The 115,343-nt window shown below is 38.2% G+C and carries 116 protein-coding genes, 1 tRNA gene and 2 pseudogenes (2 of these 119 cut by a window edge); 7 read left to right on the plus strand and 112 right to left on the minus strand.

Going from position 1 to position 115,343, the window contains the following annotated elements; genetic code table 11:
* Together selA and GH754_RS20065 are read right to left on the minus strand one after the other, a co-directional pair.
* On the minus strand, positions 1-1,096 hold the 5' portion of the coding sequence (selA, locus tag GH754_RS02960; protein WP_153727254.1) for an L-seryl-tRNA(Sec) selenium transferase. The gene continues 320 nt to the left of window position 1, outside the view; 1,096 of the gene's 1,416 nt are visible here — the first part of the coding sequence; the start codon lies at positions 1,094-1,096; the stop codon falls past the left edge of the window.
* A gap of 90 nt (positions 1,097-1,186) precedes the next feature.
* Positions 1,187-1,381 (minus strand): annotated as a pseudogene (locus GH754_RS20065) (Rdx family protein); the annotation flags it as partial.
* Between the two features lie 231 nt (positions 1,382-1,612).
* Here GH754_RS20065 and GH754_RS02970 point away from each other — a divergent pair.
* Positions 1,613-2,116, plus strand: coding sequence for a sigma-70 family RNA polymerase sigma factor (locus tag GH754_RS02970; protein WP_153727255.1), 504 nt, complete (start codon positions 1,613-1,615; stop codon positions 2,114-2,116).
* A gap of 13 nt (positions 2,117-2,129) precedes the next feature.
* Entirely contained in the window at positions 2,130-3,446 is a 1,317-nt protein-coding gene (locus GH754_RS02975) for a DUF4179 domain-containing protein (RefSeq protein ID WP_153727256.1), read from the plus strand.
* A 36-nt stretch (positions 3,447-3,482) separates the two neighbouring features.
* Here GH754_RS02975 and selB read toward each other — a convergent pair whose 3' ends face one another.
* Positions 3,483-5,384, minus strand: a complete 1,902-nt coding sequence (selB, locus tag GH754_RS02980; RefSeq protein WP_153727257.1) for a selenocysteine-specific translation elongation factor — start codon at positions 5,382-5,384, stop codon at positions 3,483-3,485.
* 23 nt (positions 5,385-5,407) lie between these two features.
* The gene (locus GH754_RS02985) at positions 5,408-6,526 is read right to left on the minus strand and encodes a PAS domain-containing sensor histidine kinase (RefSeq protein ID WP_153727258.1); all 1,119 of its coding nucleotides are present in this window, start codon (positions 6,524-6,526) and stop codon (positions 5,408-5,410) included.
* 364 nt (positions 6,527-6,890) lie between these two features.
* Between GH754_RS02985 and GH754_RS02990 the strand changes: the two genes are divergently transcribed.
* Positions 6,891-6,986, plus strand: a tRNA-Sec gene (locus tag GH754_RS02990).
* Positions 6,987-7,105: 119 nt separating this feature from the next.
* Here the strand turns inward: GH754_RS02990 and GH754_RS02995 are convergent.
* The 3 genes and pseudogenes from GH754_RS02995 to GH754_RS03005 all read right to left on the minus strand — a co-directional run bounded on the left by GH754_RS02995 (position 7,106) and on the right by GH754_RS03005 (position 8,871).
* Complete coding sequence (locus GH754_RS02995) at positions 7,106-7,885, minus strand: aminoglycoside 6-adenylyltransferase (RefSeq protein WP_153727259.1); 780 nt, start codon at positions 7,883-7,885, stop codon at positions 7,106-7,108.
* 62 nt (positions 7,886-7,947) lie between these two features.
* Positions 7,948-8,133, minus strand: a pseudogene (locus GH754_RS19545) (sigma factor-like helix-turn-helix DNA-binding protein); the annotation flags it as partial.
* Positions 8,134-8,409: 276 nt separating this feature from the next.
* Complete coding sequence (locus tag GH754_RS03005; RefSeq protein ID WP_153727261.1) at positions 8,410-8,871, minus strand: hypothetical protein; 462 nt, start codon at positions 8,869-8,871, stop codon at positions 8,410-8,412.
* Positions 8,872-9,083: 212 nt separating this feature from the next.
* Between GH754_RS03005 and GH754_RS03010 the strand changes: the two genes are divergently transcribed.
* The gene (locus GH754_RS03010) at positions 9,084-9,512 is read left to right on the plus strand and encodes a DUF2621 domain-containing protein (RefSeq protein ID WP_153727262.1); all 429 of its coding nucleotides are present in this window, start codon (positions 9,084-9,086) and stop codon (positions 9,510-9,512) included.
* Between the two features lie 46 nt (positions 9,513-9,558).
* Here the strand turns inward: GH754_RS03010 and GH754_RS03015 are convergent, their stop codons facing one another.
* The 9 genes from GH754_RS03015 to GH754_RS03055 form a co-directional block, all read right to left on the minus strand.
* Positions 9,559-10,059: a CcdC family protein gene (locus GH754_RS03015; protein WP_153727695.1), complete on the minus strand. Its 501-nt coding sequence runs from the start codon at positions 10,057-10,059 to the stop codon at positions 9,559-9,561.
* Between the two features lie 35 nt (positions 10,060-10,094).
* On the minus strand, positions 10,095-10,457 hold the full coding sequence (locus GH754_RS03020; protein WP_153727263.1) for a response regulator: 363 nt from the start codon (positions 10,455-10,457) through the stop codon (positions 10,095-10,097).
* A 32-nt stretch (positions 10,458-10,489) separates the two neighbouring features.
* Positions 10,490-10,912 carry a Na(+)/H(+) antiporter subunit B gene (locus tag GH754_RS03025; protein WP_153727264.1) on the minus strand — a complete coding sequence of 141 codons (423 nt, stop codon included), beginning with the start codon at positions 10,910-10,912 and terminating at the stop codon, positions 10,490-10,492.
* 73 nt (positions 10,913-10,985) lie between these two features.
* Positions 10,986-11,693 carry a cytochrome c biogenesis CcdA family protein gene (locus tag GH754_RS03030; RefSeq protein ID WP_153727265.1) on the minus strand — a complete coding sequence of 236 codons (708 nt, stop codon included), beginning with the start codon at positions 11,691-11,693 and terminating at the stop codon, positions 10,986-10,988.
* A 181-nt stretch (positions 11,694-11,874) separates the two neighbouring features.
* Positions 11,875-12,096: a YneF family protein gene (locus GH754_RS03035; protein WP_153727266.1), complete on the minus strand. Its 222-nt coding sequence runs from the start codon at positions 12,094-12,096 to the stop codon at positions 11,875-11,877.
* A gap of 72 nt (positions 12,097-12,168) precedes the next feature.
* Complete coding sequence (gene sirA / locus GH754_RS03040) at positions 12,169-12,597, minus strand: sporulation inhibitor of replication protein SirA (RefSeq protein ID WP_194841268.1); 429 nt, start codon at positions 12,595-12,597, stop codon at positions 12,169-12,171.
* Between the two features lie 138 nt (positions 12,598-12,735).
* On the minus strand, positions 12,736-14,739 hold the full coding sequence (tkt, locus tag GH754_RS03045) for a transketolase (RefSeq protein WP_153727268.1): 2,004 nt from the start codon (positions 14,737-14,739) through the stop codon (positions 12,736-12,738).
* 208 nt (positions 14,740-14,947) lie between these two features.
* Positions 14,948-15,181, minus strand: coding sequence for a DUF896 domain-containing protein (locus GH754_RS03050; RefSeq protein WP_153727269.1), 234 nt, complete (start codon positions 15,179-15,181; stop codon positions 14,948-14,950).
* 76 nt (positions 15,182-15,257) lie between these two features.
* Positions 15,258-15,914 (minus strand): YneB family resolvase-like protein, encoded by a 657-nt coding sequence (locus GH754_RS03055; RefSeq protein WP_153727270.1) that lies wholly within the window; start codon positions 15,912-15,914, stop codon positions 15,258-15,260.
* Positions 15,915-16,189: 275 nt separating this feature from the next.
* Between GH754_RS03055 and lexA the strand changes: the two genes are divergently transcribed.
* Positions 16,190-16,816, plus strand: coding sequence for a transcriptional repressor LexA (gene lexA / locus GH754_RS03060; protein WP_153727271.1), 627 nt, complete (start codon positions 16,190-16,192; stop codon positions 16,814-16,816).
* A gap of 63 nt (positions 16,817-16,879) precedes the next feature.
* Here lexA and glnA read toward each other — a convergent pair whose 3' ends face one another.
* The 13 genes from glnA to GH754_RS03125 form a co-directional block, all read right to left on the minus strand.
* A complete protein-coding gene (glnA, locus tag GH754_RS03065; RefSeq protein WP_153727272.1) occupies positions 16,880-18,217 on the minus strand; it encodes a type I glutamate--ammonia ligase in 1,338 nt (445 codons plus the stop codon).
* A 120-nt stretch (positions 18,218-18,337) separates the two neighbouring features.
* Positions 18,338-18,742: a MerR family transcriptional regulator gene (locus GH754_RS03070; protein ID WP_153727273.1), complete on the minus strand. Its 405-nt coding sequence runs from the start codon at positions 18,740-18,742 to the stop codon at positions 18,338-18,340.
* A gap of 117 nt (positions 18,743-18,859) precedes the next feature.
* Positions 18,860-20,125, minus strand: coding sequence for a methionine gamma-lyase family protein (locus GH754_RS03075; RefSeq protein WP_153727274.1), 1,266 nt, complete (start codon positions 20,123-20,125; stop codon positions 18,860-18,862).
* A gap of 4 nt (positions 20,126-20,129) precedes the next feature.
* Entirely contained in the window at positions 20,130-21,377 is a 1,248-nt protein-coding gene (gene hflX / locus GH754_RS03080; protein ID WP_153727275.1) for a GTPase HflX, read from the minus strand.
* A 12-nt stretch (positions 21,378-21,389) separates the two neighbouring features.
* Complete coding sequence (locus GH754_RS03085) at positions 21,390-22,328, minus strand: AAA family ATPase (RefSeq protein ID WP_153727276.1); 939 nt, start codon at positions 22,326-22,328, stop codon at positions 21,390-21,392.
* 333 nt (positions 22,329-22,661) lie between these two features.
* On the minus strand, positions 22,662-22,886 hold the full coding sequence (hfq, locus tag GH754_RS03090; protein ID WP_153727277.1) for an RNA chaperone Hfq: 225 nt from the start codon (positions 22,884-22,886) through the stop codon (positions 22,662-22,664).
* Between the two features lie 46 nt (positions 22,887-22,932).
* Positions 22,933-23,859 (minus strand): tRNA (adenosine(37)-N6)-dimethylallyltransferase MiaA, encoded by a 927-nt coding sequence (gene miaA, locus GH754_RS03095; protein WP_153727278.1) that lies wholly within the window; start codon positions 23,857-23,859, stop codon positions 22,933-22,935.
* Positions 23,860-24,124: 265 nt separating this feature from the next.
* Positions 24,125-25,975 carry a DNA mismatch repair endonuclease MutL gene (mutL, locus tag GH754_RS03100; protein WP_153727279.1) on the minus strand — a complete coding sequence of 617 codons (1,851 nt, stop codon included), beginning with the start codon at positions 25,973-25,975 and terminating at the stop codon, positions 24,125-24,127.
* 18 nt (positions 25,976-25,993) lie between these two features.
* Entirely contained in the window at positions 25,994-28,567 is a 2,574-nt protein-coding gene (gene mutS, locus GH754_RS03105) for a DNA mismatch repair protein MutS (protein WP_153727280.1), read from the minus strand.
* A gap of 401 nt (positions 28,568-28,968) precedes the next feature.
* Positions 28,969-29,538, minus strand: coding sequence for an outer spore coat protein CotE (gene cotE / locus GH754_RS03110; RefSeq protein ID WP_153727281.1), 570 nt, complete (start codon positions 29,536-29,538; stop codon positions 28,969-28,971).
* A 214-nt stretch (positions 29,539-29,752) separates the two neighbouring features.
* A complete protein-coding gene (locus tag GH754_RS03115; RefSeq protein WP_153727282.1) occupies positions 29,753-30,181 on the minus strand; it encodes a RicAFT regulatory complex protein RicA family protein in 429 nt (142 codons plus the stop codon).
* A gap of 1 nt (position 30,182) precedes the next feature.
* Entirely contained in the window at positions 30,183-31,757 is a 1,575-nt protein-coding gene (miaB, locus tag GH754_RS03120; RefSeq protein WP_153727283.1) for a tRNA (N6-isopentenyl adenosine(37)-C2)-methylthiotransferase MiaB, read from the minus strand.
* A 109-nt stretch (positions 31,758-31,866) separates the two neighbouring features.
* Positions 31,867-32,265 (minus strand): thiol-disulfide oxidoreductase DCC family protein, encoded by a 399-nt coding sequence (locus GH754_RS03125; RefSeq protein WP_153727284.1) that lies wholly within the window; start codon positions 32,263-32,265, stop codon positions 31,867-31,869.
* Positions 32,266-32,298: 33 nt separating this feature from the next.
* On the opposite strand from GH754_RS03125, the gene GH754_RS03130 reads away from it, so the two are divergent.
* Entirely contained in the window at positions 32,299-33,204 is a 906-nt protein-coding gene (locus tag GH754_RS03130) for a TIGR01777 family oxidoreductase (RefSeq protein ID WP_153727285.1), read from the plus strand.
* 376 nt (positions 33,205-33,580) lie between these two features.
* Here GH754_RS03130 and GH754_RS03135 read toward each other — a convergent pair whose 3' ends face one another.
* The 4 genes from GH754_RS03135 to spoVS form a co-directional block, all read right to left on the minus strand.
* Entirely contained in the window at positions 33,581-34,447 is an 867-nt protein-coding gene (locus GH754_RS03135) for a 2-oxoacid:ferredoxin oxidoreductase subunit beta (RefSeq protein WP_153727286.1), read from the minus strand.
* Positions 34,434-36,197, minus strand: a complete 1,764-nt coding sequence (locus GH754_RS03140) for a 2-oxoacid:acceptor oxidoreductase subunit alpha (RefSeq protein WP_153727287.1) — start codon at positions 36,195-36,197, stop codon at positions 34,434-34,436. The genes GH754_RS03135 and GH754_RS03140 overlap by 14 nt, the downstream gene beginning before the upstream one ends.
* Before the next feature lie 127 nt (positions 36,198-36,324).
* Positions 36,325-37,245: a dipeptidase gene (locus tag GH754_RS03145; RefSeq protein ID WP_153727288.1), complete on the minus strand. Its 921-nt coding sequence runs from the start codon at positions 37,243-37,245 to the stop codon at positions 36,325-36,327.
* 97 nt (positions 37,246-37,342) lie between these two features.
* Entirely contained in the window at positions 37,343-37,603 is a 261-nt protein-coding gene (spoVS, locus tag GH754_RS03150; protein WP_044157499.1) for a stage V sporulation protein SpoVS, read from the minus strand.
* Between the two features lie 599 nt (positions 37,604-38,202).
* On the opposite strand from spoVS, the gene GH754_RS19775 reads away from it, so the two are divergent.
* The gene (locus tag GH754_RS19775) at positions 38,203-38,337 is read left to right on the plus strand and encodes a hypothetical protein (RefSeq protein WP_267206649.1); all 135 of its coding nucleotides are present in this window, start codon (positions 38,203-38,205) and stop codon (positions 38,335-38,337) included.
* A gap of 42 nt (positions 38,338-38,379) precedes the next feature.
* Here the strand turns inward: GH754_RS19775 and GH754_RS03155 are convergent, their stop codons facing one another.
* The 79 genes from GH754_RS03155 to codY all read right to left on the minus strand — a co-directional run.
* On the minus strand, positions 38,380-39,177 hold the full coding sequence (locus GH754_RS03155) for a TIGR00282 family metallophosphoesterase (RefSeq protein ID WP_153727289.1): 798 nt from the start codon (positions 39,175-39,177) through the stop codon (positions 38,380-38,382).
* Between the two features lie 170 nt (positions 39,178-39,347).
* On the minus strand, positions 39,348-40,913 hold the full coding sequence (rny, locus tag GH754_RS03160; RefSeq protein WP_153727290.1) for a ribonuclease Y: 1,566 nt from the start codon (positions 40,911-40,913) through the stop codon (positions 39,348-39,350).
* 203 nt (positions 40,914-41,116) lie between these two features.
* On the minus strand, positions 41,117-42,154 hold the full coding sequence (gene recA / locus GH754_RS03165) for a recombinase RecA (RefSeq protein WP_323741826.1): 1,038 nt from the start codon (positions 42,152-42,154) through the stop codon (positions 41,117-41,119).
* Positions 42,155-42,348: 194 nt separating this feature from the next.
* Positions 42,349-43,611 carry a competence/damage-inducible protein A gene (locus GH754_RS03170; protein WP_153727291.1) on the minus strand — a complete coding sequence of 421 codons (1,263 nt, stop codon included), beginning with the start codon at positions 43,609-43,611 and terminating at the stop codon, positions 42,349-42,351.
* Positions 43,608-44,186, minus strand: a complete 579-nt coding sequence (pgsA, locus tag GH754_RS03175) for a CDP-diacylglycerol--glycerol-3-phosphate 3-phosphatidyltransferase (RefSeq protein WP_153727292.1) — start codon at positions 44,184-44,186, stop codon at positions 43,608-43,610. The genes GH754_RS03170 and pgsA overlap by 4 nt, the downstream gene beginning before the upstream one ends.
* Positions 44,187-44,256: 70 nt before the next feature.
* On the minus strand, positions 44,257-45,180 hold the full coding sequence (locus tag GH754_RS03180) for a helix-turn-helix domain-containing protein (protein ID WP_194841269.1): 924 nt from the start codon (positions 45,178-45,180) through the stop codon (positions 44,257-44,259).
* A 20-nt stretch (positions 45,181-45,200) separates the two neighbouring features.
* Positions 45,201-45,995 (minus strand): YmfK family protein, encoded by a 795-nt coding sequence (locus tag GH754_RS03185; RefSeq protein ID WP_153727294.1) that lies wholly within the window; start codon positions 45,993-45,995, stop codon positions 45,201-45,203.
* A 186-nt stretch (positions 45,996-46,181) separates the two neighbouring features.
* The gene (locus tag GH754_RS03190; RefSeq protein WP_153727295.1) at positions 46,182-46,442 is read right to left on the minus strand and encodes a DUF3243 domain-containing protein; all 261 of its coding nucleotides are present in this window, start codon (positions 46,440-46,442) and stop codon (positions 46,182-46,184) included.
* A 73-nt stretch (positions 46,443-46,515) separates the two neighbouring features.
* The gene (ymfI, locus tag GH754_RS03195; protein ID WP_153727296.1) at positions 46,516-47,235 is read right to left on the minus strand and encodes an elongation factor P 5-aminopentanone reductase; all 720 of its coding nucleotides are present in this window, start codon (positions 47,233-47,235) and stop codon (positions 46,516-46,518) included.
* A 22-nt stretch (positions 47,236-47,257) separates the two neighbouring features.
* Complete coding sequence (gene yfmH, locus GH754_RS03200; RefSeq protein WP_153727297.1) at positions 47,258-48,544, minus strand: EF-P 5-aminopentanol modification-associated protein YfmH; 1,287 nt, start codon at positions 48,542-48,544, stop codon at positions 47,258-47,260.
* Entirely contained in the window at positions 48,541-49,824 is a 1,284-nt protein-coding gene (gene yfmF, locus GH754_RS03205) for an EF-P 5-aminopentanol modification-associated protein YfmF (protein ID WP_323741827.1), read from the minus strand. The genes yfmH and yfmF overlap by 4 nt, the downstream gene beginning before the upstream one ends.
* A gap of 137 nt (positions 49,825-49,961) precedes the next feature.
* Positions 49,962-52,310 (minus strand): DNA translocase FtsK, encoded by a 2,349-nt coding sequence (locus GH754_RS03210; RefSeq protein ID WP_153727298.1) that lies wholly within the window; start codon positions 52,308-52,310, stop codon positions 49,962-49,964.
* Between the two features lie 133 nt (positions 52,311-52,443).
* Positions 52,444-52,647, minus strand: coding sequence for a YlzJ-like family protein (locus tag GH754_RS03215; RefSeq protein WP_194841270.1), 204 nt, complete (start codon positions 52,645-52,647; stop codon positions 52,444-52,446).
* A 2-nt stretch (positions 52,648-52,649) separates the two neighbouring features.
* Positions 52,650-53,321 carry a ClpP family protease gene (locus GH754_RS03220; RefSeq protein ID WP_407690654.1) on the minus strand — a complete coding sequence of 224 codons (672 nt, stop codon included), beginning with the start codon at positions 53,319-53,321 and terminating at the stop codon, positions 52,650-52,652.
* A gap of 171 nt (positions 53,322-53,492) precedes the next feature.
* On the minus strand, positions 53,493-54,362 hold the full coding sequence (dapA, locus tag GH754_RS03225; RefSeq protein ID WP_456114933.1) for a 4-hydroxy-tetrahydrodipicolinate synthase: 870 nt from the start codon (positions 54,360-54,362) through the stop codon (positions 53,493-53,495).
* A 21-nt stretch (positions 54,363-54,383) separates the two neighbouring features.
* Complete coding sequence (dapG, locus tag GH754_RS03230) at positions 54,384-55,601, minus strand: aspartate kinase (protein WP_153727302.1); 1,218 nt, start codon at positions 55,599-55,601, stop codon at positions 54,384-54,386.
* A 21-nt stretch (positions 55,602-55,622) separates the two neighbouring features.
* On the minus strand, positions 55,623-56,675 hold the full coding sequence (gene asd / locus GH754_RS03235) for an aspartate-semialdehyde dehydrogenase (protein WP_153727303.1): 1,053 nt from the start codon (positions 56,673-56,675) through the stop codon (positions 55,623-55,625).
* 230 nt (positions 56,676-56,905) lie between these two features.
* A complete protein-coding gene (dpaB, locus tag GH754_RS03240) occupies positions 56,906-57,505 on the minus strand; it encodes a dipicolinate synthase subunit B (RefSeq protein WP_153727304.1) in 600 nt (199 codons plus the stop codon).
* Positions 57,505-58,398, minus strand: coding sequence for a dipicolinic acid synthetase subunit A (dpaA, locus tag GH754_RS03245; protein ID WP_153727305.1), 894 nt, complete (start codon positions 58,396-58,398; stop codon positions 57,505-57,507). The genes dpaB and dpaA overlap by 1 nt, the downstream gene beginning before the upstream one ends.
* A gap of 824 nt (positions 58,399-59,222) precedes the next feature.
* Positions 59,223-59,471: a YlmC/YmxH family sporulation protein gene (locus GH754_RS03250; protein ID WP_153727306.1), complete on the minus strand. Its 249-nt coding sequence runs from the start codon at positions 59,469-59,471 to the stop codon at positions 59,223-59,225.
* Between the two features lie 96 nt (positions 59,472-59,567).
* Positions 59,568-60,782, minus strand: a complete 1,215-nt coding sequence (locus GH754_RS03255; RefSeq protein WP_153727307.1) for a M16 family metallopeptidase — start codon at positions 60,780-60,782, stop codon at positions 59,568-59,570.
* A gap of 43 nt (positions 60,783-60,825) precedes the next feature.
* The gene (locus GH754_RS03260; RefSeq protein WP_153727308.1) at positions 60,826-61,779 is read right to left on the minus strand and encodes a polysaccharide deacetylase family protein; all 954 of its coding nucleotides are present in this window, start codon (positions 61,777-61,779) and stop codon (positions 60,826-60,828) included.
* A gap of 360 nt (positions 61,780-62,139) precedes the next feature.
* On the minus strand, positions 62,140-64,254 hold the full coding sequence (gene pnp, locus GH754_RS03265) for a polyribonucleotide nucleotidyltransferase (protein WP_153727309.1): 2,115 nt from the start codon (positions 64,252-64,254) through the stop codon (positions 62,140-62,142).
* A gap of 196 nt (positions 64,255-64,450) precedes the next feature.
* Positions 64,451-64,720, minus strand: coding sequence for a 30S ribosomal protein S15 (rpsO, locus tag GH754_RS03270; RefSeq protein ID WP_153727310.1), 270 nt, complete (start codon positions 64,718-64,720; stop codon positions 64,451-64,453).
* A gap of 130 nt (positions 64,721-64,850) precedes the next feature.
* Positions 64,851-65,795: a riboflavin biosynthesis protein RibF gene (gene ribF, locus GH754_RS03275; RefSeq protein WP_153727311.1), complete on the minus strand. Its 945-nt coding sequence runs from the start codon at positions 65,793-65,795 to the stop codon at positions 64,851-64,853.
* Positions 65,796-65,847: 52 nt separating this feature from the next.
* Complete coding sequence (gene truB / locus GH754_RS03280; protein ID WP_153727312.1) at positions 65,848-66,768, minus strand: tRNA pseudouridine(55) synthase TruB; 921 nt, start codon at positions 66,766-66,768, stop codon at positions 65,848-65,850.
* 81 nt (positions 66,769-66,849) lie between these two features.
* Positions 66,850-67,206 carry a 30S ribosome-binding factor RbfA gene (rbfA, locus tag GH754_RS03285; RefSeq protein ID WP_153727313.1) on the minus strand — a complete coding sequence of 119 codons (357 nt, stop codon included), beginning with the start codon at positions 67,204-67,206 and terminating at the stop codon, positions 66,850-66,852.
* A gap of 68 nt (positions 67,207-67,274) precedes the next feature.
* Positions 67,275-67,553 (minus strand): DUF503 domain-containing protein, encoded by a 279-nt coding sequence (locus GH754_RS03290; RefSeq protein ID WP_153727314.1) that lies wholly within the window; start codon positions 67,551-67,553, stop codon positions 67,275-67,277.
* Complete coding sequence (infB, locus tag GH754_RS03295; protein ID WP_153727315.1) at positions 67,550-69,694, minus strand: translation initiation factor IF-2; 2,145 nt, start codon at positions 69,692-69,694, stop codon at positions 67,550-67,552. The genes GH754_RS03290 and infB overlap by 4 nt, the downstream gene beginning before the upstream one ends.
* Before the next feature lie 4 nt (positions 69,695-69,698).
* Complete coding sequence (locus GH754_RS03300) at positions 69,699-70,013, minus strand: L7Ae/L30e/S12e/Gadd45 family ribosomal protein (protein WP_153727316.1); 315 nt, start codon at positions 70,011-70,013, stop codon at positions 69,699-69,701.
* A gap of 2 nt (positions 70,014-70,015) precedes the next feature.
* A complete protein-coding gene (gene rnpM, locus GH754_RS03305; RefSeq protein WP_323741829.1) occupies positions 70,016-70,285 on the minus strand; it encodes an RNase P modulator RnpM in 270 nt (89 codons plus the stop codon).
* Between the two features lie 15 nt (positions 70,286-70,300).
* Positions 70,301-71,404 carry a transcription termination factor NusA gene (gene nusA / locus GH754_RS03310; protein WP_323741830.1) on the minus strand — a complete coding sequence of 368 codons (1,104 nt, stop codon included), beginning with the start codon at positions 71,402-71,404 and terminating at the stop codon, positions 70,301-70,303.
* 14 nt (positions 71,405-71,418) lie between these two features.
* On the minus strand, positions 71,419-71,892 hold the full coding sequence (rimP, locus tag GH754_RS03315; RefSeq protein ID WP_153727318.1) for a ribosome maturation factor RimP: 474 nt from the start codon (positions 71,890-71,892) through the stop codon (positions 71,419-71,421).
* A gap of 231 nt (positions 71,893-72,123) precedes the next feature.
* Positions 72,124-76,416: a PolC-type DNA polymerase III gene (locus tag GH754_RS03320; RefSeq protein ID WP_153727319.1), complete on the minus strand. Its 4,293-nt coding sequence runs from the start codon at positions 76,414-76,416 to the stop codon at positions 72,124-72,126.
* A 99-nt stretch (positions 76,417-76,515) separates the two neighbouring features.
* On the minus strand, positions 76,516-78,216 hold the full coding sequence (locus GH754_RS03325) for a proline--tRNA ligase (RefSeq protein ID WP_153727320.1): 1,701 nt from the start codon (positions 78,214-78,216) through the stop codon (positions 76,516-76,518).
* A gap of 61 nt (positions 78,217-78,277) precedes the next feature.
* The gene (rseP, locus tag GH754_RS03330; protein WP_153727321.1) at positions 78,278-79,537 is read right to left on the minus strand and encodes an RIP metalloprotease RseP; all 1,260 of its coding nucleotides are present in this window, start codon (positions 79,535-79,537) and stop codon (positions 78,278-78,280) included.
* A gap of 16 nt (positions 79,538-79,553) precedes the next feature.
* Positions 79,554-80,702, minus strand: a complete 1,149-nt coding sequence (dxr, locus tag GH754_RS03335; protein WP_153727322.1) for a 1-deoxy-D-xylulose-5-phosphate reductoisomerase — start codon at positions 80,700-80,702, stop codon at positions 79,554-79,556.
* A gap of 27 nt (positions 80,703-80,729) precedes the next feature.
* Positions 80,730-81,524: a phosphatidate cytidylyltransferase gene (locus GH754_RS03340; RefSeq protein WP_153727323.1), complete on the minus strand. Its 795-nt coding sequence runs from the start codon at positions 81,522-81,524 to the stop codon at positions 80,730-80,732.
* Positions 81,525-81,539: 15 nt separating this feature from the next.
* On the minus strand, positions 81,540-82,304 hold the full coding sequence (locus GH754_RS03345) for an isoprenyl transferase (RefSeq protein ID WP_153727324.1): 765 nt from the start codon (positions 82,302-82,304) through the stop codon (positions 81,540-81,542).
* A 216-nt stretch (positions 82,305-82,520) separates the two neighbouring features.
* Entirely contained in the window at positions 82,521-83,078 is a 558-nt protein-coding gene (gene frr, locus GH754_RS03350; protein ID WP_153727325.1) for a ribosome recycling factor, read from the minus strand.
* Complete coding sequence (pyrH, locus tag GH754_RS03355; protein WP_153727326.1) at positions 83,075-83,803, minus strand: UMP kinase; 729 nt, start codon at positions 83,801-83,803, stop codon at positions 83,075-83,077. Before pyrH ends, frr begins: the two co-directional genes overlap by 4 nt.
* 155 nt (positions 83,804-83,958) lie before the next feature.
* Complete coding sequence (gene tsf / locus GH754_RS03360; RefSeq protein ID WP_153727327.1) at positions 83,959-84,843, minus strand: translation elongation factor Ts; 885 nt, start codon at positions 84,841-84,843, stop codon at positions 83,959-83,961.
* A gap of 132 nt (positions 84,844-84,975) precedes the next feature.
* The gene (rpsB, locus tag GH754_RS03365) at positions 84,976-85,704 is read right to left on the minus strand and encodes a 30S ribosomal protein S2 (RefSeq protein WP_153727328.1); all 729 of its coding nucleotides are present in this window, start codon (positions 85,702-85,704) and stop codon (positions 84,976-84,978) included.
* 159 nt (positions 85,705-85,863) lie between these two features.
* Complete coding sequence (locus tag GH754_RS03370) at positions 85,864-86,370, minus strand: DUF6115 domain-containing protein (protein WP_153727329.1); 507 nt, start codon at positions 86,368-86,370, stop codon at positions 85,864-85,866.
* A 10-nt stretch (positions 86,371-86,380) separates the two neighbouring features.
* Positions 86,381-86,695, minus strand: a complete 315-nt coding sequence (locus GH754_RS03375; protein WP_153727330.1) for a hypothetical protein — start codon at positions 86,693-86,695, stop codon at positions 86,381-86,383.
* Positions 86,696-86,719: 24 nt separating this feature from the next.
* Positions 86,720-88,105, minus strand: coding sequence for a DUF342 domain-containing protein (locus GH754_RS03380; RefSeq protein ID WP_153727331.1), 1,386 nt, complete (start codon positions 88,103-88,105; stop codon positions 86,720-86,722).
* A 22-nt stretch (positions 88,106-88,127) separates the two neighbouring features.
* Entirely contained in the window at positions 88,128-88,901 is a 774-nt protein-coding gene (locus tag GH754_RS03385; RefSeq protein WP_153727332.1) for a FliA/WhiG family RNA polymerase sigma factor, read from the minus strand.
* A gap of 29 nt (positions 88,902-88,930) precedes the next feature.
* Positions 88,931-89,434 carry a chemotaxis protein CheD gene (locus GH754_RS03390; protein ID WP_153727333.1) on the minus strand — a complete coding sequence of 168 codons (504 nt, stop codon included), beginning with the start codon at positions 89,432-89,434 and terminating at the stop codon, positions 88,931-88,933.
* Positions 89,427-90,065 (minus strand): chemotaxis protein CheC, encoded by a 639-nt coding sequence (locus tag GH754_RS03395; RefSeq protein ID WP_153727334.1) that lies wholly within the window; start codon positions 90,063-90,065, stop codon positions 89,427-89,429. Before GH754_RS03395 ends, GH754_RS03390 begins: the two co-directional genes overlap by 8 nt.
* A gap of 5 nt (positions 90,066-90,070) precedes the next feature.
* Positions 90,071-90,538: a chemotaxis protein CheW gene (locus GH754_RS03400; RefSeq protein WP_153727335.1), complete on the minus strand. Its 468-nt coding sequence runs from the start codon at positions 90,536-90,538 to the stop codon at positions 90,071-90,073.
* A gap of 12 nt (positions 90,539-90,550) precedes the next feature.
* Positions 90,551-92,575 carry a chemotaxis protein CheA gene (locus GH754_RS03405; RefSeq protein WP_153727336.1) on the minus strand — a complete coding sequence of 675 codons (2,025 nt, stop codon included), beginning with the start codon at positions 92,573-92,575 and terminating at the stop codon, positions 90,551-90,553.
* A gap of 12 nt (positions 92,576-92,587) precedes the next feature.
* Positions 92,588-93,625, minus strand: coding sequence for a protein-glutamate methylesterase/protein-glutamine glutaminase (locus tag GH754_RS03410; RefSeq protein ID WP_153727337.1), 1,038 nt, complete (start codon positions 93,623-93,625; stop codon positions 92,588-92,590).
* A 1-nt stretch (position 93,626) separates the two neighbouring features.
* A complete protein-coding gene (locus GH754_RS03415; protein ID WP_153727338.1) occupies positions 93,627-94,499 on the minus strand; it encodes a MinD/ParA family protein in 873 nt (290 codons plus the stop codon).
* Complete coding sequence (flhF, locus tag GH754_RS03420; RefSeq protein ID WP_153727339.1) at positions 94,492-95,625, minus strand: flagellar biosynthesis protein FlhF; 1,134 nt, start codon at positions 95,623-95,625, stop codon at positions 94,492-94,494. The genes GH754_RS03415 and flhF overlap by 8 nt, the downstream gene beginning before the upstream one ends.
* Positions 95,626-97,656 (minus strand): flagellar biosynthesis protein FlhA, encoded by a 2,031-nt coding sequence (flhA, locus tag GH754_RS03425; protein WP_153727340.1) that lies wholly within the window; start codon positions 97,654-97,656, stop codon positions 95,626-95,628.
* A 12-nt stretch (positions 97,657-97,668) separates the two neighbouring features.
* On the minus strand, positions 97,669-98,754 hold the full coding sequence (gene flhB, locus GH754_RS03430; RefSeq protein ID WP_153727341.1) for a flagellar biosynthesis protein FlhB: 1,086 nt from the start codon (positions 98,752-98,754) through the stop codon (positions 97,669-97,671).
* Position 98,755: 1 nt separating this feature from the next.
* Positions 98,756-99,535: a flagellar biosynthetic protein FliR gene (fliR, locus tag GH754_RS03435; RefSeq protein WP_153727342.1), complete on the minus strand. Its 780-nt coding sequence runs from the start codon at positions 99,533-99,535 to the stop codon at positions 98,756-98,758.
* Position 99,536: 1 nt separating this feature from the next.
* Entirely contained in the window at positions 99,537-99,806 is a 270-nt protein-coding gene (gene fliQ / locus GH754_RS03440; protein ID WP_153727343.1) for a flagellar biosynthesis protein FliQ, read from the minus strand.
* Positions 99,807-99,832: 26 nt separating this feature from the next.
* Positions 99,833-100,498: a flagellar type III secretion system pore protein FliP gene (fliP, locus tag GH754_RS03445; RefSeq protein ID WP_153727344.1), complete on the minus strand. Its 666-nt coding sequence runs from the start codon at positions 100,496-100,498 to the stop codon at positions 99,833-99,835.
* Positions 100,491-101,156 carry a flagellar biosynthetic protein FliO gene (locus tag GH754_RS03450; protein WP_194841271.1) on the minus strand — a complete coding sequence of 222 codons (666 nt, stop codon included), beginning with the start codon at positions 101,154-101,156 and terminating at the stop codon, positions 100,491-100,493. Before GH754_RS03450 ends, fliP begins: the two co-directional genes overlap by 8 nt.
* 37 nt (positions 101,157-101,193) lie before the next feature.
* Positions 101,194-101,559 carry a response regulator gene (locus tag GH754_RS03455; RefSeq protein ID WP_153727346.1) on the minus strand — a complete coding sequence of 122 codons (366 nt, stop codon included), beginning with the start codon at positions 101,557-101,559 and terminating at the stop codon, positions 101,194-101,196.
* Between the two features lie 16 nt (positions 101,560-101,575).
* The gene (gene fliY / locus GH754_RS03460; protein WP_153727699.1) at positions 101,576-102,751 is read right to left on the minus strand and encodes a flagellar motor switch phosphatase FliY; all 1,176 of its coding nucleotides are present in this window, start codon (positions 102,749-102,751) and stop codon (positions 101,576-101,578) included.
* Positions 102,752-102,761: 10 nt separating this feature from the next.
* Positions 102,762-103,757, minus strand: a complete 996-nt coding sequence (fliM, locus tag GH754_RS03465) for a flagellar motor switch protein FliM (protein WP_153727347.1) — start codon at positions 103,755-103,757, stop codon at positions 102,762-102,764.
* 45 nt (positions 103,758-103,802) lie between these two features.
* Complete coding sequence (gene fliL / locus GH754_RS03470) at positions 103,803-104,222, minus strand: flagellar basal body-associated protein FliL (RefSeq protein WP_153727348.1); 420 nt, start codon at positions 104,220-104,222, stop codon at positions 103,803-103,805.
* Complete coding sequence (locus tag GH754_RS03475) at positions 104,215-104,433, minus strand: flagellar FlbD family protein (protein ID WP_153727349.1); 219 nt, start codon at positions 104,431-104,433, stop codon at positions 104,215-104,217. The genes fliL and GH754_RS03475 overlap by 8 nt, the downstream gene beginning before the upstream one ends.
* A gap of 47 nt (positions 104,434-104,480) precedes the next feature.
* Positions 104,481-105,362, minus strand: coding sequence for a flagellar basal body rod protein FlgG (gene flgG / locus GH754_RS03480; RefSeq protein ID WP_153727350.1), 882 nt, complete (start codon positions 105,360-105,362; stop codon positions 104,481-104,483).
* An 88-nt stretch (positions 105,363-105,450) separates the two neighbouring features.
* Complete coding sequence (locus GH754_RS03485) at positions 105,451-105,831, minus strand: TIGR02530 family flagellar biosynthesis protein (protein WP_153727351.1); 381 nt, start codon at positions 105,829-105,831, stop codon at positions 105,451-105,453.
* Positions 105,832-105,846: 15 nt separating this feature from the next.
* Positions 105,847-106,293 carry a flagellar hook assembly protein FlgD gene (gene flgD / locus GH754_RS03490; RefSeq protein WP_153727352.1) on the minus strand — a complete coding sequence of 149 codons (447 nt, stop codon included), beginning with the start codon at positions 106,291-106,293 and terminating at the stop codon, positions 105,847-105,849.
* 13 nt (positions 106,294-106,306) lie between these two features.
* Positions 106,307-107,536: a flagellar hook-length control protein FliK gene (locus GH754_RS19910; RefSeq protein WP_153727353.1), complete on the minus strand. Its 1,230-nt coding sequence runs from the start codon at positions 107,534-107,536 to the stop codon at positions 106,307-106,309.
* 30 nt (positions 107,537-107,566) lie between these two features.
* Entirely contained in the window at positions 107,567-108,151 is a 585-nt protein-coding gene (locus tag GH754_RS03500) for a MotE family protein (RefSeq protein ID WP_153727354.1), read from the minus strand.
* 4 nt (positions 108,152-108,155) lie between these two features.
* The gene (fliJ, locus tag GH754_RS03505; RefSeq protein WP_153727355.1) at positions 108,156-108,602 is read right to left on the minus strand and encodes a flagellar export protein FliJ; all 447 of its coding nucleotides are present in this window, start codon (positions 108,600-108,602) and stop codon (positions 108,156-108,158) included.
* Positions 108,602-109,921 (minus strand): flagellar protein export ATPase FliI, encoded by a 1,320-nt coding sequence (gene fliI / locus GH754_RS03510; protein ID WP_153727356.1) that lies wholly within the window; start codon positions 109,919-109,921, stop codon positions 108,602-108,604. The genes fliJ and fliI overlap by 1 nt, the downstream gene beginning before the upstream one ends.
* A complete protein-coding gene (gene fliH, locus GH754_RS03515; protein ID WP_194841272.1) occupies positions 109,911-110,687 on the minus strand; it encodes a flagellar assembly protein FliH in 777 nt (258 codons plus the stop codon). Before fliH ends, fliI begins: the two co-directional genes overlap by 11 nt.
* Positions 110,680-111,693, minus strand: a complete 1,014-nt coding sequence (gene fliG / locus GH754_RS03520; protein ID WP_153727358.1) for a flagellar motor switch protein FliG — start codon at positions 111,691-111,693, stop codon at positions 110,680-110,682. The genes fliH and fliG overlap by 8 nt, the downstream gene beginning before the upstream one ends.
* Before the next feature lie 12 nt (positions 111,694-111,705).
* Positions 111,706-113,304 (minus strand): flagellar basal-body MS-ring/collar protein FliF, encoded by a 1,599-nt coding sequence (gene fliF, locus GH754_RS03525; protein ID WP_323741831.1) that lies wholly within the window; start codon positions 113,302-113,304, stop codon positions 111,706-111,708.
* Positions 113,305-113,471: 167 nt separating this feature from the next.
* On the minus strand, positions 113,472-113,774 hold the full coding sequence (gene fliE / locus GH754_RS03530; RefSeq protein ID WP_153727360.1) for a flagellar hook-basal body complex protein FliE: 303 nt from the start codon (positions 113,772-113,774) through the stop codon (positions 113,472-113,474).
* Between the two features lie 11 nt (positions 113,775-113,785).
* The gene (flgC, locus tag GH754_RS03535) at positions 113,786-114,247 is read right to left on the minus strand and encodes a flagellar basal body rod protein FlgC (RefSeq protein ID WP_153727361.1); all 462 of its coding nucleotides are present in this window, start codon (positions 114,245-114,247) and stop codon (positions 113,786-113,788) included.
* Complete coding sequence (flgB, locus tag GH754_RS03540) at positions 114,247-114,642, minus strand: flagellar basal body rod protein FlgB (protein WP_153727362.1); 396 nt, start codon at positions 114,640-114,642, stop codon at positions 114,247-114,249. Before flgB ends, flgC begins: the two co-directional genes overlap by 1 nt.
* A 276-nt stretch (positions 114,643-114,918) precedes the next feature.
* Positions 114,919-115,343, minus strand: the 3' portion of a protein-coding gene (gene codY, locus GH754_RS03545; protein WP_153727363.1) for a GTP-sensing pleiotropic transcriptional regulator CodY. Its footprint extends 355 nt past the window's final position; 425 of the gene's 780 nt are visible here — the last part of the coding sequence; its start codon lies off the right edge, out of view; the stop codon is at positions 114,919-114,921.

The raw sequence follows: 115,343 nt of genomic DNA on the forward strand, positions 1-115,343 counted from the left end.
CCGACACATTCTTCACAATATCTCTTGTCGTAGGAATGGAATGTAAAGCAGATTTTGTCCCTTTTGCATAGGCTTTTAGGGTGCTTTCTAAAGCTGCTAACGTCATTTTGTCCACTCGCAAAACACGTGCTAACTGATGCTTTTTTAAATGGTCGATCAAGTGCTTCTTTCCTGCAATAATTCCTGCTTGTGGACCACCCAATAGCTTATCTCCACTAAAGGAAACGAGGTGAGCCCCTTTATCTAACACCTCTTTGACGACAGGTTCATCACCTATTCCGCTCTCCCCATAATCAATTAATGCTCCGCTCCCTAAGTCTTCATAATAGGTGATGTTATGTTTATTTGCTAACGGTACAAGGATATCTTTATCCACGCTTTCCGTAAAACCAACCACCTTAAAGTTACTCGTATGCACCTTCATAATCATTGCTGTATCTTCGTTTATAGCAGACTTATAGTCGTAATCATGGGTTTTATTTGTTGTCCCCACTTCTACTAGCGTTGCATCACTTTCTTCCATAATGGAGGAAACCCGAAAGCTGCCACCTATCTCAACGAGTTCTCCTCTAGAGACTATGACTTCTTTACCCTTAGCCAGTCCTCTAAGAGTTAAATACACAGCTGAAGCATTATTATTCACGACTAGAGCTGCTTCAGCTCCTGTAACCTCTTTAATTAACTCCTCAACGATGTTGTGTCTTGACCCTCTTTTCCCTTCAAGGATTTTGTATTCCAAATTCGAATAATTTTGTGCGACCTCCACAACATGCTGTATGGCCTCGTCAGAAAGCCTTGCTCTACCCAAATTTGTATGTAAAATGGTACCGGTTGCATTAATGACTTCAGTTAAAGAATACTGTTTCCAATCCTGACTTTTCTCATAAACCCGTTGGACCACATAGTCCATAAAATCTGTAGCCCGGTCAATAGTTAACTGATTACGTAAAAGATCAGCTCTAATTTGGTCTAATGTTTCCTTAATCCAAGAAGTCACCTTTTCGCGACTCACCCCGAGTTCTTCTTCAACATTAAGTATTTGGGGATGTCTTTGTATTTCATGTACGGGTGGAATTTGTCTTAACCATTCTTTCATTTTTTAAGCCTCCCAGGAAATGAGGGTCAAACAACAGGAGTTGTACATATTGAAAAGCATGCATGACCGCATGCTTTCGGAAATAGTAAATTACTCATTTTTTAGTTTTTCGAGTTCTTGAATCATCTTTTCAGATTCAGGAAATTGTCCCGTTTCTTTTTTGGAGTATATTTTTGTATCATTTACCGTAACCTCAAATACTCCTCCTGAACTTGGAACCAACTTCATTTCCGTAATTTCATGTCTAAAGTGACTAAATAATTCTTCTGCGAACCTCGCAGCTTTTGGTGCGTAGTTTCACATCATACAGAATTCTACTGATACTTTAAAGCTCACGCTCGAAATACCCCCTTTTATATCACCTTTATTTTAATAAAGGATGTCTACGAACACAAATAGTTCGCTTCTCTACACATAGACCAGTCAAAAAGAACATGGTAAATTAAAAAAATCAAAACTTTTTCGGCAAATGTAAGTCTAATATATAGATACATACGAGGCTAAGGGGGATGCATCTTGCAACTTGACCGTGATTTGGTCCAGAAAGCCCGCGATGGAGATGATGAGGCTTTTCTGACCATAATGCAGCAATATAAAACCGATTTATATAAAACAGCCCTAGCATATTTTAGAAACGAAAATGATGCGATAGAAGCTGTACAAGAGGTCACATTTCGGGCCTATAAAAAAATAAAAACACTTAGAGAACCGGCTTATTTTAAAACCTGGATCATTCGAATTATGATCAACTATTGCAACGACCAAGTGCGCAAACGAAAACGACTCGTGTTCGAACAATCAGAAATCGAGAAAACCGAGACCCAGGATAATCATACAAGGATAGAACTTGAGGATGCCATGTTGGAATTAGATGACCAATCAAGAGAACTTCTTATGCTTAAGTATTTTCATGATCTAAAGATTAAGGATATTGCAAAGGTTTTACGAAAGCCTGAAGGAACCGTAAAAACTTGGTTAAACAAGGCGTTAAAGACCTTAAAAGGCACCCTGGAAGATTAGGAGGGAAAGTCAAATGTATGAAAAAGAAGAACAGAATATAAGAAATTACAAAGAACAAATTGAAAAGACGTCCATACCAAATGAAGCGCTAGATGACGCCATAATGACTGGTTTTCAGCGGGCAAAAGGGACGAAACTAAAAAAGAAAAAACGCAGCCCGAAGTGGATCATGAGTCTAACTGCTGCAGCTATATTACTGGTTTCATTTATTGGTTTAGTTAAAGGTTCACCTGTATTTGCACAATATATTACAGCCATTCCTGGAATGGAGAAGATAGTAGAACTAATCCGAAATGACAAAGGAATGATGTCAGCGATTGAACACGATTACTACCAAGAGATTAATGTGACCAAAAAACACGCTAACAGAGTGGTAACGTTAGATGGAGTGATTGCTGACCAACAAGGATTGGTTCTGTTCTACACCATTAAAGGAGAGAACCAACACCGGCAACCAAGAATAACCCACCCCGAATTAAAGAGTACGAATCATGAATCATTGGATTTCAAATCCATTTCATTAAGTGGTGCAAAGAAAATTGATGAAACTACGTCTACTGGTACGATAGAGATCTTTTTTGATAAGCCGTATCAAACAAGAGAGTTTATTTTAGATTTACAATTCCGTCGTTCAAGCGAAACGATGAGTCTTCCTTTCACATTAAAAAAAGAAATGCCTCCTCAGAAAACATATGAGCTGAACCAAACAGTGGTAATTGAAAAGCAAAAAATCGAAGTATTAAAGGCCGTCGTTAATCCACTAAGAACAGCTATTCACGTCAAAGCAGCCCCTGAAAACACAAAGGAAATTTTAGATTATGAAGATGTTCGTCTTGTGGATGAAAGAGGGGAAACCTGGGGAAAGATTATGAATGGTACAACAGGTAGCCGTATTTCGGATACAGAACAGATTTTATATTTACAAAGTAATTACTTTCATAATCCAAAAGAATTATATTTAGTATTCAATAAAATGCAGGCGGTTCATAAAAAGCAGAGTGAAGTAGTGATTGATGTCGATAAGGAAGAAATAATTAGCCAGCCAAAAGGAAATAAACTTAGAAATCTACAAATTAAAAATAATCAAATTGAAGTTGACCTCCATACGAACAAGGAATTTCACTATTCTATTTTTGGTAAACTTACCGGCGCAAACGGTAATGAGACATACGGAAATTCAAGTACGGTACTTGGACCAACTGAGCAAGATCAAAACATGAAATACTCGCTTTACGTTAGTGATCTCGACGAACTAAAATCTCCAATCACAATGGACCTTTCCTTTTTCCCCGCATGGATTGAGGGAAATGAAAAAGTTAGAATTAAATAATGAAAAGAACAAGACCTCCTCTAGGTCTTGTTCTTTTTAATTTGGCCTGCATAGCCACCTTCGATCTCGATCCACTCTTTCTGTGTACTGTAGCTCGTCCAACAATTCCAATAATGGGATTAAATATTTTCTTGAAACTCCCCAAACGTCTTTGGCATCACTCAAAGTAAAATACTCATCCGTTTGCTCGCTTAACTCCTTCACTTTCTCAAGGAATACTTGAGCGTTAATTACATGTTTTTCTGACAGTGGATAAGCCGATTTTTCTCGTATTACATAGGCTTTAAAATCATTAGCCAATTCAGCAGGGATGGACTCATTTAGGACATATTCTTCCCATTCCTTAACCTGAATTTGATCCAGTTTCATTTGCTCCAACACATTTCCCATTCTCTTCTTCCATTGTGACGGCAGGTGTGGTGTAAATGTATACAAGGAAAGGTACTGTTGAGATTGTTTTAATTGTTTATCCTTTAACCATTGATTGAGCAGTTCCTCGATAACCTTCTTCGGACCATCGTATAGCTGCAGCAATTCAGGCTTGTTCATCCCTTCCTTTAACGGATGCTCTTGATGAAACTCCGTTAACCTCGTTTCTATGTCATTCCACAACGTTTCAAGTGTAATTGCTGTTGCATAATGTTGATGGACATATACAACCTCTCCTAGCTGCTCCAAATCATGTAGTAGCTGATCAATGGTCGCTTCATCAAGGGATAATTTTCGTATGAGTTCATGACGCTCTAACCATTTTTCTTCATTCAGCAGTTGTTTTACCAATGTTTCAGGAGATCCTTCCTTCACTTGCTGAAGCTGTTCTATCGTTTTCGGTCCAAACTTATACTTTTCCCCAACAGGATTTATAATCCAGCCACCACCCAAAGTTTCAACTGGTGTCGCTCTTCTTAAAATAAATCTGTCTCCACGATTGACAACGATTGGTTTTTGTAATCGAATTTGGCATAATATTTCATTGGAATCCTGTTGTACTTTATTGCGGTCAAAAAATACAATCTTCCCGTAAACCTCATTGGCACCTGTATGTAATTTAATAGGAGCGCGTTGTTTAATCGGTGTTTGTATATCATTCAAAAGCTTTAAAGAGACATCGATTGTATCACTTTGATCAAAATATTTAGGATTCTTAACAAACACGTCTCCTCTTTCTAGTTCTTCTCTGTCTATACCAACAACATTTATAGCAGCGCGTTGACCCGCAGAAGCTGCGTTTACCTCCTCGTGATGTACCTGCAACTGCCTTGCTTTCCCCATTTGCTGACCAGGTAAAACATAGAAAGGCTCTCCTTTTTGGATGGCTCCATCGTAAATAGTACCTCTTACAATTGTGCCAACGCCTTTAAGGGTGAAGACCTGATCTATCGGCATTCGAAAAGGGTTTTTGGCATTTCTAATGGGAGTTTGTTCAAGCTCTTTGACAATTTGTTCCTCTAATTCAGGAATCCCTTTTTCAGATAAACTGTCCACACACAGCATGGGAGCATCGTGAAAGTGAGTATCCTTCATATACTGTCGAACATCATCAATAACTAATTCTAACAGCTCCTCATCTGCTTTATCCACTTTAGTAATGGCAATGATTGCACGTTCCACTTGAAGCAAGGACAGAATATCTATATGTTCCTTTGTTTGTGGCATGATTCCTTCATCCGCTGCGATGGTGATGATGACTAAATCTATCCCAGCAACACCTGCAATCATTTGACGAATAAACCTTTCATGTCCAGGTACATCGATTATGGAGACATGAAAATTTGCCCCTTTAAGTTTTAAAGGAGCAAATCCTAATTCGATTGAGATATTTCGTTCTTTCTCTTCTTTTAGACGATCTGTGTCTATATTGGTTAAAGCTTTTGTTAAGGATGTCTTGCCATGATCAATATGGCCAGCCATACCAATCGTGTAGTTCTTACCTGCCATTTTCTCACCACATTGTTCTATTTTTAAGTTCGTGGTAATGTTACTCGAAACAATGTCCCTTTTTCAAGTTCTTTGCTGATAATTTGAATGTCTCCACTATGATTTTCGATAATTTGATTGGTAATCATCAATCCGAGTCCTGTACCATTTTCCTTTGTAGTGAAAAATGGCTCTTGGATTTTATCCAGTAGCTGGTCTGGAATCCCCGGTCCTTCATCCTGGATATCGATGACCACATTTGAATTCTCAACATGGGCCCTTACCTCGATTTCCCCACCCTGCTCCATGACTTCAATTGCGTTTTTGATGATATTTATAAACGCCTGTTTCATTTGGGACTTATCGCATTCAATGAACATATTCTGTTTTCCGAGTAATACCTTGATCTCTACTTCATTCAGCCTTGCTTGAGACTGCATAAGTGTACATACATCCGTTAATAATTCATTAAGCGAAACATTTGTTCTGTGATGTGAATAGGGCTTAGATATGTATAATAATTCCGATGTTATAGATTCAATTTTTTCAATTTCTTCTTTCATAATTTTATAATATTGCCCTTTTATATCTACACCGGCTTCCATAAGCTGTAAAAACCCTTTCAAAGATGTTAAGGGATTACGAATTTCATGGGCAATTCCAGCAGCTAATTGTCCGGCTACCGTCATTTTTTCTGAATGAGCTAAATGATCTTCCGTTTCCTTAAGTTTTGAAATATCAGTTGTATAACTAACAATGTACTCTTTACAGTCAATCATCATCCTGCTTATATAGGATTCTACCCATACGTAATGACCTTCTTTATGTAATAATCTGTAGGTAAGCTTTTTACTTGCCCCAATATGATCTGGTATTTTTGTGCTTACGTAAGGATAGTCATTCGGGTGAATAAGCGTTTTTAATTTGACTTTTTTTAATTCTTGAAAATAATACCCAAACATCGAGGGTAAATTTTTAGAAACATACAAAAGCTTCCCTTGTAGAGTAATGACTGCAAATAAATGATTGCTTTCCTGATCAAACCAATCAAGAATCTCACTTGGAAGCTCGTTAATGTGATTCCATGATTGCTCGCTAGTATCCCCATCTGTGTGAGTAGGTACGTCTAAAAAAGACTCTAAAACATTTTTTTTATTTTTCATATGGCTCCCTCCATTCTTCCAAATGAATGAAAAGAAATGATATTGAAAGGGTTAACTATAATCCATTTTTCTCTAGATACATTTACCAATTACTTTTATTATCGCTTCTATAACAAAAAAAATCAATTGTTCTATAACAGAAAGTTCCAAATTTTATTGTGTTTTCCACCTGAAACATATAAAAATATTGCAATTTATTGAGTAAGCTTGTATAATTATTTTTTGCACTGAAGGAAATTATAAAATTTTAATATCAGAGTAAATTCGATGGTGTGAAAATTTTAGAATTCAGTATAAGTGCAACTAGGCAATCACCGGTGCCTACGGCTTGGTGCTAGCCAAGTTTACTTTATCTTTGGATTATGGGGTTGGTTACGGAGCTGGTGCCCGTCGCAGTCTTCAAAACTGTCCGAGAGGCAAGTTTGTCTCTGGTGGGTTCGATTCCCACACAATCCCGCCATACAGCCTATAAGCACTGTTTAAGTGAAATTACATAATATAACGCATAGGAAAACGCTCCAAGTGTAAAAGCTCGGAGCGATTCTTTTAATGTTCTACAATGAACCTATTGAATCTCTTCTAAATAGATTCATTTAAAAGTTGCTGTAGTGCATCATCCATCGAAAAAATAGTACTTCGATGCAATACACTAGTGAATAATCTTATGAGATTTTCCGCAGAATCCTTCAAATCTCTCACGTTAGTGTTCTCCGGATATGTTGTAAGGTATTTTTTAATAAAGGAAGGCTCCAGCGTATCATAAGCCTTAAATTGATGTAGCTTTTTATTTTCGTTCATTGCTTGCAGATATAACGTATAGGTACGCATTTTCTCAAGCATTTTAAGTGCATAGATTACATTGGTTCTTCTTAGAGCTTTATGCAAACTCAATGCGCAGTATACAAACTCGAATGGTACATCAATATCCGTTTCGTACTTTACGGGGTTATTTTCGAACTTCTGATTTTCACTTTTCATTTTTTTCGTAACGAACCCAGTCTTATCAACAATTACCTTCCACAAAGGCGATTTTACAGTTAAAAATTCTCTTGGAACAATAGACACATTGAATTCTAGATTATTTTCTAACAATACGATAAGAAGAAAAATATCCTTACTAAATTGTTTTTCTTTAATGTAGGCCGGATTTATTTCACTAAAAAATTGCCTTAAAATATTCTTAGCCGGCTCCGCATCATTTACATTAGAAGTTGCGACCATGAAATCAATATCAGAGAATTCATCGCTAAACCCAAAAACTCCAGATCCTATTTGGACAATCCCCTCCACAAGTTTTGATGACTCTATCCTTTTGACCATAGTGTCAAAATGTCTTTTTCTCTCGTCGGGACTAAACATATTTCGTCCCTCCCTTATAATCTATTATTTGATCCCAAAAGTTTTGCTACTTTTCCTACTAGCTAAATATAAAAGGATTTGATTGTGTTTTGCTTAACATCAATTACATTTGCGATATCCTTAATGGTTAACTCTTCGTAATAAAAGAAGTATATCACTTTACGATATTTGACAGGGAGATTCATGATTTCCATAACCATTTGATCATCTTCGTCTAATTGAATAACGGTTTGTTCAACACTAACATGATGTCCTTCATCAAAAACATTTTCGTTCTCTAATCTATCAGTTCTGCTTTATCTTCTATTGGAAAGTTTCCATTGTTACTTCTTCCAAACTGTCTCCCCTCCCTTTAAATCTAAGACGACGTGCTACTTAAATAAGTTTGATATTTATTGGAATTCTTTATATTTGAATGAAATTTATTATGATTTTAGCATAGTTTCACAACTTCCTAAGCCTTCATCGTTAAAAATTAACTCCTAAATGTGTATGCAAATAGAAAAAGCTGGGAGTACCCAGCTTTATACCATAATTTTTATCGAATGGTCATCTCTGCTCTCCCAAAGCCCTCTCCGTACAAATATCAAAATTAGGCAGCAAAATAAAACCGTGTTGAGCCCAATGAAAACATCAAAAATTCCTAATGTTACATAATAAATCAGCTTAATACAAATCCAGCCAGGCAGAAGGATGGTAAAGCTAAAAAATATAGACAGAGCGGCTAATTTAGTTTGAATAGAGTAAAATGCCCCACTTAAATGCTCTGCTAATTTTCCTCCATGCCATTGTAAAATGACAATTGCAAGTGAATAGAACAAAAAAATAGATAAATAGTTTTCAAGCATTTCGGGATAATATTCAGCGTATGGAAATTGCTCATTTATATGTAGTCTCATCTCACAAATAAGTTCCCCAAACAAAAAAACAATACTACCAGTTAAAAATCCATAAAACCGATAATTGATTTCCATGTCATCACTCATTTCGAAAGCAATCTACAACGATGTATAGCCTACTAAAAACATATATTCTTACAATCCGTCTGTTATGCGTTCATTTTGATTTATTTATTTTTTCGATATAAGTTAACATATTATTTTTATAGTCATCTTCCTGTTCTATCTAAAGATAGAATTTATATTAAAAATATGCTATATTTTAGATTATCAGGATATATAATTGCAGGTGAGAAAAAATGTCAGATTTATTTATCATCCTCATTATTGCTTGGACCTTCATCATGTTGGGGCTTTTTGCAATCGGCGGCTTTTTTATGTTTCGAAAGTTTTTGAAACGGATGCCAAAAGAGGATGGAAAGTCTACCCTTGATTGGGAAGAATACTATGTTCAGGAATCATTACATATGTGGGGAGAAGAAGAAAAAGGCTTACTAAATGAATTGGTAAGCCCTGTTCCAGAGCTATTTCGTGATGTGGCAAAACAAAAAATCGCTGCAAAAATTGGACAGTTAGCTTTAGAAAGAAAACACAAAAAAATCACTGAGGATGTATTAATTGAAGGCTATATATTAGCTACTCCAAAAAGGGATCACAAATTTTTAATAAAAAAGCTAGAAGAAAAAGAAATTGATTATACACCTTATAAACCTCTTTTGGAGGACTAAAAAACCCTCGTGACTAGTGAATTGGTCACAAGGGTTTTTTAACATTCTAGGTTTGATTAGCTAAGTCTGACATAGAGGAATTTTCATTCATCACTCTCTTTAACCTTAAAAACTTTATGAGCATAGCTACTCTCCAGCTTATGATCATACCAAACGCTAGTAGGAAAAACATTCCGCTCGTTTCTCCAAAAGAAATGGTTTGGCCTATAATCGACTTAAGAATAAGTCTTGCTACTAATAAACCAATAAGAATAAAGATGAATGCTTTTGATGGTATTAAATAAATATCGTCATTTTTAATCTCAAATTTAGTCGAGATAATTAAGAATACAGAAAACACTACTCCCACTATAACGGCTTCTGCAAACTCCAACCAACTAACGCGGAAAACAGGAAACAGGAACATAGCCGCTCCTGTACTCATAAATAAAGGTGGTAAAATAATCTTTTTCACAGTAGCAGGTTTTTGAGCTGCTTTCATACGAATAAAAATCATGGCTATAGCCATGAAAAAGGCTACTATTGAGCTTACAACAATCCAAAACATATGATTCATTCACACTTTCTCAATGTATAATTACACTATGTAGCTAAAACGCGATTGATGGTTTCAATGACGCGTGATTCATCAAAGGGCTTCACAATAAAGTCTTGAGCTCCTAATTGGATAGCATCTACTACAATTTTTTGTTGACCGACCGCGGAGCATATAACGACCAGTGCATTAGAATCTATACTTAAGATTTCCTTCGTAGCATCCATCCCGTTCATATTAGGCATGGTAATATCCATGGTCACGAGATCTGGTTTTAATTCTTTATAGCGTTCTATTGCCTGCCTGCCATCTGATGCCTCTCCAATAATTTCATGGCCAGCCTTGGACAGTATGTTTGATAAAGTTAATCTCATAAATTGAGCATCATCCACAATCAAGACTTTCCCCATTTCAAGATCTCTCCCTACTTTTTCACTATAAATCAGCTATCATTGGCAATCGTAAGCATGATGGTTAACGTAACACCGACAACCGTCAAGTATACACCTAGGTCAAAAATCATAGCAGTTGCAAGTTCGACATCACCCAGTATGGGTAAATGAAAATGGCCATAGGTCTGACTTAAAAATGGTTGATCAAAAACAAACGAACCTATTCCCGTTAAGACTGCTATAAATAGACCTGTTGGAATCACCATTTTAAAATTTACCGGTATAATTTTTCGAATTGCTTCAAACCCATACGCCATATACATTAATAAAATAGCGGCAGCTGTCATAAGTCCCCCAATAAATCCACCACCAGGGGCATTATGTCCGGCTAACAAGAGGTAAAATGAAAAGCCTAGAAGGATAAAAGCAATTAGAGATGTCGTGGTACGAAAAATAAGATCATTCGTCCGCATATATACCCCTCACTTTCTTCTTATAATGTATATCATAATATAAAAGTGATAACTATCACAACTGATAAGTTAATTAGAAGCCTTGAAATCCAAATAAACCGGCTAGATAACCAGTTAATAGACGCATCCAATCAAAGAATAGTGCGATTCCCATTAAAATCATAACCGCTCCACCTATTTTAACTAGTTTTTCTCCATTTCTTTTAATCCAATCTAATTTGCCTACAAAAAAGGAAAGGACGAGAAATGGAATGGAAAAACCTAGTGAATAGGCAGTCATCATTATAACACCTGTATCTGGATTGGTTGCAGCTAATCCAACGACAGCTACAAGTATAGGGCCCATACAAGGAGTCCAGCTTAAAGAAAAAGCGGAACCTATTAAAATGGAGCCAAAGTAACCAGAAGGCCTATTTTTAAATGATACTCTTTTTTCTTTCATTAAGAAATCAAACTTCAAAAGGTCTACCATTACTAATCCAAAGAACACCATTAGTATCGCACCAAACTGACGAATATAATCCCGGTATTGGATCAATATTTCACCTATTGTCGATGTAGCAAACCCTAACACAATGAAAATGGCTGAAAAGCCGATGAGAAACGATATCGTATGTAACATACTCCGACGCGTAAGCATTGCATTTTCAGTTTTAATTTCATTTACACTCATTCCAGTGATGTAGGAAAGAAAAACAGGATATAGTGGCAACACACACGGAGAAATAAATGATAAAAAACCTGCGCCAAATGCGATAAATATGTTCACTTCTTCTGCCATAGTAGTATCTCTCCTTTATGTCTGTTCAAACACACAATCCTATTGTATCAAACTATCCGAACCAACCGTCTACAGACGCACCTAAAAGCATGACAATTATGTGAATTTGTATCTTTTTCAAAAGGTGATACAAATCCTATGGTATAAATAAATCCTTCTTCCGCCGAAGAAGGATTTACACTTATTTATCTGCCTGATTATTCATTGCACGCATCATCTGTTTAATCTTTTTCTGTGATGGCTTTTGACCCATTTGCATCATCATTGTACGAAGCATTTGCTCATTAATTGGTGGATTTTTCTTTAAATAATTCATCATATATTTTCTTGCAATAAAAAATCCTAATGCTACACCAATTAGTAATGCAAGGATAGCGATTAGTACAACCCATAATGTACCCATAAAAACGTTTCCTCCTTCGTGTTGTTTCTAATACAGTATAGTAAAATCGGCATCATCTGACAATAGCCGACCTTAAAGAATCATTCTTTTTCGTAAAGGTGATAGCCACCCAAATTGATTTTCTGATTGATTGACCACAAAAAAAGCATGGTGAAATGCCCGTAAATGTTCAAATAAAAGTTTCTCCACATCGTGAAGAGAAGAACTAATCACCATACACTCTTTTTGATCACACCTAAATCTTAATGACATTGATTCACTCGCAATTGCCAATTCATTTCGATAGGCTTCTATTAAGAAATGCGAGCGTACTTGTTGTTTTATGAAGTCTAACAATTTCTCACACGGAATCTCTTTTGTAATGTAGTCAAATTGTTTCATATACACTTCGTCATTCATTGATGAATTATATTTACGTAAAAAATCATATAGTAAATTACTTTTATGATAATAATGTTCCACAACTTCATCATTAATTAAGTATAGTGTGTACTTCTGCATAGCTAGTCCCTCCCTACTATGAACTAGTCTATCAGAAATATCAAAATAGTTTGTCATAATTCGTCGAAAGAATTTGTATATTTTTAGGTTAATTCCAACATAATGCGACGCTAGCAATTAGCGTCGCATATGTTTAGATTATTTTAGTAATTCTTCCACCTGTTTGACTACATTTTCAACGGTAAATCCATATTCAGAAATGACCTTATCTCCAGGTGCTGAAGCCCCAAAGGTATCAATCCCGATCACTTTTCCTTCGTCTCCAACATAACGTTCCCAGCCAAAGGATGCAGCCATTTCAATACCTACACGTTTTTTCACGTTTTTAGGTAATACTTGATTTTTATACTCTTCAGACTGCTTTTCAAAGCGATCCCAAGAAGGCATGCTAGCCACACTTGCATCAATACCCTTTGATTTTAATTCATGTTGTGCTTTTACAGCAAGCTGTACTTCAGATCCAGATGCGAGAAGAAGAACATCAGATTCCTCTTTATCCCCTTTAGAAACAACATATGCCCCTTTCTTAACACCTTCATAGGCATTTTCCTTTGTTCCTTCTAAAGTAGGTAATCCCTGTCTTGTTAGCACAAGTGCCGTTGGATGATCAGTCGCTTCTAGAGCTAAACGCCATGCTGCATTGGTTTCGTAACCATCTGCTGGACGAATCAATGAAAGATTTGGCATAGCACGTAAGGATGGAAGCTGTTCTACAGGCTCATGTGTAGGTCCATCTTCACCGACAGCAACCGAATCATGGGTAAACACGTATGTCACCGGAACGTTCATTAACGCTGATAAACGAACAGCTGGACGTAAGTAGTCACTAAATACAAAGAAGGTTCCACCAAATACTCTTAGTCCTCCATGTAATGCCATACCGTTTAATGCGGCTGCCATGCCAAATTCACGTACGCCAAACCAGATGTTACGGCCACTAAAGTCTTTTGGTGTTAAGTCTGCCTCATCCTTAATCATTGTTTTGTTTGAACCAGCTAAGTCAGCACTTCCACCAATGAAATAAGGAACACGCTTTGCAATAGCATTTAATGCAGAGCCGGATGCTGCACGTGTTGCCGGAGAATCGTTCCCCACTTCATAATCTGGTAAATCTTCATACCAGCCTTCTGGAAGATCTCCATTCATGGCTAACTCTAACTCTTGTCCTAATTCAGGATATGCCTTTTTATACTCATCAAACAATTGATTCCATTCTTTTTCTGCTTGAACTCCTTGTTCAAGCACCTTTTGTTTGAAGTCATCATAGACTTCTTCTGGAACATGGAACAAATCATGCTCCCACTGATAATATTCTTTCGTTAAGGTGATTTCAGTTTCCCCTAATGGAGCACCGTGTGCATCGGATTTACCTGACTTATTCGGAGAGCCAAAACCAATAACGGTTTTCACTTCTATTAAGGTTGGTTGCTCCGTGTTTTCCTTTGCTTCCTTCAATGCTTGGCGAAGGGCTTGTACATCTGTACCATCCTCAACGAGGATTACTTGCCAACCATATGCTTTAAAGCGGTCTTCTACGCTTTCAGAGAACGAGCGGTCTAAATCCCCATCTAAGGAAATATCATTTGAGTCATAAAGCATCACAAGTTTTCCAAGCTTTAGATGTCCCGCTAAGGATGCTGCTTCATGAGATATTCCTTCCATTAAGTCACCATCACCACAAATGGTATACGTAAAATGATCAACAATATTATATTTGTCTCGGTTATACTTAGCTGAAAGATGACGCTCAGCTAATGCCATTCCCACTGCCATGGATAAACCTTGTCCTAGAGGTCCAGTTGTGGCTTCTACACCATCTGTATGACCAAACTCAGGATGACCTGGTGTTTTAGATCCCCATTGGCGGAAATTTTTAATATCATCCATCGTTACGTTATAGCCTGACAAATGTAATAATGCATATAAAAGCATAGAACCATGACCTGCTGACAATACAAAGCGGTCACGATTGAACCATTTTGAATTATTTGGGTTTTGATTCATAAATTCTGTCCAAAGCGTGTAAGCCATCGGAGCAGCACCCATTGGCATACCAGGATGACCAGAGTTCGCCTTTTGCACCGCATCAATTGATAATGTACGAATCGTATTTATTGATCTTTCTTCAATATTTGTAGACATAATAAACTCCTTTCCTATCTTCTGCATATGTATCACAATATTTATCCTATACTGAAACACCTTTTGAGACAAGCAATAATTGTTATTGTTTCCATTTTGTAAAATTTTGAGGTCTTTAATCCTTGTTTTTATTATCGAGTAATTCAATGTTTTTATTCTTTATAAAGATAAAAAACAAGCCCTACAGAAAAAAGGACTTGTTCTTATACTAGTGCTTTTTAGAGCGATTTTTTTCATCTTTCAGCTTTTGAGGTGTTACATCATTTCCGACTGGATCCACAACTTTAACGGATTTAAGCTGATTTTTGAATGAACTACGCAAATTTCTTAGATAGTCCTGACGTAAGTCCTGCTGTTCTCTCTTTTCTTCTTTAGTTAATCCTTCGCTCTTTGCTTTATTAGCTAAAAAGTTTATGCGGTCTATTTTATCTTTTGAAAGCATTATTGGTTACTCTCCTTTAATCTCTAAACATTGAAAAAGCAAGTGTCCTATTACGACTCCTTGCTTTTCTATCATCTTAACTTTGATTTTGTTCTTTTTCAAGTTTATACTCTTGAAATCTTCTATGTACCGTAGCCTTGGATACATTATACCCCATACCTCTTAAAGTCGATGCAATTTCTGCAAAAGTTAATTCGTTTTTCCTTAAACGCACCACTTCATCAATCGGGAACTTTATGCGTTCCCTTCCTGGAGCTTCATGTATATTTGATAAATTATCCTCTGGTCGATAACCATTTTCTATTGCCTTATTCATACCGCGTTTGATTTTAATGTTATGTAATTTACGTTGATATTCCTCCACTATCGAAACAATTTGCAAAACCATAGAGTCTGAATCAGAGATTTCCATTTCACCTTGTTGTGAAATTGTGTATATTTTAATGTTTAATTTATTTAATTGATGTAGTAAGGCAATTTTAGTATTCCCTCTGCCTAATCGGGTTTCGTCCTGTATAAAAAGACGATCAGCTTTACCTGAAGAAAATAAGTCGAGCATATGAAAGATTCCTTCTCGTTCAATTTCATAGCCACTCATTTTTTCCTCTATGATATCGACGACTTCCACATTATATTGACTAGCTAGCTTCGTTAGTTCATCCTTTTGCCTTGCAAGCGAAGTCGTTTGTTCCTCTTTGTTAGTACTTACACGACAGTATATGACAGCTTTCATAGCTGCTCCCACCTTTGACTTGTTAGCTAATAGATATTGCATAATATAAGATTACTAGAGTTAAACCAAAAAGTGAATAAAATGCTAAATCTAGTTTTGAAATTTTATTAAACATCTACATCGCCTCCAAATAGAACTTTTGTTCGCCTTTTGATTAATTTTATTATAACAGAACATTCGTTCCTGTCAACAGATTTCCCGAACGAATGTTTGTTTCTTGCAAAAAGACATGGTATAATACTATTAATTTCAATATATGTACGAGGTGAAAAAATATGACCAAGCTATCGAAAAGGCAAGAAGCAATCTTGGAATACATAAAAAATGAAGTCTCCGTTAAAGGATATCCACCTTCTGTTAGAGAAATTGCAAAGGCGGTTGGTTTGGCCTCAAGCTCTACCGTACATGGCCATTTATCTAGATTAGAAGAAAAAGGGTTCATTCGAAGGGATCCTACTAAACCAAGAGCTATAGAAGTTTTAAACTTGGAGGAAGATGGTGAGCCCATCCCAAGAGATGAAGCCTTATACGCTCCTGTAATTGGTAAAGTAACCGCTGGTGAGCCAATCACCGCGATTGAAAATATTGAAGAATATGTACCTGTACCATCTCATTTAGCCATTTCTGAAGATGATCTATTTGTACTGAATGTCCAAGGGGAAAGTATGATAGAGGCCGGAATCCTAGATGGAGACCGTGTCATTATCCGCAAGCAGCAAACAGCTCAAAATGGAGAAATTATCGTAGCGATGACAGAGGACGAAGAGGCAACCGTTAAACGCTTTTTTAAAGAGAAGGATTATATCCGATTACAACCGGAAAATGCAACCATGGAGCCGATTATCGTTAGAGATGTAACGATTCTTGGTAAAGTAATAGGCTTGTATCGTGATATCTATTAAATCTATTAAACAATAGTAAAAATCCCTAACCAATATCGGTTAGGGATTTTTACATTTATTAAATTAATACGTCTGAATATACTGCTCGCGTTCCCAAGGATGAACCTGTGTACGGAACATATCCCATTCAATCTCTTTCGCTTCAACAAAGTGCTCGAACAGGTGTTCTCCAAGAGCATTCACAAGAATCTCATCCTTCTTAAGTAACTGAACAGCATCATATAATGTTGCTGGTAAGTCTTCTACTCCATTTTTTATACGCTCCTCTTTATCCATAACATAAATGTTACGGTTAACAGGTGCTGGAGCTTCTAGTTTGTTTTCTACTCCATCTAATCCAGATGCCAACATTACTGACATGCCAAGATATGGGTTGGCAGAAGGATCCACACTTCTTACCTCAATACGTGTACTAATGCCTCGAGAAGAAGGAATACGTACTAATGGACTTCTATTCTTTCCAGACCAAGCTACATAACTTGGGGCCTCATAACCCGGAACTAGACGCTTGTAAGAGTTTACGGTTGGATTTGTGATTGCCGTAAAGCTTGTAGCGTGACGAATAATTCCAGCAATAAATTGATAAGCTGTTTCACTTAATTGTAAATCACCTTTTGGATCGAAAAAGGCATTTTCGCCATCTTTAAATAATGACATGTTCGCGTGCATTCCAGAACCATTCACACCGAATAGTGGTTTTGGCATAAAGGTAGCGTGTAATCCATGTTTACGAGCAATTGTTTTAACAACTAGCTTAAAAGTTTGAATATCATCACAATGCTTTAAGGCGTCAGAATATTTGAAATCAATTTCGTGTTGGCCTGGTGCCACCTCATGGTGAGACGCTTCGATTTCAAAGCCCATTTCTTCTAGTTCTAACACGATATCACGACGGCAGTTTTCACCGAGGTCTGTTGGCGCTAAGTCGAAATAACCACCCTTATCGTTAAGCTCCATGCTTGGTTCACCATAATCATCTAATTTAAATAAGAAAAATTCTGGCTCAGTCCCGATATTGAAGGCACTAAATCCTAGCTCTTCCATCTTCTTTAGGTTCTTTTTCAGATTATATCTAGGACAACCTTCAAATGGTGTTCCATCAGGATTGTAGATATCACAGATAAAACGAGCAACCTTCCCTTTTTCTGATGTCCATGGAAAGACAACAAATGTGTCAAGATCAGGATATAGCATCATATCTGATTCCTCAATTCGAACGAAACCTTCGATTGATGATCCATCAAACATCATCTTATTGTCAAGTGCCTTCTCTAATTGACTTAATGGAATTTCCACATTCTTAATGGTACCTAGTAAATCGGTAAACTGTAGTCTGATAAATTTCACGTTTTCTTCTTTAACTGTTTTCCAAATGTCTTCTTTAGTGAATTTTGATCCCATAAATTCTTTCTCCTCCTAATTATAATTACTACCAAAACGTTTTCGTTTTAATAGTTGATAGTGTGAGTATCACTACACCTATGGCTTCACCTTACTGGTTCACCATCAGGCGAGATTTCTTTAATGGAAGAATCGAGATAATTCTCCCTGTCTTAACGATGGCTTGTTAAATCTCCCTGCATCAAACAATTCTTTTCTGAGCATTTCTCGTAGTTCTTTGTCACTGAGAGATTGTTTCACTTCAACTTCTGCTTGTGGTTGTTTTGGTTCGTCCTTAGCTTGCGACTTCATAGCAAGCATTTCTTTAATTCCTGCTAAATTTACGCCTTTTTCGATTAACTCCTTAATCTCAAGAAGACGATCCACATCGTTAAAAGAAAACAGTCGACGATTCCCTTTAGTACGAGCTGGATGTATTAATTTATGTTCTTCATAATATCGAATTTGTCTAGCTGTTAATTCTGTCAAAGATGTCACGATACTCATTGGAAAGAGAGGCGTCGAGCGACGATTCATATCACTCATTTCGAATACCTCCTATTCATTAATTTAAATACATTATATCTTTTGTTCAGATATCTGTCAACACATGTTAGGAAAGTTAACATGAGTTTTTTAAAAAAAAGAGTAGTTTTCGTTAAACTACTCTTTTGTTGCATTAAACTCGATTTTAAATCCTTTTTCCATCAAATTTTCTAAAGCAGACAGAACCGCTATTTTCACATGTTCATAGGTTAATCCACCCTGTACATAAGCTGTATATGGGGGTCTAATTGGTCCATCAGCTGTTAACTCTATACTCGCACCTTGAATAAAGGTTCCAGCGGCCATGATGACATTGTGGTCATATCCAGGCATAGGGCTTGGATATGGTAACACGTGTGAATTAATCGGTGATGCCTTTTGAATCGCCTGACAGAATGAAACCATAGAATCTTGATCAGCAAAGATTACAGATTGAATTAAATCTGTTCGTTTCTCCGTATAAGAAGGATTCGTATTAAAACCACATTGGTCTAAAATACAAGACGTGAATATTGCCCCCTTCAAGGCCTCGCCAGTTATGTGAGGGGCCATGAATAATCCCTGATACATTTCCTGAAGACTATACAAAGATGCCCCTGCCTCTTTTCCAAGCCCCGGGGCTGATAAACGGTTAGCACATAAGTAAACTAAATCCTCACGTCCCACAATGTAACCACCTGTCTTTGCTAGTCCACCGCCCGGATTTTTAATTAACGACCCTGCCATTAAATCTGCTCCAACATCAGTTGGTTCGTTTTCCTCCACAAATTCACCATAGCAATTATCCACGAAGACAATACAGGATGGGTCAATGGTCTTCACATAGGTAATCATCTTCTCAATTTCATCAACGGTAAAAGATGGTCGATCATCATATCCCTTTGAGCGTTGAATGCCAATAACCTTTGTTTGTTTGTTCATTTGTGCTTTCACTTGGTCAAAATTTACAGATCCATCTTCCTTTAATTCGACATGGCGATAACCAATCTGAAAATCCTTTAAAGAACCTTCCCCTTCTCCTCCGACAACCCCTTCTAACGTATCATAGGGCTTACCAGTAATATAAAGTAGTTCATCTCCTGGCCTTAAGACACCAAAAAGGGAAAGGGTAATGGCATGAGTCCCCGAAATAATTTGGGGACGCACAAGGGCGTCCTCTGTTCCAAAGGTCTCCGCAAAAACTTGTTCTAACACTTCTCTTCCCATATCATCATAGCCATAGCCTGTAGTTGGATTAAAGTGGCTATCACTAACTTTATGGGTTTGAAAGGCTTTTAACACCTTTCTCTGGTTATGTTCTACAATTTTTTGCACGCGTTGTTGGTATGGTAATATGGTTTGTTCAATCTTTTCTGCTAGGTCCATTAGCTGTTCTTGATACATAATTTTATTGCTCCTTATTAATGTAATGTTGATAAATAGGATGATTCGGATCCACATATCCCGTTAAAGTAAAGTCCTCTGTTTCGGGTATGAACGTTTCGGATTCGACAATGGTATGATTTTTGATTCGGTTAAGTAAATTCCCATCATAAACAGGCAAAGTCATTTGGTAGTACTTCCACTCACCTTTCACAACATCTTCAATTTTCTTGAGAAGCCTATGAATATCCTTTGAATCAAAAGCGCTCATCGTAATAAAGGGATAGGAGTTCGGAATAAAATCCGCTCGAAAGCGGTCAGATTTATTATAAACCGTTAACATTGGTAAATGGTCGGCTCCTAATTCTTCTATCAGTTCATAAACTGTTTTCTCATGTAGGGGAAAATCCTCATTTGAGCCATCGACTACATGTAGGATAAAATCCGCCTCGGTTACTTCTTCCAGGGTTGAACGAAAAGCAGCGACTAAGGTTGTCGGTAAGTCCTGGATGAAGCCAACTGTATCGGTAATAATGGCTTGAAATCCATTTTCTAATTTCACCTGTCTCGTGAGTGGGTCCAATGTAGCAAATAATTGATTTTCCTCCAGGGATTCACTGTTTGTCAGCTTATTAAACAGGGTTGATTTTCCAGCGTTTGTGTAGCCAACAATTGCAATTTGGAAAGCTTTGTTTTCCTTTCGTCGCTTTCGATACTGGTTTCGCTGATTCACCACGGTTTCTAGTTGATGCTTTATCTCTGTAATGCGACGACGAATATGACGGCGATCGGTTTCTAGTTTAGTTTCACCGGGACCTCTTGTTCCAATCCCCGCACCTAAGCGTGACATTTCCGTTCCTTGCCCATGTATTCTTGGAAGAAGGTATTGCATTTGAGCAAGCTCAACCTGCAGCTTCCCTTCCCTAGTTTTAGCTCGTCCAGCAAAAATATCGAGAATTAGCTGTGTACGATCAATCACCCGGGCATCCAGGAGATTGGCGATATTCCTGAGTTGCCCAGGTGAAACCTCATCATTTAATATTACAAGATCAAATTGCTCATGCTCAAGCTGTGCCTTTATCTCATTCAGCTTTCCCTCTCCAATATAGTAAGCACGATGGATACGATCTCTTTTTTGAACGACAACATCTACCACTTTTCCGTTTGCGGTTTTCGTCAGCTGTTTAAGTTCTTCAAGAGAGGTATAAAAGCGGTCTTCATTTTCTCCTTTGATTTGACAGGCAATAAGTAAGACTCTTTCTCTACGGTCCATATATAAACTCCTTTACGAAAACGAATCATCTTTTAGTACGAAATCTTCAGGTTTAATCGAAACTAAATCCTTTGCACCATATTTATCTGTTGCAACAAGGCGAAGAGCTTGCCTTCGAATCGCTTCCTCCACCTTATTTCTCACATATCTACCATTTGAAAAATTGGTGTGCTGATTTTTTTGTACATGTATTAAATGATATCTTAATTTATCTGCTGCTGATTTTGTTAATTCGTATTGTTTACGCTCAGTTATAATGTGCGCAATATCTAATAATTCATCAACACTATAATCTCGAAATTCCACTACAATTGGAAATCTTGATTTCAAGCCAGGATTCAAGTAAAGGAAGTGATCCATTTCATCTGGATAGCCTGCTAAAATAAGGACAAAATCCTGATGATAGTCCTCCATATGTTTCACAAGCGTATCAATGGCCTCTTTTCCAAAATCCTTTTCGCCACCCCTTCCCAAGGAATACGCTTCATCAATAAACAACACTCCACCAAGAGCTTTTTTAATTAAATCCCTTGTTTTTTGGGCGGTATGACCTATATATTCCCCAACGAGATCTGCACGTTCTGCCTCAATGAAATGCCCCTTAGAGAGGATATTCATTTGATAAAAAAGCTTCGCAATCTCGCGTGCAATCGAAGTCTTTCCTGTACCGGGGTTTCCTTTGAAGAGCATATGAAGCATTTGGTGTTCCGTCTTCAAGCCTGCTTCTTCTCTTTTACGGTTTACGACTACGTTTGCATATATTTCTTTAATCGTACTTTTCAATTTTTCCATACCTATATAGGAAGCAAAGGCCTGATCAATAAATTGAAATAGATGGTCGGATTGGCGATTGGCAAAATGGTGATAATCCTTGGGTTGAACAGCGTTATTTTGATCATGTAAAACAATATTGATTTGCCCTTTACGCTTTGCTTGTAAATTCAATTTCATTCACCCCTTATCTACGTTTACTATACGTAAAACAAGGGGAATTTGTGACAAATGCCCATCGAGAACTAAAGCGCAAGCGCCTTCGAAACAAGAAAACAACTTGTTTCTGCAATGAATACACTAAGGAGCTTTCCTTAGTGGTCAGCCTAAGGCAGGCATAGGACAAGCCCTGACGTGGTGTTTTTTGCCCCGATCGGATTAGCTTATGATCTCGAGGGGGTAGGCGCTGGAGCTGGACGTGGTTTTTATGAGAGTAAACTTATCCACGGGCACAATTTTATAATTTCCTAACCCACAATAAAACGGATGCCAGAAGCATCCGTTGTTTTTAGCTTATTCTTTTTCCAAATTAACGGCTTTTGTCGGTGCGAATGTTGAAATCGCATGCTTGAAAATAAGCTGCTGCTTACCATCTACCTCTAGAAGGACAGTGAAATTATCAAAAGATCTCACAGTTCCCTTCAATTGGAATCCGTTCGTTAAAAAGACTGTAACCGGAACACGCTCTTTTCGAATTTGATTTAAAAATTGATCTTGGATATTCACAGATTGAGCCATGAAACTTCCTCCTCTATTTATCTATACTATAATAGTTCGTGATTTTTTAAAGCATTCCTTCTAAATCGTGAAAAATTAGTGAAAATGTCTCATCTACTGTCGATTCAGAAATGGAATACCAACGTACATCTAATTTGTTACGAAAGTATGTATACTGGCGTTTGGCATATCGCCTTGAATTACGTTTCAATGTTTCGATTGCCTCTTCAAGGCTGACATCCCCTTCAAAATAAGGGATAAATTCTTTATAGCCAATCCCCTGCATGCACTGGGCATCCTTTAGCCCAGTTTTAAACAATGCTTTCACTTCTTCCAAAAGACCTTCCTGCATCATTTGATCAACACGTTGATTGATTCTTTTATATAATTCCTCCCTTTCCATGTCTAGCCCAATTAGTATTGGTTTATATGGGGATTGATCTACCTGCTGTTTTTGCAATTCAGATTTTGTTAAGCCTGTTTTTTCGTAAATTTGTAGCGCTCGTATGACTCTCCTAATATTATTTGGGTGAATTACTTTTGCCTGTTCACGATCAACCTCTTTTAATTTTTCAAAGTAGGGCTCTATACCTTTTTCAGTAATCTTCGCTAGCATTTGTTTTTCGAAATTTTCATCCCTTTTCTCACTAGAAAAGTTAAAGTTATATAATGTCGATTGTATGTAAAAACCTGTTCCACCAGCTATAATCGGTAAATGATTACGTTCGTGTATGGTATCAATGTAGTGTTGCACATTTTCCTTGAATTCCGCTGCTGAAAAGCTTTCAAAAGGCTCTTTAATATCAATCATATAATGGGGAATTCCCTGCATTTCTTCATGTGTAACCTTGGCCGTACCTATGTTTAACCCTTTATAGATTTGCATGGAATCTCCACTAATGACTTCTCCATCAAACTTCTTAGCCAATTCTACACTTAGTTTAGTTTTCCCAACAGCTGTTGGCCCAACGACTGCGATGACTGTTTTTTTCATTCATTTTCCCCCGAAACCAAGTCAAGAATTATGTATACAATAATTGGTAATCATCTTTCCTTATTATACATGAAATGACTACATATGCAAATTTTACCACCTATTATCCAACATGTGGAAAGTTAGAGAATCTTAGACATTATAATTGTACCATATCATAGTCACCCACAAATGAAAATAAGTGAATCGAATCAATATTGTTTACTACCATAAAATAGACCGGCACATTCTTATGAACATGAGCCGGTCTATTAAAAAGTTTTGTTTACATTACTCGTTTGAACATCTTCTCTAATTCATATTCCGAGAAAAAGATAATAATTGGTCTGCCATGCGGACATGTGAACGGATCCTGACATTGTCGTAGATCTTCAAGTAATCGAAACATGTCATCATAATTTAAATGATGGTTGGCTTTAATTGACCTCTTACAGGACATTAATATGGCAGCATCTTCCCGTAGTTTCTTGATATCCACCTTCTGATTTTCGAGGACTTGGTCAACCATGTCACGTATGATTTCCTCTTCTTCTCCCTTAGGAAACCATTGTGGATGAGAACGGATGATATAAGTATGCTCGCCAAATGGTTCAAAAAATAGCCCCACAGTTTTCAAGTCCTCTTGATGGGCTTGAATAAATATCGATTCCTGTTTCGAGAACTCGAATGTTAAAGGAACGAGTAGCTGTTGGAGCTCTTCTGGAACAGCCCCTACTTTTTCCCGATAAAATTCGTATTTAATTCTCTCCTGTGCCGCATGTTGGTCTATTAGATAAAGCCCTTGATCATTTTGAGCAATAATATAGGTGCCATGAGCCTGACCGACAGGATATAATACAGGAACTCGATCCTTTTCTTCTTTTACAGATTCTATCGTCTCTGCCTCTATTTCCTCATCGCTATCCTCGAAATCAGGTTCTGAAAACGTCGGTTCCGGATAAGAAGGGGTTGGATCTTTGATAGGTTCAGGATTAAAAATGGATTGGCTTTCTGAATGGGAACCCATTAGTTTTTCCCACGGAATCTGATTAACCTGATTATCTGATTCCTGGTGATTATATTGTAACGAAAACGACCCTTGTTCAGACTTCTCCTTCTTCGGTTTATCCTGTTTAATCTCGGGAATCAAGGTTTGTTGTTTGAACACATTTTTCACAGCTCGCTCAATCGCCTCAAACAATTCCTTTTCCTTACTAAACCTTACCTCTAATTTGGCTGGATGAACATTTACGTCCACTAAATACGGATCCATTTCAATATTAAGTACGACTAATGGGTACCTTCCAATGGGCAATAAAGTATGATAACCTCTCAAAATGGCCTTATTTAACATATGGTTCCGAATATATCGTCCATTCACAATCGTTGACATGTACTGGCGATTGGCTCTCGTAATTTCCGGTCGGGCAATAAATCCGGTAATTTCAAAATCTAGCGTCTCATGTTGTATGGGCAACATCTTTTTAGCGGTTTGCATTCCGTAGATTTGACTGATAACTTGGCGCTGATCACCTCGACCAGATGTATAAAAGAGTCGCTTCCCATTATGAATGCATTCAAAACGGATTTTAGGATAGGACAAAGCCATACGATTTAACACATCGGTAATATGTCCAAGTTCGGTGTGTATGGTCTTCATGTATTTTAACCGAGCAGGTGTATTAAAAAAGAGATCTTTCACGACAATTTCAGTACCTTTTCTGGCGTCACTCCTTTCATTTGAAATGAGCTTACCACCTTCAAGGATGAGATGGTTGCCTGCTTGTTCACCTGTTGACGTGCGCATCGTTAAGCGACTAACAGCAGCTATACTGGCAAGTGCCTCCCCGCGGAAACCCAATGTGTGAACCCGAAATAAATCTCCCTCTGATGATATCTTACTTGTGGCATGACGAAAAAAAGCTCGTTCGCAGTCATCTTCCGTCATCCCATCCCCATCGTCTGCTATTTTGATGGTAGATAATCCCGCTTCTTCTAATTCAACCTTGACCCAAGAGCTGTTCGCGTCGATGCTGTTTTCAACCAACTCTTTTATAACGGAGGAAGGCCTTTCGACAACTTCCCCCGCCGCTATTTTATTTGCGAGATGATCAGGCATGAGTCGAATGTTCCCCATCCTTTTGCCTCCTCCGTGTTATTTTAGTTTTTGCTGTATGGAAAAAAGAGTGTTCATCGCTTCCATTGGTGTCATGTTTAGTAGGTTCAGAGTTTTTAATTCTTTTACAACCTTTTCTTCACTAGTGTTAACTTTAGGCTTTTGTTCCACTGGCTCTGGTTCAGCTTGGAAGAAATCAAGCTGCTTCTCTTCTACCTTAGGGAGCGAATTAGAGCCACTTGTTTCTTCAAATTGATGCAAAATATCATAAGCCCTCTCAATCAATTCCTCTGGCAGCTCTGCTAGCTTTGCTACATGAATTCCATAGCTTTCGTCAGCCGCACCATCTTGAATTTTATGAAGAAAAACAACCTTCCCCTCATGCTCTTCTGCCTTTACATGAACATTTTTTAACCTTGTTAATGAATCATCTAAGGAAGTTAGTTCATGATAATGTGTTGAAAATAAGGTTTTAGCATGAATACTTTCATGAATATATTCTACGATGGCCTGAGCTAAGGACATTCCATCATAGGTGCTTGTCCCACGCCCTATTTCATCGAGTAAAATCAAGCTATTTTCAGTCGCTTTTGTTAAAGCATGCTTGGCCTCTAGCATTTCTACCATAAAAGTAGATTGTCCTGCTACGAGGTCATCAGCGGCACCAATTCTCGTGAATATTTGGTCAAAGACAGGGAGTTCTGCTGAATCACAAGGAACAAAACATCCAATCTGCCCCATTATGACTGTTAAGGCTAACTGTCTCATATACGTACTTTTACCAGCCATATTCGGACCTGTAATAAGAAGAATTTCGCTGTTTTCGTCCATCCTAATATCATTTGGAACGAACATCTCATTTTTCATTACCTTCTCGACTACGGGATGGCGACCATTCTCAATAAGTAATTTGCGACTTTCCGTAAAGGACGGTTTTATATATTGATTTTCGTCACTAACAATGGCAAAGCTTTGCAATACGTCTAACTGACTGATTTGGTCTGCAAGGTGCTGTAGTTCTGTTATATATCCCTTTACTTGCTCACGGATATCGATAAAGATCTCATATTCTAGCTCAACACTTTTATCTTCAGATTCTAAGATAAGAGATTCCTTTTCCTTAAGCTCAGGTGTAATGTAACGCTCTGCATTACTTAAGGTTTGCTTTCGTTCATAGCGCCCCTCCGGAATTAAGTGGAGGTTGGCTTTTGTCACTTCTATATAGTACCCAAACACTTTGTTATAACCTATTTTTAAGGACTTAATGCCGCTTGCCTCTTTTTCCTTTTGCTCTAATTCGGCAATCCATTGCTTCCCATTTCGAGATGCGGAGCGGTATTGATCCAGCAAGTGGTGAAAGCCATCTTTGATGATTCCACCTTCTTTTATCGATAATGATGGATCATCAGCGATGCTTTTTTCTAAAAGATTCGTTAACTCTGTTAAAGGATTAAGTTGGGACGCCAATCCCTTTAAATCCTTTTGTTCAAACTGAGATAGTAAATCCTTAATTTCAGGTATTTGCTTCAGTGACTTCTTGAGTTGAATTAAATCACGGGCATTGACATTACCAAATGCCACACGCCCAGACAGACGTTCTAAATCATACACTTCTTGCAAAGCATCTCGTAATGCTTCCCGTTCAAAATACTGTTCAATTAACCCTTCCACTTGCCCATGGCGTCTACTGATGTCGTCAACGGATAAAAGAGGGCGATCAATCCATTTCTTTAACATACGTGCCCCCATGGCTGTGACGGTCTTATCTAATACCCAAAGGAGGGAGCCCTGCTTTCCTTGTTTCCGAATTGTTTCCGTTAGCTCAAGGTTTCGTTTCGAATACATATCTAAATTCATATATTGTTTTAGTTCGATATATTGAACCTTTTGCAGGTGGGTTAAAGCTCTTTTTTGAGTCCGGGCCAAGTATTGAAATAACCTTCCGAATCCAGAAATTAACTTGTCCTCTTTTAAATTGTCAACTAGATTCATATATTCTTCAGGTATATCAGTATTGTCTTCAACAGAAACAGTCATAAAAAGTCTTTGTTGTAAAGCTTCCTTCAATTGCTCATTGAAATCAGGTGGTACGACAATCTCTTTTACGGGGCGATTAAATAGTTCACTTAACACCGAATCAAATTGTTCTTCAATCTTCGCGACACTGTTTTCACCAGTGGATAAATCATTATAAGCAATAACGTATTCTGTATCAGAAAATGGTGTTAAGGAGGCAATATAATTATTCTCTTTATCATCTAGCAACTCGTCCTCCATAACGGTCCCAGGGGTAATCACTTGGATGACTTCTCTTTTGACAACGCCTTTTGCTTGTTTTGGATCTTCAACCTGTTCACATATCGCCACTTTGTAGCCTTTTTCAATTAAGTTTTTTATATAATTGGCAGCCGAGTGATAAGGTATTCCACACATGGGAATCCGTTCATCGCCACCATCTCGACTTGTTAATGTAATTTCGAGTTCCTTTGATGCTTGTAAGGCATCATCAAAGAACATTTCGTAAAAGTCTCCTAAACGAAAAAATAAAAAAGAATCCTTATATTGTTCTTTGATTTGTAAATACTGCTTCATCATTGGTGTATACTGCGCCATACTACTTCCCCCAACGGATTATAGGTTTCTTGTCTCATCTTGTTATTATATCACATTTCCTGTCTATTCTTGAAAAGGTATTGCTTTTTTCCGAAATGCTCTTTTCTAAGTTGTTTATGACTTTAAAGATATAAACTGCGACATAGTTAGACTCTTTAGTGTTGCTTGATTCGTTCTGAATAATATTGAGTGACCCCGGAGCGCAGCGAGGAGGCTCACCGCTCGCCCGCGGAAAGCGAAGTGTATTTCCGTAGCGACGGTTTATACACTCATCTTAAAGAGTTGGAACACGCTAGAGTTATGTCGCAGTTTCTATCTACTGCACAGTATAAAAACCAATAACTTATACGAAAAAGCCTTCCAAAAAGAAAAACCTGGCTTAGTTAGCCAGGTCACCAGTACTATCTGTCACTTTCACCATCAGAGGAAGAAGAAACATCTGGGTTCACATCAGCAAGTTCAGCTTCCAATTCATCGTAATCAAAGTCGTCATCCGTTTCCACATATCCATGAGGATCTAATTTTACAACAACCTTTGTTTCTCCAATAACCTCTACGATAAATTCCTTTTCAACCTCTACTAAAATTTTATTGCCAGAATCATTAATTTTGCATTCTAAGCAGTTTGGTTGTTGAGTAGCTCGAGCGATTACTTCTAGATCATCGGTAATGCAGTTATCATCCTTTATCGCTAACGGAATTCTTTCTGAGTATGTTACTTTATCTGTTACGACCTCTGTCTTCGTATTATCATTAAAGGAATACCATACATTAATATCGTAAGAGCCGGAAACCTCTACAAAATCTCCTCGTTTTCTTGCTTTATAATGATGATTAATAACCCAGCACCCTAATATACTGGATGGACTATGATGTGGTGAAATAGTATGTGATGCTTCTGTAAATCTTTTACCTTTCCCGATAACAGCTTTTGTAATAATTTGCCGCTTTTCTTTGCCAAGCAATGACATATAGCTTACCTCCTTCAAATTGATTCCATGACATTTTATTCAAGACATCCGCCCGAAGTGCAACATATCTTGGAATTCTCTTCTTTTTTAAAAACTAGTTATCTGTCTAATAAAAGCTTATGCAGACGGATATCATTGTGTGTATGGAACAAGTGAAGAAAGCAACCCTATAAAAAAGCTGCCCTTGTCAAGGACAGCCCTGCTAACATTTGAATTAGTGGTGACAGGATTGGTCATTCTCTTTCTGAGCCTTAGTTTGCCCAGTAAGGACATCTCCACCTGTCGAGCGGATGATTTCATTGGTTACTTCACGTGCAATCGTACCTGAAATCATTTGTAGGATGTCATTAATGGTCACTTGGATTTCTTTAAATTCAGCTACAATTGGAATTTCATCCAATTCCGCTTGCATGCGATCCAATTCTTTTTCCGCTTTTTCTTGCGCTTCCTTCTTGCCATAATGCTGAAGGTTAACAGCTTGTTTTTGCATCGCCTTAATTCGTCTAATTAAACTCTGAACACGCTCGTTATTATTTAATTTCTCTTCAATTTGCTTAAAACGATCAATCTCTTCAATATTAGCTAGCATATTCGCTAGTTTATTTGCTTCATCTACAACTTGTTTTCTAGTATATTCTGCCATATTATCTCACCTCTGCCGCTTCTTCTATCATTTCTCCATCAAGTGTCCAGCTTTTTGTCTTTGTAACTTTTACCTTAACAATTTTACCAATGGCTGATTTAGGACCTCTGAAGTTTACTAGCTTTTGCTCTGGTGTGTAACCTGCTAGAATATCAGGGTTGTTTTTACTTTCGCCTTCAACTAAGACCTCTACAACTTGATCCTGATATTTTTTCAAGGCTTCTCTAGAATATTGATTCACTCGTTCGTTTAGACGATATAGACGTTCTTTTTTCACTTCCATAGGTACGTTATCCTCTTTTTTGGCAGCAGGTGTACCTTCACGCGGGGAATAAATAAACGTATAGGCACCTTCAAAACCTACTTCCTCATAAAGCGTCATCGTTTCTTCAAATTGTTCATCCGTTTCATTTGGGAAACCAACTATAATGTCCGTAGTTAAAGCAGCGTGTGGAATCGCCTCTTTAATTTTACGAACAAGCTCTAGATAGCTTTCCCGAGTATATTTACGGTTCATGAGCTTAAGAACCTGGGAGCTTCCGGATTGAACAGGTAAATGGATATATGGCATAAGGTTTCCACCCTTAGCTAATACTTCAATTAGACGGTCATCGAAGTCTCTTGGATGGGAGGTTGTAAAACGGACTCTTGGAATATCAATTTTACGAATTTCATCCATTAAATCACCCAAGCCATATTCCATATCTTCAAGGTCTTTTCCGTAGGCATTTACGTTTTGACCTAGTAATGTAACCTCTTGATAGCCCTGAGCAGCTAAATGTCTGACCTCTTGAATAATATCCTCAGGACGTCTAGAACGTTCCTTACCACGAGTCATTGGAACAATACAATATGTACAGAATTTGTCACAACCATACATAATGTTCACCCAAGCTTTGGTTTTGCCTAAACGAGCTTTTGGAAGATTTTCAATGATATCTCCCTCTTTAGACCAAACCTCCACAACCATTTCCTTGCCAAACATCGCCTCTTGTACAAGCTGTGGTAGACGGTGGATGTTATGAGTTCCGAAAATTAAATCGACATGGTGATGCTTTTGTAAAATCTTATTCACCACAGATTCCTCTTGGGACATACAACCACACACACCAAGAATAAGCTCAGGCTTTTCCTGCTTTAATGGTTTTAAGTGACCCAATTCCCCGAACACTTTGTTCTCAGCGTTTTCACGAATGGCGCAAGTATTCAAAAGAATAATATCTGCTTCTGTGGTTTCTGTTGTTGCCTCATAGCCTAGTTCAGTTAATATACCAGACATAACCTCAGTGTCATGTTCATTCATCTGGCAACCATATGTCCGGATTAAAAATTTCTTTCCTTCTCCAATACCCTTTACGTTATCAGGAATTGAAAAATCTTCATGATATTGAACTTCTTGCTTTCCACGCTTTCTTGCTTTGTTTATATTGGGTGGTTCATACGTTGTTTCAAAGTACTTTACGAAATCATCAGATGATTTGCTTTTTAAACGTTCGAGGTTTTCCTGGTCGGATTTTACGTCCGATGGATTTCCTTGACGAATTTGATTCATCTCTTTACGTTGCTGCTCGTTCATATCGAAACTCCTTCCTCATATACTCTCTAACTGTATCATTATAGCAGGGACAGACGAAAAAAGAAAATCAGATTTACCCTTCGTTCATGGTTTTGTCACAATTTTTCGTTCACTTCTGATCAAAATGTACAGGACATCCATCCTCCGTACATTGACCAATCGGAACAATTTCTCGTTTTGATGCAATCCAATCATACACTTTTTGTCCAAAACCAAGTACAATGGACATAGATAATAATGGGACAAATACTCTATACCTTGGTATTCGTTTGGCAATTTCTACAATCGTATATATACCAGAAAATGAACTCCCATCACGCTTACGAATACTATAAATTCGTTCCTCTACATGAAGACCATCCAAATGATATTCTCTGAACACTGTAGGCTCGCGTATAGAGTAAAAAAGAATCTGCCCTCGTCGATCAAGCTTTTGGATGTTTTGCTTGGCTCTTTGACATAAGGGGCACCAACCATCATAAAAAACAATCAAAATATCCTTCTTCATTTCAATCCCCCCATTTAGAAAGGAGTTTAGATGTTGAATATTTTAGTCGCCGGTGGAACCGGATTCATTGGACAAAATCTCACACAATCACTTATTCAAAAAGGACATCATGTTTATATCCTAACACGTAAAGCTAACATGAGTAGTCAATCTCCATACGTTCACTATATCACATGGCTTAGTCAAGATGACAATATCCCGCAACAACTTCCCACTATTGATGCGGCCATAAACCTCTCAGGTGATCCTTTAAATAAAGGAAGATGGACACAGAAGAAAAAGGATGAAATTATTAATAGTCGAAAAATAACCACTCAACACATTTTTCAACTGCTAAAAGATTTTAATCCAAAACCAAGTGTCCTTATTAACGCATCAGCTGTAGGGGTTTATGGTAACTCAAACACTGATACTTTCACAGAGGAATCCGTATCTTTACGTAATAGTTTTCCTTCTCAAGTATGTGAGATTTGGGAAAACGAAGCATTGCAGGCTGAATCATTAGGTGTTAGAACGGTTTTAGCCAGAATAGGCGTTGTACTAAGTAACCAAGGAGGAGCATTACCAAAAATGACCATGCCCTATCGCCTGTTCATTGGTGGTAAAGTGGCTTCTGGGGAGCAATGGGTATCATGGATTCATATCCATGACCTTGTAGAGTTGTTTCAATTTGCAATCCATAACCAAAGTATAAAAGGCCCAATAAACTTTACTGCCCCGAATCCAGTACAAATGAATGAATTAGGGAGACAAATTGGAAACGCGTTAAACAGACCTCATTGGTTCCCAGTTCCAACGATTATGTTACGAACCATTTTTGGGGAAATGAGTGAGTTTCTATCTGAAGGACAAAAGGTGATTCCAAAAAAAGCGGTAGATCAAGGGTATTCGTTTACATACCCACATTGTGATCAGGCATTGAAGAGTATTTTACGTTAGGATGCGGTGTTGGCTAGGGCTGGGTAATTCAAATACTAAAAATCACAATTAAAATACTGAAGTTTCTCTCGGTAATGCTGAAGATTGGGTTTTTAGCTAAAGTTACATAGCAAGCAGCTAAAGCCTGCCTCGCATATGCTAAATACCAAGCGAAATTTGCTAAAGATGACCCTGATTATGCTAAACGCCGTCCAGCACCTTGCACTCAATAAAATATTAGTCAAATAGCATACAAAAAAGTTGACTCCAACTAGCTAGAGTCAACTTTTTCTAATCCATCTACTAATTGCAAGCTATGATCATGTATAGCCTTGTCGTAAATTTGAAGATTTGCGCTATTTACCTCGTATTTTGCGCTTTCCCAGGAAATTTCCCATTACATAAATTCTGAAACGAGTTGATCAAACTTCTCTCTTTCCATTCCTAATTCGGAATCCTTTAGCGGCACTTCTCGATAGCCTTTGACCATCTCCTGGTAGGATTTCTTTTCTTTATCCTGATAAATCAAGCCTGTCACCAAACTATCATGATCCATTAAGGTTTTCATCGCCAAACCTCTGTCACTCGGATCATAATCTTCAATGGAGGACACCTTAACTAGATTTTCTTTGAACCATTCATACGTATTCACCTTATTATACGTTACGCAAGGACTGAATACATTGATCAAGGAGAAACCTTTATGATTTACACCCTGCTCAATGATAGAGGTTAAATCTTTAATGTCACTAGAAAAGCTTTGGGCCACAAAAGTAGCACCGGAGGATAAAGCCATTTCCATCAGATTGACAGATGATTCGATTGAACCTTCTGGAGTACTTTTGGTTACAAATCCTTCCTGACTTCTAGGTGACGTTTGCCCCTTCGTTAATCCATAGATTTGGTTATCCATTATAATGTAAGTAATGTCGATGTTTCTTCTAATCGCATGGATGGTATGCCCCATGCCGATTGCAAGGCCATCCCCATCACCCCCGGCAGCAATTACTGTTAAATCACGATTCGCCATTTTAACTCCCTGGGCAATTGGTAAAACCCGTCCATGAATACCATGAAAGCCATAAGCATTCACATATCCCGATATCCGTCCTGAACAACCAATACCAGATATCAGTGCTAGGTCATCTGGTTCTAAGCCAAGGTTGGCGGCTGCTCTTTGAATGGATGCTTGCACGGAGAAATCCCCGCATCCAGGACACCAGTTAGGCTTTACATTGTTTCGAAAGTCTTTAACTGTTGCCATGTAGCATCACCTCCTGCATACAGTCTTGATAAATTTCGTTCGGTAAGAAAGGTGTTCCATCATACTTTAAAATGCTTGAAATTTTATCAGCATGACCAACATTCATCTTAATGATATTGGCTAATTGTGCGGTTGCATTGTGTTCAACTACAATTACTTTTTTGGCTTTTTCGATGAGTGGTTTTACTTCTTCTGTAGGGAATGGATGTATGAGTCGTAAATGTGCATGATTAACTTTTATACCCTCATTCTCTAGTCGTGACATCGTTTCCTCAATCACGCCTCGAGTAGAAATATATCCTATAAATAGTAGATCTGGAGTATCATGCTTTGCATTTGTTGCGACTGGTGTTGGAAAGTATTTTGGTAGGTCTTTTAATTTGCGTAGTCGTTTATCCATTTGTTTTTTACGATTATCAGCTTTTTCGGATGGCTTTCCGGTTTCGTCGTGCTCAACCCCTGTTACATGGAAAACACCATTTTTCGTACCTGGTAATAGTCGTGGGGAAATGCCTGACTCTGTAACTTCATAGCGCTTAAAATACTCCCCTTTACCCAACTTAGGTAAATCAGGCTCTAGTTCTAGGTTTCCTCTTCTAACTTCAACACGGTCAAAGTCTAATGTATCCACTGTCTGCTTACCTAATGATAATTGTAAATCTGAAAGTAAAATAACAGGACATTGGTATTCCTCTGCTATGTTTAGCGCTTCTACAGCATCATAAAATCCTTCTTCAACTGTACTTGGTGCGATCACAACTTTCGGAATCTCTCCGTGTGTTCCATAAATCATCGCCATTAAATCTGACTGTTCTTGTTTGGTAGGTAATCCGGTACTTGGACCCCCTCGCTGAGTATCAACAACTACGAGTGGTGTTTCGGTCATCCCAGCTAACCCGATTGATTCCATCATTAAGGAAAGCCCTGGTCCTGCTGAGGCTGTAATCGCGCGAACACCACCATAATTAGCACCAATAGCCATGGTTGCGGCCGCCATCTCATCCTCTGTTTGTATAACAGTTCCACCGTAACCTGGTAGATGCTTTATCATAAATTCCATAATTTCTGAAGCTGGTGTGATTGGGTATGCTGCCATAAAACGGCATCCCCCAGCCAAAAAACCAAGTGATATGGCATCATTACCAATGAGATACATTCGTTTGGTACCATCAGCTGGTTCCATTTTTAGTTTAGACGGTGTGCCATTGGCTTCCGATTTGATGAAGTCAGCACCTTTTTCAATTGCTCTCATATTATTTTCAACTACTTTTGATCCTTTGCGCCCAAAGATTTGCTCTACAATTCCAAAGTAATTGTCTGTTTCCAAATCTAAAATAGCACTAGATGCTCCAACGGCTACCATATTTTTCATCAGCGAGCTTCCGAGCTCACGTGCTATATCTGTGAAAGGAACAGCATATAAGATTACATTAGTTCCTTCAGGTATCGTCGGTTTAAATTTAGCATCCGCAAGAACGATTCCTTCATCCTGTAGCTCATGAAAGTTTACATCAATGGTTTCTTGGTCAAAAGCTACTAAAATATCTAAGTCATCCTGTATCGATCGTACTGGTGTAGTGGATACGCGTATTTTGTTATTCGTATGCCCTCCTTTAATTCGAGATGAAAAATGTCGGTACCCATATAGATAGTACCCTAAATGATTCATAGCTGTAGCGAAAATTTCTCCTGTGATTTCAATTCCTTCTCCTTGTTGTCCTCCTACTTTCCATGAAAGTTGATTGACCATTCTTTGAGACACCCCCTTAGTATATTGTTACAGAACACGGCCTCATTTAATGAGGTCGTATTCTGTATGTCTATAACCCTGTAATGGCTTATAGATATAATAGAAAAAGCATAATGCTTCATTCTAACTAGGTTGGTAGATTATTCAAAAAATTTTGATGGGTCAATTTTTGTACAAACTCAGTTGAGAAGCGGGTTTTTAATTCCTGAACAAAAGCATTATATTTAGAATAATTCTCCAAACCCTTTACAAATCCTGCTGTTCCGTCAAAATCTGACCCTAAACCTACACTATTTTCTCCACCTAGACGGTATATTTTTTCGATATGGTTCATCACATCTTTTGTGTCAGCATTTTTATGTCCAGTTAAAAATTCCGGGACAAAGGTAACGCCTACAAATGCTTGTTTTGAAATGAGAGCCTTTAATTGTTTATCATCTAGATTTCGTTTATGAGAACAAAGCTTATAACTATTAGAATGGCTAGCTATAGGGTATTTAGCTGTTTCCATCACATCCCAAAATCCTTGATAAGAAAGATGAGAAACATCCGTTAAAATCTCGTATGTATTGAATAACTCAATGACTTCTCTTCCAAATTGTGAAAGTCCTGCCCCTCGCTCTTCTCCTATCCCGTCACACACTCCATTACTATTATTCCATGTTAATCCAACAGCTTTTACGCCTAGGTGAATCAATGTTTTTAGCTTAATGATGTCATGACCTATTGGATGGCAGCCCTCTAGGGTTAGCATGGCCCCTTTTTCATTTTCTTTCAAAAGTTCAATATCCTGTCTGCTCCGTACCATTTTTACATTTGGATGTGACTTAAGTACTTGGTCATAAAAGATATCAACCATTTGAAGAGCTGCATGAAATTGTAAATCTGCTGGTACATCATCTGGTACAAATATGGCAAAGCATTGAACCTTTACATCATTTTCTAACCAGCGTTCTAAATTGATTCGTAATTCAGGGCTATGTTCAAAAGACCACTCAGGATTTTTCCAGAGCTGATATAGTACGTCACAATGTGCATCGATAATCATGTATTAGTGCCTCCTAGAAGTTATTAATAGGTTTATTAGATTCCTAGATATTAAAATAAAAACCTGTTTGCCCGCCACGCAAACAGGTTAGATTTATTTATCTAGGTTCAACAATCAATTTGATTGCTGTACGCTCCTCGTTATCAATCATGATGTCCGTAAAGGCTGGAATACAAATAAGGTCTACACCACTTGGAGCCACAAATCCTCTTGCAATCGCAACCGCTTTCACCGCTTGGTTTAATGCACCCGCACCAATTGCTTGAATTTCAGCTGATCCCCGCTCACGTAAAACGTTTGCTAGGGCACCTGCTACAGAGTTAGGATTTGATTTTGCTGAAACTTTTAATATTTCCATTACTAGTTCCTCCTTATTTAACTATTATTCTTCCATAAATACTATATTCACTATTAGTTAAGATATTCCTTTTTATTATGAATGATTTTTCTGAAAAATTCAAATATTATTAAACAATTTTTTGTGTCATTTTCTTTTCCGATTCCACAACAAATCCCAAAACGAGTGTTTTTGTGGTTAACTATAGATTTTTTATAAATACCCTTTTTTGTGAGAATGGTGTTTTTGACTTAAAAGATATAAACTGCGACTTAACGTTAGGATGACTTCTTTTTCAATATGATGAATGCAAAACCCTCGCTCCGGGGTCTCACCTGTCTCTTTGCTCCCACGAAGAACAGGACGTTTAAGTGTCGGTGCTCTGCCACTAGACGTGGCCGTTTTTAACTGACCAGGAGTCTCCGTGTATTTCCTCCGCTATAAGCAGTGCCTCATTCGTTTATTTAGTGCTGAAGTATTGGTTATCAAAAGCTTTTTAACCATGCCCTCATCAAAACACTCCAATAGTGGAGGCAGAATACGGAGACTCCTATGGGAGGAAGCGTGGTGAAGACCCCGCAGAAGTGGTCTGGGCTTCCGAGGAGGCTGAGGCCGCGCCCATGGAAAGCGGAGTATTCTGCCGGAACGATATGCATGCACTCAATGTTCATCAGAACGACTTAAGCGATAATAAAGAATCTAACTATGTCGCCTTTTCTATCTACTACAAAGAAAAACGAATACAGCCTTTATGAAAGAAATAATTTTTTATAAGAAACTTGTATAATCACCCATTTTTAGTGAAAAAATGGGTGATCATCGTTAATTAAAATTCGTTCAATTTTCTTAGCCATACCTGTGTCTTTATTTAGTTCTATACAAACCCCACTCAGTTGAGTTCTTCCGTCTGAAGGTACCTCAAATCGAACTGGTAATGCTGTCTGGAATCTTCGTAAGACTGCTTCTTTCTCTACTCCTAAGATTCCATCATAGGGTCCTGTCATTCCGACGTCAGTTATGTAAGCAGTCCCATTAGGCAATATTCGCTGATCAGCGGTTTGAACATGAGTATGTGTTCCCACAACTCCGCCAACTCTCCCATCTAGGAACCAGCCCATTGCTTGTTTTTCACTTGTGGCTTCAGCATGGAAATCCACAAAAACATAAGGGGTCCTTGCCTTTGCTTCATTTACAAGCTCGTCAACTACACGAAATGGGTCATCAATAGGTGGAAGAAACGTACGTCCCTGTGCATTAATGACGGCAATTTCCTTCTGTCCTACCTTATGAAAGGCCATCCCAATACCTGGTGTGTCTACAGGGAAATTAGCCGGTCTAATCATGTCGTCCACATCATCAATAAATTCAAAAATTTCTTTCTTATCCCAAGCATGGTTGCCTAATGTTATCACATTGGCTCCCCATTCTTTAAAATTACGATATATTTTTTCGGTAATACCTTTTCCATGAGCTGCATTTTCGCCATTCACAATCGTGACATCTGGACGGTATTTGGTTTTTAAATGAGGTAAATTTTCCTTCAAAATATTTCTACCTGGTGATCCAACAACATCACCAATAAATAAAATTTTCATCTTCATGTCCTCACTATCTGTTTGCTTTTCTATGGTTTACTAAAATCAGTTTCACACATATGTAGGTTCTTGTCAAAGCAGCAATTAGATATTGCTATTTTTCCAGTCATTGTTTCTTGTCATTCATATATATTTTAGAGCCAAAAAAATAAGCGATCTCGTAAGATCGCTTATTTTGCATATTCGACTGCTCTTGTTTCCCGAATAACGGTAACTTTAATATGTCCTGGATAATCCAATTCATCCTCAATTCGTTTTCGAATATCACGTGCTAGCATAAGTGATTCATCATCACCAATTGCATCAGGACGAACCATGATTCTCACTTCACGACCCGCTTGAATAGCATATGATTTATCGACACCTTCATATGAATCAGAAATTTCCTCAAGTTTTTCTAAGCGTTTAATGTAGTTTTCCAACGTCTCACTACGTGCACCAGGACGAGCAGCAGATAAGGCGTCTGCGGCAGCTACTAATACAGAAATGATGGATGTAGCTTCTTCATCACCGTGATGGGAAGCAATTGCATTAATTACAACTGGATGCTCCTTATATTTCTGTGCTAGCTCTTTACCAATTTCTACGTGACTACCTTCTACCTCATGGTCAATTGCCTTTCCGATATCATGAAGTAGTCCTGCGCGCCGTGCTAAACGCTCATCTTCACCTAGTTCAGCTGCTAACAAGCCTGCTAAATACGCGACTTCCATAGAATGCTTCAACACATTTTGACCATAACTTGTACGATATTTTAGACGACCTAAAATTTTGACTAAGTCTGGATGTAAACCATGTACACCAACCTCGAATGTAGCTTCTTCACCAACCTCACGAATATAATCGTCAATTTCGCGACGGGATTTTTCGACCATTTCCTCTATTCGTGCTGGATGTATACGGCCATCTTGCACTAGTTTTTCTAGAGCTAATCGAGCAGTTTCTCTTCTTATTGGATCAAATCCAGAAAGAATGACTGCTTCCGGCGTATCATCTATAATCAAATCAATTCCGGTCAGTGTTTCTAAGGCACGAATATTTCGACCTTCTCTACCGATTATACGGCCCTTCATTTCATCATTAGGTAAGTTCACTACAGATACGGTTGTTTCTGCCACATGGTCTGCTGCACATCTTTGCATAGCAAGTGATAAGATTTGTTTCGCTTTCTTATCTGCTTCCTCTTTTGCACGATTTTCAGCTTCTTTTACTTTCATGGCCTTTTCGTGATTAATTTCCTTCTCAACACGCTCTAAAATAATTTGTTTCGCTTGATCAGAAGTGTATCCGGAAACGCGTTCAAGCTCAGCTTGCTGTTCTTTCACCAACTCATCCACTTTGCTTTCCATTTCTTTTATTTGTTGTTGTTTTTCAGCAAGTGAGTCATCTTTTCGTTCTAACATGAGCTCGCGTTTATCTAACGCTTCCGTCTTTTTATCTAGATTTTCTTCTCTTTGTAAAAGACGGTTTTCTTGTTTTTGAACTTCTAAACGTCTGTCACGAAGCTCATTTTCAGTGTCCTGACGTAAACGATGATTCTCATCCTTTGCTTCTATTAGCGCTTCACGTTTTGCTGCTTCGGCATTCCTCCGACCTTCTTCGACAATTTGTTTTGCCAAGTCCTCAGCACTTGAAATTTTCGCTTCCGCAATAGACTTGCGAATTAAATAACCAACAAACAAACCGACAATCAAGGCTAGCAAAGCGGAGATGATTAGGGTGACTATACCATCCATTTCGTTCACCTCCTCTTGCTGTAATGCTCGTACTAAATTCCAGTCGGCATTGTACAATTTTCATTTTGAAAAAATCATCTTTGCAAAATTTGTTGAAATAAAAAAATAAAATTATACATATTAATTTTAAGCTTGACCATTTTTATTGTCAAGGACAGAAGTCATAAAAAAGGACTATCCCTTGTGGACAGTCCTCTTATAACTTAAACATCTAACATTTCTTGTGTTTCATCAGACGATTTCTCTTCTTTAACTTCATCCAGATTATGATAATTACGGATTGCTGCATTGACAGTTGTTGCAACATCTTCATTTTCACTTAAGAATTGTTTCGCGTTTTCTCGACCCTGTCCGAGTTTTTCGTCATTATACGAGTACCATGAGCCGCTCTTTTGAATGATATCTAGAGAGGAACCAATATCAAGTATCTCTCCCTCTTTAGAAATTCCTTCTCCATACATAATATCTACTTCTGCAGTTTTGAATGGTGGTGCTACTTTATTTTTCACAATTTTAATTTTCGTTCTGTTACCAATCATTTCATTACCTTGCTTTAAGGTTTCAGCTCTTCTAACTTCTAATCGAACTGAGGAATAGAACTTTAGTGCACGTCCACCCGGTGTTGTTTCTGGATTACCGAACATAACCCCAACTTTTTCACGAATTTGGTTAATAAATATGGCTGTGGTTTTTGACTTATTAATCGCACCTGATAGCTTACGTAGGGCTTGTGACATTAATCTTGCTTGTAAACCGACGTGAGCATCTCCCATTTCCCCTTCGATTTCTGCTTTAGGTACAAGAGCGGCGACAGAGTCAACAACAATCGTATCGATTGCTCCACTTCTAACTAATGCTTCAGCAATTTCTAGCGCTTGCTCACCAGTATCAGGCTGTGATAAAAGTAATTCTTCAATATTCACACCTAATTTCCGAGCATAAACAGGATCTAGTGCGTGCTCGGCATCAATAAATGCTGCTTGGCCACCATTTCGTTGTGCTTCTGCAATAGCATGTAGGGCAACTGTTGTTTTACCAGAGGATTCTGGTCCGTAAATCTCAATAACACGACCTCTTGGATATCCCCCTACTCCTAAAGCAATATCTAATGCTAGGGATCCACTTGAAACAGTAGATACTCGCTGTTCTGCCTGTTCACCAAGTTTCATAATCGAACCCTTACCAAATTGTTTTTCTATCTGTCTAAGCGCCATATCAAGCGCCTGCTTACGTTCACTCACAGTTTTTCCTCCTTTAGCAATCTATCATTAGTACTATCATAACCTTTTTTGTCGTATTTGCCAACAAAAAACCGAATAAACGTTCTGTTAATTTCAAGAAAAACATCTATCGAAAATCAATTTTTCTACTAAGTAAACATAAATTATAGCATATTTTAAGTTATGAAATTACAAATTTAACTTTTTTAAATTATTTATTCAATGGAATGGTACTGCTTTAAATAGTGATAAAGCAACTCAAAGCCTTTTTTAACTGCGCGATTTCGAATGTTTTCTCTTGTCCCATTTACTTGGATAGATTCCACCAGCGGCTCTTGGCTCCCAATTTTTAATCCTATATAGACCAATCCAACCTCTTTTCCTTCAATTGGATTAGGACCTGCATTGCCCGTGAAGCTAATCCCAATATCTGAGTTCATCATTGTTTGTATGTTATTAGCTAATTCAGATGCACACGGAGCACTTACTGTTCCGTGCTGATCCAAAACATCCTTTGAAACCTTAAGTATATTCTCCTTAATCTCACGCTGATAACAGACTATAGAGCCAAGAATAATAGTAGATGCTCCCGGAAGTGAGATCATTCGATCGATGAACCTACCACCCGTTATACTTTCAGCCGAAGATAAAGTCAAACTGTTATCCTTTAGTATCTGAAATACTCGGTTTTCCACCGTTTCGTGATCAGCACCATAATAGTAATCTCCAACTCGCTGCAAAACTTCTTTTTCCACTTTTGCAATCATAGCATTAGCTGATTCCTCTGTTTTTGTCTTTGCAGTAAGGCGTAAGGTCACCTCTCCGTCGCCGGCAAGAGGGGCAATAGTTGGATTCGTCTGTTTTTTCATGATGTCAGCAATACGATCCTCTAGAAGCGATTCTCCTATGCCGATAAATTTTAAGACCCGAGAATAAATTTTTTGATTTAGTGAATATTTTTGCTTCAGAAACGGATCAATACTTTGATTAAATATAGATTTCATTTCCCGGGGTACACCAGGAAGAAAAACCCAGCCCGTATTTTCGTGCTCTGTAAAAATCCCAGGCGACATGCCTTCATCATTAGGAAACACAGTGCTACCTTGAAACACATGAGCTTGCTTACGATTGTTCTCTGTCATCGTTTGATTACGTTTTTGAAAATAAGATTCAACTTTGGCAAGTACCTGTGCATCAACTTCGATCGGTTGATTTATAACCTGTGAAGCAACTTCTCTGGTCAAATCATCGTCAGTTGGGCCTAGTCCACCGGTTACAATCACCAGATCGGAACGCTCCTTAGCAAGCCTCATAGCCTGCTCAAGGCGATTAAAATTATCTCCAATCGTGTGGTGATAAAATACATTAATACCCAAATCCGCAAGTCGCTTTGACAGCCATTGAGCATTTGAGTTTACGATTTGACCGAGCAACAGCTCCGAACCTACTGATAAAATTTCAGCATTCATATCCTTCATTTCGAATCCCTCATCACATGCCAATTTTTAACGAAATAATCAATTCCAGAAATCACAGTAATGATTAAGGCTGCATATAACGCCACTACATCAAAAGGAAAACCCATAAGTGAAAACGGAAAATTATGAAGTAGGAGCGCACTGATAGCAATAATTTGTATCCATGTTTTTAATTTACCCATCTGACTGGCTGCAAGCACCATTCCTTCACCAGCCGCTACAAGTCTTAATCCAGTGACAGCAAATTCCCGACTAATGATTAAAATCACAATCCAAGCAGGTGCCAAACCAAGCTCAACAAGTAATATAAAGGCTGCTGAGACGAGTAATTTATCTGCTAACGGGTCCAAAAATTTTCCTAAATTGGTAACCAAGTTATGCTTTCTTGCGTAATATCCGTCAATCCAATCGGTTGTTGATGCCACAATAAACAGGATAGCAGCAGCTAAATGTGAAATCGGAAGGGTTCCTTCACCAATTTCAATCTCTCCCCAGTCAAGAGGAACAGCCAGTAAAACAATAAAAAAAGGAATTAATAATATTCGAGATAATGTGATTCGGTTAGGTATATTCATTTTTTACGCCTCCATCTAACGAAATAAAGAGTCATCGTTTCGGCGATGACTCTAAAAAATTATTCACGATTTACTCTTTCACCTTAATGGTCAAGTTTTGGACATAGTTCTCCGGCTTACTTGGATCGAATGGATATTCTACCTTTACACCATTTATTGTAACATCTAAGTCAGCAGCTCGCCCAACTCTTAACTGTATTTCTTTTTCACCAGCAAAGTCAAAGGTTTTCGGTGATTCATCATCCGAAAAGTCATCATTATAAAATACTTTTCCATCACCATTTTTTATGACAAGCCAGCTGTTTTTGGATGTTTCAATCGTCATATTAAATTCATCTTCTGGAAGCGTCACGTCATATTCGGCAGACAGCGACCCACCTTCTGATTGATTAACCAATTCCAATTCAGTTTCTGATTCCGGTTCTGGCTCGTCCACTTTTCCCTCATTCTCTGAATCTTCTTCGTTGGCCTCACCTTCACCATCTTCAGTAGCACTTTCGTCTGTCTTTTCTAGTTCATCATTTGGCTCCTGAGCTTCTTCTCCACGAGTAATTTCAACTTCATTTGAGTCTTGTTCTTGTGGAGTGTCTTCAGGTTCAATAGTTTGTTGATAAAAGTAATAAGCAAACACAATAATACTAACAATCAATAATACGGTTAAGATTTTGGGGAAAACTGAAAGAAAGATTGAATTTTTATTAGAATTTGCTTGCTTTCTATGCTTTTGAACACGACTTAACCGTTCTAGGTCCTCATCAGTCGATGAAGGAAGCTCACTTTGGTATTCTTCTAGTAGCTGGTCCGCATTTAATCCTACATTTTCCGCAAATTCCCGAATAAAAGCTCTCGTATAAAAGCTACCTGGCAATACTTTATAATTTCCTTCCTCAATAGCTTGTAAATACCGAGTTTGGATTTTGGTCATTTGCTGAATTTCATGCAGGGATAGACCTTTTTCCTCTCTGGCTTCCCTTAATTTCTCACCAAGTTCCATTTCCTTAACACCATCCATCCTTAAAAATCAAACATTGAAAAATCACTATCCTGAGAAAGACTTGGTCTTTCGACAGATTCATACCTGATTTCTTCATCTTCAGTATTTCTCAATTCAATAATATAATCAAAATCCTCTAAAGAATATTCGGTTTGCTGTACAAAAATGTCGGGGTGTTCGACAACTTTTGTACCTGGAATATGCATAATTTCACGGATTAATTGCCAATGCTTTTCACTTGCACGTCTAGTTGACACAATTCCATCTATAATAAATAGGTTATCTTCATTATACTCATCTCTAATCAATTGACTTCGTACCGTTTGTTTTAGGAGTGTGCTAGAGACAAATAGCCATTTTCTGTTTGCGCAGACACTTGCTGCTACAATGGATTCAGTTTTTCCAACTCTAGGCATACCTCGAATACCAATTAACCTATGCCCTTCTTTTTTATATAATTCAGCCATAAAATCAACGAGTAAACCTAATTCATCACGAACGAAGCGAAACGTTTTCCGATCATCCACATCACTATGTATATAGCGACCATGTCGAACAGCTAAACGATCTCGTAGTTTAGGAAGTCGCAGTTTAGTGATGCGAATGGTTTCCATCGTATCTAAAATTGATTTTAACCGTTCTATTTGCTCCTCATGTCTACATAACAAAAGCATTCCTCTACGGGAGTTTTCCACGCCATTAATTGTAACAATATTAATGGAAAGCATTCCTAATAAAGACGAGATATCTCCTAATAAACCTGGACGATTTATTTTAATTTCGTATTCTAAATAATATTCTTTTCTTTCATCCATATTCAAGCCCCTTTTGCACAAGGATTTCAAGACATTACTAAATACTATGATAAATGATTTTGGATTATTAGAAAAGGAAATATTAGCATTATTCTACAGGATTTTTCAGTAATGTCGAATTTTACGAAAAAAATTTCAACTTAAGAATAGGACGAAAGTAAAACAAGAGGGAAAAATTCCCTCTTGTTATTGAATGTTGCCTTCATTTTGAACCATTTTTACCATCATGTTTGCAATAGCATGCTTCTCATCATTTGAAGCAACATTCCATAAATCCCTCAAAATTGCTTCTTGATCATTTTTAGCATCCACTTGCGTTGCTAAGTAATCCCCAACCTCATACGCTAAGTCTGAAATTTCCTTTTGAGAAAGACCTTGGTCCTGTGCATTGTGCATTTTGTCGCCTAAAAAATGCTTCCATGAATCAAAGTTATCTAAGATGGACATGTGAATTCCTCCTTCAAATTGGACCTTTCATTCTTAGTTTGAACCGCTACTAAGAGATTATTCACGAATATTTTTAAGAGGTATATCCACCATTAACTCCAATAATTTGCCCATTTATATATTGGGCACTCTCACTAAGTAAAAAGCATACCGTATTTGCGACATCCTCAGCTCTTCCAGCCTTTTGCTGGGGAATACTTGCGATAAATTCCTCTCGTTCTTCGGATGTGAACCGATCATTCATTTTAGTATCGATAAAACCTGGGCTCACAGCGTTGACTTGAATCCCACTTGCGGCTGCTTCCTTTGCTAGTGCTTTCACAAAGGTGTTTTGAGCTCCTTTTACAGTTGAATACAATACTTCTAAGCTGGCACCTATTTCCCCCCACATGGAACTAATCAGAACGATTTTTCCCTGTGTTCTTTTAATCATACTCGATAAAAGGTAACGGGATATTTTCATCGGAGCTTTTATATGTAAGTGAAACATTTCATCGATTTCCATATCTTGAACATCTTGGAATAAGCCATATGTCGCCTTTCCGCTTGCATGCACGAATGCATCAATTTGAAAATGAAGTTGCTTTAATAAAGCATCCACCCCATCTGAGGTGGATAAATCTGCCTGGATATATGCTAAAACAGACTCTTCAGGAAATTGTTCTGATTGTTTTATTAAGCCGTCTAAATTTTGATTGCAATGTAAAATCACTTGCCATCCGTCTTGAACGAGCTTGTTAGCAATACTACCCCCAATTCCGCCGCTAGCTCCAGTTATTAAACAGGTTTTCATCGTTAACAGACTTTCCTTTCCTTTAGCTTTCTGGTACGACATAACATGTGCTTAATCGGTCTTCACTGATCCATTGCTTTACAATAGACTCAAATTCATCCTTCGTCATGTCATCTAAGGTTTGATATATATCAAAATAATCAAGGTCTAATTGATAAAAGTCAATAAAATGATTGGCTGTTCCTTCTAATGAGTTTAGTCTACGAATCAAATCACCTAATTTTTTACGTTTCATTCGTTCAAAGCTTTCCTCTGTCCACTCTTCATCCTTTAGCTTTAACAGCATAGACTGAAGTTTATCGGACAGCTTCTTTGGCGACTTTGTATCTCCGCCAACAAAGGAGAAAGAAAAGTTCTGTTCAATATGAATTTCATAATCAAACTGCTCTTCAATTAGGCCTTCTTGATAAAGCTCTTCATAATAGGCGCCACTTTTCGAAAATAAAAAGTCATAAACCATCTGTGTCACGAGCTTTAATTTCGGTATGTTTTCTTTCGTTAGCTGACTTGGGTCTTCTTTAATTCCGACGAGACATTTAGAAATGGAAATGGGCATGCGAATTTCTTTTTCCTTTTCAGCAACCTGTGTGGGCTCATCGGGAAACTTTCGATTGATTTCATCAGCAGGTCGGAATGTCTTCTTGTCTTGATTTTGCTTTATATTCTTCATCATGGCTTCAGGCTCGAAGTTACCCGTGACGAACAAAATCATGTTTGAAGGGTGATAAAAGGTTTCATAACAGGTATATAAATCATCCTTCGTAATCTTTTGAATGGAATCAACTGTGCCAGCAATATCAATTTTGACAGGGTGATTTTGGTACATAGTTCCAATCATGCCAAAAAACAACCGCCAATCAGGTTGGTCGTCATACATTTTAATTTCTTGAGCAATAATACCTTTTTCCTTTTCCACGGTTTCCTCCGTAAAATAAGGCTCCTGGACAAAGTTTAACAAGGTTTCGACATTTTCATCGACATTTTCCGTTGAAGAAAATAAGTAAGAGGTACGTGTAAAGGATGTATAGGCATTAACAGATGCACCTTGCTTTGTAAACTGTTGAAAGATATCTCCTTCCTCTTTTTCAAACATTTTATGCTCAAGAAAATGGGCAATTCCATCTGGTACGGTCGTATATTCATCTTTCCCAAGTGGTGTAAAAGTTTGGTCGATAGAGCCATACTTAGTGGAAAAAATTCCATAGGTCTTTTCCATCTCGTTACGTGGTAATAAAAAAACATCCAGTCCGTTATCTAACGTATCATAATACAACTGTTCACCAAATTGCTCTATATTTTTCACTTTCATTTTTGATCACCTTCACTCGTTAAGAAGTAAATCGTATCTAATTGAATCTGATTCGCAAATGTAATTAAATCCTCTTTTTTTACTTTTTTAATTCCCTCAAACATTTCTGACGGGGTCAAACTTCGATTAGCTAAAACTTGGTGATACATCACCTCGACAATGCCAACAGGATGATCAAACGTTTCCTTTAGCTGATGAATTGTCAGTTTTTTCGTTTCTTCCACTTCTTTATCTGTGAAATTACCTTTTTTCATATCTTCAAACTGCTCAATAATAATATTTTTAGCTTTATCGTAGGCTTCTGGTGCTATTCCACTAAAAACGAGTAAAAGACCTTTATGACTTTCAAATCGGGATGAAGCATAATAAGCAAGCTGATGCTTTTCACGGACATTTACGAATAATTTTGAGTGTGGGAATCCTCCAAATAGGCCATTAAAAACCTGCATCGTAAAGTAATTAGAATCCTTAAAGGTCGTATTGGTTCTAAAGCCCATATGTAGCTTCCCTTGTTGAATTTTTTGTGCCTCAGTTACCTCTTCGTAGTCCTTCTTTTCTTTGCTGTTTTCTACAATAGTTGGCTGATGCTTCTCTGTTCGATCAAAAGTTAAATACTTTTCAATAACCTGTTTGGACTCTTCAACATCAATATCCCCTAACAAGTATACATCCAGTTTATCTTCATTAAGCATTGACAAATACGTCTGATACAAATTTTCCCCGTTGATTTTATCAAGGTCATCAATGTACCCGTGAACATGGGTTTCATAAGGTTCACCCTTACACATTTCATCAATCAGTCGCATATTTGTATAGCTCATCTTTTGGTCCTTGATAGACTCTATTTTCTGTCTAAGTGTTTCCTTTTCTTTTTCAACAACTTCATTTTTAAAGGATCCACCATCTAAGTTTGGTTCAAATAATATTTGCTGAACAAGTCCGAGTAGTTCATCCATTAAGGAATCTTCCTGGTTTAAAAACTTCTCATTCACAAATGTGATTCGAACTGAAATAATGTGATTTTCACCTTTTTTTGCACAATCAATATTTAGATCAGCACCATAAAGCTCATCAAGCTTAGTTCTCAGCACACGCTCGCTTGGATAATCCTTTGTTCCTTTTTGCAAAACAAACGGCAGTAATGCTCTGTTGGTAGCTGTTTCTCGTTGTAGGGGTGCAAGAAAACGTATAACTAATGCATTCGTTTTGAACTTCCTAGTTGGGACTAAATGGAGTTGATAGCCATTTAGACTTTCCTTATGTTCCATTAATTCTGCCACTCTACAAAACCTCCTTAAAACATTCTACTTCCATTTTAGCTTATCATGAATATGAAAACTTATCCTAATTTTTGAAATGCCATCGTTTAAATAAACAACCTCCTATCTTGGACATGATAAGAGGTTGTTTATCTGTTCTATGAGGTTTGCTCTTCTTCTACATTTGAAACTAGTACCTTTCTTGGTTTACTTCCTTCATATGGCCCGACAACTCCACGGTCCTCCATGGCATCAATTAAGCGGGCGGCTCTTGTATATCCGATTCGAAATCTTCTTTGTAGCATAGAAACACTGGCACTTTGAGCACTTAGGATGAGCTGAACAGCATCATCATATAACTCATCGTCTACTTCTTGAACGACCTCAGACTCATCCTCAGGGATCATCTCCTCTTGGTACTGTGCCTTTTGTTGCTCCACACAATGGTCAACAATTCGTTCCACTTCTTCATCTGATAAAAAGGCCCCTTGGATACGTGTTGGCTTAGAAGCTCCCACAGGCATAAATAGCATGTCTCCTCGTCCAAGTAACTTCTCCGCACCACCAGAATCTAATATGGTTCTAGAGTCGGTTTGAGAAGAAACGCTGAAGGCGATTCTTGACGGTATATTTGCCTTAATGACCCCTGTAATAACATCTACAGATGGTCTTTGTGTCGCGATAATTAGGTGTATACCTGCCGCTCTTGCCATTTGCGCTAAACGAGTGATTGCATCCTCAACTTCATTAGAGGCAACCATCATCAGGTCTGCTAGCTCATCGATTAAGACGACAACATATGGCAGTAAAGGCTGCTCCTCATCGTTCAGGCTGTTCATTCGTTTAATATACTCATTGTAGCCCTCAATATTTCGTGTACCCGTATCTGAAAATAGGTCATACCGTCGTTCCATTTCAGCAACCACTTTTTTCAAAGCTCTTGCTGCTTTTTTCGGATCGGTCACAACCGGTGACAGGAGATGAGGAATCCCATTATAAACATTTAATTCAACTTTTTTCGGGTCAATCATCATCATCTTAACTTCATGAGGCTTTGCTCTCATAAGGATACTTGTGATAATTCCATTTACACAGACACTCTTACCACTACCTGTGGCACCTGCAATTAGTAAATGGGGCATCTTATTTAATTCTGCGGTGATAGCCTCACCCGAAATATTACGACCTAAACCAAATAACAGTTTTTGATGATTGTTTTTCGGGTAGGAATCCAATACTTCGCGTAAGGATACCATTGCTGTTTCATGATTTGGAACCTCAATTCCAATGGCAGACTTACCTGGAATTGGGGCTTCAATTCGCAAATCCTTTGCTGCTAGCGCTAAGGCTAAATCATCATGTAAATTGACAATTTTGCTTACCTTTACCCCTGCATTAGGGTGAACTTCATACTTGGTCACAGAAGGACCTACATGAACCTTGGAAACTTTCGCCTTTACCCCAAAGCTTTCAAACGTTCTTTCTAGCTTGCGAACCGTAGCTTGTATTTGTGATTTTTCTTGTTGCTGCGAATTTTGAATAGGTTCAGCTAATAAATCTGGTGAAGGTAATATATATTCGACATTTTCCAATTCTGTAAGTGGTAAGGCCTCGTCTATATCCGAAGTTGGATGGTTATCCTCGGATACCTTTTCCTGATTCTCTTCTTCTTGACCTTTATGTTCCTCTTTTGACAGAGGAGTCTCATCAAATTCATGAGTATGATATAAAGCGTCCGTAAAATCCTGAATAATCGGCTCTTCATTATCACTATTCGTTTCAGGTTGGCTAGCTTGTCCGATTTCAACTTCCATTTCATTATCAGCATCTGCTTCAAGTGCAGCCTTTTTTTCAGCTTTATTCGCTTTGTGCTCAGCCCATTTTTGCTGTAGACGGAGCCTGTACTCCATAATTTTCCCTTTCAATTTTTCATAGATTGTACTGATTATGTCTCCTAAAGAAATTTGAGTTAAAAATAGTATTCCTATGATTAGTCCAAAAAAGGAAAGAATTTTGGCACCTGTTGGAGAAAATAAATAAAAGCTAAACGCATAAAGACTTGCCCCTAATAATCCTCCGCCTAAGTATGTAGCCTCTAGATCACCAGCTATAAATCCCCTGAAATGGGACCATGTTGTCTTTAAAATCGAGGGATCCAACGCCGTTGTCATGATGGGTTCATAAATTTGGACATGAGTAAATAATAATAGTGATGAAAAAATGATATAGAAGCCTATTAATTTAGTATGTAAAAAGTTAGGCCATTCCCGTTTAATCATAAGTGATATACCTAATCCAAACAGAAAGATGGATGGAATAGAAAACCAAAAGCCAAAAAATAATCGAAATAAATTTTCTAAGCCCCTTGGGATAAATCCACCTGCTATAGCGGTAATCCCACTGGAAAAGATGGCAAGGGAGATGAATAACAAGCCTAATAGTTCAAACTTTAATCCTTGCTTCACCGATGTCTTCTTTTTTCTTCGTTTACGTCTTTTCTTTGCCATAAATCATTCACCTCATTGCATTATGTAAAACAAGGTACCATTTTACTGTAAAAGAGAAGCAGCCAATTATCTGGCTGCTTGATATCAATCCTATTATATCATAGTGCAACTTAAGGTAAAATACTAGGTAGGTTTATAACCGAATTTTTGCACCTGGGGAATATTGTTCATCTAAGTAATCGTTTGGGTCGGTTGAAATGGTTTGTAATACCTCATAGGTGCCATCCTTCATATCTTGGACCTTCATCACACGATTGTTAATGGTTACCCATTTATAATTGTTATACTCATCATCTTCGGTTGGGAAAATATCATGCTCATTTAATGGCGTATACAAAATCATTGAATCACCTGACTTCCATCTTGGTCTTTTCGTTCATCAATTAATTGATTTAGCTTTTGCATAGCCTCTTTCACTCCACCCACTTCATTGATAAGTCCATATTCTACAGCATCTGTACCGATGACATTCGTCCCTATATCCCTTGTTAGGTTTCCTTTTTCAAACATAAGCTCTTTGAACTTTTCCTCAGCAATATCTGAATGGCGAGTAACAAAGTTGATGACTCTATCCTGCATTTTATCCAAATATTCAAAGGTTTGCGGGACACCTATGACCAACCCGGTTAAACGAATTGGATGTATTGTCATGGTTGCCGTTTCAGCTATGAATGAATAATCAGTCGATACCGCAATTGGTACGCCAATTGAGTGCCCACCACCTAATACTATAGACACAGTTGGTTTAGATATGGAAGCAATCATCTCTGAAATTGCAAGTCCTGCTTCAACATCTCCTCCAACTGTATTCAGTAAAACAATAAGTCCTTCAATTTTAGGGTTTTGTTCTACAGCAATAATTTGCGGTAGTAAATGCTCATATTTCGTTGTTTTGTTTTTAGGTGGTAATTGCACATGGCCTTCTACTTGCCCAATTATCGGTAGAATATGGATATTGGAATCCGGTGATGCCGGAACATTCGTTTGTCCTAATTGTTGTAGCTTTTGCACTAAGGCACTGGAGTTATTTTCATTGCCTTGTTGTTCGTCTTTGTTTCCGTCTTTTTGTGGATTCTGATCATTGTTCACTTTAACTACGCCCCTTCTTCCATGTTTAACCTTATTATGGCCAGAAGGTACTTTACCCATGCAGAAAGCCGACAGAAAATCTGCCGGCTTCCGCTAAAAGCTATTTAATGCATTTTCTAATACTTCTTGTTCCTGGCTGTTTAATGGAACTAGTGGTAAACGAACTCCACCAACATCTACACCCTTCATATTGAGAGCGGCTTTCACCGGAGATGGGGAAGGAGCAATAAAAACCCCCTTCATAATCGGTAAAAGCTTTCGGTGTAGCTTAGCTGCTTCTGTGACTTTGCCTTGGTTATACAATTCAATCATCTGTTTCATTTCCTTGCCGATAACATGTGATGCAACGGAAATTACACCATCACCGCCTAAGGCTTTAATTGGTAAAGTTAAACTATCATCACCACTATACAATAGAAAATCATCACTTGTTCTTTCGATGATTTCAGCTATGCGATCCAAGTCTCCACTGGCATCTTTAATGGCAACAATATTCTCAATCTCAGAAAGATTAACAACCGTATCTGCTGTCATACTTACCACTGTACGTCCTGGAACATCGTACAATATGACTGGAAGCTTTGTTTGAGTTGCCACTGTTTTATAGTGCTCATACAAGCCCTGTTGATTTGGTTTGTTATAATATGGATTCACGAGCATAATGGCATCAACATTTGTCTTTTCAGCCTCTTTAGTCAGTCTAATTGTAGCTCCCGTATCATTCATCCCCGTACCCGCAATCACAGGTACTCTTCCACCTACGTATTCTGCAACTTTATCATAGAAAAAAGCCTTTTCCTGATCAGATAATGTCGGGGATTCGCCAGTGGTTCCTGTCACAACTAAGCCATCTGAACCATTTTCAATCAAATAATCGACCAACCGTTTCGTTTTCTCTAAATCTACCTCACCCCTAGCATCAAAAGGGGTAACCATGGCAGTTAAAACCTCACCGAAACTCACATTCATTACTCCTTTCTTAACTTAACCTTGTTGTTCTAGTTGAAACGTGTCATGTAATGCGGTAACGGCTTCTTTTAGGTCTTTTTCCTTTATTAACACCCATATTGTCGTATGACTGTCAGCAGACTGTAAGATCTCAATGCCTTTAGCAGTTAAAGAACCAACAATTTTTGACGTCACCCCTGGTACCCCTGTCATTCCAGCGCCAACAGTTGACACTTTAGCGCAATTAGAAAGGGTTGTTGGATGATAACCTAGGTTTTCTAATAGCTGTACCGCTTTGTCCGCAGATGAACTTGGTACTGTATAGGTTACACCATCAGGTGAAATATTAATAAAGTCTACAGATATTTTGGCTTCAGCCATTGATGAAAATACCTCATCATGTAATTTTCCAATATGTTGTTCCGTTTTTACACTTATTTGGGTAATACCTGATAAGTGTGCAATCCCGGTAATCAGACGATCTGGTATGTCCTGACCCCGCTCTTCTGTTCTAGAAGAAGTAACAAGTGTACCTTCATCGTCTTTATAAGTGGATCTGATTCGAAGTGGAACCTCGGACTGCATCGCAAGCTCCACCGCTCTGGGATGGATAACCTTTGCACCTTGATAGGCCATATTACAAATTTCACTATACGTCACAACTGATAAAGGGCGAGCAGATTCGACGATTCGAGGATCTGCTGTCATAATACCTTCTACATCTGTAAAAATATCCACAAAATCTGCTTTTAAAGCGGCACCCAAGGCAGCTGCGGTTGTGTCAGAGCCACCTCTTCCTAGAGTTGTCGTCTCACCGTTTTCATCTTTTCCTTGAAATCCTGCGACAACTACAACATCATGGGTTTTTAATTCATCTATGATTCTATCTGTTTTCACTTTTTCAATTTTGGCATTGGTAAAATCACCATTTGTTAAAAATCCTGCTTGACTTCCTGTGAGGGCGACTGAATTCATTGATGCAGTATTTAGTTCACTAGAAAATACGACGGATGATATCGTTTCTCCACATGACACTAATAAATCTTTTTCTCGATTCGAAATCGAGGACTCGCTATCAATTAAAGATAGCAGCGTATCTGTAGCATAAGGGTCTCCATGCCGCCCCATTGCTGATACTACTACAACCACTTTATATCCATCTTGCACGGCCTTTTGCACGTGTGAAATGGCATTCTTCCTCGTTTCCTTTGAACGCACAGAAGTTCCACCGAATTTTTGTACAATTAATTTCATCTAGACACCTCAAACAAAACGTTATTTTAACCAGTTATTCTCAATAATCGTTTCTGCAATTTGTACCGAGTTCCAAGCTGCACCTTTTAGAAGATTGTCGGAAACAACCCATAAATGAAAGCCATTTTCCTGATCTAAGTCACGACGAATACGCCCAACAAAAACATCACGTTTGCCTTCTGCACTCAAAGGTGTTGGGTAGGATTGATTTTCAGGATCATCTTCTAAAACAACGCCAGGTGCTGCTTCAAACAGTTCTTTTAATTTCGCAACTGATGCGCCGTCTTTCTCAACCTCAAGGTAGACACTTTCTGCATGTGAAGTAAAGAAAGGAAGACGCACGCACGTTGCAGCAACAGGTAGTTTATCTAAATGCAAAATCTTTTTTGTTTCATTGATCATTTTCATTTCTTCAAACGTATATCCGTTTTCTTGGAAGACATCTATTTGTGGCAAAGCATTAAAAGCAATTGGGTAATGCTTTTCATCACCTTTAACAGGTAGGATTTCTGGTTTTAGTTCTTCCCCATTTAGGAAGGCTTGAGATTGATCCTTAAGCTCGCGGGCAGCAACAGTACCAGCACCAGATACAGCTTGATAGGTGGATACAATTACACGCTTTAGTCCAAATGCTTCACGTACAGGCTCTAATGCTGCAACCATTTGGATGGTAGAGCAGTTTGGGTTAGCTATAATACCTTTATGCTTCTTAATATCCTCTTTATTTACTTCAGGTACTACTAATGGTACTTCTGCGTCCATGCGGTATGCACTTGTGTTATCAACCACAACTGCTCCTCTTTTTACAGCTTCAGGTGCCAATTTTTTAGAAATAGAACCACCTGCAGAAAATAATGCAATATCTACACCTTCAAAGGCTTCTGGAAGTGCTTCTTTTATCTCAACTTCTTCACCATTAAAGAGTACTTTCTTTCCAGCAGACCGCTTAGATGCGAGTAGGGAAATTGTGCTGATAGGAAAATTACGGTCTTCAAGCGTTTCAATCATTTTTTGACCTACTGCTCCTGTTGCACCTACTACCGCAACATGGTAACCTTGTGTATTTTGTGTCATTAAATGTTTCCCCTTTCTTAAACAATATGTTAACTATAATAGTTATCCACTTAATTAGTTAGACTATTATATATTATTCTAGCATACTCTGTTTGATTAGAAAAACTTGGCTAGATGTCAACGGGCCTGCTGAAAGCGTATTTGAGTTTTTTAACATGGTATGAGCCTTAGTTTATTCTTGTAATCATCCGAATAATCTAAATTACTGAATACTAGATACTATTTATGCATTAATCTTCTCTAAACATACGTTGAATAAGAACGGGCTGATACTGTTCACGGTCTAAGGCACTCTCTACAGCAACCTGGAGTTGTTCCATGTCAGCTACAAGTGAATTAGGTTTCTTAAACGGATGATCCTGACCAAATGGAATAAAGTAGAAAAATTGACTTGCCATTAACCTCATTAGATTTACCCCGTTTAAGCCTAATGCGTCATTTGTAGAGATTCCTAAAACAATTGGATTTTGATTACGCATTGTGGCTTTTGCAGCCATTAAAACAGGTGAATCTGTTAAAGCATTGGCAAGCTTACTCATCGAGTTCCCCGTTAAAGGCGCAATAACCATACAATCTAAAGGATTTTTCGGCCCAAGTGGCTCTGCTTCTGGAATGGTTGAAATGACCTTTTGACCCGTTATTTCCTCTATTTTACTTACGTGGTCAACTGCCTTCCCAAACTTTGTGTCTACAAATTTAACCGTGTTCGAAATGACAGGTACCACCTCTGCACCAGCATCTACAAGTTTTTGGATTTGCGGAAAAATCTCCTCGTACGTACAGTGGGATCCCGTTACACCAAATCCAATTCGTTTTCCTTTAATATCCATTAATAACTACCCCTTTCTCCCTGTTCATTTAAAATTTGTACGATCACACTAGCCAAAATGTCGCCTGCTGTTTTGGGGGCGACCATATTCGGTATACTTGGGGCAAGAATGGCCTTAACACCTCTTTTTTTAGCGTAGCGAAAATCAGTTCCACCAGGTTTGGAAGCCAAATCAATAATGATTCCATCCTGGGGCATATTTTGAATGACCTTCACATTTACAACAGGTGCTGGAATGGTATTTAATAAAATATTACAGTCTGAAACGTGTTCGTTAACCGTTTTCGTCTCAAAGGGTTCAAATCCCATCTCGTATATTCGTGCTAAATCACTCGGCTTTCGAGCACCCACTTTTACCCTTGCCCCTAATGCTTTAAAGGTACGGGCTAACGTAATTCCTGTTCGACCAAACCCTAGAACAACTACGTCTGAATCATGAATGGTAAAGTCCGTATATTGGATTGCCATCATGACCGTACCTTCAACTGTTGGAATAGAGTTATAGATGGCAATATCATCACGATTGAACAGTGGAATTAAATTCAAGTTATGTTTATCGCATAGTGTAGTTAAATAGTTGTTAGTAATTCCGGTAAAGACAAGAGTAGAGGGCTTTAAATTTTCTGCCCATTCTTCTGTTAACTGTGGTGAGTAATCAGAAAAATGGGAATCAAGATATCCTTCATGATCTGTTCCTCTTACAGGTAGTAACACAGCATCTAATTCTTCAGCATCTATATTTTCCATATTTGTTTTTATAGAGCCTGGTATTTGCTCTTCTAGTTCATCAAAACCAACTAAATATACTGTAGCGTCTGATTCACATAGCTTTTTGATGACTTGGATCTGTCTGGCATCGCCACCGAGTATCCCAACCTTAAAATTCGTTAACATCACAATACACCTCACAGTGTTTGTTCTTAGTACAAAAGCCCATTAAAGTTTACGCTCATATACTATGGCAAAACGAATAATAGTGTGAATAAAAAAGGGTGATTTCGTAAACTTTATACTTCGCAGTTGATAGAAAATGCGACGTAACTAAATTTAGATTCGTTCTGTACTGAATAATATGAGTGCATGCATACCGTTCCGGCAGAATACTTCGCTTTCCATGGGCACGGCCTCAGCCTCCTCGGAAGCCCAGACCGCTTCCTGCAGGGTCTTCACCACGCTTCCTCCCATAGGAGTCTCCGTATTCTGCCTCCACTATTGAAGTGTTCTGATGAATGCAAAGTTAAAAAGCTTTTGATTAACCAATAGTTCAGCTCTAAATAAACGAATGAGGCAATGTTTTAGCGGAGGAAATACACGGAGACTCCTGGTCGGTTAAAAACGGCCACGTCCAGTGGCAGAGCACCGACACTCGAACGTCCTGTTCTTCGTGGGAGCAAAGAGACAGGTGAGACCCCGCAGCGTTAGCGAGGGGGCACACAGCTCCTGCCCGCGGCAAAGAAGACACTATGAAAACGACCAAAGGGAGTTTGAGTAGATGTCAACTTGTGCCCTTGGGTGAAAGCGAAGTGTATTTCCATAGCGACGGTTTTGCACTCATCATATTGATATTTGGAAACAAGTCCTGCTGAAGTTACGTCGCATTTTATATCTTTTTAGTCAAAAACAACATTCTTATAGAGAAGAGCGATAAAAAAACCTTTGTCTTCTTTGAAAAGAAAACAAAGGTTTATTGATTATCCATATACGGCTCGATTATATATTCATTTATACCGATCTTCATAGGGCTTTACAATCATCATGTCATCACCAATTGTTTCAATTTCGTTCCAATGAAGCTCAGCTTGCATTTCACCCTTCTTAACCCCAAACCACTTATAATTGGGAACAACTATGGATTGAATCTTACCCGTTTTAATATCAATGTCTAAATCTGTTTGACCTAATACACCTAACCGAGTCCCTCGAGAAACATCTATTAGTTCTTTTCCACTTAACTCTTTAAATCTCATTAAACTCCCCTCCCATTAAATCCTATGCAAAAGGAAAGGAGCTTATTTATCTTATCTAAAATTCGTCAGCTTATCAGATGTAGCCGTAGCGCTTTATTATTTAGGAGCGATTAAAGCACTTGAATAAGGTTTTTGAAATACCTTTTGAATGATATTTTGTACGGAGTCATGGTGGACGGCATCGATTTGCTCTACAACTTCATCAAGCGTACGATGACGTTTTAACAACAACTCATTTTTCCCATTCCGACTCATACGGCTATTCGTGCTCTCTAATCCAAGCATTAAATTTCCCTTTAGTTGCTCCTTACTATTTTTTAACTCTTTGTCAGTCAACCCGTCCTTAGCGAGCTCATCGACCGTATCATCAATAGTCTCCTTTAACACCTCTAATTGATCACTGCCTGTACCACCATAAATCGTTAGTAGGCCGTTATCTAAAAAAGAACTATGATAGGAGAAAACGGAATAAGCTAGACCTTTTGATTCTCTCACCTCTTGAAACAGTCTAGAGCTCATACTTCCTCCTAATACGTTATTTACCACAACTAAGCTATAAATGTCTTCTGCCCCTAAAGGGAGACCACTATAACCTAAACATAGATGGGCCTGTTCTGTTTCTTTTTTTCTATTGATGTGCTCCGTTATAAAGGTAGGCTCATTGTACCGATGAGATTCCTTGTTTGTTTCATAGGAACCAAACAGTTTTTCAACCTCTTTAAAAAAGCTTTCATCTACATTTCCTGCTACAGAAATAACTACATTATCCGGTCCATAATTATGATCCATATAGTCTCTTAAATCTTCTGGTGTAAAGGAATGGAGTGTTTCCTCAGTTCCTAAAATAGGATACCCAAGCGGATGCTTACCAAATGAAGCACGAGACAAGAGATCGTGTACAATATCATCTGGTGTATCCTCATACATTTTAATTTCCTCATAAACAACCTTTTTCTCACGTTCCATTTCATCGGTTTGAAACGTGGAATTGAAAAACATATCTCCTAAAATTTCTAAAGCATAGCTTGCATGTGTATCCAACACCTTCGCATAATAGCAAGTGTACTCTTTTGAAGTGAACGCATTCACTTGTCCGCCTATGGCGTCAAAGCTTTCTGCAATTTCACGGGCAGATCTATTTTCCGTTCCTTTAAACATCATGTGTTCAATAAAGTGTGAGATGCCATTATTTTTATTGGTTTCGTTTCGGGAGCCTGCTAGTACCCAAACTCCGATGGAAACGGATCTTACGGTTGGAATTTCTTCTAGAACAATGCGTAGTCCATTTTTACATGTGTATTTTTTTACCAAATCAAAGTCCTCCTAAGTTCCACAAAGTTTGTTACAGTTATGTTTATCTTTTTTCCGTTAATAATTTACCAACAGTTCCAATTTTATAGTTTTTCTCCTTAATTTTCAAAGTTAATTCATCAATAGACTCTTCCATGACCTTTGTTGGATGCATTAAAATCATGGCCCCACCCTCTAGTTTTGATAACACACGATTTAATACAACTGACTTTTCAGGCTTTTGCCAATCAATGGTATCAATTGTCCACATAATGGTTTCCATTTTGTTTTCTGCCGCAATTTTTACTACCTGCTTATTAAAGTTCCCTGCAGGAGGAGCAAGGTATTCAGGTTTTTCCTTTAAAATGGATTGAATAATTTCATTCGTCTTCGTAATTTGTTCTTTAATTTGCCCTTCCGAGAGCTTACTCATATTCGGGTGATTATATCCGTGACTACCAATTTGATGACCTTCCTCTGCTATCATCTTTAGCATATCCACATTGTTTTGCGCCCATTTACCGTCAATAAAAAAAGTTGCTTTCACATTTTGTTCCTTTAACTTTTTCAGCATCCCTGGTATGTACTCTTCACCCCATGACACATTAATGAGGTAGGATACCATCTTTTTTTCAGGATGACCACGATAAACTGGCGCAGCAGGAAGATCCGTAAATTTTACCTCTGGTTCAATCTCTTTAAAAGCGAGTAATTTTTCATCAAACTTCCCTTTTTTCTTCATGTTTATATATGATTTATCTACATTGACCTTTAACCCATTTATACCAGGCATTTTCTTCCATACATCATCAATTTTGGCATTTTTCGGTTCCTTTTCATACTCTGTCGCTTTTTGTTTGATTTCTAGATACAGGGGATCATCTTTATTTACTTTCGATATAGTAGTCGACTTCATTACCGATACGTAATCGTCTGAAAAGGGGTTCTCAAATACCCCGAAAGACAAGAAGGCTAAACCAATAAATAAGATCCCTTGTATAATATATCGCCGCTTCATATAAAAACCCCCTCCATTCCACCTTATGAGGGGGTTGTACTAGATAGAACTTGGAAAAGTGAACGTGATCTAGGTGGTGATGTGGCTGGGGTGTGCGGGTGTGCTGAAGTTGGTTGTTTTTTTGCTGAAGAAGACGTGGTGAATGCTGAAGAATGTGTTTTTTGCTAAACATCGCTATGCATCTACTATAGAAGGAGCACAGGGTCTCTGAAGTTCATCATTACCCTGCTAAAGAATTAAGCTGAAATGCTAAACACAGCGCTCCCTAGTCAATCCTGTACCTCAATCAACATCCAGCCCGAGGCCTAAAAATAGCCAATAAAAAAGAAACTGGCATGCCAGCTTCTTACTTTTTGATGACTATTTATTTTCCTTTGCTTCTTCTTGGTCATGTAGTGCAGCTTTTCTGGAAAGATTAACTCTTCCTTGCTTGTCAATTTCCTTAACCTTTACAAGGATGTCATCTCCTACAGAAACAAAATCAGATACATTCTTAACATGGCTGTCGTCTAACTGAGAAATATGAACAAGTCCTTCTTTGCCATTAAAGATTTCAACAAAGGCACCAAATTTCTCAATTCGCTTAACTTTACCCATGTAGATCTTACCCACTTCAACTTCACGGACAAGGTCTTCGATAATGCCTTTTGCCTTTTCGTTCATACTCATGTCAGCTGAAGATATAAACACCTTACCATCTTGCTCAATATCAATTTTAACGCCTGTTTCTTCGATGATTTTGTTAATTTGTTTACCACTTGGACCAATAACATCCCGGATTTTGTCAGGGTTAATGGACATAGTTAAAATCTTTGGTGCGTATTGGGATAATTCATTTCTTGGAATATCAATTGTCTCCATCATATGACCTAGGATGTGCATACGACCTTTTTTCGCTTGCGTGAGAGCTTCTTCGAGAATCTCACGAGAAAGTCCTTCAATTTTGATGTCCATTTGGAGTGCTGTTACGCCTTCCTTAGTACCTGCAACTTTAAAGTCCATATCGCCTAGGAAGTCTTCCATCCCTTGAATATCTGTTAGGATCGTATAGTCTTCACCAGACTTCACAAGACCCATGGCAATACCTGCAACAGGTTCCTTAATTGGTACACCCGCATCCATCATAGCCATCGTACTTGCGCAGATACTTGCTTGTGATGTAGAACCATTAGATTCTAGTACCTCTGAAACTACACGAATGGTATAAGGGAAATCTTTCTCAGATGGAATGATCGGCTCAAGCGCTCTTTCTCCTAATGCACCATGTCCAATTTCTCTACGACCAGGTCCACGAATAGGTCCTGTTTCACCAACACTAAAGGAAGGGAAGTTATAGTGGTGCATAAAGCGTTTTGATTCTTCCAAATCAAGTCCATCAAGAATTTGCACATCTCCAAGTGCCCCTAGTGTACAAACACTTAAAGCTTGCGTTTGTCCTCTAGTAAACAAGCCAGAACCATGAGCGCGAGGTAAAACACCTACACGAGATGACAGCGGTCTGATTTCCTCTGGATTACGACCATCTGGGCGTAGCTTTTCTTTCGTAATGAGGCGACGTACTTCTTCTTTTACAATTTTATCAAGAATTTCTTTGACTTGAGAAATCGTTTCTTCCTCAGCCTCTTCTTCTGCATACTTTTCAAGCACCTCAGCTTTCACATTGCTGATAGCTTCTTCACGAGCGTGCTTTTCTTGTACTTGAATAGCTTCAATCATTTGGGCTTTTGCGTTGGACTCAACTTCATTACGCAAATCCTCATCAACCTCAAATAAGGTAACTTCCATCTTTTCTTTTCCAACAGCTTCAACGATTTCTTCCTGGAAGGCAACAAGGCGTTTGATTTCTTCATGACCAAACATTATCGCCTCTAACATAACATCTTCTGGAACTTCATCTGCACCAGCTTCAACCATGTTCACGGCATCTTTTGTACCTGCTACTGATAAATGAATATCGCTTTTTTCAAGCTGTTCAACAGTTGGATTGATAATTAATTCTCCATCAATTCTACCTACAATTACCCCAGCAATGGGTCCACCAAATGGAATATCAGATATGCTTAAGGCGATGGATGAACCAATCATCGCGGCAACCTCTGAAGAACAATCCTGGTCCACACTCATGACAGTGCTAATCACTTGTACTTCATTACGAAATCCATCAGGGAATAAAGGACGTATTGGACGGTCAATTAATCTTGAGGTTAAAATAGCTTTTTCACTCGGACGACCCTCTCTTTTAATAAATCCCCCTGGAATTTTACCTACTGCATATAACCTTTCTTCATAGTTCACAGTAAGTGGGAAAAAACTAAGATTTTTAGGTTCTTTTGATGCTGTTGCTGTACTTAATACAGCCGTTTCTCCATAACGAATCATGCAGGCGCCATTAGCTTGTTTAGCTAGCTCACCAATTTCAATAGTCAGCTTACGGCCTGCAATCTCGGTGGAGAACTCCTTTTGTAGTTCTGCCATCTGTATACTCCTCTCAAAATTATACGGTTTATAGTTAGATTTTTACATGATTGCTTAGAAATATGTATGAACAAATAAAAACGTATGAATGATTCGAAAAAAGCTAAAATCATCCAATTCCTTTTCCTATAGAAAAAGCGGGATTAAATCCCGCTTTACTTCTAAACTAATCTACGTTAAATTTTATAAACGATTCTTATCGACGTAGACCTAGTTTTTGAATCAACTCACGGTAGCGAGCAACATCTTTATTACGTAAGTAGTTCAATAGGTTACGACGCTTACCTACCATTTTCAAAAGACCGCGACGTGAATGGTGGTCTTTCTTATGAGTACGTAAATGATCGTTTAAGTTCGTAATTTCTTCAGTTAGGACAGCAACTTGAACCTCTGGAGATCCAGTATCGTTGTCATGTGTTTTAAACTCATTAATAAGTTCATTTTTACGTTCTTGTGTAATGGCCATCCTGTTTCACCTCCTATTTTTTTGAAATCCCCTATTCCCTAGCTAAGCGTCGGTGACTCGCAAAGCCAAGCAAAGGTTGATGACGTACGGATATTAGATTACATGTTTTTTACTAAAAATGCAAGAGGAATCATGAGGAAATCGCAAAAAAGTGTCGGATTTTCTCCTCATCCTTATGAAGCTGAGCCTTGAGTTCATCAATACCTGAAAACTTTTGCTCACCACGAATGTAATCAAATAATTCTAACTTAACCTCTTCATTATAAATATTGCCAGAAAAATCAAAAATAAACACTTCAATTGTTGGTTTTAAGCCTTTTTCTTCAAATGTTGGTTTATAGCCTATATTCGCCATCCCTTTGAAGGCTTTTCCTTGCACTTCAATACTAACAGCATAAACTCCAACCTTTGGCAAAATATAATCCTCGTGAAGACTTATATTTGCAGTTGGGAAACCAATTGTTCTCCCTCTTTGGTCTCCTTCAACGACTTTTCCTGTTAATTGATAGGCTCTACCGAGAAGATCATTAGCCTCGCTTATATTACCATTTGCCAACTTTTGACGAATATTACTCGAACTAATCTTATCGTCTTTTGCCGTAACTTTACTAATTGTCGTTTGAGTAAACTTGCCGCGAGAATGCTCAGGCAAAGATTTCATCGTACCTTTTCCTTTATGTCCATAGGTAAAATCAAAGCCTGCTACGACGTGCTGGACGTTTAGACCAATAAGGAATTCATCAACAAATTGCTGTGGTGAAAGTGCTGCAAGCTGTGCGTTAAATTTGACGACAAACACATAATCTACACCTACATTTTCTAGAAGCTGCAGTTTATCTGGAAGAGGCGTTATATATTGAACATGTTGGACCTCTTTTTTCAATACAACAGAAGGGTGTGGATGAAAGGTCATAACAGCACTTTTGATTCCTTTCTCAGCTCCAACCTGAATAGCCTCATTGATTACTTTTTGATGTCCTTTGTGTACACCGTCAAAATAACCGATGGCCAATGCCAATTCTTCCATTGATTCAGTATTAAATTGCTTTGGATATTCTAAATTGATAACTTCCATAATCGCTCACCTTCTTTAACTACATCTCTCTTATTCTGTTACTACAACCCATTTACTTTTCCTTAGCAAACATTTTAAATGGTTTCATTAATGTCCCCTTCGTTGGGTGAATTTGGTACAAAGCAAGCAATTGGTCATTCTTTGTTTTCACCCTAAACGGATTGGTCGACGGGAGTGGATTAGGTAAAGGTAATACCTGTCCATTCTGATAACGAAAAGAATCCTTTTCATTTATGTATAGTGTATCAAATTTTTGGAGAGCAAAGTCGATTGGGATCAAATTTTCTTGAATTTTGTTTTGTTCCTGAGCTTCTTTCACTTCATCTAACGTCATCGTTTGCTCACGTGTAAAGGAACCTGATTCTGTACGAACGAGATGGGCCATATGTGCGGGATAGCCTAATGCCTTTCCGATATCGACGCACAGTGTTCTAATGTATGTACCTTTAGAACAATTAATTCTGATGCGAAACGATGCTGTATCTTGATCCTTTGACCATTCAATCTTGTCCGATAATAGCTGGGTACTGTGAATCATCACTAACCGTTTAGGGCGTTCGACGGAAATTCCTTCACGTGCATATTCATAAAGTTTTTTTCCATTAACCTTTACAGCTGAATACATTGGTGGCATTTGCTCGATCTCACCTGTATAGCTTTTTAAAGCCGTTTCAATTTGCTCTATGGATAAATTGCCTTCAACCACCCTACTCTCTACAATCTGACCATCTTGATCCTCTGTTTCTGTTGAAATCCCGAGGCAAACCTCTGCTTCATAAACTTTATTGGAATCCATCACTAAGGACGAAATTTTGGTTGCTTGACCAATACATATCGGTAGTACCCCCTCTACCTGAGGGTCAAGAGTTCCTGTATGGCCCACTTTCTTTGTCCTCAAAATCTTTCGTATTTTAAACACAGAATCGTGTGAAGTCATACCTGCTGGTTTCCACAATGGGAGGATACCATCCAAATTAATCCCTCCAATGTTTTATTCTATTGTAAAAAAATCGTAAAAAGGGATAGACCTTATCCGTCTATCCCTCTCCACATCCTACTGTTCATTCGTATCTTGATTTAAATCACTTAGTATCTTTTCAATTCGATTACCGTGTTCTATGGTTTCATCAAATTCAAATGAAATTTCAGGCGTTTTACGTAAGCGAATTCGTTTGCCGATTTCAGAACGGATAAAGCCTTTTGCTTTTGCAAGACCGATTAATGTGTCCTTCTTCTGATCTTCGTCACCTAATACAGAGATGTATATTTTCGCCTGTTGTAGGTCTCCAGTGACTTGTACATCTGTTACGGTGACAAAACCAACTCTAGGATCTTTGATTTTCTGTCCAATAATATCTCCTAGCTCTTTTTTCATCTGTTCGGCAATGCGATTTACACGTAAATCACTCATGTACATTCACCTCTTTATAGAAAAACTTCCAAGCCTTCGTTTTTCTTATACTTTCTGGAATGAGATGTTTAATACCACTCAAGCCGTTCGTTTGTTATCTCGAACTCATGGACCGAATCCATAACTTTAATCACTTCCTGTAGGACTCGCTCCGCTTGTACCTTATCAGAGGATACGTGGGCAACGCCTATACAAGTTCGTTGCCACAGATCCTGATAGTCCAGCTCACTAACAGATACATTAAAATGATTTTGAATTCTGGTAATCACTTTTTTTAACGTTGAACGTTTCGCTTTAAGTGACTGAGCGTTATAGATGATGCCCTCAACTTCGAGATATCCAATCATGTACGTTTAATTTCCTCCATTACAAAGGCCTCAATGATGTCTCCCTCTTTAATATCGTTATAATTCTTAATGGTAATCCCACATTCATAACCCTGTGCGACTTCCTTCACATCGTCTTTATAACGTTTTAAAGTGTCAATTTCACCCTCCATAAGTACCACACCGTCTCGAATTAAACGAACACCTGCATTACGTGATACTTTTCCTTCGAGGATATAACAGCCAGCAATGGTACCTACCTTTGATACTTTAAAGGTTTCACGTACCTCAGCTTGACCTGTAACCTTTTCTTCGTATTCTGGGTCAAGCATCCCTTTCATCGCAGATTCAATTTCTTCAATTGCCTTGTATATAACACGATGAAGTCTGACGTCAACCTTTTCAGTTTCAGCAGTTTTCTTAGCATTTGCATCTGGTCGTACGTTAAACCCAATTACAATTGCATTAGATGCTGATGCAAGAATAATATCTGATTCAGTAATAGCCCCTACACCAGTGTGAATGATTTTAACATCTACACCTTCAACATCTATTTTTTGCAATGATGCCGCAACCGCCTCAACGGACCCCTGCACGTCAGCCTTGACAATCAGGTTAATTTCTTTCATTTCACCTTTTTTAATTTGTTCAAATAAATCATCAAGGTTAACCTTCACACTATCATTGCGTTGTTCTTCGATTTGTTTTTGCTGTCTTGCTTCACCGACCTGTCTTGCCTTCTTCTCATCTTCAAAGGCAATGAAACGGTCACCAGCTTGAGGCACCTCATTTAATCCAGTAATTTCAACAGGCGTAGACGGTCCTGCCTCTTGAATTCGACGACCTTCATCGTTAACCATAGCTCTAACTCGACCAAAGGTATGGCCAACAACTAATGGGTCTCCAACTCTTAGTGTACCGTTTTGAACAAGCAACGTTGCTACCGATCCGCGACCTTTATCAAGCTGTGCTTCCACAACTGTACCTGCAGCTAAGCGGTCAGGATTAGCCTTTAGTTCCTCCACTTCAGATACAAGGATAATCATTTCAATTAAATCATCGATTCCTTTACCTTGAATGGCTGAAACAGGAACAAAAATCGTGTCTCCGCCCCAATCTTCTGGAACTAAGCCATGCTCAGTTAATTCCTGCATCACTCGGTCAGGGTTTGCCCCTTCTTTATCAATCTTGTTTACAGCAATAATGATTGGTACCTCTGCTGCCTTGGCATGGTTAATGGCTTCAATGGTTTGTGGCATTACGCCATCATCTGCAGCCACAACAAGAATGGCAATATCCGTTATTTGAGCTCCACGGGAACGCATACTTGTAAAGGCAGCGTGACCAGGTGTATCTAGGAACGTGATTTTTTTCCCATCTTGTTCTATTTGATAAGCACCAATATGCTGAGTAATACCGCCTGCTTCGCCTTCAGTTACCTTTGTATGGCGAATGGAATCAAGCAGCGTAGTTTTACCATGGTCTACGTGGCCCATAATGGTCACAACGGCTGGACGCTCTACTAAGTCCTTTTCGTCATCCTCATAGTCAAAATTCTCAATATCTGTTTCATCAAGGACAACCTCTTCTTCAACCTCTACCCCATAATCCTCACATAATAACTCAATGGAATCTGGGTCTAGGTCTTGGTTAATAGTTGCCATAACGCCTAAGAACATCAGCTTTTTAATTAATTCTGATGGCTCTTTGTTTAATTTCTCAGCAAGCTCTCCAACCGTTAACGAACCAGAATACGTAATCTTAGAAGGGGTTTCTTTTGCTTTATTTTGTTGTGTTTGTTGTTGATCTTTGTTGTTTGGTTTCATAGTATTTTTATTTTTCTTTTGTTTCCCTTTTTTATGATTATTTTTTTGACTCTGTTTATTTTGGTTTGCTTGTTTTTTCTGATTTTGATTCTTTTGACTTGATTGTTGCTTTTGATTAAATTGATTGTTTTGTTGTTTGTTAGCTTGAGAATTGTTTTGTTTTGGCTCATTTGTCCCACCAATTCCAAACTCTTTATCTAGTATAGATTTCGTTCCGTCTGTAATTGTGGACATATGATTGGAAACCTCGATATCTAAAGTTTTTAGTTTTTCAATAACATCTTTACTTTTTAAATTATTTTGCTTTGCGTATTCGTAAATTCTCATTTTACTCATACATTCACCCCCGGTTAGTTTGATCGAGCATTGAAGTAATCTTTTTGGCAAATCCACTATCTTTAATTCCTATCGCTACTCTTCCGCTCTTTCCAATTGCGTGGGATAAAGCCTCACGATCATCTCCAATAACAACGGGTACATGGTAATATGTACACTTATTTACAAACTTTTTTCTGGTATTTTCAGATGCATCATTCGCGATAATTAATAGCTTCAATTGATTCGATCTAATATCTTTAAGGATTGTTTCCTCTCCAATACTGCATTTCCCCGCTCGGAAAGCTAACCCGACCATATTCAAATAAGAATTCTTCAATATTAAACACCTTCTACATACTCTAGTAAATCCTGATATAAACTTGAATCAACCTTTGTTTTAAACTGCTGGGAAAGAATGTCTTTGTCTCTTGCCTTCTTGATAACTGATGATTCTTTCGTCAAATAGGCACCTCGACCATTCTGCTTTCCCGTCTCATCTATGAAAATGTCACCTTCTTTGTTTTTAACTACCCTAATCAGTTCCTTCTTCGGTTTCATTTCCTTCGTTACGACACATTTTCGTAAAGGTGTTGTTTTGTTTTTTGCCACTTAAAACACTCTCCCTTATTCAAAAAGATCATCATTCACTTCAGAATAAGATTCTGGCTCATGGTTCTCATCAATAATTCCTTCTTCTATTGCAACTGATTCGCTCTTGATATCAATTTTCCAGCCCGTTAACTTAGCCGCTAACCGAGCATTCTGTCCACGCTTCCCGATTGCTAAAGACAATTGATAGTCCGGAACAATTACTGTGGTTGCCTTTTCCTCTTCATCAACGATTACGTCCATAACCTTGGCTGGACTAAGGGCATTAGAAATATAAACGAATGGATCCTCTGACCATTCAACGATATCAATTTTTTCCCCTTTAAGCTCATTAACCACTGCTTGAACCCTCTGTCCTCGTTGACCTACACAGGAACCAACAGGGTCAATTTCCGGGTCTTCTGCGTGAACCGAAATTTTTGAGCGATCCCCTGCTTCTCTAGCAACTGATTTAATCTCAACAATACCGTCATAAATTTCAGGTACTTCCATTTCGAATAATCGTTTTAATAAACCAGGATGAGTGCGTGAAACAAATATTTGTGGTCCTTTATTTGTGCTCTCCACCTTAGTTAAGAACACTTTAATGCGGTCATGAACATCGTAAGTTTCATTTGGCATTAACTCATTCAATGGGAGGCGGCCTTCTGCTTTCCCCAGATCAACGTAAATAAAGCGGTGATCCTTGCGTTGGATAATTCCTGTCATAACATCTTCAACGCGGTCAATAAAGTCATTGAATATCACTCCACGTTCCGCTTCACGCACACGCTGGGTGACAACTTGTTTAGCAGCCTGTGCAGCAATACGGCCAAAGTCCTTAGGTGTTACCTCAATCTCTAAAACATCGCCCTCTTCATAGCTTGGGTCCACATTATGCGCTTCCTCTAAACTCATTTCCAATTGAGGGTCTTCAACAGAGTCAACAACCGTTTTTCTAGCTAAAACCCGCATAGAACCTGTTTCTTCATTTAAATCTACTCTTACATTTGTTTTCGATTTAAAATTTTTCTTATATGCAGATATTAAGGCTGCTTCCAACGCATCAATTAAAACTTCCTTATCGATCCCTTTTTCTTTTTCTAAATATTGGATAGCCTCAAAAAGATCGCTACTCACCAATATTACCTCCTTTAATCAAATGTAACAGCTAAGTGTGCTTTAGCAATTTGGTCCATTGGAATTTCTACATTTTTTGTTCTTGTTTTAACACGAACTTCAAGGTTGACAATGTTATGCTCTACGGAACGTAATTTACCTTCAAATTCCTTCTCTCCATCAATCGCTTGATAAAGCTTGACGTAAACATTTTTGTCAACATTGTTTACAAAATCCTTTTCTTTTTTTAAAGGTCGTTCTACCCCTGGGGATGACACTTCTAAGTAGTATGCATCTTCTATCGGCTCTGTCTCATCCAGTTTTTCACTAAGCTGTTCACTGACTTTTCCACATTCCTCAATGTCAACTCCACCATCTTTATCGACAAACACTCTTAGAAACCAGTTTTTTCCTTCCTTCACATATTCAATGTCCACTAGCTCTAGTCCCATGTTGTCTACAATTGGCTGAACGAGTTCTTCTGTTAGTTCTGTTACTTTTTTTCCCATCGTGAACACTCCTTTAGCCGTAATAAAATATATGTACTAATATGTTCATCCGACTTAGGTTTAATTACTGATACGTATAAAATTCCCTGCCTATGAAAGCAGGGAATTCAAAAGGAAAACATTTTGCGCACAATTAACAAGAAAGAGTGGGTTTCCCCACTCTTTAGTCTCACTACGTATCCTTTGTTATACCAACAAAAATATACCATAAGTTTACGGATAATGCAAACATTAGAACAATGAGAGCTGGTTCTTGTCCGGTAATCCTTCTAAACATCCATGGTGATCTAGATACTCTAAAACGGTTTTTGAGATGCGGCTTCGTTCTCTTAGGTCCTCTTTTGATAAGAACTCGCCATCTTCGCGTACCTTCTCAATATTTAGAGCAGCATTTGTCCCTAATCCATCAATCGCGTTAAATGGTGGAATCAATGAATCCCCATCAACAAGGAACTCGGACGCCTTCGAACGATAAAGGTCTACCTTTTGGAAGGAATAGCCACGCTCACACATTTCAAGGCAAACCTCTAATACCGTTAGTAAACTTTTTTCTTTCGGTGAAGCGTCATTGCCCTTCGCTTGAATTTCTTCAATACGTTTTCGGATAGCCTGACTTCCTTTTGTCATCGTTTCAAGCTCAAAGTCACTTGCACGTACGGTAAAGTAGGCCGCATAAAAATGGATAGGATGATGTACTTTAAAGTACGCAATTCGGACGGCCATCAATACATATGCCGCTGCGTGAGCCTTCGGGAACATATATTTGATCTTCTTACAGGAATCAATATACCAATCCGGCACATCATGCTTTTTCATTTCTTCAATCCATTCATCCTGCAACCCTTTCCCTTTACGCACAAATTCCATGATTTTAAAGGCAAGTGATGCATCTAAACCTTTATGCATCAAGTAGACCATTATATCATCACGACAACCAATAACCTCAGGAAGTGTACAAATCCCTTTATTGATTAATTCCTGTGCATTGCCAAGCCACACATCGGTCCCGTGAGAAAGCCCAGAAATCATAACAAGCTCTGCAAAAGTAGAGGGCTTCGTATCCTCAAGCATTTGCCTTACAAACCGTGTACCGAATTCTGGTACGCCTAAAGTCCCTGTCTTACAATTAATTTGATCTGCCGTTACTCCTAACGCCTCAGTACCACTGAAGATTTTCATAACTTCTGGGTCATCTGTTGGTACCTCTTGAGGGTCAATACCGGTTAAATCCTGCAGCATTCGTATCACAGTCGGATCATCGTGTCCTAGTATATCGAGCTTTAATAAATTATCGTGGATGGAATGGAAATCAAAATGAGTCGTCCGCCATTCAGAATTTCTATCATCGGCTGGGTACTGTATAGGCGTGAAATCATAAATTTCCTTATCATCTGGAACAACAATAATACCACCAGGATGCTGTCCAGTTGTACGTTTAACGCCTGTACAGCCCTGAACTAGGCGATCAATCTCTGTACCGCGATAGGTTAGGCTATGGTCAGAGGCATAGCCTTTCACATACCCATATGCCGTTTTATCTGCTACCGTACCAATTGTTCCCGCACGAAAGACTTTTTCTTCACCAAAAAGTACCTTCGTGTAGTTATGAGCAACAGGTTGATATTCACCAGAGAAATTCAAGTCAATATCCGGAACCTTATCCCCTTTAAAACCTAAGAAAGTTTCAAAAGGAATATCCTGTCCATCCTTCGTATAAGCTGCGCCACATTTTGGACAATTGGCCTCTGGTAAATCAAAACCAGACCCTACAGAACCATCATTGAAGAATTCTGAGTGTTTACAGCTGGGACAAACGTAATGGGGTGGTAACGGATTTACCTCTGTAATCTCAGTCATCGTGGCGACAAATGATGAGCCGACCGAACCCCGGGAACCAACCAGATAGCCATCAACCAACGACTTTTTAACTAGCTTATGAGAAATCAAATAGATAACAGCAAATCCGTGTCCAATTATACTATCAAGCTCTTTTTCCAGGCGCTTTTCTACAATTTCAGGTAAATCTTCTCCATAAATGCTTTTAGCCATGGAATAACTCATATTCCGCATTTCATCATCAGCACCATCGATGTTAGGTGTATACAAATCTTCTTTTACCGGTTTGATCTCTTCAATGGAATTAGCGATTTGCTGCGGATTTTGCACCACTACTTCACGGGCTTTATCCTCACCTAAAAAGGCAAAATCACGAAGCATCCCATCTGTTGTTTTAAAATATACATCAGGTAGTGTTTGGCGATTTAAAGGATTCCCACTTTGAGAAGCAATCAGAATTTGTCGATAAATTTTCTCATGCTGGTCAATGTAATGGGTGTTTCCAGTTGCCACTACAGGTTTATCCAGTTTTTCACCTAATTCAACTAAATTCTTCAAAATATCTTCGAGGTCATGTTGATCACGCACAAGCTCTTTTTCTATTAAATGTGCATAATTGGACGGAGGCTGAACTTCGATATAATCATAGAAGGACGCAACCTGCTCAGCTTCCTCCTTCGATTTTTGCATCATCGCTTCGAATAGTTCCCCTTTATCACAGCCAGACCCAATCAAAATTCCCTCACGATACTTTTGCATTTTGGAGCGAGGTATTCTTGGAACCCGATAAAAATAATCAATATGTGATAAGGAAACGAGCTTATATAAATTTTTCAAGCCTTCTTCAGTCTGAGCCAATAAAATGCAGTGTGAAGGTCTAGATCTTTGGTAGGCATTGCCTTCACCCATATGCAAATTTAACTGATTATGATTGGTTATATCTTTATTTAGACACTCTTTTACAAGCTTCCACAGTAAATAACCTGTTGCCTCAGCATCATAAATGGCTCGGTGGTGCTGAGTTAATTCAATGTTAAATTGCTTACACAAAGTATTAAGACGGTGGTTCTTTAGGTTTGGTAAGAGAAATCTTGCCAGTTCAAGTGTATCGATGACTGGATTATCAGCCTTCTCTTTACCAATCTTTTTAAGACCCGTATTTAAGAACCCCATATCAAAGCTTGCATTGTGAGCAACTAGTATGGAATCACCCATCCACTCATAAAACTTCTCTAGTACCTCGTCTACTTCAGGTGCATCTCTAACCATTTCGTCAGTTATACCTGTAAGCTCTGTTGTTGTATCACTTAAGGGATGATGAGGGTTGGCGAAAGACTCGAATCGATCAACAATGTCACCATCCTTAACCTTTACAGCAGCAAGCTCAATAATCGTATCATAAATGGCAGACAAGCCCGTTGTCTCCACGTCAAATACGACATATTCGTCTTGTTCTAGTAAACGGTCTTGCTCGTTATAAGCAATCGGAACACCATCATCAACTAAATTCGCTTCCACGCCGTATAACACCTTTACCCCATGTTTATTCCCAGCTGCATAGGCTTCTGGATAGGATTGTACAACGGCGTGATCAGTGATAGCGATAGCAGGGTGATTCCATTTCGCTGCCTGTTCTATTAATCTCGAAGCAGAAACAGGTGCATCCATTTGACTCATCATCGTATGGGCGTGTAATTCGACCCTTTTTTCATCCTCTGGTGCATGATCTAAACGTTCTTCCTTTTTAATTTCGTTTAAATCTCGTCCCATCATTGTTAGTTCATTCTGGAATGTATCTGTCTGAATACTGCCTCGCGCTCTTAACCACATACCCTTTTTAAGCATTTTAAATTTCTCCTGGTCGCTTTCACCATTAGAGAAAATTTTCACAGTTAAGGAATCGGTGTAATCCGTCAATTTTGCGGTTAACAAGTGCCGACCAGATCTGAGCTCACGAATTTCAACGTTAAAGACATAGCCCTCTACCGCAACTTTTCGCTCTTCCTCAACAATCGTGCGCATTTCAACGATTTCATCGTTAATTGGGTATCCAAACATAAACGGCCCTTCTGATTTTCCTTCACTTTGCTTTCTAGCTCTTTCTTCCTTATCCTTCACTGCCTTTTGAATCAGATCTTGGTCTTCTTCCTGTCTTTTTTCCTTAAAACGTTGCATATCTTCCACTGATTCTTTCACATCAACAGTAACATTAAGTGGAGAACTGCCTATTTTCCTGCAAAAGGATTGAAGTGGCTCTTCAAGTCGTCTTTGGATTACCTTTGCCTCTGCCTGATTTCTTGCTTGTATCGTCAGCTTATTACCTGTAATAGCTGGCGTTTGCTGATGGAGGATATCCTTATAAGATGGTAATAAATCGGGTATGGACTGAATAAAGCATGTCCAATAGTGACCTACATACTCTTCCTTCATCTGCTGGTTGTCGGTTTGAATCGTAAAATCTACATTGGCAATATGATGAAAGGCTTCCCTTAATTTTGTATCAAATAGTTGAAATACTTTAGGCGGTAATACTTCTTGAATATGAAAAGTAAAGTACCACTTCTTCTCCTTCTTCCATACGGTTAATTTTTGCAAAGAGGCTTCTTTAAAATGCTCGGAAATAATTTCTGCAGGCATTTGAATTTGTTCAAGCAATATTTGCATTTTCTCATGGTTTGTAACCAACATCATAACCCCTCCCCATACAAACCTTTATCTAGAACTGGAAAACCCCTGTCTTAAATGGTTGACAAGGGTTTCTTTATGTCTTCTTTTTATTTTATGGTTTTAACCAAGGAATGAATTTATTTCGCTTAAAATCTCTGACTCATGTAAATCCTTTTGGTCGCCAGTTTGTCGCTCTTTAAATTCAACATAGCCCTCTCCAGCACGTTTACCAACCGTAATTCGTAAAGGAATCCCAACTAAATCACTATCAGCAAACTTTACACCGGCACGTTCTTTTCTATCATCAAATAGGACTTCCACACCTGCTTGTATTAATGTTTCATAGATCTTTTCTGCTAGGTCTCTTTGTTCATCATTTTTTACATTTAGGGCTAGTAGGTGTACATGGAATGGCGCTACAGCTGTTGGCCAGGTTATACCTTGATCATCATGGAATTGCTCCACGATTGCCGCTAGAGTCCTGGAAACACCAATTCCGTAACACCCCATAATCATTGTGTTGGATTTACCATTTTGATCGAGGTAAGAAGCATTCATATTTTCAGAGTAAAACTTACCTAGCTTAAACACATGTCCAACTTCTATCCCTTTCGCAAACTTAATGGTACCATGTCCGTCTGGTGAAGGATCTCCCTCTTGGATGAAGCGCAAGTCAGCGTATTCCTTCACATCAAAGTCACGGCCAGGATTCACATTAATGTAATGATACCCATCCTCATTAGCACCACAGGAAGCATTGACCAAGTATCGTACAGCCTCATCTGCAACAATATCGACCTCTTCAGGTACACCAATTGGTCCTAGTGAGCCAAAGCCTGCATTCATAGCTTTTCTAGTTTCCTCTTCAGTGGCCAAATCAACAACACTAGCATTATATAAATGCTTTAATTTCACATCGTTTACCTCGTGGTCACCACGGGTCACAACAAGTACTAAACGGTCGTCAACCTTAAACATTAACGCTTTTAAGCCTTCACTTAAGGAATGTCCTAAAAAGCCCGCTACATCTGCCATTGTTTTTTGATTAGGAGTCTCTACTTTTTCAAGTTCTTTAGGCTCTGCATCAGTTTTTTCATATGTTGCTATTACTGGTGCCATCTCAATATTAGCAGCATATTCCGTAGTATCTGAATATGCAATCGTATCTTCGCCAACTTCAGAAAGCACCATAAACTCATGCGTATCCTTACCACCCATAGCTCCTGAATCAGCAATAACTGCGCGGAAGTTCAGGCCGCAACGGCGAAATATATTTCCATAGGCTTTGAATAACTTTTCATAGGTTTCATCAAGACTTTCAAAGCTTTCATGAAAGGAGTAAGCATCCTTCATTAAAAACTCACGACCACGCAAAAGACCAAAGCGGGGTCTTTTTTCATCTCGGAATTTAGATTGTATCTGATATACCGTAAGTGGTAGTTTTTTATAGCTATTTACTTCATCACGAATAATACTAGTGATGACCTCTTCGTGTGTTGCACCTAAGGCGAATTCTCGATTATGTCTGTCATGCATACGCATTAATTCAGGACCATACGTACTCCAACGGCCAGATTCCTTCCATAATTCAGAAGGTTGCATTGCTGGCATTAGCATTTCAAAAGCTCCTGCTTTATCCATCTCATCCCGGACAATTTCTTCTACCTTACGAAGTACTCGTTTACCTAGTGGTAGGTAACTATATAATCCTGATGCAATTTGTCTAATAAAGCCTGCCCGTACAAGTAATTGATGACTCTTAATTTCCGCATCTGCAGGGTTTTCTCGTAGAGTCGGTAAAAGCATATTACTTTGTTTCATATTCCATGCACCTCTATTTTCTATTAATTCAATGTTTGTACGTCGATTCTAGGTGCGACATTTAAGGAGTAAATAAACGTTGAATGTCATTCCATGTTACCACAATCATTAATAGCATGAGTAGAGCAAATCCTAGAAAATGCACGACTCCTTCTTTTTGAGGATCAATAGGTTTGCCGCGTACAGCTTCATACCCAACAAATAAAAGACGTCCACCATCAAGTGCTGGTAATGGTAACAGGTTAATAATCCCTAAATTGACGCTCAGCATAGCTGTCCAAGTCAAGAAATTATAAAAACCAGTTTGAACGACCTGATCGGTGACATCATAAATGCCAACTGGTCCAGCTAAACTGTCAATTGAGAGTTGTCCAGTGACAAGCTGACCCACACTCGTTAGGATAAGAGTAGATAACTCATAGGTTTGAGTGAATCCAAACTTAACAATCTCCCCTGGAGAATGCTCAAATGCCTGCCTGACACCTATTTGACCAATCGTCTCTCCCTGTTCCTCAATCGCATTTGGGGTAACCGGAATAACTAGTACGTCTCCATTACGTTCAACCGTTAATTCCACTTCCTCATTTGGATGACCTTGAATTTCCATTACAAAGTCTACCCACGAATCGATCGGCTTTTGATCTACCTTTACAATTTTATCTCCTGACTGCAGGCCTGCCTCGTGCGCTGGATAACCTTCACTTATGGCACCCATTTCTGCTTCATCAACAGGTACACCTTGAATAAATCCAAGGATGATAAAGATTAAAATCGCTAACAAGAAGTTCATCATAGGACCTGCAAAAATTTGCATAGCCTTTTTAGGAACAGACTTAGAAGCAAACTGTCGATCATATGGAGCTATTTGCGTTTCATTTTCGTCCATGACAAAAAAGGCTCTAGGATCAACATCAAAAGTAAGTCGCTCTTCACTATCGACATCATATCCAGTAATCGTTAAGTCATGGTCCAAATCTGCTCTTTCGACTTCAATAACTCGGGCATTTGGATGTTTCGATTTATTGTTAACGATAATTTTAGCTACTTTTCCAAATTGATTAAACTCAAGACCAATATGATGACCCGGTTTTAATTCAATAATTTCGGGGTCTTCACCTGCAACACGCACATAACCCCCTATAGGTAATAACCTTATTGTATATAAAGTTTCATGTTTACGATAGGAGAAAATTTTGGGTCCAAATCCAATAGCAAATTCCCGGGCAAGCATGCCTGCTCGTTTCGCAAAAATGAGATGTCCAAGCTCGTGTATAAACACGAGTAATCCAAACATAAAAATAAAAGCTATGACGGTATTCAAAAGAAAGCACCTTCCTTTAGTTTACATAAGATTTTACTCGTCTCCTTGTCTCCTGGTCCACTTCTACAATAGTTGTTAGATCAGGCTTACTAACCATTGTATGCTCATCCATTGCTTTTTGAATAAAATCTTCAATTGCAAGGAAAGAAATTTTGTTATTTAGAAATTGCTGAACAGCTTCTTCATTGGCTGCGTTTAAAACAGTCGGCATGGTTCCGCCGGCTCTTCCAGCATCATATGCCATTTTTAAACAAGGAAAGCGTTCAAAACTCATTTCGTCAAAATGAAGTTTACCTATATCAACTAAGTTTAACCCTTTTTCTTGTGAAATATCAAGTCTATTGGGATATGTAAGTGCATATTGTATAGGTCCCTTCATATCTGTTGTTCCAAGCTGTGCCATCAGACTATGATCCTTAAATTCAACCATGGAATGGATAATGCTTTCTTTATGTAAAATGACATCCAACTGTTCATAGGGCATGTGAAAAAGCCAATGGGCTTCAATCACTTCAAGGCCTTTATTCATCATTGTGGCCGAATCAATGGTGATTTTCGCTCCCATACTCCAGTTCGGATGTTTTAATGCTTGATTAACCGTCACTTCTCGTAATTCATCTCGTGTTTTGTCTCTGAAACTACCACCAGAAGCGGTAATAATGATTCGCTTAACCTCATCTAAACGTTCACCCTTTAAGCATTGGTGTATGGCTGCATGTTCACTATCTACAGGCAACAACTCAACCCCGTATTTTTCCGCTTCCTTCATAACTAAATGCCCTGCCGTCACCAAGGTTTCTTTATTTGCAAAGGCAATTTTCTTTTGCGCGCGAATAGCGTGTAAAGTCGGCTCTAGGCCAACACTACCTAAAACAGCATTGACAACAATATCGACATTCTCAAGCGTAGAGATTTCACTCATGCCCTCGTCTCCACTTAAAATATTGGGCTGTGAGGATAAATGGGTTTGTAAGTAATCTTTTGTTTCCTTATCTTTAACGGCAATATATTTAGGTTTAAACTCTTCAATAATAGGTATAGCTATTTCGGTATTCGTTCCAAAAGCCATGGCATAAAGTTGAAATTCATGTGGTTGCTGACGTATCACTTCAAGTGTTTGGAGCCCAACGGAACCTGTTGCCCCAAGTAAGGTAATCTTTTGCATAATCAAAACCGCTCCTGTTTATGAACTCTAAATACTAATAAATCCAATGAAATGTAAAAATGGCAGCATAAAAATCAAGCTATCAAAACGGTCTAATATCCCTCCATGACCAGGTAAAATATTACCTGAATCCTTCACATCATAATGTCGCTTAATAGCTGATTCTACTAAGTCACCAATTTGTCCTACGACAGATGCCAAAATGGTTACGATGACGACAATGAATAAGGAAAAAGGAAATGGATCTACTATTTGAAAAATTACTGCTACCAATATGGCTAGTAAAATGCCGCCCACTGATCCTTCTATGGTCTTTTTAGGACTGATTTCGGGCCATAACTTATGCTTCCCCATAGCTCGTCCTACAAAATAAGCCCCCGTATCTGTTGCCCAAATAATCAATAGTACATACAATAAATATTCTATTCCTGCTTCTCTTGTTAGAATAAAGAAATAAAATCCCATTCCGACATACAAAATAGAAGTCAAAATAAAACCGATATCATCATATGTAAACGTGTTTTTTTTCAGGACCATATAAGCTAATAATAATAATACACCGAACATGACTAATTCAGATTTTGCCAAATTCTCTACTATGGGAAGGTGGATTACTGTACCCTGGTACAATACAATCCATAATAATAAAAGAGAAATGAGGGATGCCCATGAAATAGTTGGGATTTTCCTCATTCTTAACAATTCAAATAGTGCTATGGAGGATAGTCCGTAGACTACAACTTGAAGGAGCCACCCTCCATAAATTACAATTGGTATAAATAAAACTAGTGCTATTATTGCCGTTATAACACGTTCTTTCATGCTATCTTCAACACCTTAAATTCCCCCATATCTTCTTTTTCGATTTTGATATTCAATGAGGGATTTCTCAAATTCTACTTCATCAAAGTCTGGCCATAATACTTCGGTAAAATAAAATTCCGAATAAGCCACCTGCCACAACAAGAAGTTACTAAGCCGAATTTCTCCACTAGTACGTATCAATAAGTCTGGGTCTTTTAAGTGGCAAGTATACAACCTTTTACGAATGGATTCTTCATCAATGTTGTCTATCGTTAATTTGTTATCGTTAATATCTTGTGCGATTTCTTTCATTACATCTACCATTTCGTTTCTACTTCCATAATTCAAAGCAAAATTAAGAATGAGACCATTATTCTTAGCTGTCCGATCAATTGATGTTTGAACCGCTTGCTGAGTATGCTCCGGTAAAGCACTAAAATCACCAATAGTACGAACTTGCACATCATTCTCCACTAGCTCATCTAAATATGTATCTAAAAACTGACTTGGAAGTTTCATGATGTACTCTACTTCAGATTTAGGTCTTTTCCAATTTTCGGTTGAAAAAGCATATAGGGTCAAGGTTTCAAGGTTAAGCTCCACCGCTTTACGTACAACCTTTTTAATGGTTTTCATACCTTCTTTATGTCCTGCAGCTCGCGGAAGACCTCGTTTCTTTGCCCATCTGCCATTACCATCCATAATAATGGCTACATGATCAGGTAGGTTTTCTGTTGATAACTCATTTTTCGACGTTCTTTTCGTTATTTTATTTAGAAAGGGTAAGCGAATAGACATAATTAAATCCTCCAGTCAGGATTTACCCATCAATTAAATTAAATCGTTCAAACTGTTTCACAATAGAAAAACGGAGGGTCACATTATATCATACGTTAAAGTAACCCTCGTCTATTACTTCAAAACAAGCGAAAAATCCCCCGGAAAATGAGGGATGTTTCATTACATAATCATGCCATGTTTGAAGAAAATGATTTTTTTAGGTCGTCCAACCCTTTATACTTCCAAAATTTCTTCTTCTTTTGATTTTGTTAGGTCATCGATTTTTTTAATGTAGTTGTCCGTTTCTTTTTGTACATCATCTTGGAAGCCGTGCAACTCATCCTCGGTCAAATCTCCATCTTTCTCTAGCTTCTTAAGTTGGTCATTACTGTCGCGACGAATATTACGAATTTGTACCTTTGCTTCCTCTGCATACTTTTTCACAACTTTCACAAGGTCTTTACGACGCTCTTCGGTTAATGCAGGGATGTTGATGCGAATTACATTTCCGTCATTTGTAGGAGTAAGACCTAAATCGGCTTTTAGGATTGCCTTTTCGATATCCCCAAGTATAGATTTATCGTATGGAGTAATTACAAGTAAACGTGCTTCCGGTGCTGAAACATTTGCAAGTTGATTAAGTGGGGTAACCGCACCGTAGTATTCAACAGTAACACTATCTAAAATAGAAGGGTTTGCTCTACCTGCACGAACTGTTGCAAGTTGCTTCGTATAAGCCTGTGTTGCCTTTTCCATTTTTTCTTTTGTTTCATTAATTACTGCTTGACTCATTTTTCTTTCCCCCTAACAATAGTTCCAATATTTTCACCTAAAACGACTCGCTTAATATTGCCCTCTTCCATAATCGAGAAAACAATAAGTGGGATATTATTATCCATACATAACGATGAAGCCGTTGAATCCATAACCTGTAGCCCTTCATTAAGAATGTCTAAATATGAAAGTTCTTCATACTTCTTTGCATCTTCATTCTTTAATGGGTCAGAATTATAGACACCATCTACGTTGTTTTTGGCCATAAGAATGACATCAGCTTCAACTTCAGCAGCGCGTAATGCTGCTGTAGTATCAGTAGAAAAATAAGGATTTCCTGTCCCTCCAGCAAAAATCACCACACGGCTTTTCTCAAGATGTCTCATAGCTTTTCTTCTAATGTATGGCTCTGCAACCTGTCTCATCTCGATAGACGTCTGAACGCGTGTTGGGATGCCGAAGTTCTCTAGACTATCTTGTAAGGCTAATGAATTCATGACAGTAGCTAGCATGCCCATATAATCCGCAGTAGCTCGATCCATTCCCATCTCACTACCAATCTTGCCTCGCCAAATGTTTCCGCCACCAACAACGACAGCAACCTCTACACCTAACTCTGAAACTTCTTTCACTTGCTTAGCTACAGACTTTATAATGGAGGGTGCAATTCCAAAGCCTGCTTCTCCACTTAATGCTTCTCCACTTAATTTTAACACAATTCGCTGGTATCGGACTGTTGACATAGTAACCTCCATTGCTATTATCAAATTTTTCACAAACCCTTAGGTAAGAAGAAAAATTGATAAGAAAACTGTTATTTATCAAAAAACATTCAAGTATGTAAGTATGGCCTTTTTAAAATAGGGAACACATTGTGTCCCCTATTTTTGTTTCCATGTTATTTTTTCACTTGGTTCATAACTTCATCAGCGAAGTTTTCTTCACGCTTTTCTAGTCCTTCCCCAACCTCATAACGTACAAAGGATTTAACTGTTGCACCTTTAGACTCAACAAACTTCTTAACCTTTTGATCAGGGTCTTTAACAAAGCTTTGCTCAAGTAAGCAAATTTCTTCAAAGTATTTACCTAAACGACCTTCAACCATTTTTTCTACAATGTGCTCAGGCTTTCCTTCGTTCATTGCTTGTTGCTTAAGTACTGTACGCTCATGCTCAACTTCCTCTTGAGAAACTTCATCACGAGAAATGTATTTAGGATTAACAGCTGCTACGTGCATAGCTACATCCTTTGCTACAGATTCATCAGTAGTTCCTTCAAGAACAGTTAAAACACCAATACGTCCACCCATATGAAGATAAGCACCAAATGCATCGTTATCGCCTTTTTCGGCTACAACAAAACGACGTAGGGAGATTTTTTCTCCAATTTTTGCAATAGCTGAAGTGATGAATGACTCTAATGTGTCACCTTCACCATGAAGTTTTTGTTGAAGCGCTTCTTCAACATCAGCAGGCTTTTGCTTAACTAAATGCTTACCAAGCTCACTCAAAAGGTTCTTAAATTGTTCGTTTTTGGCAACGAAGTCTGTTTCTGTGTTAACTTCAAATAAAGCAGCAACATTTCCATCCACTTCGATATATGTAGAACCCTCTGCAGCAATACGATCTGCTTTCTTCGCTGCTTTAGCAATACCTTTTTCGCGAAGAAAATCTACTGCACTATCCATGTCACCTTCAGTTTCTTGAAGTGCCTTTTTACAATCCATCATGCCTGCACCAGTTTTTTCGCGCAGTTCTTTTACCATTTGTGCTGTAATAGCCATTTCATTTCCTCCTTAAAACAAAGTGTAGTATTGTTTTACTTTCAGGATGAACCCGTCTGACAATCTTTTTTATAAGGCTTGTGTAAAAAAGGTGATAAAAGGCTTTCCCTCTTATCACCTTCATAACCTTTCTTACTCTTCTACTGCTTGAGCTTCTTCAGTAACTTCTTCGTTTGTTTCACCTTGTCTTGCTTCAAGAATAGCATCTGCCATTTTACCAGTAAGAAGTTTCACGGCACGAATTGCATCATCGTTAGCTGGAATCACATAATCAACTTCATCTGGGTCACAGTTAGTATCAACCATTGCCACGATTGGAATGTTTAATTTATGTGCTTCTGCAATTGCAATGCGCTCTTTACGAGGATCAATCACGAATAATACATCCGGAATTTTTTCCATATCTTTAATACCGCCTAAGAATTTTTCTAAACGGTCTTTTTCTTTATTAATCATAACAACTTCTTTTTTAGGAAGTACTTCAAATGTACCATCCTCTTCCATACGATAGATATCCTTTAAACGACGGATACGTTTACGAATGGTGTCGAAGTTTGTTAGTGTACCACCTAACCAACGTTGGTTAACAAAGTACATTCCAGAGCGTTCAGCTTCGTCACGCACTGTGTCTTGAGCTTGCTTCTTTGTACCTACGAAAAGAACTGTTCCACCATCTGCAGCAACGTTCTTAACAAATTCGTAAGCCTCTTCTACCTTCTTAACAGTCTTTTGAAGGTCAATGATATAAATGCCGTTACGCTCAGTGAAGATATATTTCTTCATCTTAGGATTCCAACGGCGAGTTTGGTGTCCAAAATGTACACCAGCTTCTAAAAGTTGTTTCATAGAAATAACTGACATCTTTCTTCCTCCTAATAAATTGGTTTTTTTCCTCCGCTCAACTCATCTTTCTACAGGGACTCACTTAAAAAATGAGCACCTCCTGTAAAATCGTCAAGCGTGTGTGTTTTACACCAAAAGTAAATATATCATATGGGAAGTATTCAAGCAAGCAAAAAATTATGACGGATTTTGAAATTTTATCATAAGCTCAACTTCTGTCTTCCCTATATTAAGCTCTTTAGCAATTTCCTCGACTGATAACCCTCGATGATATAATTGCAGGACCTTAGATTCAGAGGTTTGGATCTCAAGCTGATCATCTATCATGATATTTTCAGGATTGTAACCATTTGTTTCTTCTTTTTGCTCCAACTCATCAGCTTGTATATTTGCACTCTGAGTTTGCGTATTTGTTGTTGAAGCCAGCGCTTGTTGGTGTTTTTTCTGTTCTACCTGTTTTTCATCCTTCACATTTTTTCCATTTTCATTAATGATATTCAATAACTTTTGGTTTTCTTCTTTTATTTCCTCGACATAGGCAAAGAGCATGTCTTCTATTTCTCTTATATCCTCTTTATTTTGATTAGCTGATTTTTGTAAATCAATACGTTTAAACAGAAATATGATTATGATAAAGACGATTCCATGTAAAAGTAAACTGAATGTTAATAGAAATTCAATCATAATTACCTACCTAACTATTATAGTCAATTCTTTGGCCTAAAAATGGGTGACGCTGCTGTTGATTTATTATTTGTTTTTTGATTTGAGATTGTGTTTGAGGCTGTTTAAGCTGCATGTTCTTCTCTTGATGGGGATTTTGAAGTCGTTGGTGTTCGATCTGTTTAGTCTCATTCACTTGTTTTCGTCGGCGCTCATCTTCTTTTAACCTTGCTTGAGCTAAATAATTTTGTACAGTGGAGCCACGTTGCTCTAGTTGATTTTGAATTTGTCCTAAATCCTGTGTTCTTGGAAGTGCTACTTGCATTTCTACTGCTTTCCAACTCATAATATACCACTACCCCCATCGACTTTAATAAAGGGATGATACGACTATCTCATGGTTGTGGTATGTGACCTTCACATGCTGATGTTGATTTAAAATATGTCGTTGATACCTGCCACACACAACTTCTGTATTCGGGTATATTATACCATTAACAGTTAATTGTGACAGGGAAAGGTCTGCAACTTTTTCTTGAAAGCTCTGATACTCACACTGCGCCTCTTTATACTCAGTGATAACCCGCTGAATAGAATTCTTTTGTTTCCTTAACATAGAAGCTTCCTGTGAAGTAAGCTTGCCCCGTTTATTTTCAACTTCATGAAGTTTGTCACCGAGTAGCTTTAATTTTTGCATCGAACTAGAAAGGGTTTTAAGTTTTTCCTCTAACATGTATTTTTTAAGAACAGATTTCTTGTTTTCTCCTAAGAAAACACTGGTTTTTGTATTTAATCGATTTCCAACGTCCTTAGCGTAAACTGATATCCCAGCTGAAACATTCCCCCCAATTATATTTCCCTTCTGACAGAAAATATGGTCTCTAGCCATGCAATCACTATGAAGAATTGATTCCTCAACAAAAAGATCTCTACCTGTTTCAATGATTCCTTGATTAATATATTTTACGTGAACATCTAATCCAGCTACAAATTTCCCTTTATGCATGGCAGATATACCAGCCCCAATAAAGACTGAACCACCTGCTTGTATGGTAGCGCCTTCCACTAGACCTGTAATGGTAATATCCCCTTTTGCTTTAAGAGAAAACCCTGTTGGAACATCTCCATGTACGACAATAGAGCCATTAAAATCAACATTCCCTACCTTCATGTCGATTGTTTCACGTACCTCATACGTAGGCAATACCATGATTTCCTCCTCAAATAAGGAGACTTGTCCATCGGTAGTGGATATAACTGTATGATCATCTAGAAAGGCAGTATTTTTACCTAGCTTTAATTTTGCACTTTTCCCTTGATAGGGAGCGACGTTCCTTCCGAATACATCGATTCCCTCTTCTCCTTCGGTTGGAGGATAAATTGTTACGAGTGTGTCCCCACTTTCAACAATTGGGATTTTCATGACATCTCGAAAGTCTAACCCTTCCCTTTCCTCTACCGTCAATTGAGGATGCAAATTCACCTCAAAGGTTAGCCATCCGTCCTTTCCATCTATTGAAGGAAGGCCGCGGGCAACTAAATAAGGTTTATTGATGTCGTTTGTTGATGCAAGGAGACTATCAATGTTATGTTCGATGATTCCATAAGTAATATTGGACTGGTTCAAAAAACGGATAATTTCATTGCTAGTACAACTAGAGGTATTCTGCTCTGTTTTCCGCGACAAATAAACCTCCATACGGTCTGAGGTTATATTCATTTCAAAAAGATCTGTTAGAGAATGCACTTTTGTCATGTAGTCAGCCTCCAAAACAGATTTATTTGTCTTCTATACTGGTTAAAATGTTTCGTAATTTAAAAATTGCACGACTATGAATTTGAGAGATTCTTGAGGTTGACAATTCTAATACTTCCCCAATTTCTGTTAGTGTTAATTCCTCATGATAAAAAAGGCTAACTACCATTTGTTCTTTTTCATTAAGCCCTTGAATTGCTTCTGCCAGTTCATTCACCTTTTCATTATCAACCAGCTGCTTCTCAGGTATAATCGCATTTTCATCAGGGACTAGGTAGCCAATACCCTCTCTTCCCTGATCATCACCTTCAAAGGCTTTATCTTCAATTGATAACGTATTTGCAAATAGCGTGTCCTTAATAGTTCGAACTACTTCATCACTGGAAATATCCATTTCGCCCGCAATTTCTTCAGCAGAGGGTTTACGTCCAATCGATTGTTCAAGCTGTTCCGCTACTCCTTCAATCTGTTTAGCTTTGTCTCGAACAGATCGAGGCAGCCAATCTTCCTTTCGTAAACCATCCATAATCGCTCCCCTTATGCGGAATGATGCATAGGTATCGAACTTTAAGTCTCGATCGTAATCGAATTTATTAATGGCATCCATTAGCCCCATTAAACCTAAGCTTTTCACTTCTTCCCTACTAACACTTTTCGGCAGGTTTGCTGAAATCCGCTTCACATGATAATCGACTAAAGGCATATATAAGGTAACAAGTTCGTTCCCTGCATCTTGATCTTTTTTCTGTTGCCACGATGTCCATAATGATTGTAGATCTGGAGTTGCTTGTCTCATCCTTCTTCCTCCTTTAGACGGTTTATCTGTTAGATTTCCTTTGTCCCATGATTCACAGTGCGTACACTAAGCATGCTTGTTTCTGGATTAAATTCAACCGTCCTTCCACTTGCACCCCCAACATCAGCACTTACAATGGGTATGTTATATTTCAATAACTCTTGCTTTACGGCCGCAACATTTCGAGGACCTATTCGCATCGATTCCTTTGTACCACTTGTCATTTGGAACATCTGTGCTCCACCCGCAATCTTGGCCTTAAGTGGAGAATACCTTCTAACTCCATGTGACTGTAATAGGGTCATCATTTCCTCAATAGCGGTATTGGCATATTTGGCTTTATTGAGTCCTTCTCCCCTAAATGTTGTAGAATCCGGGAGCATTATATGCGCTAAAGCCGCTATTTTTAAATGCACATTAAATATAACCACACCTACACATGATCCCAAACCTGACGTCCGAATTCGATTCGGTGCCTGAACTATTCCCAAATCAGCTATTCCAACTTTGACAATTTCAAAGGTTTCACTCATGATGAGAAACTCCAAAGGATTTAAATATCACTTCAAACGATTCGGGATGAGGAAGCAAAAAGAAATGCCCTTTAATCTCCTCATCATTATGGTCCTCATCTGTTAGAATCGTATCAATAAAAATAGCGTGATCTGTCACCTGTGATAATTCGATTAAGCCAACTGTAAGGATTGCCCCTACCATATCAACAGAACAAGATGGTACGGTAGGTTGTACATTCAGGTTAGTGAAGTCTGATAATGCGCTTAGATATGAACCAGCTAAAATATTACCTAATTCTTCATAAGCAGATATCGCTAAGTTCGAATAGGGCGGATTGTGAAAATTAAATTGCTCATTTCCTGTCATTTTTCGAATTAGAACCGAAGCTTCATCAGGTGTCAAAACAAAAAACATACTACCAGAGGCATTACCTTCGAATCGGACGAAAATGGAGGCAATCTCCTGTTCTGGTCCCCCTAACACATCCATCATTTCATCAAAGGAGACCACTTTTACTTCAGGAACTTTCATATTTACGGTTCGATTTAAAATTTTGGACAGTGAAGTAGCAGCATTCCCCGCTCCTATATTTCCGATTTCCTTTAAAAGGTCTAATTGAAATGGAGATAATGAAAAGGTATCTTTCATGATTTTTAACCCTCTACTTTTTCGATTTCGGTTAGTTCGTCCTTGGAAAGAACTTTATCAATATGTAGAAGAATTAACAATCTCTTATCTAATTTTGCCACACCTCTTATATAGTCTACGTGGATAGAACCAATAACCTCTGGAGGTGGTTCTATTGCGTCCACAGGAATATCTATTACATCATTGGCACTATCCACTACCATTCCTACTGTCATATCTTCAATGTGAGTCACAATAATTCTTGTTTGGTCATTATATTCGGATTTGTCCAAGTCAAACCGTTCTCGTAAATCAATAATAGGTGTAATGATTCCTCGTAAATTAATAACTCCTTTTACGAAATCAGGTGTACCGGGCACACGTGTTACTTGCTCCATTCTTTCGATTGAACCAATAAATTCTACCGGAATCCCATATTCCTCATTGTTGAGCTGAAATACGATTACCTTTACGTCTTGGTTTTCATTTCCCATTTGTATTCCTCCCTATTTAATTAAAGCATTACTATCTATGATTAGGGCCACTTCACCATTCCCTAAAATAGATGCCCCAGATATAGCAAATACATTGGTTAAATATTTTCCAAGTGATTTTAAGACAATCTCTTGCTGTCCGATAAAAGAATCTACAATTATTCCTGAAAGCTTATTCCCTTTTCTTACAATAATGACGGAGTATAATTCATCGTCCTGCTCGTCGAGAGAATATTCAAATAGTCTTCTTATATCAACGAGAGGAACTACTTTGCCTCTAAAATCAATAACCTCTTTATTGTGTGCACGAAGCACATCCTCCTTTTTCACAATCGCAGTCTCTATGATGGATGAAAGTGGTATGGCGAATGTATCCTCTTGTATTTTGATTAGCAATGCTGAAATAATAGATAGAGTAAGCGGAAGTTGAATCGAGAACAGTGAGCCCTTTCCTTCAGTTGACCCAACGGTAATATTCCCGCCTAAGGATTCAATTTTATTCTTAACCACATCAAGACCTACTCCACGACCTGAAATATCCGAGATTTGTTCCGCTGTAGAAAAACCACTAGCAAGAATTAACTCGTTTATTTGGTGCTCTTCCAGGTTTTCCGCTTGTTCGTTCGTAATAATGCCATTTGATAATGCCTTTTTTAACACTTTTTGTTTTTGAATGCCTTTTCCATCATCCTCAATTTCTACAAAAACATGATTTCCGCTGTGGTAGGCTTTTAACAATAGTGTACCCGTTTCAGGCTTCCCTTGTTCCATACGTTCCTCTGGTGTTTCTATCCCATGGTCAAGCGCGTTTCGAATGAGATGAACCAGTGGGTCCCCAATTTCATCAATCACGGTTCGATCAAGCTCTGTTTCCGCTCCCTCAATGACCAAATCTACTTTTTTCCCTAAGTCCCTTGTCAGCTTACGAACCATTCTTGGGAAACGATTAAACACCTGAGCAATGGAAACCATCCTCATGTTCAAGATAATATTTTGTAAATCACCAGATACTCTTGACATACGCTCCACGGTTTCTTTTAGCTCAGCATGATCTGACTCATAAGAGATTTGTTCTAATCTTCCTTTATCAATGACCAACTCCTCGAATAAATTCATTAGATCATCTAGACGATCAATGTTTACCCGAATGGTTTTGTTTACAGCCTGATTTCCTGGCTGGCTTTGATCAGTTTGAGCCTTGCTTTGAGGTTGATCTTTTTGCTCACTATTCACCATGTTATTTGGTTTTTCTTGTTTTTGATTCTTATTTTCGGATAAAGTGTAGCTTTCAACATGAACAGCCTCAACCTCTGATACCTTTAATATCCTCTTCTCAATTGATGTAGCCTCTTCCTTAGAAACGAACAAAACATAAAAATCAAAATCAAAGTTTTCAGACTCCAAATCCTCAACACTAGGATTAGACTTCATCACTTCACCTATTTGTTCAAGTACCTCAAATACCATATATACTCGCGCAGCTTTTAATAAACAATCCTTACGTAATGAAACATGTATTTGATATTGGAAAAAATCCTGTTCTACTGATTCCTGAAGGACGGTAATTTCAAATTCATTTAATTCCCCAAAGGGAGAGCCGGTTTTATTTTCTTGTACTTGATTACTAGTTGACAGTGATGAATCTGATTCTAATGATTCGCCAGCTTCAATCCTTTTCAACTCACTTACAATGGCCTGTACATCCTTTTTGCCATCTCCACCTTCTGCAATCGAAAGCGTCATCTCCTCTAGCCCTTCTACCGCTTCTAATACAACGTCCAACATATTGGAATCAATAATGATTTCATTATTTCTCACCTTGTCTAACACATTTTCTAGCTTATGGGTTAAGTCTGCCAAATCTTCATAACCCATTGTAGCTGCCATCCCTTTTAACGTATGAGCAGAGCGAAAAATCTCATTTACTAAATCCAAATTGTTTGGGTCTTTTTCTAATAGTAGTAACTGATCGTTAATGTTCTGAATATGTTCTTTACTTTCATCAATAAACACTTCCAGATATTGATTCATATCCATGATTAATCCCCCTTAACGTTGCATCCGTTCACAAAGCGCTTGTCCCATTTTATCGATACTTACGACATGATCAACACATTTCGTCTCAATTGCCGACTTTGGCATACCGAAAATAATAGAAGACTCTTCAGATTCCGCCATGACAATCGTATTTTGGTCTGATTGTTTTAAAGCTTTGATCCCATTTGAGCCGTCCGAACCCATCCCTGTTAAAACTAGGGCATATTTACGATAATCCGATAATTGAGCGATGGATCTAAACAGTACATCCGCAGACGGCCTATGACCTTTTTTACTGTTCGTTTGTGTTGTATTCGCAATAAGAGAATTTCCCACTTTGTCAATACTCAAATGATTATCTCCTGGAGCGATGTAAACGGTTCCTTTCTCTAAAACTTCTCCTTGTTCTGCCTCTTTAATGTTAATTGTTGCTATTTTGTTTAGTCGTTCAGCGAGTGACTTCGTAAATCTAGCTGGCATGTGCTGAACAACTACTATAGGTGCTGGAAAGTCTTTGGGTAAACAAGTGAATAAATGCTGTAAAGCTCTAGGACCACCAGTAGAAACGCCAATCGCTACAATTGTCTTACGGGTGGGAAAGGCTTTAGCATGCGTAGAATCTAGTAAATCTGGATGTGAATCTCTTACTTTTGCTAATGAAGCATACTTCAACTTTGCAATCATCTCATGCTGCAATTTCATAATATCTAAAGAAATCGACCCTGAAGGCTTAGCAATAAAATCGACTGCACCGTATTGTAGTGATTGAATGGTTAAGTCTGCCCCCGCCTGAGTTAAGCTTGAAACCATGACTACGGGTAATGGGCATTCCTTCATGATGATTTGTAAAGCCTTTAATCCATCCATTACAGGCATCTCAACATCTAGTGTCACCACATCTGGAGATAGGCTCTTGATCTTGGCGATGGCATCATGACCATTACGGGCGGTTCCTATCACATTTATGCTCTGATCGCTGTTTAACAGCTCTGAAATCATTTTTCGCATAAATGCTGAGTCATCGACGACCAGTACACGGATGTTTTCCAAGCTAATCTACCTTTCTCGTAAATATCATTTTTAATCTAGTTACAAATGAATGACGTGGTAAGACACTCTGTTCATAAGGCTTTTGTTTTAAATATAAATCTATTATTTGCAAGAGTGATTGACTAATTTGAGTATGCTTACTCTTTAACATAAAGGGTGTCTGTTCTTTAACTGCTTGGACGACGGTTCGATCATCCGGTAAAATTCCTAATGTTTGAAAGCGTTGATTCAAAAATCTTTCCACCGCAATTTGTAATCTTTCTAATGTCTCTTCCCCATCCTTTTGATGGTTAGCCCGGTTGACTAATACAGATATAGGCAGGTTTTTCTGTTCTGCGTAAATATGCTTCATTACCGCATAAGCATCTGTAATCGATGTTGGTTCAGTGGTCGTAATCACAAAGCATTCATGGGCAGCTAATGCAAAATGGAGATGGTGCTCATTCATTCCGGCACCCATATCAAAAATAATATAATCATAGCTCATGGAAACTGATCTTAGCTGATGAACAAAATATTCAAAGCTCTCATTATCTAACTGAAATAGCTCTGATAATCCTGACCCGGCTGCTACATAGGAAAGGGACCCATGCCCTTTTTCAATGATTTCATCAAGGCGTAAGGACTCTTTAAACATCTGAACAATGGTTTTCTTCGGAGTCAGGCCCATCAGAACATCAATATTCCCCATTCCAAAATCAAGGTCAAACAGCAAGACCCTTTTTCCCTTTTCACTCAATCCAATTGAAAAATTCAATGCAAAGTTGGACTTCCCAACTCCACCTTTTCCGCTTAACACGGCTATCGTTTTCGCTTCTTTTATATCCCTTTTTTTAGCAAAAATTTCTCTTAGTTTTTGTGCTTGATCATTCATTTGTCCAACCACCAAGTATGAGAGATATGGCCTGTTCCTTGGTCCCTTCAATTAAATCATTGGGTACATCCTGACCATTGGATAAATAAGCAATACCCACCTTATGGGAAGTCATCATATTGAACAGGGCTCCATATTCTGATGTCTCATCGATTTTAGTAAAAATGAGTCTTTCAATTGGAAAATTAGAAAATTGCTCAAAAACTTGATTTAACTCTTTATATTTAGTCGTAATGGACAAAACAAGGTACATTTCATCTTTATTTTGAAAGGAAATCGTTTCCTTTAATTGGTTTATAAATTCGACTTGTTTATAATTTCGTCCTGCCGTATCGACTAAAATTAAGTCGAAATTTGCAAATTTTTCTTTTGCATTTATGAAATCCTTTTGGTTATAAGCGACTTCAATTGGTACATTTAAGATTTTGCCATATGTTTTTAATTGATCAATAGCTCCAATTCGGTACGTATCGGTTGTGATTAAGGCTACCTTTTTATTCTCTTCTACAACCGCTTTTGCTGCGATTTTAGCAATTGTCGTTGTTTTGCCTACTCCAGTTGGACCAACAAAGTAAATTGTTCTAGCTTTAAAGGCATTATGACCAAATGATAAATCAGTCATTAGATTCTTCAGCTCTTCTCTTAACCAACTTAACAGCTGTTTATCATTTACCTGTTTATGATGAAGGTAGTATTTTTCAAGTAACCTTTCCGCAATAGAATTCACGATATTAGGTTGAACCTCTTGGTTAAGTAAATATTGATAAGCCTTGTTGATGGGAGCTGGATATACATTCGCTCCATCACCATTCGCTTGCTGATTCATGAATGACTGCTTTAATTCTTTGATTTCCTTAATGATTTTTTCATCTGGTTCTTTTTGAACAGTCCTTGTTATTTGGTCAGTTTTTGGTTCTCTTAATTTGTGTTTTGGTGCTTTGGAGCTCTTAGGTAGGTGTGGATCTGATGCTGCAATGACCTCGATATTGTCTTTTTTAAACAGACCCAGAAACCCCTTTGTTTTCACTACTTTGGAGTTTAAAATAACAGCGTCTGCGCCTAGCTCTTTTCGTATTTGTTTCATGGCTTCTGGCATGGTCTCTGCCTTGTATTTTTTCACCTTCATTTAAACATTCACCACCCCTACACTTTGGACCTCAATGCTCGGCTCAAGTTCATTGTATGATAGAATCACTACCTGTGGTAGATAACGCTCAACTAATTGCTTCAAATACATTCGAATAGCTGGCGAGCAAAGCACAATCGGCGTAACCTCTTGTACTGAAACCTTTTCCACTTGCTGATGTACTGACTGAATGATTTTTTGTTGTGATTCAGGATCTAAGGATAGATAGCTGCCATGCTCTGTTTGTTGGATATGATCAGCAAGTAACTTCTCAACAGTCCCTGATACTGTAATGACCTTCATCATTTGTTCTTCATTGACATACTGCTTAGAAATTTGACTGTATAAGGATTGTCTCACATATTCCGCCAGTAAGTCTGTGTCATTTGTCATTTTGCCAAAGTCAGCTAACGTCTCAAAGATAATAGGTAAATTCCGAATTGAAACTTGTTCCCTTAATAGCTTGGCTAATACTTTCTGAACATCCCCAATGGAAAGAGGCTCAGGGGTAACTTCTTCCACTAATAAAGGATTGCTTTCCTTTAGATGATCAATGAGCTGCTTCGTTTCCTGTCTGCCGAGTAATTCGTGAGCGTGTTGCTTAATTACTTCTGTAATATGCGTAGACACGACAGATGGAGGATCAACAACCGTAGATCCCATCATTTCAGCCTCGTCCTTTAAGTCCTCAGAAATCCATTTGGCCGGCAAACCAAATGCTGGTTCAATGGTATCAATTCCCTCTATGTCTTCCTCATCAATTCCAGGCATCATGGCTAAATAGTGGTCAATATAAACCTCGCCTCTGGCTACTTCATTGCCTTTCACTTTGAGGCTATACTCATTAGGATTCAATTGAATGTTATCCCGTATTCGTACAACTGGAATAATCATCCCAAGTTCTAGAGCAAGCTGTCGCCTAATCATAACAATTCGATCTAATAAATCACCGCCCTGGCTAGTATCTGCAAGTGGGATTAACGCATAGCCAAACTCAAACTCAATGGGGTCATGACTTAGCATTTGGACAATACTTTCAGGTGAGGACATATCCCTTGATTCTGTTTCTTCCTCCTCCTGAAACTCAACCTCTTCCGTTTTAGCTTGAGTTTGACCTAGACGATAGCCTCCGAACGCTAAAACCCCCGCAATCATAGTCGTCAACCCCATATTGATTGGCGTGAGCCCTAGCATAAATATGGTAAAGGCTGCAATATAGAGTAATTTAGGATAACGGAACAGCTGTGTAGTAATATCAGTACCCAGGTTCCCTTCAGAGGCTACTCGAGTAACGACAATTCCAGTAGCAGTCGAAATTAAAAGGGCGGGAATTTGAGAAACGAGTCCGTCCCCAACAGTGAGACGTAAGAACTGGTCGGTCGCCTCCCCAAATGATAAGCCCATCTGAGCAACACCTATAATTAAACCAAAAATGATATTGATTAAGACAATTACAATTCCGGCAATGGCATCCCCTTTTACGAACTTACTTCCACCATCCATAGCACCGTAAAAGTCGGCTTCCTTTTCAATTTTTTCACGTCGGTCCTTTGCCTGATGCTCGGAAATCAAGCCTGCATTAAGGTCAGCATCAATACTCATTTGTTTACCTGGCATCGCATCAAGTGTAAAACGGGCAGCAACTTCGGATACACGTTCAGAACCCTTGGTGATTACTACAAACTGAATAATAACTAAGATAAGAAAGATGACGAAACCAACTAATGGGTTGTCCCCAATAACAAAGGTTCCAAATGTTTCAATAACAACTCCCGCATTACCTTCAGACAAAATGGACCTTGTTGTTGAAACGTTTAGGCCTAAACGAAACAAAGTCAAAAGCAATAATAGAGAAGGGAATATGGAAAATTCCAATGCTTCTGTTGTATTCATTGCAACAAGGATGACAATTAACGCTAAGGATATATTTAATAATATGAACACACTTAAAAGCCATCCCGGAAGTGGGACGACAAGCATTACGATAATTAAAATTACAGCAGATAATACAGATAAATCCTTTAACTTCATGATGCTCTCTCCTTATTGCTTTCCACTTTGTATCCTGTAAACATAAGCTAAAACCTCTGCTACAGCTTGGTAAAAATCTTCATTAATGGCTTCCCCAATATCCACCTTATCATATAACGATCGTGCTAGTGGCCGATTTTCAACGATGGCAACATCATGATGCTTGGCCACTTCCCTAATTCGAAAAGCGATAAAATCCACGCCCTTTGCCACAACATATGGAGCATCAAATTTCTTCTCATCATATTTGATGGCTATCGAATAATGTGTTGGGTTGGTGATAATCACATCAGCATCTGGGACATCACTCATCATCCGACTCATTGCCATTTGCCTTTGACGCTCTTTAAATTTCGACTTAATAAGTGGGTCACCTTCCGTGTTTTTATGCTCATCCTTCAAATCTTGTTTCGACATTTTGATATTTTTTTCATGATCATGTCGTTGGTAAAGAAAATCTAAAACGGACAAAAATAACAGCACAAGCGAAGCAGTAATTCCCATAATGACGGTCATTTGTCCGAAAAAGGAAATAGCTTGGTCAATTCCCTTAAGCGACATAATCATCATGTCGTCTTTGTTCAACCAGATAATAACGAACGTTACAGTACCGATAAAACTAATCTTTAATAATGATTTTAAAAGTTCAACAATGGCCCTAACGGAAAAGATCTTCTTTGCCCCTTGAATAGGATCAATTTTACTTAGCTTAAACTGTAGTGGTTCCGTAGAAAATAAAAAACCAATTTGTAAAAAGTTAGAGGCCAACCCAGCGATTATCGCTACGACCATAACCGGTAAAAGAATAATGGCTCCATCAAGCGTAGACTGAAACAACACGGATGCTACGTTCTCTTCGGTAACTTCCCAATGAATATATTCTTTAAAACTAGTCGTGTATAAAGCGGTAAATCGATCTTTTAAGAATCCCCCAAGAAAAAGGAATAACATAAACATCCCAAAGAGCAAAATTGCTGTATTAACATCCTGACTCTTAGCAACCTGCCCCTTTTTCCGCGTATCCTGGCGCTTTTTCGGGGTTGCTTTTTCTGTCTTTTCCTGAGAGAAAAACTGTAAGTCTAAAGACAGTTGTTTCATCCTAAGCGCCTCCAAATAATGTCATAATACCTCGCATTGAATGCAACATCGTTTCAAATAAATTCTCGATTAACGTTACATATACCCCGAATGAAACGAAAATGACAATAAAACTAACTAATATCTTCAAAGGAAGTCCCACTACAAATACATTTAATTGTGGAACAGTCCTAGCAACAATCCCTAATGCCACATCTACTAAAAACAAACATCCTACAATAGGAATAGCCATCTGAAATGCAATTAAAAACATTTGTCCAAAGGTCTCCATTACAAACCTCGGAATTGAACCATCCTGAATAGGTATGAATTTGTCGATTTGAATATATTCATAGCTATAAAATATACCATCTAATAGTAAGTGATGCGCATCAACCGTTATAAGAAATAATAATGTAATGGTATATAGAAATTGTCCGATTAATGGACTTTGCACACCGGTCTGTGGGTCCATGACATTAGCAATGGCAAACCCCATTTGGAAGTCAATGAATCCGCCTGCTATTTGTACAGCTCCTAAGATTAAGAATGCAATAAACCCGACTAAAATACCAACCATAAGTTCCTTTAATAATAAAATAATATAATGGCTATCAAACGGCAGGATTGGTATATCTATCGTATAAAACATAATCCAGGACAAAAACAAGGCGAAGCCTATTTTATGTGTCATAGGAATGTTACGGTATGAAAATAACGGCATCGTAACAAAAAATCCAATCACTCTAGCAAAAATGAGTAAAAAACCTGGTAGTCTTGATAATTCATATACATCTATCATTTTAACTAATCACATGGTGTAGGTTATTAAAGATATTTGACGTAAATTCTACAATTTGAACAAGCATCCATGGTCCAAAAAAGACAAGCCCTACAAAAACCGCAACAATTTTTGGTATAAAGGCGAGGGTTTGTTCTTGAATTTGAGTGGTTGCCTGAAAAATACTAACAACTAACCCTACTACCAAGGCTAATATTAAGAGTGGACCCGTTACGATTAGAATGGTGTAAACAGCTCGTTCTGCTAATGAAATGACAAATTCACTATTCAATTTGTCTTACTCCCTTCTAAGGCAGACTAGAAACTTTGCAATAAGGAATGGGTGATTAAATACCAACCATCAACTAAAACAAATAACAATATTTTAAACGGTAATGAAATCATAACTGGAGGTAGCATCATCATTCCCATTGACATGAGAATACTGGCTACTGCCATATCAATAACTAAAAACGGGACAAAGATCATAAAGCCCATTTGAAATGCTGTTTTTAATTCGCTAATCGCAAACGCAGGAACTAAAGTAGTTAACGGAATATCTTCGAGTGTCTCAGGTGGTTCCATTTCCGTATAATTTATAAATAAAGCAATATCCTTTTGCCGTGTATGTTCAGCCATAAACTCTTTCAAGGGCATGCTTGCTTTGTCATAAGCTTCATCTAAGGTAATCTCCTCATTAAATAACGGCTGTAATGCCTCTTGATTCACTTCCTGCATGGTTGGAGCCATAATGAAAAAGGTTAAAAACAACGCCAGTCCAATCAGTATTTGATTTGGAGGCATTTGTTGGGTCGCTAGAGATGTCCTAACAAAGGAAAGCACAATCACGATTCGTGCAAAGCTTGTCATCAAAATCAAGATACTTGGTGCCAGTGCTAAAACCGTTAATAAAAGTAATAATTTAATAGATGTTGACACATTGGCAGGATCTGAATTGTTAAAAAACTCTACGAACTCATTCATGTTGATCCTCTTTTCTATCTCGCGTTCTATCTACCAGTTCTTTTCGTTCGCGTTTTAATGTCTTCAATTCTTCAGAAAACAACTGTTTAAAGGATTGCTTTTGCTTTCCTTCCCCTTTACGCTCTTTCAGGTTGTCTACTTGTTTCATAATGGCTTGCAAAGGATGGTTAGTTTGGGCTGTATCGTTGTCAGTCTTAATCACTTCATTTAATGTATCTTCATCATCAATTTCAGTTAATAAGGATATATCCTCTCCTACACCGACAACAAAAACCCGTTTTCCAATCCTTAGCAATTGAACAGACTTATTAGAGCCTAAGGAAATCCCACCTATATTTTCTAAGGAACGGGTCTGTTGAAACATCTTATTGCGCTTTTGTAGAAACTTTAATAAGAAATAGATGAGAGCTAAAACAATGGCTAACATAAAGACCATCTTTATAATATCTAAAAGTAAAGATTGATCTTCACTTTCCCAATTATTCTCAGCTTCCTGCTCAGATGTAGGTGATGTTTTTTTTTCTTCCTTTTTTTCTTCCTTTTGCTCATTTGAATTGTTTTGTTCCAAATAGTCATTAAGATTCATATTTGCCTCTACCTTTCCAAAAGGAAGAAAACAAAACAATATAATTAGAATCATAAATACATGTTTTTTCATATAGGACCCCTGCTCTATTAGCATATTCTTGGCTCGATTATGAATTTAGTGTTTTGTTAATGGCTTCGATAACACGATCCGCTTGAAATGGTTTTACAATAAAATCCTTTGCACCTGCCTGGATGGCATCAATAACCATGGCTTGTTGGCCCATTGCTGAGCACATAATTACATTTGCATTGGAATCGATTTGCTTAATTTCCTTTAAGGCGCTTATACCATCCTTTTCAGGCATTGTAATATCCAATGTTACTAGATCTGGTTGTAGCTCTTTATATTTTTCAACTGCTTCGTTTCCATCCTGAGCTTCTCCCACAACCTCAAAATCATTCTTTTCTAAAATATCCTTTATCATCATTCTCATGAACGCTGCATCATCTACTATTAATACTTTTGATGACATGTTAATTCCCCCTAAATTATCTTAGTTTTTGAATACGTTCTGATTGACTTAAAATATCGGTAACCCGAACGCCAAAGTTTTCATCAATAACAACAACCTCACCCTTGGCAATCAGTTTATTGTTCACCTGTATATCCACAGGCTCCCCTGCTAATTTATCTAATTCAACTATGGAACCTGATCCCATTTCTAATATTTCTTTTATCGTTTTCTTTGTTCGACCAAGCTCCACAGACACTTTTAATGGTATATCCATAAGCATGTCTAAATTTTGCTGCTCTCTAGGCTCTAAGGATTGTTGATCAAACTCAGAAAATGCTGCTGATTGAACATCTCTTGCTGGAGCTTGTTGGGTGTGACCACCAATATAATTATTGTAGTAGGGATTTTCGTTCATCATTTCGTTTAGTTGATTCATAGATGGTTCTGTCTCGATGTTTCTTTCGATTGTTTGAGTTGGTTCAGGAACTGGAGTAGACTGATTTGTTTCCGGACTAACCTGATCTGAACTCGAATTCCCATTGAGTAACTCCTCAACAAACTGTTTGGCAAAGTCAACTGGCAGTAACTGCATAATATTTGAATCAATTAACTCTCCTACTAGTAAACGGAATGATACCTTAATGAAATGCTCTTCATTTGGGATATATTCGGTACCCTGCCCCTCGTTCATATCAAGCATATTAATGGATGGCGGGCTAATATCTACTCGTTTATCAAATATACTGGACATGCTTGTGGCAGCAGTACCCATCATTTGATTCATCGCTTCTTGGACCGCACTTAAGTGAATATCATTTAACTCTTCCTCAGGTGATTTGCCATCCCCACCTAACATCAAATCAGCGATAATGGCAGCATCAGATACTTTTATCACAAATAGATTTACCCCTGTAAACCCTTCTGTATAGTTTACTCGTATAGCTACATGCGGATTTGGAAACTCAGAATCTAAGTTTTCATCCTTCACCACTGAAACCGTAGGAGTGGTGATTTCTACCTTCTGATTTAAGAGAGTTGACAGTGTTGTAGCTGAACTACCAAAAGAAATATTTCCAACCTCACCTAATGCGTCCTGCTCTATGGCTGTTAAATATTGATTAATTAACGGCTGATCTGGTAAGGGGCTCTCATTTATAGTTTTTTCATGTTCTCCATTTAATAACGCGTCGATCTCTTCCTGTGATAACATTTCGTCCCGATTACTCACTTTCGTCCCCCCTGTGAATATGGCTTAAAATTTGCACAGCCATTTTATTTTTCTTTTTGCCTGGTTGTCCATAAAATTTAGGTTCATTGTGAACAAAAACAGTTAATGGGTCCTCTATATTTTGATTAAGCTGTATGACATCATTTTTTCTAAGATGTAAAAGTTCATCTACAGTAATTTCAGACTCACCTAAAATTGTTTTGACATCAATTTCAGCTTTTTTCAAATGACTTGAAATTCGTTTGGAGTCTTCTGGTTTTACTTGGACCGATTGATTTTGCATCCAGTAATGAACAGATAATTTAGATATGATCGGCTCAAGCACAATGTGCGGAATACAGATATTAATCATGCCGCTTGATTCACCAATTGTTGTATTCAAGGAAATCACTACTACAGTTTCATTAGGTGACACCAGTTGAAGAAACTGTGGGTTGATTTCAAAGTCTTCTAGTATTGGTTCCATATCCACGATTGAGCTCCATGCTTCTCGTAAACTACCAATGGTTTTTTCAAAAATATTCGTCATCAATGTCGTTTCAATTTCCGTTAGGTTTTCTACCTTGTTAAAGCTTGTACCCTTTCCCCCTAAAACACGGTCTAATATCGCATAAGCAATATTTGGGTTCACTTCCATTAACAATCGACCTTCTAGGGGATCGACAGAAAATATATTTAGCATCGTCCTCCTAGGAATTGACCGAATAAATTCTTCATACGGAATCTGGTCAACCGAAGCGACTGAAACACTAGTATGTGTTCGTAAGTGGGTAGAAAAATACGTTGTTAATAACCTTGCATAATTTTCATGAATCCTTGAAAGTCCCCGTATTTGATCCTTTGAAAAACGAAGGGCGCGTTTGAAATCATATACCTTAACTTTCTTTTCTGGTTCTTCTTTTGCCAATTCTGTCGCATTCATCTCTCCAGATGATAATGCGGAAAGAAGGGCGTCAATTTCATTTTGTGATAATATTTCTTCGGCCAATAATCTCACCCCCTACATGGGTATTGCTGCTCTTGTTTACGTTCATTATTGAAGGATTTTTTCTGTTGTATATACATCTGTGACTGACCCTGTCTCTAAAAGCTTATTAATTTCTTTCTTTACGTGGTCTTCTAATTCTGTTAATCCCTCACGAAAATCCTTTTCCGCTTTTTGAGACAATTGTTTAATGATTATATTTTTTAATCTAAAATCTTTTTGCAAATGTTCAACTGTTTCCTTTTCATCTGCCACAATTCTAAATTTGATTCGAATAAAATTTCCGTCTTTTAAGTCCGTAGTAATTTCTTCTGTTTCAAACGAATCCTCTAGCATATCATCAATGCTTCTTTCCCCGTCTGCATGAGTCTTTTCTTGGTTGTTCATAATTACGGCAATTGCACCAACACCTACTATGGTAATAATCACTAAAAGCGTAACCATCACCTTAATTACTTTTTTATTCATAAGATTCCCCCACAGTGCTTTGAACTCGTGTTAACCCAACCTTCTGATAAAAAGAGGTTGCTTTTCGAATAATCTCTTCTTGATCTTCCTGGACAAAGAACTTTTTACCCGAGGTTAAGGTTACCGTTGTATCAGGCAAGGATTGTACCTTTTCGATATATACGGCATTTATCGTAAATTTTTCTCCGTTTAATCTCGTAACTTGAATCATAAGAACTTATGGGAGGCTGATGAGATCATCTGCCTCCCTCCTCCTCATTATCGTTTTAGATTAACAAGCTCTTGTAGAATTTCATCAGAAGTTGTAATGATACGAGTGTTCGCCTGGAATCCTCTTTGAGCTGTAATCATTTCGGTAAACTCTTCACTTAAATCAACATTTGACATTTCAAGTGCACCGGCACGGATAGTGGCAGAGCCAGCGTCTCCAGGTGATAATAGCTCCATTACACCATCATTATTAGTATCATAAGCACCAGCATTATCCGTTAATTTGTATAAATTAGAACCTGCTTTTTGTAGGCCTTCTGGATTTGAAAACTTGGCAATCTGGATTTGGCCCGCAACCTGTGGGTTTCCTCCAGCATCAACGTAGTTTACTGAGCCATCAGATGCGATACTGAAACTTTGGGCATCTTCAGGGATTTGTAGAAGACCATTACCAGTTCCTCCCTCTGGAATTCCGACCAAATAATAACCATTGGCATTCACAATATGACCTTCTGAATCTAGATAGAAATTACCAGCTCTCGTAAAGTTAAGGTCATCATCTTGTACGTTGATTGTGGAATCAGCTGTATTATTTTTAGCTAAAACAAACATTCCATCACCTTCAAGAGCGAAATCCAATGTTCTGTTTGTTGTTTGTGTATTTCCCCCAGTATGAATCGTATCAATACTAGCACTATTCACTCCAAGTCCAACCTGCATCGGATTTTTACCACCAATTACTGGGTTGCCACCAGCATCCACCTGAGGAGCCTGAGCACCCTGAATGGTCTGACTCATTAAGTCTTGAAAAGTCACACGTCCTTTTTTAAATCCAAACGTATTCACATTTGCGATGTTATTCCCCACTACATCTAATTTTGTTTGAAAAGCCTTCATACCTGAAATACCTGCATACATTGATCGAAGCATCTTACATCTTCCTTCCCTGTCTAATATTTTTATTATGCTGTTTCATTCGGTCCACAGCATTTGGCCTCCATACGGTCCAGCCTATAAATTATTCATTTAATAAAATCGTTCCGTTAATATTCGTAAACACATGGTCTGTAGCTTCTGTTCGATCCATTGCTGTTATGACGGTATTATTTTTGGTACTGACAACCAAAGCAGCGTCATTTAGAATCACTAAAGAATCGGTAACACCTTTTGACTTCGCGCTCTCCATTTGATGTTGAATCTTTGACCACTGCGTATCACTTATGTTTATATTTCGTTCAGCTAACCTCTTTTCAGCATGCTTACTTACCTTAAAGTTATGGGTTGCTTCTTTTAGGTAAGACTGAAAGGATGTTTGTTGATTTGACTTTGGTAGCTGATTCTGTTTAGACCTATGTTGATGCAATGGATGATTTTGAAGCTGTTGAATCCGGTGATCCATGACTTCCCCTTCCTTCTATTCCACTACTTCACTTGCATTTTTAATTTCCGTTATCGAATGTACAGATACTTTCTCCCCATTTTGTAATACGAGCTCAATGCCACTTTCCCCCATCGACACGCCTTCAACTATCCCGTTTCCAGTCTTTTCTACTGATCCATCCTCGTTATACACGTTAAACTCTACTTGCCTGTCTATTAAATGACTGTACTCTATGACAGAATTCATAGATTGGGATTGTACTAAACCATTCATCGACTTTGAAATAGCCATTAATTGCTCTAAGGATGAAAAATTAGCCATTTGAGATATGAATTCTTTATCTTCCATCGGGTTTGATGGGTCTTGATTTTGTAGTTGTGTCATCAAGATTTTCAGAAAATCATCTTTACCTAGCTGATTATTACTCGTTTTCTCTGTTGTTTGATTTGCTAAAAATAATGATGGATCAATCTTGGTCATCCTTATCACCTACCTAAATTTCCATTAAATAATCCTCAAAGCTTTTCTCTAATTCTACGTCTTCATAATCATCCTGCTCTGACTGCTTTTGTTGTTTCTCCTGATAGCCTTGTTTCTCTTGTTCTTCCTGGTGTTGGTTAGCTAAAAAGGAAGATGACTGCTGTTGAATGATAGGTTCTGCCTGTTTCTCCACGACTACTTGTTGTGGGGAAAACATATGGCGTAACTGTGTTAAATTACTTTCTACCATTTCCTTTGCTACTTGAGACGTGACTGTGATTTTAACAGCTGTCTCCCCATTTATTTGGGTGAAGCTTAACATCATGTCACCTAAATGTGCAGGTTTGAGTTTAATTGTTAGCTGTGTCGATCCTCCATTTTGAATAAAACGACTTGATTTAATCACTTTTTGCATTTCCTCAAGTAAGTTAGATTCTGATGCCTTTGATTGCTGCCCATGACTTCGTTGTAAATAGAGTGTATATTGTTCTGTCTTGGACATAGGCATGGAATCTACAGTTAATGTGTTTGTTGCCTTTAAGGACAACGAATCTACCTTTTCCTCCTGGGAGACTGTTCCTTGTTGCATGACTGATCGAAGTACATGACTTGAAACGTTTCTCGAATTCCCCTGACTTGATTGGAGAATTTGCTGTACAAATGCCCTTGTATTCGTTGACGATTTTACATCTAGAGAATCTGTATTAACTAATTTTGCTGCAGAAGGATGTTGTTCAGATTTAGACAGCAAATGTGTAATCTTGGTCAATGCAGCCTGAAACTCTCTTCCTGCCTGTTGATTACTTCCTTTTGTCATAGCTTCATAGGATTGTAAAAGAGTTTTGGCCATGTTCAGTAAGCTTGACAGTTCCAGGTTTTGATTGCTTTGTAGACTTATTTTGTCTCCATTACTCTGCATCACCTGCAATCCCAATCCGCCATTATCAGGTGTTTTAAAATACGCTGTAATTTGGGAAAGTAAAGCAGTTAACTCCTGAACTTGTGCTTGATTCAAATCCTCATCAGCTAAAAGTTGTTCAAGTTGTTCAAACATTTTTTGAATAGGAGCTTGTTCCTCTTGTGCTGATAAGTCTGGATTCACTTGCGGCATTGCTCCCCCTTGAATCGTAGCTAATAGAGTAGAAAACGCCTGCTCTATATCTGTTTTCTTTGTGCTAGGCAGCCCTTCTCCCAGTTTCATACTTTGACCTATAGCATTAAATTGAAAAAGTCCGACTTCCACTTTTCTCACCCCCTTTCAAGGATTTTAACCTTATTCAACACGACCGTTAATAAAAGCACTCGTTAAGGAAGCTGCTTTTTCTGGGCTCATGGAGGCTAAAATCGCACCTCTCTCTTCAGATGGAATATCCTTTAAGATAGATAAAGCTACCTCTTGGTCTACATTTTCTACAATAGATGCAACAGATTTAGGTTCCATATCAGTAAATGAAGAAGCTATCTCTTTAATCTGTTCTGCCTGCTTTTCTTTTTCAACTTCCTTTTCATTTAACTGCTTTGTTAATGCTGTAATCTCAGCCTCTAAGTTAGTAATCTGTTGATCTTTAGATTCTATTTCCACCTCAAGTTGCTCGATATGGGAATTCTTCTCTTTAACTGTTGATTCTAATTCTGATATTTCTTGTTGGAATTCCTCCGCCTGCTCTTTCTCATTCATAGCAGAGACAAACGGCAAACGTTCCCCGTACTTATCAGCTAAATCTAGTACATTGACACCCGCGATATTTAATACAATTATGAGCAAGGTAATGGCAAAAACAATGGGAACGACAATAACAAATAAAAACCATTGAAGCTTACCTGCCTTTTCTTTTTCAGGAAAATCTTTTGTACTCATCATCTCACCTATTTCCACGGCGTAAAAATTGTTGAATCGACGCTTCATCCAAAAGCTCTTTTTCTTTTTTTACTTCCACTTGTTTTGCGGAATTCTTTTTATGTGTAATAATCTTTTCGTATTTTTTCATTTCTACATATCTTTCTGTTAGTTGATCGTGCGAGCTTTCCATGTCTTGACGGGCATGTAAAACAGCCTGCTGTAATTTCGCGATTTTGCTATTTAAACTTTGCATGTAGGAATGATAATTTCGTATTTGCTCAGCAGAAATGGATGACTGGAACCCCTTCGAAATATCCTTTTCAAGGTCTTCCTTCTCTTTTAAAAAATGATATAGCTCCGTTGCAGTTACCTCGAAGTGATCCATGGCATCTTGGTATGTCTTATAAGCCATGTCTTTTTCTGTGGTTCTAACATTAAGTATTCTTTCAAAGGCTTGTACGTTTGTCATCACGTTTCACTCCCATTGGCTATATCGAGTAGTACTTGAATACCTTCATCACCCGGAAAGCTTTCATCCATGCTTTGTTTTAAATATCCTATAATTCGTGGGTAAAAAGAAATGGCTTCATCCACTTCCCGTGAAGTACCTTTTTTATATGCCCCAATTTGGATGAGCTCCTTATTTTCCTCATAAACAGCTAAGAGATTTCGTATAAATGCAGCTGCTTGTATATGATCCTTTTTCGCAACTTGATTCATTACCCTACTAATAGACTTTAAGATATTAATAGCAGGATAGCGACCTTGTTCAGCAATAGAGCGATCAAGGACTAAGTGGCCATCCAGGATTCCTCTCACGGTATCCGCAATCGGCTCATTTAAGTCATCACCATCGACTAGTACGGTATAAAAAGCGGTAATAGTTCCGTGTACATTAGTGCCTGTTCGTTCGAGCAATTTAGGCAAAGTGGCAAAAACACTAGGTGTATAGCCCTTAGTCGTAGGGGGCTCCCCTGTTGCCAAACCAACTTCTCGCTGAGCCATAGCCACCCTCGTCACTGAATCCATCATTAAGTTGACATGGTATCCTTGGTCCCGAAAGTATTCACAAATGGCTGTAGCGGTATAGGCTCCTTTTATCCGTTGTAATGGAGGCTGGTCAGAGGTAGCCACAACGACAATGGACTTTTTTAAGCCTTCCTCACCAAGATCATTTTCGATAAACTCTCGAACCTCTCTACCTCTTTCACCGATTAACGCGATTACATTCAAATCAGCATCACTATTTCGAGCTATCATCCCGAGTAATGTACTTTTTCCAACACCACTACCAGCGAATATTCCTACACGTTGTCCCTTCCCAATAGTAAGCAGGCCATCAATCGCTTTGACACCAATTGAAATTCTTTCTTTAATGGGCGGCCTTTCCATTGGATTTGGCGGGTCTTGGTCCGTCGCAATCGTGGATAGACCTTTAGGTAAAGAGGATTGATTTAACTGATTACCAAGGCCATCCAAAATGCTTCCAATCATACTTCTGCCCGCCTGTACCATTAATGGCTGCTGAGTAGCTTCAACTAGGCAGCCGGGACCTATATTTTTCACCTGTGCATAGGGCATGAGGAGTACACTATCCTTTTGAAAGCCTACAACCTCCGCCATAATCGGCTGCTGGTGCTTATTTTTGGTGTACACATAACATACATCACCAATGCTCGCATCAGGACCTGTTGCCTCTATCATGATGCCAACTATTTTCGTTACTTTTCCATAGCTTTTTACAGTATCAATCTTTTCTAACCAATCTAGAACGAGACTAGCCTTCAATTGTTTTAGCCTCCTCAAGTAAATCCAGCAATTTCACCTTTAATTCATTAAGCTGAGAATCAACTCCCACATCAATTTGTCCATTTGGGGTATCAATTAAGCAGCCATGTCGATTGACTTCTTTACTAGGATAAATGGTTAGGTCAGCCTGATCACTTAATAGATTGGTCAGTTCTTCTTTGTGCTGTAGAAGCCCCTCGTAATCACTTACATGTACGTGAAGATCTATTTTAGGCTTGTCCTTCACGATTAACAATGCTTGTTGTACTAGCTTTGTAAAGTTCTCCTGGTTGTCTTCTAATACATATCCAAGTATTTTTTCAGTAGCATTAAGAGAAATCTGGAGTATGTCCTCATGACTTTTATCAATGATCTCGGCATATTCTTGTTTAGCTAAGTTAATCAACGAGCTTGCTTCATCCACATAGGCTTGGTGTTGCTTTTCAGCTTCAACCTTTCCATCTTGAAAGCCTACCTCAAAAGCTTCAGCCTTTAATTGTTCAAACAGCTTTTCCTTCTCACTTTCCCAGGCTTCCTGCTCCTCATGAAGCTGCTGATTGGCTTGTTCGATTATACGCTCAGATTCTTGTTTAGCCTGTTGGAGTTTCTCTTGTGCTTCCTTGAACATTCGTTCGGCATTAGCCTTTAAATTAAGTGTTTCTTGCTCTTGGTCCTGTTGTTTAGTAGTTGGTTTATAAATTGGTTTTAAGGAGATTGTCTTTGATTGGTCCTGTGATTCACGTTGAACCTTCAATATATTAGACAATGATATCGTCACCTCCACCACGAGCAATCACGATTTCCCCAATTTCTTCTAACCTTCTGATGACCGAAACGATTCTAGTCTGAGCCTCTTCAACATTTCGTAGGCGAACGGGACCCATATATTCCATTTCATCCTTGAAGTTTTCTACCATTCGATTGGACATATTTTTAAATAAAACCTGCTGAACCTCTTCACTTGCTACTTTGAGAGATAGCATTAAGTCTTCGTTTTCAACTTCCCTGATGACACGCTGAATAGAACGATTATCAAGGGTGACAATATCCTCAAAGACGAACATTCTTTTCTTGATTTCTTCTGCAAGTTCTGGGTCCTGTGTTTCTAGTTCATCCAAAATAGTTCTCTCAGTGGACCTATCAACCCCATTTAACACTTCTACAACTGCTTCTATCCCACCAGTATAGGTATAATCCTGTGTTACTGTTGCAGATAATTTCTTTTCAAGAATTTGCTCTACTTCATTGATAATTTCGGGTGATGTAGAGTCCATAATGGCAATCCGCTTAGCAATATCAGCCTGCATGTCAGCAGGAAGTTCAGAAAGAATCTGTGCAGATTGCTCTGCATCTAGATAAGATAGAATAAGTGCTATGGTTTGCGGGTGTTCATTTTGAATAAAATTTAATATCTGCGCAGGATCAGCCTTTCGCGCAAAATCAAATGGTCGAACCTGTAATGATGAGGTTAGACGACCAATAATTTTAGTCGCCTCGTCTTCACCCAATGCTTTTTCCAAAACATTTTTTGCATATCCAATTCCACCTTCTGAAATGTAATCTTGCGCCAATGCAATCTGATGAAATTGGTCGATCACTTTTTCTTTTTGATTTGAATCTACTTTTTTAACAGATGAAATTTCCAACGTTAATTGTTCAATTTCTTCTTCTGATAAATGTTTATATACTTCAGCAGAAACATCAGGTCCTAAAGAGATCAAGAGAATGGCTGCTTTTTGCTTTCCGGTTAATTCATTTCTCTGTTTTGCCATTCTAAATCCCTCCTATTCCTCTGCAATCCAAGTTTTTAATAGTTTCGCAAACTCTTCTGGCTTATCCTTGGCCATATTTTCAAGTTGTTTTCTTCGTAGCTGCTCTTCTGTATCAGGTTGATCCTCAATGTCAGGAACATGTATGGCTTGCTCCTCAATCTGCTCTTCGATATGTTCTTCGCTTGGTTCCTTTTTGCGTTTTCGGAAAGCAAGCAATAGCAATATCACAATCAATAGTAGCAATGCCGCACCAGCTGCATATAACCATGTTGGTACCACAGGTGTTGGTGCTGGGTCAGCAACCGGTTGTGAATTAAATTCCTGGAATACAATAGAAACTTTTTCCTCAGGATTAATATTGCCATACTCTTCCGAAACTGTTGTTGAAATGATGGAATCGAGAATAGACGCAATACTTTGCTCTACTGTAGCTTCCTCTTGGGCTGTTAGGTATTGGGCATCTCCATTCTCAGATGGTTGATCTTTTTTTCGATCAACTGCAACTTGAATCCCCAAATCTCTAACCTGATATGGACTTTCTACAATATCTTTACGAATTCGGTTATATTCATTGTTAATGGTTTCTTTTACCATTTCATACTCGGAATTTGCACCTTCACCTTCGGCAGTATTGTATTCAGGAATTTCCCCGTCAGCACCGATCGTTTCAGGTGGTGGATTGTCTCCTGAATAGGTTTCCGTAATTCGCTCTACACTTACTGGCAGGCCTTCCATATTCTCCATATCAACAGGCTCTACCACTTCTTCAACACGATTTTCCTGGGTGAAATCTAAATCTGTTGTTACTGAAACAACTACATTCTCTCTTCCAATCATCGTACCTAATAGCTGTTGTACACGCCTTTGTACATCTCGTTCAACCTCTTTTTTAATCTCCTGTTGCTCTAAGTAAGTAGTGCCTACTGACATATCTTTTGAATTTTTTTGATCAAAGTACTCAAAATGTTGGTTCATTAAGACGATATTATCAGTAGGGAGATTAGGAACTGATTTAGAAACTAAATGATAGAGTCCATCAATTTGATTTTGGTTAAATTTATACCCAGGCTCAGTATGAATCACAATGGAAGCTGATGCCTCTGATGTTTCTTCATTGATAAAGACACTTTCTTCAGGTTTCGTAATCAGAACTTCACTTTCGCGTATTCCTTCAATTCTTTTCATTAAATTTGATAGCTCGGTTTGTAAGGCGTCCAGTTCAATCATTTCTCGCTGGCCGTCTGTCATGCCCCAAGATGCATTTTCACTAAAAAAAGAATAATCAATATTCCCGCTGTTTGGAAGCCCTTGAGCAGCTAAATCAACAAGCAATGTGTCCACATGCTCTTCCGGAACCAAAATGGAGGTTCCACCACCACTCACTTCATAATCAATAGCTCTTGCATCTAACTCGGCTTTAATTTGACCCGTTTCTTGCAGCGAAAGATTATTATAAAGTGGTACCAAGTTTGATTTATTAGCAAAAACGCTTATAAATACGATAAGCAAAAGAATGAAAACAAAGCCTCCAATAAACGCTGACTTTTGCTTTAGTGTTCTATTCTTCCAAAATTCAGTTGTTTTTTGATAATAAGATCGAAGCTTCTCCACTACTGTTGCCTCCATACTGATTCTATTTTTTTATTTGGATTGGAGGATAACAAAGAAAAAACAAGGCTTTTGACAGCCCGTTTTTCATTTTTTAAAAATATTTTTTAAAAACGTACAAAAAATATTATTCTACCTCGTATATCTATTAATAATCACAAACTAATAGATTATAATTGCATCCTCATCACTTCTTTATAAGCTTCAATAGCTTTGCTTTGAACTTCTACTGCCGTTTGTAATGTAATGCTTGCTTTTTGTGCTGAAATCATAACATCATGTAAGTTATCGATTTCACCCTTAGCAAGAGCAGTAGTCATTTGATCTGACTTAATTTGTGAATCATTCACTTTATCTATTGCATTCTTTAATGACTGTGAAAAGTTTTGCTGCGCCTCAAAAGGCGACGTACGATCTCCTTTTGAAAGTTGTGGATTCGGAGATGTTGCTAATATTTGATTAATGGTTGGCATCATTTATCACCTTACTTTCCAATTTCTAAAGCTTTTAAGAGCATATCCTTTGACGCATTCATGGATGTTACATTTGCTTCATAAGACCTTGTCGCACTCATTAAATCAACCATTTCTTTTAATGGCTCGACATTAGGCATGGCTACATACCCATCTTCATTTGCGTCTGGATGATTAGGGTTGAAGACCATTTTAAACGGCTCATCATCTTCCCTGATCTCAGCAACTTGTACTCCTGACCCAGTTCCTGCTGATGATTGTTTGTGGATGGCATTTTGAAGCTGACCACGAAAAGTAGTATCTTTCTCCTCAAAAGCTAAGACCTTGCGACGGTACGGTTCCCACTCTCCTGCTTCATTTAGGCGAGCTCTCGTAGTCTCAGCATTTGCGATGTTTGAAGAAATAGTATCCATTCGAAGTCGTTGAGCGGTTAAACCACTTGCACTTGTGTTAATGGAGTGAAAAATACTCATTATCTCCCTCCTTTAATAACGGTTTTTAAACTACCAAACTTTCCATTCAGACGATCTACAACTGCTTGATAATAAATCTGATTTTTAGCTAACTCGGTCATTTCTTTATCTACGTCCACGTTATTCCCGTTATGGTTATACGTGGTGTTATCTCGTTGTATAACATTGTAGGGTGTTGTATTGGGAGTTGCCTGAAACGGCAGATGCTTAGGATGTGTACGTTTTGCTTCCAGTGAAGAACTTGCTGAATTCAACACATCCTTAAATACGACATCCTTCGCTTTATAATTAGCTGTGTCGACATTTGCAATATTGTTTGAAATGGTTTTGTTTTTTAATGATGAATAATCTAATGATTGCTCAAGGGTATGGATTGTACCACTAAAAATAGACAAATTACATCCTCCTAACCCCTCAAAATTTGTTTCACTTCAAGAATATGTGTAGAAATTTGTCACTTAGTATATATATTAGATTATTACACAAAAAGTCCTTCATGAAAATTGGTAATTTCTTTTTTTCTTTATATTTTTAAATATAGTTCTATAGGCACATGACGTTTTTAGGACTATAGTTTAAGATAAATGGTTACTAATAGGAATTTAACTGGGTCAATCTATAAATACATAAAAAAATTCTGTAGCCAAAGTAGCTACAGAATTTTTTATATATTATTCAGCTGTTAACTTTTGTAATTCAACTAAGAATTTATCATTCAGTACTTTAATATAGGTTCCTTTCATACCAAGTGAACGAGATTCAATTACTCCGGCACTTTCTAGTTTACGTAAAGCATTTACTATTACGGATCTTGTAATTCCTACTCTATCCGCAATTTTACTAGCTACTAGTAAACCTTCTTTACCACCAAGCTCTTCAAAAATATGCTCAATAGCTTCTAATTCACTGTAAGATAAAGAACTAATAGCCATTTGTACAACAGCCTTACTTCTTGCCTCTTCTTCAATTTCCTCTGTTTTCTGGTGAAGAATTTCCATACCAACTACTGTTGCACCATATTCCGCAAGCAAGAGGTCATCTTGATTGAAGTGGTCTTTAAGTCTGCTAAGAATTAATGTTCCCAATCGTTCCCCAC

This window comes from Salinibacillus xinjiangensis, assembly GCF_009649735.1.
Lineage (GTDB): Bacteria > Bacillota > Bacilli > Bacillales > Alkalibacillaceae > Salinibacillus > Salinibacillus xinjiangensis.

Coding starts and splice junctions, on each gene's coding strand:
- GH754_RS02975 (WP_153727256.1), top strand. CDS start 2,130: ATGTATGAAAAAGAAGAACAGAATATAAGAAATTACAAAGAACAAATT.
- selB (WP_153727257.1), bottom strand. CDS start 5,384: ATGGCAGGTAAGAACTACACGATTGGTATGGCTGGCCATATTGATCAT.
- GH754_RS02985 (WP_153727258.1), bottom strand. CDS start 6,526: ATGAAAAATAAAAAAAATGTTTTAGAGTCTTTTTTAGACGTACCTACT.
- GH754_RS02995 (WP_153727259.1), bottom strand. CDS start 7,885: ATGTTTAGTCCCGACGAGAGAAAAAGACATTTTGACACTATGGTCAAA.
- GH754_RS03005 (WP_153727261.1), bottom strand. CDS start 8,871: ATGAGTGATGACATGGAAATCAATTATCGGTTTTATGGATTTTTAACT.
- GH754_RS03010 (WP_153727262.1), top strand. CDS start 9,084: ATGTCAGATTTATTTATCATCCTCATTATTGCTTGGACCTTCATCATG.
- GH754_RS03015 (WP_153727695.1), bottom strand. CDS start 10,059: ATGTTTTGGATTGTTGTAAGCTCAATAGTAGCCTTTTTCATGGCTATA.
- GH754_RS03020 (WP_153727263.1), bottom strand. CDS start 10,457: ATGGGGAAAGTCTTGATTGTGGATGATGCTCAATTTATGAGATTAACT.
- GH754_RS03025 (WP_153727264.1), bottom strand. CDS start 10,912: ATGCGGACGAATGATCTTATTTTTCGTACCACGACATCTCTAATTGCT.
- GH754_RS03030 (WP_153727265.1), bottom strand. CDS start 11,693: ATGGCAGAAGAAGTGAACATATTTATCGCATTTGGCGCAGGTTTTTTA.
- GH754_RS03035 (WP_153727266.1), bottom strand. CDS start 12,096: ATGGGTACATTATGGGTTGTACTAATCGCTATCCTTGCATTACTAATT.
- sirA (WP_194841268.1), bottom strand. CDS start 12,597: ATGCAGAAGTACACACTATACTTAATTAATGATGAAGTTGTGGAACAT.
- tkt (WP_153727268.1), bottom strand. CDS start 14,739: ATGTCTACAAATATTGAAGAAAGATCAATAAATACGATTCGTACATTA.
- GH754_RS03050 (WP_153727269.1), bottom strand. CDS start 15,181: ATGCTTTCAAAAGATAAAATAGACCGCATAAACTTTTTAGCTAATAAA.
- GH754_RS03055 (WP_153727270.1), bottom strand. CDS start 15,914: ATGAAAGCTGTCATATACTGTCGTGTAAGTACTAACAAAGAGGAACAA.
- lexA (WP_153727271.1), top strand. CDS start 16,190: ATGACCAAGCTATCGAAAAGGCAAGAAGCAATCTTGGAATACATAAAA.
- glnA (WP_153727272.1), bottom strand. CDS start 18,217: ATGGGATCAAAATTCACTAAAGAAGACATTTGGAAAACAGTTAAAGAA.
- GH754_RS03070 (WP_153727273.1), bottom strand. CDS start 18,742: ATGAGTGATATGAATCGTCGCTCGACGCCTCTCTTTCCAATGAGTATC.
- GH754_RS03075 (WP_153727274.1), bottom strand. CDS start 20,125: ATGTATCAAGAACAGCTAATGGACCTAGCAGAAAAGATTGAACAAACC.
- hflX (WP_153727275.1), bottom strand. CDS start 21,377: ATGGACCGTAGAGAAAGAGTCTTACTTATTGCCTGTCAAATCAAAGGA.
- GH754_RS03085 (WP_153727276.1), bottom strand. CDS start 22,328: ATGAAATTGAATTTACAAGCAAAGCGTAAAGGGCAAATCAATATTGTT.
- hfq (WP_153727277.1), bottom strand. CDS start 22,886: ATGGCTCAATCTGTGAATATCCAAGATCAATTTTTAAATCAAATTCGA.
- miaA (WP_153727278.1), bottom strand. CDS start 23,859: ATGAAAAAAACAGTCATCGCAGTCGTTGGGCCAACAGCTGTTGGGAAA.
- mutL (WP_153727279.1), bottom strand. CDS start 25,975: ATGGGGAACATTCGACTCATGCCTGATCATCTCGCAAATAAAATAGCG.
- mutS (WP_153727280.1), bottom strand. CDS start 28,567: ATGGCGCAGTATACACCAATGATGAAGCAGTATTTACAAATCAAAGAA.
- cotE (WP_153727281.1), bottom strand. CDS start 29,538: ATGTCATTGCTTGGCAAAGAAAAGCGGCAAATTATTACAAAAGCTGTT.
- GH754_RS03115 (WP_153727282.1), bottom strand. CDS start 30,181: ATGGCAGAATATACTAGAAAACAAGTTGTAGATGAAGCAAATAAACTA.
- miaB (WP_153727283.1), bottom strand. CDS start 31,757: ATGAACGAGCAGCAACGTAAAGAGATGAATCAAATTCGTCAAGGAAAT.
- GH754_RS03125 (WP_153727284.1), bottom strand. CDS start 32,265: ATGAAGAAGGATATTTTGATTGTTTTTTATGATGGTTGGTGCCCCTTA.
- GH754_RS03135 (WP_153727286.1), bottom strand. CDS start 34,447: ATGGCAACAGTTAAAGACTTTCGAAACAATGTAAAGCCTAACTGGTGT.
- GH754_RS03140 (WP_153727287.1), bottom strand. CDS start 36,197: ATGGTCAATCAACTTTCATGGAAAGTAGGAGGACAACAAGGAGAAGGA.
- GH754_RS03145 (WP_153727288.1), bottom strand. CDS start 37,245: ATGATTATCGATGCACATTGTGACGTACTATATCAGCTCTGGAAAAAT.
- spoVS (WP_044157499.1), bottom strand. CDS start 37,603: ATGGAAATATTAAAAGTTTCAGCAAAATCAAATCCTAACTCTGTAGCA.
- GH754_RS19775 (WP_267206649.1), top strand. CDS start 38,203: ATGGAAAGCGGAGTATTCTGCCGGAACGATATGCATGCACTCAATGTT.
- GH754_RS03155 (WP_153727289.1), bottom strand. CDS start 39,177: ATGAAAATTTTATTTATTGGTGATGTTGTTGGATCACCAGGTAGAAAT.
- rny (WP_153727290.1), bottom strand. CDS start 40,913: ATGGATGGTATAGTCACCCTAATCATCTCCGCTTTGCTAGCCTTGATT.
- GH754_RS03170 (WP_153727291.1), bottom strand. CDS start 43,611: ATGAAGGATATGAATGCTGAAATTTTATCAGTAGGTTCGGAGCTGTTG.
- pgsA (WP_153727292.1), bottom strand. CDS start 44,186: ATGAATATACCTAACCGAATCACATTATCTCGAATATTATTAATTCCT.
- GH754_RS03180 (WP_194841269.1), bottom strand. CDS start 45,180: ATGGAACTTGGTGAGAAATTAAGGGAAGCCAGAGAGGAAAAAGGTCTA.
- GH754_RS03185 (WP_153727294.1), bottom strand. CDS start 45,995: ATGGATGAAAGAAAAGAATATTATTTAGAATACGAAATTAAAATAAAT.
- GH754_RS03190 (WP_153727295.1), bottom strand. CDS start 46,442: ATGTCCATCTTAGATAACTTTGATTCATGGAAGCATTTTTTAGGCGAC.
- ymfI (WP_153727296.1), bottom strand. CDS start 47,235: ATGAAAACCTGTTTAATAACTGGAGCTAGCGGCGGAATTGGGGGTAGT.
- yfmH (WP_153727297.1), bottom strand. CDS start 48,544: ATGAAAGTGAAAAATATAGAGCAATTTGGTGAACAGTTGTATTATGAT.
- GH754_RS03210 (WP_153727298.1), bottom strand. CDS start 52,310: ATGGCAAAGAAAAGACGTAAACGAAGAAAAAAGAAGACATCGGTGAAG.
- dapG (WP_153727302.1), bottom strand. CDS start 55,601: ATGAAATTAATTGTACAAAAATTCGGTGGAACTTCTGTGCGTTCAAAG.
- asd (WP_153727303.1), bottom strand. CDS start 56,675: ATGACACAAAATACACAAGGTTACCATGTTGCGGTAGTAGGTGCAACA.
- dpaB (WP_153727304.1), bottom strand. CDS start 57,505: ATGGATATTAAAGGAAAACGAATTGGATTTGGTGTAACGGGATCCCAC.
- dpaA (WP_153727305.1), bottom strand. CDS start 58,398: ATGTTAACGAATTTTAAGGTTGGGATACTCGGTGGCGATGCCAGACAG.
- GH754_RS03250 (WP_153727306.1), bottom strand. CDS start 59,471: ATGAGATTTAAAGAGTTAAGTGGAAAAGAACTAATAGATGTTTCTCGA.
- GH754_RS03260 (WP_153727308.1), bottom strand. CDS start 61,779: ATGAAGCGGCGATATATTATACAAGGGATCTTATTTATTGGTTTAGCC.
- pnp (WP_153727309.1), bottom strand. CDS start 64,254: ATGGCAGAACTACAAAAGGAGTTCTCCACCGAGATTGCAGGCCGTAAG.
- rpsO (WP_153727310.1), bottom strand. CDS start 64,720: ATGGCCATTACACAAGAACGTAAAAATGAACTTATTAATGAGTTTAAA.
- ribF (WP_153727311.1), bottom strand. CDS start 65,795: ATGGAAGTTATCAATTTAGAATATCCAAAGCAATTTAATACTGAATCA.
- rbfA (WP_153727313.1), bottom strand. CDS start 67,206: ATGAGTGATTTACGTGTAAATCGCATTGCCGAACAGATGAAAAAAGAG.
- GH754_RS03290 (WP_153727314.1), bottom strand. CDS start 67,553: ATGATTGGATATCTCGAAGTTGAGGGCATCATCTATAACGCTCAGTCA.
- infB (WP_153727315.1), bottom strand. CDS start 69,694: ATGAGTAAAATGAGAATTTACGAATACGCAAAGCAAAATAATTTAAAA.
- rimP (WP_153727318.1), bottom strand. CDS start 71,892: ATGGGAAAAAAAGTAACAGAACTAACAGAAGAACTCGTTCAGCCAATT.
- GH754_RS03320 (WP_153727319.1), bottom strand. CDS start 76,416: ATGTTGGTTACAAACCATGAGAAAATGCAAATATTGCTTGAACAAATT.
- GH754_RS03325 (WP_153727320.1), bottom strand. CDS start 78,216: ATGAAACAAAGTAATATGCTTTTACCGACTCTACGAGAAAACCCTGCA.
- dxr (WP_153727322.1), bottom strand. CDS start 80,702: ATGCAAAAGATTACCTTACTTGGGGCAACAGGTTCCGTTGGGCTCCAA.
- GH754_RS03340 (WP_153727323.1), bottom strand. CDS start 81,524: ATGAAAGAACGTGTTATAACGGCAATAATAGCACTAGTTTTATTTATA.
- GH754_RS03345 (WP_153727324.1), bottom strand. CDS start 82,304: ATGTCTATTCGCTTACCCTTTCTAAATAAAATAACGAAAAGAACGTCG.
- frr (WP_153727325.1), bottom strand. CDS start 83,078: ATGAGTCAAGCAGTAATTAATGAAACAAAAGAAAAAATGGAAAAGGCA.
- pyrH (WP_153727326.1), bottom strand. CDS start 83,803: ATGTCAACAGTCCGATACCAGCGAATTGTGTTAAAATTAAGTGGAGAA.
- tsf (WP_153727327.1), bottom strand. CDS start 84,843: ATGGCTATTACAGCACAAATGGTAAAAGAACTGCGCGAAAAAACTGGT.
- rpsB (WP_153727328.1), bottom strand. CDS start 85,704: ATGTCAGTTATTTCTATGAAACAACTTTTAGAAGCTGGTGTACATTTT.
- GH754_RS03370 (WP_153727329.1), bottom strand. CDS start 86,370: ATGATTGAATTTCTATTAACATTCAGTTTACTTTTACATGGAATCGTC.
- GH754_RS03375 (WP_153727330.1), bottom strand. CDS start 86,695: ATGAGTTGGAAAGCAGTAGAAATGCAAGTAGCACTTCCAAGAACACAG.
- GH754_RS03380 (WP_153727331.1), bottom strand. CDS start 88,105: ATGACAAAAGTGCATTCTCTAACAGATCTTTTTGAAATGAATATAACC.
- GH754_RS03385 (WP_153727332.1), bottom strand. CDS start 88,901: ATGAGACAAGCAACTCCAGATCTACAATCATTATGGACATCGTGGCAA.
- GH754_RS03390 (WP_153727333.1), bottom strand. CDS start 89,434: ATGAGTGAAACCTTTGAAATTGTCAAAGTTGGAATAGCTGATTTGGGA.
- GH754_RS03395 (WP_153727334.1), bottom strand. CDS start 90,065: ATGAAAGATACCTTTTCATTATCTCCATTTCAATTAGACCTTTTAAAG.
- GH754_RS03400 (WP_153727335.1), bottom strand. CDS start 90,538: ATGGGAAATGAAAACCAAGACGTAAAGGTAATCGTATTTCAGCTCAAC.
- GH754_RS03405 (WP_153727336.1), bottom strand. CDS start 92,575: ATGGATATGAATCAATATCTGGAAGTGTTTATTGATGAAAGTAAAGAA.
- GH754_RS03415 (WP_153727338.1), bottom strand. CDS start 94,499: ATGAATGATCAAGCACAAAAACTAAGAGAAATTTTTGCTAAAAAAAGG.
- flhF (WP_153727339.1), bottom strand. CDS start 95,625: ATGAAGGTGAAAAAATACAAGGCAGAGACCATGCCAGAAGCCATGAAA.
- flhA (WP_153727340.1), bottom strand. CDS start 97,656: ATGAAGTTAAAGGATTTATCTGTATTATCTGCTGTAATTTTAATTATC.
- flhB (WP_153727341.1), bottom strand. CDS start 98,754: ATGAAACAACTGTCTTTAGACTTACAGTTTTTCTCTCAGGAAAAGACA.
- fliR (WP_153727342.1), bottom strand. CDS start 99,535: ATGATAGATGTATATGAATTATCAAGACTACCAGGTTTTTTACTCATT.
- fliP (WP_153727344.1), bottom strand. CDS start 100,498: ATGAATGAGTTCGTAGAGTTTTTTAACAATTCAGATCCTGCCAATGTG.
- GH754_RS03450 (WP_194841271.1), bottom strand. CDS start 101,156: ATGAAAAAACATGTATTTATGATTCTAATTATATTGTTTTGTTTTCTT.
- GH754_RS03455 (WP_153727346.1), bottom strand. CDS start 101,559: ATGTCATCAAAAGTATTAATAGTAGATGATGCAGCGTTCATGAGAATG.
- fliY (WP_153727699.1), bottom strand. CDS start 102,751: ATGTTATCACAGGAAGAGATCGACGCGTTATTAAATGGAGAACATGAA.
- fliL (WP_153727348.1), bottom strand. CDS start 104,222: ATGAATAAAAAAGTAATTAAGGTGATGGTTACGCTTTTAGTGATTATT.
- GH754_RS03475 (WP_153727349.1), bottom strand. CDS start 104,433: ATGATTCAAGTTACGAGATTAAACGGAGAAAAATTTACGATAAATGCC.
- flgG (WP_153727350.1), bottom strand. CDS start 105,362: ATGCTTCGATCAATGTATGCAGGTATTTCAGGTATGAAGGCTTTTCAA.
- GH754_RS03485 (WP_153727351.1), bottom strand. CDS start 105,831: ATGGATCACCGGATTCAACAGCTTCAAAATCATCCATTGCATCAACAT.
- flgD (WP_153727352.1), bottom strand. CDS start 106,293: ATGACCAAGATTGATCCATCATTATTTTTAGCAAATCAAACAACAGAG.
- GH754_RS03500 (WP_153727354.1), bottom strand. CDS start 108,151: ATGAGTACAAAAGATTTTCCTGAAAAAGAAAAGGCAGGTAAGCTTCAA.
- fliJ (WP_153727355.1), bottom strand. CDS start 108,602: ATGACAAACGTACAAGCCTTTGAAAGAATACTTAATGTTAGAACCACA.
- fliG (WP_153727358.1), bottom strand. CDS start 111,693: ATGGCAAAACAGAGAAATGAATTAACCGGAAAGCAAAAAGCAGCCATT.
- fliE (WP_153727360.1), bottom strand. CDS start 113,774: ATGCCAACCATTAATCAAATATTAGCAACATCTCCGAATCCACAACTT.
- flgC (WP_153727361.1), bottom strand. CDS start 114,247: ATGAGTATTTTTCACTCCATTAACACAAGTGCAAGTGGTTTAACCGCT.